This window comes from Streptomyces sp. NPDC043870 (assembly GCF_056435785.1).
The window spans coordinates 1-111,096 of record NZ_JBWKDT010000002.1; the positions used below are offsets into that span (position 1 = coordinate 1).

The 111,096-nt window shown below is 70.2% G+C and carries 110 protein-coding genes and 1 pseudogene (1 of these 111 only partly in view); 73 read left to right on the top strand and 38 right to left on the bottom strand.

The window, feature by feature from the left end:
• Positions 1-176: 176 nt before the first annotated feature.
• The 3 genes from AC0699_RS02335 to AC0699_RS02345 all read right to left on the bottom strand — a co-directional run bounded on the left by AC0699_RS02335 (position 177) and on the right by AC0699_RS02345 (position 3,411).
• A complete protein-coding gene (locus AC0699_RS02335; protein WP_478654660.1) occupies positions 177-1,403 on the bottom strand; it encodes a DUF2637 domain-containing protein in 1,227 nt (408 codons plus the stop codon).
• Positions 1,404-1,639: 236 nt separating this feature from the next.
• Positions 1,640-2,362: a DUF3558 family protein gene (locus AC0699_RS02340; RefSeq protein ID WP_478654662.1), complete on the bottom strand. Its 723-nt coding sequence runs from the start codon at positions 2,360-2,362 to the stop codon at positions 1,640-1,642.
• A 179-nt stretch (positions 2,363-2,541) separates the two neighbouring features.
• Positions 2,542-3,411: a DUF3558 domain-containing protein gene (locus tag AC0699_RS02345; protein WP_478654665.1), complete on the bottom strand. Its 870-nt coding sequence runs from the start codon at positions 3,409-3,411 to the stop codon at positions 2,542-2,544.
• Positions 3,412-3,619: 208 nt separating this feature from the next.
• Here AC0699_RS02345 and AC0699_RS02350 point away from each other — a divergent pair, with 208 nt between their 5' ends.
• On the top strand, positions 3,620-4,876 hold the full coding sequence (locus tag AC0699_RS02350; RefSeq protein ID WP_478654667.1) for an RtcB family protein: 1,257 nt from the start codon (positions 3,620-3,622) through the stop codon (positions 4,874-4,876).
• Between the two features lie 281 nt (positions 4,877-5,157).
• Here the strand turns inward: AC0699_RS02350 and AC0699_RS02355 are convergent, their stop codons facing one another.
• Positions 5,158-5,850 carry a response regulator transcription factor gene (locus AC0699_RS02355; protein WP_478654669.1) on the bottom strand — a complete coding sequence of 231 codons (693 nt, stop codon included), beginning with the start codon at positions 5,848-5,850 and terminating at the stop codon, positions 5,158-5,160.
• Positions 5,829-7,172: a sensor histidine kinase gene (locus AC0699_RS02360; RefSeq protein ID WP_478654672.1), complete on the bottom strand. Its 1,344-nt coding sequence runs from the start codon at positions 7,170-7,172 to the stop codon at positions 5,829-5,831. The genes AC0699_RS02355 and AC0699_RS02360 overlap by 22 nt, the downstream gene beginning before the upstream one ends.
• A gap of 277 nt (positions 7,173-7,449) precedes the next feature.
• Between AC0699_RS02360 and AC0699_RS02365 the strand changes: the two genes are divergently transcribed.
• The 3 genes and pseudogenes from AC0699_RS02365 to AC0699_RS02375 all read left to right on the top strand — a co-directional run.
• Complete coding sequence (locus AC0699_RS02365; RefSeq protein WP_478654675.1) at positions 7,450-8,265, top strand: ABC transporter ATP-binding protein; 816 nt, start codon at positions 7,450-7,452, stop codon at positions 8,263-8,265.
• Entirely contained in the window at positions 8,262-9,218 is a 957-nt protein-coding gene (locus tag AC0699_RS02370; protein ID WP_478654678.1) for an ABC transporter permease subunit, read from the top strand. The genes AC0699_RS02365 and AC0699_RS02370 overlap by 4 nt, the downstream gene beginning before the upstream one ends.
• A gap of 148 nt (positions 9,219-9,366) precedes the next feature.
• Positions 9,367-9,771: pseudogene (locus AC0699_RS02375) on the top strand (RtcB family protein); the annotation flags it as partial.
• 22 nt (positions 9,772-9,793) lie between these two features.
• Here the strand turns inward: AC0699_RS02375 and AC0699_RS02380 are convergent.
• A complete protein-coding gene (locus AC0699_RS02380) occupies positions 9,794-11,422 on the bottom strand; it encodes an alpha/beta hydrolase (RefSeq protein ID WP_478654680.1) in 1,629 nt (542 codons plus the stop codon).
• 450 nt (positions 11,423-11,872) lie between these two features.
• On the opposite strand from AC0699_RS02380, the gene AC0699_RS02385 reads away from it, so the two are divergent.
• The gene (locus tag AC0699_RS02385; RefSeq protein WP_478654682.1) at positions 11,873-13,339 is read left to right on the top strand and encodes an APC family permease; all 1,467 of its coding nucleotides are present in this window, start codon (positions 11,873-11,875) and stop codon (positions 13,337-13,339) included.
• Positions 13,340-13,505: 166 nt separating this feature from the next.
• Here AC0699_RS02385 and AC0699_RS02390 read toward each other — a convergent pair whose 3' ends face one another.
• The 4 genes from AC0699_RS02390 to AC0699_RS02405 all read right to left on the bottom strand — a co-directional run bounded on the left by AC0699_RS02390 (position 13,506) and on the right by AC0699_RS02405 (position 16,737).
• Positions 13,506-14,012 (bottom strand): hypothetical protein, encoded by a 507-nt coding sequence (locus AC0699_RS02390; RefSeq protein ID WP_478654685.1) that lies wholly within the window; start codon positions 14,010-14,012, stop codon positions 13,506-13,508.
• A gap of 71 nt (positions 14,013-14,083) precedes the next feature.
• Positions 14,084-14,851 carry an SDR family NAD(P)-dependent oxidoreductase gene (locus AC0699_RS02395; protein ID WP_478654687.1) on the bottom strand — a complete coding sequence of 256 codons (768 nt, stop codon included), beginning with the start codon at positions 14,849-14,851 and terminating at the stop codon, positions 14,084-14,086.
• Between the two features lie 50 nt (positions 14,852-14,901).
• A complete protein-coding gene (locus AC0699_RS02400; protein ID WP_478654690.1) occupies positions 14,902-15,237 on the bottom strand; it encodes a YnfA family protein in 336 nt (111 codons plus the stop codon).
• A gap of 87 nt (positions 15,238-15,324) precedes the next feature.
• A complete protein-coding gene (locus AC0699_RS02405) occupies positions 15,325-16,737 on the bottom strand; it encodes an FAD-dependent oxidoreductase (RefSeq protein ID WP_478654692.1) in 1,413 nt (470 codons plus the stop codon).
• Positions 16,738-16,888: 151 nt separating this feature from the next.
• Between AC0699_RS02405 and AC0699_RS02410 the strand changes: the two genes are divergently transcribed.
• Positions 16,889-17,464 (top strand): TetR/AcrR family transcriptional regulator, encoded by a 576-nt coding sequence (locus AC0699_RS02410; RefSeq protein ID WP_478654694.1) that lies wholly within the window; start codon positions 16,889-16,891, stop codon positions 17,462-17,464.
• A gap of 29 nt (positions 17,465-17,493) precedes the next feature.
• Positions 17,494-17,985 (top strand): MarR family winged helix-turn-helix transcriptional regulator, encoded by a 492-nt coding sequence (locus AC0699_RS02415; protein WP_478654697.1) that lies wholly within the window; start codon positions 17,494-17,496, stop codon positions 17,983-17,985.
• 40 nt (positions 17,986-18,025) lie between these two features.
• Here the strand turns inward: AC0699_RS02415 and AC0699_RS02420 are convergent, their stop codons facing one another.
• The 3 genes from AC0699_RS02420 to AC0699_RS02430 all read right to left on the bottom strand — a co-directional run bounded on the left by AC0699_RS02420 (position 18,026) and on the right by AC0699_RS02430 (position 20,897).
• Positions 18,026-18,760, bottom strand: a complete 735-nt coding sequence (locus tag AC0699_RS02420) for a Mut7-C RNAse domain-containing protein (RefSeq protein ID WP_478654699.1) — start codon at positions 18,758-18,760, stop codon at positions 18,026-18,028.
• Positions 18,761-18,932: 172 nt separating this feature from the next.
• Positions 18,933-19,790 (bottom strand): SDR family oxidoreductase, encoded by an 858-nt coding sequence (locus AC0699_RS02425; protein WP_478654701.1) that lies wholly within the window; start codon positions 19,788-19,790, stop codon positions 18,933-18,935.
• A gap of 195 nt (positions 19,791-19,985) precedes the next feature.
• On the bottom strand, positions 19,986-20,897 hold the full coding sequence (locus AC0699_RS02430) for a DUF6597 domain-containing transcriptional factor (RefSeq protein ID WP_478654703.1): 912 nt from the start codon (positions 20,895-20,897) through the stop codon (positions 19,986-19,988).
• A 76-nt stretch (positions 20,898-20,973) separates the two neighbouring features.
• On the opposite strand from AC0699_RS02430, the gene AC0699_RS02435 reads away from it, so the two are divergent.
• On the top strand, positions 20,974-21,540 hold the full coding sequence (locus tag AC0699_RS02435; protein ID WP_478655468.1) for a TIGR03086 family metal-binding protein: 567 nt from the start codon (positions 20,974-20,976) through the stop codon (positions 21,538-21,540).
• Here the strand turns inward: AC0699_RS02435 and AC0699_RS02440 are convergent.
• Positions 21,461-21,874, bottom strand: coding sequence for a hypothetical protein (locus AC0699_RS02440; protein ID WP_478654705.1), 414 nt, complete (start codon positions 21,872-21,874; stop codon positions 21,461-21,463). The two genes, AC0699_RS02435 and AC0699_RS02440, sit on opposite strands and share 80 nt — an antisense overlap.
• 285 nt (positions 21,875-22,159) lie before the next feature.
• Between AC0699_RS02440 and corA the strand changes: the two genes are divergently transcribed.
• Positions 22,160-23,275, top strand: a complete 1,116-nt coding sequence (gene corA, locus AC0699_RS02445) for a magnesium/cobalt transporter CorA (RefSeq protein WP_478654707.1) — start codon at positions 22,160-22,162, stop codon at positions 23,273-23,275.
• A gap of 301 nt (positions 23,276-23,576) precedes the next feature.
• Here the strand turns inward: corA and AC0699_RS02450 are convergent, their stop codons facing one another.
• A complete protein-coding gene (locus AC0699_RS02450; RefSeq protein WP_478654710.1) occupies positions 23,577-24,131 on the bottom strand; it encodes a hypothetical protein in 555 nt (184 codons plus the stop codon).
• A gap of 126 nt (positions 24,132-24,257) precedes the next feature.
• Between AC0699_RS02450 and hemL the strand changes: the two genes are divergently transcribed.
• The 8 genes from hemL to AC0699_RS02490 all read left to right on the top strand — a co-directional run bounded on the left by hemL (position 24,258) and on the right by AC0699_RS02490 (position 32,692).
• Positions 24,258-25,574, top strand: coding sequence for a glutamate-1-semialdehyde 2,1-aminomutase (gene hemL, locus AC0699_RS02455; RefSeq protein WP_478654713.1), 1,317 nt, complete (start codon positions 24,258-24,260; stop codon positions 25,572-25,574).
• Complete coding sequence (locus tag AC0699_RS02460; RefSeq protein WP_478654715.1) at positions 25,571-26,263, top strand: histidine phosphatase family protein; 693 nt, start codon at positions 25,571-25,573, stop codon at positions 26,261-26,263. The genes hemL and AC0699_RS02460 overlap by 4 nt, the downstream gene beginning before the upstream one ends.
• A 118-nt stretch (positions 26,264-26,381) precedes the next feature.
• Complete coding sequence (locus AC0699_RS02465) at positions 26,382-27,635, top strand: polysaccharide deacetylase family protein (RefSeq protein ID WP_478654717.1); 1,254 nt, start codon at positions 26,382-26,384, stop codon at positions 27,633-27,635.
• A gap of 118 nt (positions 27,636-27,753) precedes the next feature.
• The gene (locus AC0699_RS02470; protein ID WP_478654719.1) at positions 27,754-28,356 is read left to right on the top strand and encodes a TlpA family protein disulfide reductase; all 603 of its coding nucleotides are present in this window, start codon (positions 27,754-27,756) and stop codon (positions 28,354-28,356) included.
• A 2-nt stretch (positions 28,357-28,358) separates the two neighbouring features.
• The gene (locus AC0699_RS02475) at positions 28,359-29,096 is read left to right on the top strand and encodes a cytochrome c biogenesis CcdA family protein (RefSeq protein WP_469769274.1); all 738 of its coding nucleotides are present in this window, start codon (positions 28,359-28,361) and stop codon (positions 29,094-29,096) included.
• Between the two features lie 3 nt (positions 29,097-29,099).
• A complete protein-coding gene (gene resB, locus AC0699_RS02480; protein WP_478654722.1) occupies positions 29,100-30,929 on the top strand; it encodes a cytochrome c biogenesis protein ResB in 1,830 nt (609 codons plus the stop codon).
• Positions 30,926-32,008, top strand: coding sequence for a c-type cytochrome biogenesis protein CcsB (gene ccsB, locus AC0699_RS02485; protein ID WP_478654724.1), 1,083 nt, complete (start codon positions 30,926-30,928; stop codon positions 32,006-32,008). The genes resB and ccsB overlap by 4 nt, the downstream gene beginning before the upstream one ends.
• Before the next feature lie 120 nt (positions 32,009-32,128).
• Positions 32,129-32,692 (top strand): SRPBCC domain-containing protein, encoded by a 564-nt coding sequence (locus AC0699_RS02490; protein WP_478654726.1) that lies wholly within the window; start codon positions 32,129-32,131, stop codon positions 32,690-32,692.
• Here AC0699_RS02490 and AC0699_RS02495 read toward each other — a convergent pair.
• The 3 genes from AC0699_RS02495 to AC0699_RS02505 are packed head-to-tail and all read right to left on the bottom strand — an operon-like array spanning position 32,679 to position 34,369.
• The gene (locus tag AC0699_RS02495) at positions 32,679-33,608 is read right to left on the bottom strand and encodes an isopenicillin N synthase family dioxygenase (protein WP_478654728.1); all 930 of its coding nucleotides are present in this window, start codon (positions 33,606-33,608) and stop codon (positions 32,679-32,681) included. The genes AC0699_RS02490 and AC0699_RS02495 overlap by 14 nt on opposite strands.
• The gene (locus tag AC0699_RS02500; protein WP_478654730.1) at positions 33,598-34,053 is read right to left on the bottom strand and encodes a nucleoside deaminase; all 456 of its coding nucleotides are present in this window, start codon (positions 34,051-34,053) and stop codon (positions 33,598-33,600) included. Before AC0699_RS02500 ends, AC0699_RS02495 begins: the two co-directional genes overlap by 11 nt.
• A 19-nt stretch (positions 34,054-34,072) precedes the next feature.
• Positions 34,073-34,369 (bottom strand): PLD nuclease N-terminal domain-containing protein, encoded by a 297-nt coding sequence (locus tag AC0699_RS02505; protein WP_478654732.1) that lies wholly within the window; start codon positions 34,367-34,369, stop codon positions 34,073-34,075.
• 84 nt (positions 34,370-34,453) lie between these two features.
• On the opposite strand from AC0699_RS02505, the gene AC0699_RS02510 reads away from it, so the two are divergent.
• Both AC0699_RS02510 and mqnP read left to right on the top strand, forming a co-directional pair.
• Complete coding sequence (locus tag AC0699_RS02510; RefSeq protein WP_478654734.1) at positions 34,454-35,905, top strand: menaquinone biosynthesis decarboxylase; 1,452 nt, start codon at positions 34,454-34,456, stop codon at positions 35,903-35,905.
• The gene (gene mqnP / locus AC0699_RS02515) at positions 35,902-36,804 is read left to right on the top strand and encodes a menaquinone biosynthesis prenyltransferase MqnP (RefSeq protein ID WP_478654737.1); all 903 of its coding nucleotides are present in this window, start codon (positions 35,902-35,904) and stop codon (positions 36,802-36,804) included. The genes AC0699_RS02510 and mqnP overlap by 4 nt, the downstream gene beginning before the upstream one ends.
• Here the strand turns inward: mqnP and AC0699_RS02520 are convergent.
• Entirely contained in the window at positions 36,794-37,393 is a 600-nt protein-coding gene (locus tag AC0699_RS02520) for a rhomboid family intramembrane serine protease (RefSeq protein WP_478654739.1), read from the bottom strand. The two genes, mqnP and AC0699_RS02520, sit on opposite strands and share 11 nt — an antisense overlap.
• Positions 37,394-37,493: 100 nt before the next feature.
• On the opposite strand from AC0699_RS02520, the gene AC0699_RS02525 reads away from it, so the two are divergent.
• From AC0699_RS02525 to AC0699_RS02560, 8 genes are all read left to right on the top strand, one after another.
• Positions 37,494-38,195, top strand: coding sequence for a UbiX family flavin prenyltransferase (locus AC0699_RS02525; protein WP_478654741.1), 702 nt, complete (start codon positions 37,494-37,496; stop codon positions 38,193-38,195).
• 106 nt (positions 38,196-38,301) lie between these two features.
• A complete protein-coding gene (locus AC0699_RS02530; RefSeq protein ID WP_453663114.1) occupies positions 38,302-38,757 on the top strand; it encodes an Lrp/AsnC family transcriptional regulator in 456 nt (151 codons plus the stop codon).
• 91 nt (positions 38,758-38,848) lie between these two features.
• Positions 38,849-40,027 carry an aminofutalosine synthase MqnE gene (mqnE, locus tag AC0699_RS02535; protein ID WP_453663116.1) on the top strand — a complete coding sequence of 393 codons (1,179 nt, stop codon included), beginning with the start codon at positions 38,849-38,851 and terminating at the stop codon, positions 40,025-40,027.
• A 123-nt stretch (positions 40,028-40,150) separates the two neighbouring features.
• A complete protein-coding gene (locus AC0699_RS02540) occupies positions 40,151-40,675 on the top strand; it encodes an N-acetyltransferase family protein (RefSeq protein ID WP_478654744.1) in 525 nt (174 codons plus the stop codon).
• 78 nt (positions 40,676-40,753) lie between these two features.
• Complete coding sequence (locus AC0699_RS02545; RefSeq protein WP_478654746.1) at positions 40,754-41,044, top strand: DUF4229 domain-containing protein; 291 nt, start codon at positions 40,754-40,756, stop codon at positions 41,042-41,044.
• 352 nt (positions 41,045-41,396) lie between these two features.
• Entirely contained in the window at positions 41,397-42,728 is a 1,332-nt protein-coding gene (locus tag AC0699_RS02550; RefSeq protein ID WP_478654748.1) for a dicarboxylate/amino acid:cation symporter, read from the top strand.
• Positions 42,729-42,904: 176 nt separating this feature from the next.
• Positions 42,905-42,979 (top strand): 50S ribosomal protein bL37, encoded by a 75-nt coding sequence (locus AC0699_RS02555; RefSeq protein ID WP_099048249.1) that lies wholly within the window; start codon positions 42,905-42,907, stop codon positions 42,977-42,979.
• 141 nt (positions 42,980-43,120) lie between these two features.
• Positions 43,121-43,741 (top strand): TetR/AcrR family transcriptional regulator, encoded by a 621-nt coding sequence (locus AC0699_RS02560; protein ID WP_478655471.1) that lies wholly within the window; start codon positions 43,121-43,123, stop codon positions 43,739-43,741.
• 301 nt (positions 43,742-44,042) lie between these two features.
• Here AC0699_RS02560 and AC0699_RS02565 read toward each other — a convergent pair whose 3' ends face one another.
• On the bottom strand, positions 44,043-44,441 hold the full coding sequence (locus tag AC0699_RS02565) for a DnaJ family domain-containing protein (protein ID WP_478654750.1): 399 nt from the start codon (positions 44,439-44,441) through the stop codon (positions 44,043-44,045).
• Between the two features lie 99 nt (positions 44,442-44,540).
• Between AC0699_RS02565 and AC0699_RS02570 the strand changes: the two genes are divergently transcribed.
• Positions 44,541-44,894, top strand: a complete 354-nt coding sequence (locus AC0699_RS02570; RefSeq protein ID WP_478654752.1) for a hypothetical protein — start codon at positions 44,541-44,543, stop codon at positions 44,892-44,894.
• Between the two features lie 163 nt (positions 44,895-45,057).
• Here the strand turns inward: AC0699_RS02570 and AC0699_RS02575 are convergent, their stop codons facing one another.
• Positions 45,058-45,261, bottom strand: coding sequence for a cold-shock protein (locus tag AC0699_RS02575; protein ID WP_003967102.1), 204 nt, complete (start codon positions 45,259-45,261; stop codon positions 45,058-45,060).
• 276 nt (positions 45,262-45,537) lie between these two features.
• Here AC0699_RS02575 and AC0699_RS02580 point away from each other — a divergent pair, with 276 nt between their 5' ends.
• Positions 45,538-46,425, top strand: a complete 888-nt coding sequence (locus AC0699_RS02580) for a menaquinone biosynthetic enzyme MqnA/MqnD family protein (protein WP_478654754.1) — start codon at positions 45,538-45,540, stop codon at positions 46,423-46,425.
• Positions 46,426-46,503: 78 nt separating this feature from the next.
• Here AC0699_RS02580 and AC0699_RS02585 read toward each other — a convergent pair whose 3' ends face one another.
• Positions 46,504-47,550 carry an alpha/beta hydrolase gene (locus AC0699_RS02585; RefSeq protein ID WP_478654757.1) on the bottom strand — a complete coding sequence of 349 codons (1,047 nt, stop codon included), beginning with the start codon at positions 47,548-47,550 and terminating at the stop codon, positions 46,504-46,506.
• Between the two features lie 191 nt (positions 47,551-47,741).
• Here AC0699_RS02585 and AC0699_RS02590 point away from each other — a divergent pair, with 191 nt between their 5' ends.
• From AC0699_RS02590 to AC0699_RS02610, 5 genes are all read left to right on the top strand, one after another.
• A complete protein-coding gene (locus AC0699_RS02590) occupies positions 47,742-49,427 on the top strand; it encodes a serine/threonine-protein kinase (protein ID WP_478654759.1) in 1,686 nt (561 codons plus the stop codon).
• Positions 49,428-49,573: 146 nt separating this feature from the next.
• Positions 49,574-50,773, top strand: coding sequence for a cyclic dehypoxanthinyl futalosine synthase (mqnC, locus tag AC0699_RS02595; protein ID WP_453660343.1), 1,200 nt, complete (start codon positions 49,574-49,576; stop codon positions 50,771-50,773).
• A 7-nt stretch (positions 50,774-50,780) separates the two neighbouring features.
• Positions 50,781-51,434, top strand: a complete 654-nt coding sequence (locus AC0699_RS02600) for an amidohydrolase family protein (protein ID WP_478654763.1) — start codon at positions 50,781-50,783, stop codon at positions 51,432-51,434.
• Positions 51,435-51,556: 122 nt separating this feature from the next.
• Positions 51,557-52,252, top strand: coding sequence for a demethylmenaquinone methyltransferase (locus AC0699_RS02605; RefSeq protein WP_478654765.1), 696 nt, complete (start codon positions 51,557-51,559; stop codon positions 52,250-52,252).
• A gap of 21 nt (positions 52,253-52,273) precedes the next feature.
• Complete coding sequence (locus AC0699_RS02610; protein ID WP_478654768.1) at positions 52,274-53,185, top strand: glutaminase; 912 nt, start codon at positions 52,274-52,276, stop codon at positions 53,183-53,185.
• A gap of 65 nt (positions 53,186-53,250) precedes the next feature.
• Here AC0699_RS02610 and AC0699_RS02615 read toward each other — a convergent pair whose 3' ends face one another.
• Entirely contained in the window at positions 53,251-53,772 is a 522-nt protein-coding gene (locus AC0699_RS02615; protein ID WP_478654770.1) for a GNAT family N-acetyltransferase, read from the bottom strand.
• A gap of 99 nt (positions 53,773-53,871) precedes the next feature.
• Between AC0699_RS02615 and AC0699_RS02620 the strand changes: the two genes are divergently transcribed.
• Complete coding sequence (locus tag AC0699_RS02620) at positions 53,872-55,158, top strand: geranylgeranyl reductase family protein (protein WP_478654772.1); 1,287 nt, start codon at positions 53,872-53,874, stop codon at positions 55,156-55,158.
• Between the two features lie 95 nt (positions 55,159-55,253).
• Here AC0699_RS02620 and AC0699_RS02625 read toward each other — a convergent pair whose 3' ends face one another.
• Complete coding sequence (locus AC0699_RS02625) at positions 55,254-56,231, bottom strand: helix-turn-helix domain-containing protein (RefSeq protein ID WP_478654775.1); 978 nt, start codon at positions 56,229-56,231, stop codon at positions 55,254-55,256.
• 138 nt (positions 56,232-56,369) lie between these two features.
• Between AC0699_RS02625 and AC0699_RS02630 the strand changes: the two genes are divergently transcribed.
• Positions 56,370-57,230, top strand: coding sequence for an NAD(P)-dependent oxidoreductase (locus tag AC0699_RS02630; RefSeq protein WP_478654777.1), 861 nt, complete (start codon positions 56,370-56,372; stop codon positions 57,228-57,230).
• Positions 57,231-57,269: 39 nt separating this feature from the next.
• Positions 57,270-57,452 carry a hypothetical protein gene (locus AC0699_RS02635; protein WP_478654780.1) on the top strand — a complete coding sequence of 61 codons (183 nt, stop codon included), beginning with the start codon at positions 57,270-57,272 and terminating at the stop codon, positions 57,450-57,452.
• A gap of 58 nt (positions 57,453-57,510) precedes the next feature.
• On the opposite strand, the gene AC0699_RS02640 is transcribed toward AC0699_RS02635, so the two are convergent.
• Positions 57,511-58,311 carry a C40 family peptidase gene (locus tag AC0699_RS02640; RefSeq protein WP_478654783.1) on the bottom strand — a complete coding sequence of 267 codons (801 nt, stop codon included), beginning with the start codon at positions 58,309-58,311 and terminating at the stop codon, positions 57,511-57,513.
• Positions 58,312-59,000: 689 nt separating this feature from the next.
• On the opposite strand from AC0699_RS02640, the gene AC0699_RS02645 reads away from it, so the two are divergent.
• The 15 genes from AC0699_RS02645 to AC0699_RS02715 all read left to right on the top strand — a co-directional run bounded on the left by AC0699_RS02645 (position 59,001) and on the right by AC0699_RS02715 (position 75,341).
• Positions 59,001-59,360: an NADH-quinone oxidoreductase subunit A gene (locus AC0699_RS02645; protein ID WP_478654784.1), complete on the top strand. Its 360-nt coding sequence runs from the start codon at positions 59,001-59,003 to the stop codon at positions 59,358-59,360.
• 19 nt (positions 59,361-59,379) lie between these two features.
• Positions 59,380-59,934 carry a NuoB/complex I 20 kDa subunit family protein gene (locus AC0699_RS02650; RefSeq protein ID WP_003998928.1) on the top strand — a complete coding sequence of 185 codons (555 nt, stop codon included), beginning with the start codon at positions 59,380-59,382 and terminating at the stop codon, positions 59,932-59,934.
• Positions 59,931-60,659 carry an NADH-quinone oxidoreductase subunit C gene (locus AC0699_RS02655; protein WP_478654786.1) on the top strand — a complete coding sequence of 243 codons (729 nt, stop codon included), beginning with the start codon at positions 59,931-59,933 and terminating at the stop codon, positions 60,657-60,659. The genes AC0699_RS02650 and AC0699_RS02655 overlap by 4 nt, the downstream gene beginning before the upstream one ends.
• On the top strand, positions 60,656-61,978 hold the full coding sequence (locus AC0699_RS02660) for an NADH-quinone oxidoreductase subunit D (RefSeq protein WP_478654788.1): 1,323 nt from the start codon (positions 60,656-60,658) through the stop codon (positions 61,976-61,978). The genes AC0699_RS02655 and AC0699_RS02660 overlap by 4 nt, the downstream gene beginning before the upstream one ends.
• 17 nt (positions 61,979-61,995) lie before the next feature.
• Positions 61,996-62,802 carry an NADH-quinone oxidoreductase subunit NuoE gene (gene nuoE, locus AC0699_RS02665; protein ID WP_478655472.1) on the top strand — a complete coding sequence of 269 codons (807 nt, stop codon included), beginning with the start codon at positions 61,996-61,998 and terminating at the stop codon, positions 62,800-62,802.
• A complete protein-coding gene (gene nuoF / locus AC0699_RS02670; RefSeq protein ID WP_478654791.1) occupies positions 62,802-64,175 on the top strand; it encodes an NADH-quinone oxidoreductase subunit NuoF in 1,374 nt (457 codons plus the stop codon). The genes nuoE and nuoF overlap by 1 nt, the downstream gene beginning before the upstream one ends.
• Positions 64,172-66,697 carry an NADH-quinone oxidoreductase subunit G gene (locus AC0699_RS02675; RefSeq protein ID WP_478654794.1) on the top strand — a complete coding sequence of 842 codons (2,526 nt, stop codon included), beginning with the start codon at positions 64,172-64,174 and terminating at the stop codon, positions 66,695-66,697. Before nuoF ends, AC0699_RS02675 begins: the two co-directional genes overlap by 4 nt.
• Positions 66,694-68,064, top strand: coding sequence for an NADH-quinone oxidoreductase subunit NuoH (nuoH, locus tag AC0699_RS02680; RefSeq protein WP_478654796.1), 1,371 nt, complete (start codon positions 66,694-66,696; stop codon positions 68,062-68,064). Before AC0699_RS02675 ends, nuoH begins: the two co-directional genes overlap by 4 nt.
• On the top strand, positions 68,057-68,677 hold the full coding sequence (gene nuoI / locus AC0699_RS02685; protein ID WP_478654798.1) for an NADH-quinone oxidoreductase subunit NuoI: 621 nt from the start codon (positions 68,057-68,059) through the stop codon (positions 68,675-68,677). The genes nuoH and nuoI overlap by 8 nt, the downstream gene beginning before the upstream one ends.
• The gene (locus AC0699_RS02690; protein ID WP_478654800.1) at positions 68,674-69,522 is read left to right on the top strand and encodes an NADH-quinone oxidoreductase subunit J; all 849 of its coding nucleotides are present in this window, start codon (positions 68,674-68,676) and stop codon (positions 69,520-69,522) included. The genes nuoI and AC0699_RS02690 overlap by 4 nt, the downstream gene beginning before the upstream one ends.
• Positions 69,519-69,818 (top strand): NADH-quinone oxidoreductase subunit NuoK, encoded by a 300-nt coding sequence (gene nuoK, locus AC0699_RS02695; RefSeq protein ID WP_392034867.1) that lies wholly within the window; start codon positions 69,519-69,521, stop codon positions 69,816-69,818. The genes AC0699_RS02690 and nuoK (AC0699_RS02695) overlap by 4 nt, the downstream gene beginning before the upstream one ends.
• A gap of 16 nt (positions 69,819-69,834) precedes the next feature.
• Positions 69,835-71,781, top strand: a complete 1,947-nt coding sequence (gene nuoL / locus AC0699_RS02700; RefSeq protein WP_478654803.1) for an NADH-quinone oxidoreductase subunit L — start codon at positions 69,835-69,837, stop codon at positions 71,779-71,781.
• A 5-nt stretch (positions 71,782-71,786) separates the two neighbouring features.
• Complete coding sequence (locus AC0699_RS02705; protein WP_478654805.1) at positions 71,787-73,358, top strand: NADH-quinone oxidoreductase subunit M; 1,572 nt, start codon at positions 71,787-71,789, stop codon at positions 73,356-73,358.
• Complete coding sequence (gene nuoN, locus AC0699_RS02710; RefSeq protein ID WP_478654807.1) at positions 73,355-75,004, top strand: NADH-quinone oxidoreductase subunit NuoN; 1,650 nt, start codon at positions 73,355-73,357, stop codon at positions 75,002-75,004. Before AC0699_RS02705 ends, nuoN begins: the two co-directional genes overlap by 4 nt.
• Before the next feature lie 181 nt (positions 75,005-75,185).
• Positions 75,186-75,341, top strand: coding sequence for a hypothetical protein (locus tag AC0699_RS02715; RefSeq protein ID WP_478654809.1), 156 nt, complete (start codon positions 75,186-75,188; stop codon positions 75,339-75,341).
• 327 nt (positions 75,342-75,668) lie between these two features.
• Here AC0699_RS02715 and fahA read toward each other — a convergent pair whose 3' ends face one another.
• Together fahA and AC0699_RS02725 are read right to left on the bottom strand one after the other, a co-directional pair.
• Complete coding sequence (gene fahA, locus AC0699_RS02720) at positions 75,669-76,898, bottom strand: fumarylacetoacetase (RefSeq protein WP_478654812.1); 1,230 nt, start codon at positions 76,896-76,898, stop codon at positions 75,669-75,671.
• 470 nt (positions 76,899-77,368) lie between these two features.
• Positions 77,369-79,456, bottom strand: a complete 2,088-nt coding sequence (locus AC0699_RS02725) for a CocE/NonD family hydrolase (protein ID WP_478654815.1) — start codon at positions 79,454-79,456, stop codon at positions 77,369-77,371.
• 236 nt (positions 79,457-79,692) lie between these two features.
• Here AC0699_RS02725 and AC0699_RS02730 point away from each other — a divergent pair, with 236 nt between their 5' ends.
• The 4 genes from AC0699_RS02730 (at position 79,693) to AC0699_RS02745 (ending at position 84,131) form a co-directional block, all read left to right on the top strand.
• On the top strand, positions 79,693-80,703 hold the full coding sequence (locus tag AC0699_RS02730) for a polyprenyl synthetase family protein (protein WP_478654818.1): 1,011 nt from the start codon (positions 79,693-79,695) through the stop codon (positions 80,701-80,703).
• Positions 80,704-80,931: 228 nt separating this feature from the next.
• The gene (locus AC0699_RS02735) at positions 80,932-82,194 is read left to right on the top strand and encodes a LolA family protein (protein ID WP_478654820.1); all 1,263 of its coding nucleotides are present in this window, start codon (positions 80,932-80,934) and stop codon (positions 82,192-82,194) included.
• A gap of 76 nt (positions 82,195-82,270) precedes the next feature.
• Complete coding sequence (locus AC0699_RS02740; protein WP_478654822.1) at positions 82,271-83,212, top strand: ABC transporter ATP-binding protein; 942 nt, start codon at positions 82,271-82,273, stop codon at positions 83,210-83,212.
• A complete protein-coding gene (locus AC0699_RS02745; RefSeq protein ID WP_478654825.1) occupies positions 83,199-84,131 on the top strand; it encodes an ABC transporter permease in 933 nt (310 codons plus the stop codon). The genes AC0699_RS02740 and AC0699_RS02745 overlap by 14 nt, the downstream gene beginning before the upstream one ends.
• A gap of 91 nt (positions 84,132-84,222) precedes the next feature.
• Here the strand turns inward: AC0699_RS02745 and AC0699_RS02750 are convergent, their stop codons facing one another.
• Positions 84,223-85,554 (bottom strand): M28 family peptidase, encoded by a 1,332-nt coding sequence (locus tag AC0699_RS02750; RefSeq protein WP_478654828.1) that lies wholly within the window; start codon positions 85,552-85,554, stop codon positions 84,223-84,225.
• 250 nt (positions 85,555-85,804) lie between these two features.
• Between AC0699_RS02750 and AC0699_RS02755 the strand changes: the two genes are divergently transcribed.
• Entirely contained in the window at positions 85,805-86,038 is a 234-nt protein-coding gene (locus tag AC0699_RS02755; RefSeq protein WP_478654831.1) for a hypothetical protein, read from the top strand.
• 88 nt (positions 86,039-86,126) lie between these two features.
• On the opposite strand, the gene AC0699_RS02760 is transcribed toward AC0699_RS02755, so the two are convergent.
• Positions 86,127-86,576 (bottom strand): VOC family protein, encoded by a 450-nt coding sequence (locus AC0699_RS02760; RefSeq protein ID WP_478654833.1) that lies wholly within the window; start codon positions 86,574-86,576, stop codon positions 86,127-86,129.
• 22 nt (positions 86,577-86,598) lie between these two features.
• On the opposite strand from AC0699_RS02760, the gene AC0699_RS02765 reads away from it, so the two are divergent.
• Complete coding sequence (locus AC0699_RS02765; protein ID WP_478654836.1) at positions 86,599-87,201, top strand: CGNR zinc finger domain-containing protein; 603 nt, start codon at positions 86,599-86,601, stop codon at positions 87,199-87,201.
• A 135-nt stretch (positions 87,202-87,336) separates the two neighbouring features.
• Here AC0699_RS02765 and rarD read toward each other — a convergent pair whose 3' ends face one another.
• Both rarD and AC0699_RS02775 read right to left on the bottom strand, forming a co-directional pair.
• Positions 87,337-88,245 (bottom strand): EamA family transporter RarD, encoded by a 909-nt coding sequence (gene rarD / locus AC0699_RS02770; RefSeq protein WP_478655475.1) that lies wholly within the window; start codon positions 88,243-88,245, stop codon positions 87,337-87,339.
• A 158-nt stretch (positions 88,246-88,403) separates the two neighbouring features.
• A complete protein-coding gene (locus tag AC0699_RS02775) occupies positions 88,404-89,267 on the bottom strand; it encodes an SDR family oxidoreductase (protein ID WP_478654838.1) in 864 nt (287 codons plus the stop codon).
• Between the two features lie 129 nt (positions 89,268-89,396).
• On the opposite strand from AC0699_RS02775, the gene AC0699_RS02780 reads away from it, so the two are divergent.
• The gene (locus AC0699_RS02780) at positions 89,397-89,735 is read left to right on the top strand and encodes a winged helix-turn-helix transcriptional regulator (protein WP_478655478.1); all 339 of its coding nucleotides are present in this window, start codon (positions 89,397-89,399) and stop codon (positions 89,733-89,735) included.
• 52 nt (positions 89,736-89,787) lie between these two features.
• Here AC0699_RS02780 and AC0699_RS02785 read toward each other — a convergent pair whose 3' ends face one another.
• The 5 genes from AC0699_RS02785 to AC0699_RS02805 form a co-directional block, all read right to left on the bottom strand.
• Positions 89,788-90,849 carry a 2-oxoacid:ferredoxin oxidoreductase subunit beta gene (locus tag AC0699_RS02785; RefSeq protein WP_478654841.1) on the bottom strand — a complete coding sequence of 354 codons (1,062 nt, stop codon included), beginning with the start codon at positions 90,847-90,849 and terminating at the stop codon, positions 89,788-89,790.
• Positions 90,842-92,788 (bottom strand): 2-oxoacid:acceptor oxidoreductase subunit alpha, encoded by a 1,947-nt coding sequence (locus AC0699_RS02790; protein WP_478654843.1) that lies wholly within the window; start codon positions 92,786-92,788, stop codon positions 90,842-90,844. Before AC0699_RS02790 ends, AC0699_RS02785 begins: the two co-directional genes overlap by 8 nt.
• Positions 92,789-93,026: 238 nt before the next feature.
• Positions 93,027-93,686 (bottom strand): LuxR C-terminal-related transcriptional regulator, encoded by a 660-nt coding sequence (locus tag AC0699_RS02795; protein WP_478655480.1) that lies wholly within the window; start codon positions 93,684-93,686, stop codon positions 93,027-93,029.
• A gap of 285 nt (positions 93,687-93,971) precedes the next feature.
• Positions 93,972-95,282: a sensor histidine kinase gene (locus AC0699_RS02800; protein WP_478654846.1), complete on the bottom strand. Its 1,311-nt coding sequence runs from the start codon at positions 95,280-95,282 to the stop codon at positions 93,972-93,974.
• Between the two features lie 317 nt (positions 95,283-95,599).
• Positions 95,600-96,886, bottom strand: coding sequence for a sensor histidine kinase (locus AC0699_RS02805; protein WP_478655482.1), 1,287 nt, complete (start codon positions 96,884-96,886; stop codon positions 95,600-95,602).
• A 245-nt stretch (positions 96,887-97,131) separates the two neighbouring features.
• On the opposite strand from AC0699_RS02805, the gene AC0699_RS02810 reads away from it, so the two are divergent.
• From AC0699_RS02810 to AC0699_RS02870, 13 genes are all read left to right on the top strand, one after another.
• Entirely contained in the window at positions 97,132-97,533 is a 402-nt protein-coding gene (locus AC0699_RS02810; RefSeq protein ID WP_469769326.1) for an NADH-quinone oxidoreductase subunit A, read from the top strand.
• Positions 97,524-98,156, top strand: coding sequence for an NADH-quinone oxidoreductase subunit B (locus tag AC0699_RS02815; RefSeq protein ID WP_478654850.1), 633 nt, complete (start codon positions 97,524-97,526; stop codon positions 98,154-98,156). Before AC0699_RS02810 ends, AC0699_RS02815 begins: the two co-directional genes overlap by 10 nt.
• Complete coding sequence (locus AC0699_RS02820) at positions 98,153-99,514, top strand: NADH-quinone oxidoreductase subunit C (protein ID WP_478654853.1); 1,362 nt, start codon at positions 98,153-98,155, stop codon at positions 99,512-99,514. The genes AC0699_RS02815 and AC0699_RS02820 overlap by 4 nt, the downstream gene beginning before the upstream one ends.
• Complete coding sequence (locus AC0699_RS02825; protein WP_469769329.1) at positions 99,511-100,479, top strand: complex I subunit 1/NuoH family protein; 969 nt, start codon at positions 99,511-99,513, stop codon at positions 100,477-100,479. Before AC0699_RS02820 ends, AC0699_RS02825 begins: the two co-directional genes overlap by 4 nt.
• Entirely contained in the window at positions 100,479-101,129 is a 651-nt protein-coding gene (locus AC0699_RS02830) for a NuoI/complex I 23 kDa subunit family protein (protein ID WP_478654856.1), read from the top strand. Before AC0699_RS02825 ends, AC0699_RS02830 begins: the two co-directional genes overlap by 1 nt.
• Positions 101,129-101,698, top strand: coding sequence for an NADH-quinone oxidoreductase subunit J family protein (locus AC0699_RS02835; protein WP_453665975.1), 570 nt, complete (start codon positions 101,129-101,131; stop codon positions 101,696-101,698). The genes AC0699_RS02830 and AC0699_RS02835 overlap by 1 nt, the downstream gene beginning before the upstream one ends.
• Entirely contained in the window at positions 101,698-102,057 is a 360-nt protein-coding gene (gene nuoK, locus AC0699_RS02840) for an NADH-quinone oxidoreductase subunit NuoK (RefSeq protein WP_453665963.1), read from the top strand. Before AC0699_RS02835 ends, nuoK (AC0699_RS02840) begins: the two co-directional genes overlap by 1 nt.
• Positions 102,054-104,045 (top strand): NADH-quinone oxidoreductase subunit 5 family protein, encoded by a 1,992-nt coding sequence (locus tag AC0699_RS02845; RefSeq protein ID WP_478654859.1) that lies wholly within the window; start codon positions 102,054-102,056, stop codon positions 104,043-104,045. The genes nuoK (AC0699_RS02840) and AC0699_RS02845 overlap by 4 nt, the downstream gene beginning before the upstream one ends.
• A gap of 3 nt (positions 104,046-104,048) precedes the next feature.
• Positions 104,049-105,626 (top strand): NADH-quinone oxidoreductase subunit M, encoded by a 1,578-nt coding sequence (locus AC0699_RS02850; protein WP_478654860.1) that lies wholly within the window; start codon positions 104,049-104,051, stop codon positions 105,624-105,626.
• The gene (locus AC0699_RS02855) at positions 105,623-107,179 is read left to right on the top strand and encodes an NADH-quinone oxidoreductase subunit N (RefSeq protein WP_478654863.1); all 1,557 of its coding nucleotides are present in this window, start codon (positions 105,623-105,625) and stop codon (positions 107,177-107,179) included. The genes AC0699_RS02850 and AC0699_RS02855 overlap by 4 nt, the downstream gene beginning before the upstream one ends.
• Positions 107,180-107,313: 134 nt before the next feature.
• Positions 107,314-107,772 carry a large conductance mechanosensitive channel protein MscL gene (gene mscL / locus AC0699_RS02860; protein WP_469769334.1) on the top strand — a complete coding sequence of 153 codons (459 nt, stop codon included), beginning with the start codon at positions 107,314-107,316 and terminating at the stop codon, positions 107,770-107,772.
• A gap of 155 nt (positions 107,773-107,927) precedes the next feature.
• Positions 107,928-108,791 carry a zinc metalloprotease HtpX gene (htpX, locus tag AC0699_RS02865; protein ID WP_478654865.1) on the top strand — a complete coding sequence of 288 codons (864 nt, stop codon included), beginning with the start codon at positions 107,928-107,930 and terminating at the stop codon, positions 108,789-108,791.
• Positions 108,788-109,183 (top strand): YccF domain-containing protein, encoded by a 396-nt coding sequence (locus AC0699_RS02870; RefSeq protein ID WP_478654867.1) that lies wholly within the window; start codon positions 108,788-108,790, stop codon positions 109,181-109,183. The genes htpX and AC0699_RS02870 overlap by 4 nt, the downstream gene beginning before the upstream one ends.
• Before the next feature lie 140 nt (positions 109,184-109,323).
• On the opposite strand, the gene AC0699_RS02875 is transcribed toward AC0699_RS02870, so the two are convergent.
• Positions 109,324-110,559, bottom strand: a complete 1,236-nt coding sequence (locus AC0699_RS02875; RefSeq protein ID WP_478654869.1) for an APC family permease — start codon at positions 110,557-110,559, stop codon at positions 109,324-109,326.
• 118 nt (positions 110,560-110,677) lie between these two features.
• On the opposite strand from AC0699_RS02875, the gene AC0699_RS02880 reads away from it, so the two are divergent.
• The gene (locus AC0699_RS02880) at positions 110,678-110,947 is read left to right on the top strand and encodes a GlsB/YeaQ/YmgE family stress response membrane protein (protein WP_478654872.1); all 270 of its coding nucleotides are present in this window, start codon (positions 110,678-110,680) and stop codon (positions 110,945-110,947) included.
• A gap of 9 nt (positions 110,948-110,956) precedes the next feature.
• Here AC0699_RS02880 and AC0699_RS02885 read toward each other — a convergent pair whose 3' ends face one another.
• A protein-coding gene (locus tag AC0699_RS02885) for an alpha-ketoglutarate-dependent dioxygenase AlkB family protein (protein ID WP_478654875.1) crosses the window boundary here: on the bottom strand, positions 110,957-111,096 show its final stretch. 550 nt of this gene lie beyond the right edge of the window; 140 of the gene's 690 nt are visible here — the last part of the coding sequence; its start codon lies off the right edge, out of view — the gene reads right to left on this strand; it ends in the stop codon at positions 110,957-110,959.

Consider the following 111,096-nt stretch of genomic DNA (forward strand, 5'->3'; position numbering starts at 1 on the left):
TCGTTTCCGCTGTTCGTTTTGTGGGGTGTGCCCGACCACCCTCCCCCCCCCCCCCCCCCCCCCCCCCCCCCCCCCCCCCCCCCCCCCCCCCCCCCCCCCCCCCCCCCCCCCCCCCCCCCCCCCCCCGCGCCGTGCGCGCGGTGTCCACGGGGCGTCCGGGTAACCTCGCTGCCGCCTTACGCGATGTGGTCTTCCAGCAGCTCACTGTTGAGACGGGCCGTGAACCGTTCCATGTACTGGGTCAGCTCGCGGGGCGGGAGGCGCAGGCCGTACGCGGCCTCGACATTCGAGGCGAAGGCGCCAAGCGTCGGCATGCCCTCGCCCTCTATCGATTGCCGGAACACCTGGTAGAGGTTGTCCTCCGAAGGCAGTGCCTCCTGTACGCCCTCACCCAGGGTCCGCATGCCGCCCGCCCCGTTCGGCACCTGGAACTGCGGCTCCCGTGCCTGGGTCTCGCTCGGCGCCGGCTCCGGCTCCGCCGCGCGCGGCTGCGGCACCGGGATCTGCTGCGGCTGCTCGTCGTACCAGGCCTGGTGCTCCGGCACTGGGATGTAGGTGGGCGGCTCGTAGTTCGGGTCGTAGTCGCCCTCGTACCCCACGTGCTGTGGCGTGGCGAACCACTGGCTCGTCCCATTCTCGGCGGCTGCGTCCGGCTCCCGGGCCTGGGTGGCACTGGTGGGCTCCAGCTCCGGTGCGTGAACCGGGTTCGGGGGCAGTAGCTGGGGCTCGATGCCCGCCGCCGCGAGGCCGGCCGGAGCGGTCTCGGCGAGCGGGACGCCGTACTTCGCGAGCCGCAGCGGCATCAGCGCCTCGACCGGGGCCTTGCGGCGCCAGGCACGACCGAAGCGGGCCTGCAGCCGGGCCTGGTAGATCAGCCTGTCCTGTTCGAGCTTGATGACCTGCTCGTACGAGCGCAGCTCCCACAGCTTCATCCGGCGCCACAGCCGGAACGTGGGGACGGGGGAGAGCAGCCAGCGGGTGAGGCGCACCCCCTCCATGTGCTTGTCGGCCGTGATGTCCGCGATCCGGCCCACCGCGTGGCGGGCGGCCTCGACGGCTACGACGAACAGCACCGGGATGACGGCGTGCATACCGACGCCGAGTGGGTCGGGCCAGGCGGCGGCGCCGTTGAAGGCGATCGTCGCCGCCGTCAGCAGCCACGCCGTCTGGCGCAGCAGCGGGAACGGGATCCTGATCCAGGTCAGCAGGAGGTCGAGGGCGAGCAGCACACAGATGCCCGCGTCGATGCCAATCGGGAAGACCAGCGAGAAGTCGCCGAAGCCCTTCTTCTCGGCGAGCTCGCGTACGGCGGCGTACGACCCGGCGAAGCCGATCGCGGCGATGACCACCGCTCCGGCCACGACGACGCCGATGAGTATGCGGTGCGTGCGTGTCAGCTGCATCGCGGCCACCCGCGATCCCCTCCCAGTATCGAATTCTGGCGCCGTGGCGCGGCCCAAGCCTGGCACACGGGTCCGGAGTCCGAGCCTCCGGGGAGGTTCGGGCTCCGTCCGGGGAGCCTGCCGGGGACGGCCGACAGCCGTTGCCGGGTGTGGCGGTCGGGTGTGGAGCGTGCGGCGCGCGTACGCCGCCCGTCGGGCTCGGTCGGCCGGGCCGGACGACCGAGCCTGTTCGGGGCCTAGTTGGCCTTCGCGACCGAGGCCGCGGCCTCCTTGGCCGCCGTTACCGCGTCCTTCATCAGCGCCGACGCGTCCGGGGTCTTGGCCCCCGCGTAACCGGCACCGTTGTAGCCGAGCGTGACCACGACATTGCCCGTGCGCGCCACGATCGTCGCGTACTTGAAGTCCTCGCCGGTCTTGGTGAGGCCGTAGCTGATCGCCGTCGCCTCGTCGCCGACACCCGCCGCGGGGGAGCTCTTGACGCTCTTGGCCCCCTCGGTGTCCTGGACCTTGGCGACCTCCTTCGCGTACGCGTCCTTGGCGCGCTGCTCGCCGCTGCCCAGGCCGGCCTCGGACTCGTACCGCAGGAAGGAGACGTCGAGCCAGCGGTAGTTCGAGCCCTTCACTCCCTTGTCCTCCAGTCCGTTCCAGGAGCAGCCGCCGCGGGAGCTCGTGTCGCTGGAGGTGCCCGCCGTGCCCGACTTGTTCTTCACCTTCGGCACCAGCTCCTCGATCGTCTTCGAGGTGATCGCCTTGCAGGGCTGGGGCAGCTTGGCGTACTTCGCGGGCTCGACGGCCGTCGCGGACTGCTGCGTGCCGGGGGAGGTCGTGCCGGAGGAGGACGAGCCGGCGCTCGAGTCCTTGTTGCTGTCGGAGTCCGACGAGCAGCCGGCGACGACGAGCATCACCGGGACGGCGGCGCAGGCGAGTATGCGGGTGAGTCGCGGGGCTGTTCGGTGCATGGTTCCTTCAGTCGGTGAGTCGTACGCTCCGCCGGTGTGGTGCGGTGCGGGGCGGACGGTCCGGGTCTTCCGGGCGGCCACAGTACGCCGACACGGTACGACGCCGGGGTCGTCCGGCGGGACCGGGTGACGGATCAGGACGGCCCGGGAAGCAGCACGGCGGGGGCGGAGCGCGGGCGCTAGTCGTTGAACCGCTCGGCGAGCTTCCGGGCCAGACCCTGGGCCTTTTCCTGCAGTTCCTTGCTGTCCGGGACCTCTGTCGTACGGGCCGGCTGCTCGCCGTACTCGACGGTCACGATCACGTTCGATGTGCGGAACACCACGCTCACGGTCCGGTGCTGCGCGGTGGAACCGGCACGGGTGAGGACGTCGTCGAGGAACGCGGCGTCGCCGAGGCCGTCGAGCACGCGGGGCTCCAGGCCTTCGGGGGCGGTGGAGGCGCCGGTGGCCGATCCCGGAGCGGATCCGCCGGGGCCGCCGGTCGGGGCGTTCGTGGGGGTGGTGGTACCGGTCGACGGGGGCGTGGCGCCGGTGCCGGACGGGGCGGACGTGGATGGGGTGCCGCTCGGGATCTTGGCCCCCTGTCCCTGCCCGCCCGTGGCTGCCGGCGGAGGCAGCTCCGCCGCGTCCTGCTTCGTTGCGTAGACCTCCTGCGCCCGGTCGTCGTCGCTGACGTCGGGGTCGTACGAGACGACGCGCTCGACATCGATGCGGAGGTGGTTCGAGGCGTCCGGCGAATCGGCCTTCCAACTGCAGCCGACGCGGCGGTCGGTGTCGTACGTGACGGCCGCCGTGCCGCGGAACACCTTGTCCTGCTGGTCGTCCGGGAGCCCTGCGGCGCCGGGGAGCAGGTCCCTCAGAGTGGCGCGCTCGACCGCGCCGCAGGGCTCGTAGAGCGTGCGGTACTTGCCGGGCGGGGCGGCGGAGCCGGCGGCCTCGCCGGCCTTGGAACCGGTGGCGGAGCCGTCGCCGCCGGACGCTGCGGTGCAGCCTGTGACGAGCGCCACGAGGAGCGCCGCGAGGCCGGGTGCGTACGCCTTTCGCTGCACGTTCCCAGGCTCCTTTCTCTTCCGTCTTCTCCTCGGGCAGCCGTGGTGTCCGCTGTGGTGTCCGCGGCGAAAACTGGTTGCCGCCCGATGCAGGCCGATGGACACAATGTGTATCGCACGCGCTGCTGTGAACGCCGGTCCGCTGTCCCTTTCGCTGGCCTTGGCGCCGGTTTTTGCGTTTCAGGTCTTTCGGGGGAGTTGGGGAAGTATGTCGTATGTAGAGGTGCCCGGGGCGAAGGTCCCGATCCGGATGTGGACGGACCCGTACACGGTCGAGAGCGGCGCGATGCAGCAGCTGCAGAACGTTGCGACGCTGCCCTGGATCAAGGGGCTCGCCGTGATGCCGGACGTGCACTACGGCAAGGGCGCGACCGTCGGCTCCGTGATCGCGATGCACGGCGCGGTCTGCCCGGCGGCGGTCGGTGTCGACATCGGCTGCGGAATGTCGGCGGTGAAGACCTCCCTCACCGCGAACGATCTGCCGGGCGACCTGTCCCGGCTCCGCTCCAAGATCGAGCAGGCCATCCCGGTCGGTCGTGGCATGCACGGCGACCCGGTGGATCCGGGCCGGGTGTACGGACTCCCGGCGGCGGGGTTCGACGACCTCTGGTCGCGGTTCGACGGGGTGGCGGACGCGGTGAAGTTCCGTCGGGAGCGGGCGACGAAGCAGATGGGAACGCTCGGCGCCGGCAACCACTTCGTGGAGTTCTGCATCGATGAGTCCGGATCCGTGTGGCTGATGCTTCACTCCGGGTCGCGGAACATCGGCAAGGAGCTCGCCGAGTACCACATGGGCGAGGCCCGGAAGCTGCCGCACAACCAGGGCCTGGTCGACCGCGACCTGGCGGTCTTCATCGCGGACACCCCGCAGATGGCGGCGTACCGGAACGATCTCTTCTGGGCGCAGGAGTACGCGAAGTACAACCGCACGATCATGATGGGACTCTTCCAGGAAGTCGTCCGCAGGGAGTTCAGGAAGGCCAAGGTCACCTTCGACCAGGTCATCTCCTGCCAGCAGGAAGATGCCGAAGGTCAGACGACGACCGTCGAGCACCGGCCTGGTGTGATCAGCTGCCATCACAACTATGTCAGCGAAGAGCGCTATGACGGGATGGATCTGCTGGTCACCCGTAAGGGAGCGATCAGTGCGGGCTCGGGGGAGTGGGGGATCATCCCGGGTTCCATGGGCACGGAGTCGTACATCGTCCGCGGTCTGGGCAACCCGAAGTCGTTCAACTCGGCGTCGCACGGTGCCGGCCGGAGGATGAGCCGGACCGCTGCGAAGCGGAAGTTCTCCACGAGGGACCTGGAGGACCAGACGCATGGCGTGGAGTGCCGCAAGGACTCCGGGGTCGTGGATGAGATCCCGGCCGCGTACAAGCCGATCAGCCAGGTGATCGACCAGCAGAAGGACCTGGTGCAGGTCGTCGCCAAGCTCAAGCAGGTCATCTGCGTCAAGGGCTGAGGTCCAGCACACCACGTGATCGACAGAGCCCCGGACTGGCGTCCGGGGCTTTGTGCTCAAAAGGAGAGCGATCCGCCGGCCGGCGGCCTGTAGGTCGAGGTGAAGACGACTCGGAACTGGCTGACGCTATCCCGCGCACCGCCCCTCAGGCGGACCGCCTGAGGGTCGGTGTTGAGACACTCGCGTCAGGTGGCGGAGGCAGTGGGCCTCGCCAGCTTCGCCCGGCGAGGTCCACGACAACGAAATCACCCCAGGGCGACCGGATGATCTCGGCAAACGCTCTATACCCCTGCAGGGCTGTCGGGGGTGGCGTCGTGGACGATCAGGGCGATCTGGACGCGGTTGGTGACTTCGAGCTTGGCCAGGATGCTTGACACGTGCGCTTTGACGGTGGGGACGCTCATGAACAGCCGGGCGGCGATCTCCGCGTTCGTCCGCCCCTGACCGACCGCACGTGCGACGTCGTACTCGCGTGCGGCCAGGCGCTCCAGTCGGGCCCGGGCCCGTGCCCGGGCGTCGGTGGCAGGCTCGGCCGGCGGGGTCCTGATCTGCGCGATCAGCTGCTGGGTGACTGCCGGCGACAGGACGGGGTCTCCGGCTGCGACGCGGCGCACGGCGCCGACGATGTCGTTCGGCGGGGTGTCCTTGAGGAGGAACCCGGCGGCGCCGGCCCGCAGGGCGCGCAGGACGTAGTCGTCCGGGTTGAAGGTGGTCAGGACGATGACGGCCGGGGCAGTGGGGAGCGCGCGCAGGGCCTGGGTCGCTGCCAGGCCGTCGCAGACAGGCATGCGGATGTCGAGGAGGGCGACATCGGGGGTGTGTTCGGCGGTCAGGGTGACGGCCTCGTCGCCGTCGGCCGCTTCCGCGACGACCTCGATGTCCTCCACACCGGCGAACATCACGCGCAGGCCCATGCGTACCAGTGGGTCGTCGTCGGCGAGCAGGAGTCGGATCACGCGGGCCACGGTATCCATGCCTGGAGGAGGAAGTCACCGGCACTGGGGCCGTGCCGCAGTTCGCCGCCTGCCAGTGCCGCGCGCTCGGCCAGCCCGATGAGGCCTCGGCCGGATCCCGGGATGACACCGCCTGGCGTGCCGGGCGACGCCGGGCCTCCGGGGGAAGGTGCCGAGCCCAAAGGCCCCGAGGGTACGGCGGGGTTGCGGACGATGATGTCCAGACCAGCGCCCCGTCCTCCGCTCACCTCGACGTAGACGGGGGCGCCCGGTGCGTGCTTGCGGGCATTGGTCAGGCCCTCCTGCACGATGCGGTAGACGGTGCGGCCCGCGAGCGCCGGGATGGTGGCCGGCTCCTCGACGTCGACGTCCAGGCGGAGCCGCATGCCGGCGGCACGGGACTCGTCGGCGAGCCTGCCGAGGTCGGCCAGGGCGGGCTGCGGTGCCTCGGGGAGCGCTTCGCCGGAGGCCTCGTGATAGGTCCCGGGGGCAGCCTGTGGTGCCGGGGCCGCGGACGGCGAGAGGGTGGGGTACCGGTCGCCGGGAGTGCGCAGGAGTCCGATGACGGTACGAAGGTCCTCAAGGGCCTGGTGGGCGCTCTCCCGGATGACCCCCGCCGCACGCCCCAGGTCGGCGGGATCGGGGGAGGAGTTGAGCTCCAGGGCACCGGCGTGCACGCTCAGCAGCGAGAGCCGGTGGGCCAAGACGTCGTGCATCTCGCGTGCGATGTCCTCACGGGCCCGTTGCTGCGCTTCCAGGGTCCGCCGGGTGGCTTCCTGATCGGCCCGCCGGGCGCGCTCGGTGAGGGCAGCCTCCCGCTTCCGGCGCGAGCGGACGAACCGGCCCCAGCCCACCGACAGGGCGACCAACGTCCAGGCGATGAGCAGGGCGCCTAGGACCGCCGGGTCCAGAACGCTCATGCCGCGCCACGCCTGGGCGACGGCGACGGGAACCGCCGCGGCCGCCGCGAGCCAGGCCGTGACGCGCACGGGGCGCAGTGCCGCGGCGGTGAACAGTGCGACCATCGCGGAGACCGTGACCGCCGGGGACAACAGCCCGAGTACGAGCGTGAGGACGGCGACAGCCACGGGAAACCGGCGCCTCCACCACAGGGCGCACGCCGCTCCGGCGGAGACGACCGAGCCGGCGTCCACGAAGACGAACCAGGGCTCGTACAGCGCGACGACTTTCACGGTGGACAGCGACGGCGTGCCCAGCGGGACACGAGGGAACATCAGCAGCGGATTGGCCGCGGTTCCGGCGAGTGCCACGGACAGGCAGACGGCGAACACCACGACGGTGACGTCGACGGAGCGCCGACGGGAGGCGGGGGGCAGGGGCACGGGGCGGAGCCTACGCGACACAAACCACGTAAAACCCTCGTCTCGACCTTCGTCAGGAAACCCCCTACCTTGGTCGGTCCGCCGCCGGGTCCGGGCACCGCCCAAGGTCACCGACGCGCTCGACCAACTTCCGATGCGTGACGGGCGCGGCGGTTCCTAGCGTCGGGGCCATGAACACCGAACAGAGGCCCACACCCCTCATCACCCCATGTGCCGCCGCCGGCACCACTGTCGCAGGACTGCCCGCAATGGCTGCACGGAAAGCGGGGCACGGCCGGTGAACCGCATCGCCAACGCCGCGGACCCGGCGGGCCCCGCACTGCGAGCCATCGGGCTCGGCCGGCGCTATCGGCGCGGATGGGCTCTGCGTGACTGCACCTTCCAGATCCCGGCCGGCCGGGTGTGCGCGCTCGTGGGTCCGAACGGGGCGGGGAAGAGCACCCTGCTCTCCCTGGCCGCCGACCTGCTGACCCCCACCGAGGGATCGATCCACGTCTTCGGCAGGTCCCCACACGATTCCGGCGCCCGGGCCACGACCGCCCTGCTGAGTCAGGACAAACCGCTCCTCCGCGGCTTCCGTGTTGCGGAGATCCTCCGGATGGGCCGCGAGATGAACCCGACCTGGGACCAGGCCGTCGCCGAACGTGTCGTCGCGGGCGGCGACATACCCCACCACGCCCGCGTCGGCTCACTCTCCGGCGGCCAGCACACCCGGGTGGCCCTCGCGCTCGCCTTCGGCAAACGCCCGCGCCTGCTGATGCTGGACGAGCCGATGGCTGACCTCGATCCGCTGGTACGGCACGAGATGTCCGAACTCCTCCTGTCGGAGGCGGCCGCGCACGGAACCACCGTCCTGCTGTCCTCGCACGTCGTCTCCGAACTCGAAGGCGCCTGCGACTTCCTCCTCCTCGTCGGCTCCGGGCGCATCCGGCTGGCCGGTGACGTCGACGACCTCCGCGCCGCACACCGCCACGGTGCCGACGGCTCCGTCCCCTCCCTGGAACAGCTGATCATGACGTACTTGCGCGACCCCCTCCTGCCCGCGGTGGCCACACCAGCCGCCCGCCCCGAGCTCGTCGGGGGTGCGGCGTGATCGGCGTACGAGGCGTCACCTGGCTGGTCTGGCGCCAGCACCGCGCCGCGCTGTGGGCCTTGCTCGCCCTGACCGTGCTCGTCGGCGCGTACCTCGCGTACGGGGGGTACGCGTCGGTGGAGGCCGCCCGGGCGCTGGACGGGTGCGCCGGGCAGGCCGCCGCGCCGCAGTGCTCCCAGGCCCTGATCGACTTCCAGCAGGAGCACCAGTACCCGCTGCGCCTGCCGCTCCAGTTGCTCTTGCTCCTCCCGCTGCTGCTCGGGGTGTTCCTCGGCGCACCGCTGTTCGCGCAGGAACTGGAGTCGGGCACCCTGCGCACCGCGCTGTCGCAGTCGGTGTCACGCGCCCGCCTGCTCCTGGCGAAGCTGGCCGTGCCCGTGATGCTGACCCTGGTCGCGGCAGGCGTGATCACCGCGTGTGCCACGTGGTGGTGGCATACGGTCGCCGGTGCGGTCGGCAGCGAGTTCCCGTGGTACATGCCGATACCGTTCGATGCCGTCGGGCCCGCGCCCGTCGCCAAGGCGCTGCTCGTGCTGATGATCGGCGTCACGCTGAGCCTGTTGTTGCGGCGCACCGTCGCCGCCATGGGGGCCACCGCGGCGGTCGGCGGTTCCGCGTTGTTCGCCCTGGAGCAGGTCCGCGGCGGCCTGTGGCCGACGGTGATAGCGCAGCGATCGGGCCTGGGCGCGGATGCGGCACCCGGCGACGCCTGGCTGTTCGACGACGGGCTGGTTGTGGCCGCCGGCCGACGCGTACCGCAGTCAGGCGAGTGCTTTGCTGCGGACGACTACGAGCAGTGCCTGGCAGGAAAGGGCGTCACCGGGCACTGGGCGGAGTTCCACCCGTCGAGTCACTTCTGGCCCCTCCAGTGGGCCGAGACGGGCCTGTGCCTGGCCGCGGCTGCGGCACTGGCCAGCCTCTGCTTCTGGTGGACCCGGCACCGTCTCACCTAAGGGTCCGTCATCCCACCCCTCCCCTTCCACGAGGCCCTGTTGCGATTGCCGTCCCGGAGCACCACCGTCGGCTGTGGGGATTGCGGTGAGTGCGGCAGTGTCTTCAATGTGGCGGCCGAGTACGCCGCCGTGAACTCGCGTGACTGGCCCGGTGAGTTGTAGTCACCACAACTATGTGGCGGAGGAGCGGTACGAGGGCATGGACCTGCTGGTCACCCGTAAGGGGGCGATCCGCGCGGGCTCCGGCGACTTCGGGATCATCCCGGGTTCGATGGGCACCGGTTCGTACATCGTGAAGGGCCTGGGGAACGCGAAGTCGTTCAACTCGGCGTCGCACGGCGCCGGCCGGAGGATGAGCCGGACCGCTGCGAAGCGGAAGTTCTCGACGCGGGACCTGGCGGATCAGACGCGGGGTGTGGAGTGCCGCAAGGACTCCGGGGTCGTGGACGAGATTCCCGGCGCGTACAAGCCGATCGAGAAGGTCATCGACCAGCAGCGCGACCTGGTGGAGGTCGTCGCGAAGCTGAAGCAGGTCATCTGCGTGCAGGGCTGAGTGGCCGCGGGGCAGCCCCGGATCAGGAGACGGCGCCGGCCATCGCCCCGCCGCCGGTGGCGATGCCGCCGCTCGGTTTGGGTGTGGAGAAGGGGGGCGTGTCCTGTCGGCACGTTGTTCCGGCCGGCGGGAGGGTGCCGTCGATGAAGTAGCGGCTCTCGTGAGCCTGGATGCAGCTACTGGGGTTGATCAGTGCGGTGTGCCCGTACCCGTCGTTGGTGAGCAGGCGGGCGTTGGCCAGTTCTTTGGCCATGGCTTGTGCGTTCGAGTAGGGAGTCGCGGGGTCGTAGGTGGTGCCGACCACCAGAACGGGGTGCGTCGTCGGCTTGTTCCACGGGCCGCGGTAGCGGTCGGCGGCGACGGCCGGCCAGGTGGCGCACCCCTCGGCGGTCCAGGTCCAGTAGCGTCCGACGTCGCCCGCACGGGTGACACTGGCCTCCTCCAGGGCGTGGTAGACCCCGGGGTCACGCGGATTGGGGCTGTCGGAGCAGAGCACGGCACTGCCCTGTTCCTCGCCCAGGTACGGATTCGGATTCGGGACCGGTGGTGCGGGTGGGAGTGGGGCCGGCTCCGGGGCGCGGCCCTGCCACAGGTCCTGCAGCCTGCCGGCGAGGTCCGTCCATCCCGGGTTGACGACGTAGAGGCTGTTGACCAGGTCACCGACCGTACGGCCATAGGTCCACGCGCCCACGGGATGCTCCCGGAGCCGTCGCATCAGCTGGTCGAACTTGTCCCGGGTCGCTTTCGTGCCGCCGGCGGAGAAGCCGCAGCGGGCGGTGGTGGTGGACCCGCACAGGGCGAGGAACCTGTCCAGGGTTGATGCCGCGCTGCGGTCCGAGCCCATGCGCAGGAATGTCGTGAGCCGGGGGTCGTCGTCGGAGGCGTGGTTCGTCCAGGCCGACGGGTCGATGTTGCTGTCGAGGGCCATGGCGCGGACCTTGCCGGGGAAGAGGTTGGCGTAGGTGGCGCCCAGGATCGTGCCGTAGGAGATCCCGAGGTACGTGAGTTGTGGGTCGCCCACCGCCCGGCGGAGCCGGTCGAGGTCGCGGGCGGTGTCGGCGGTCGACACATGGCGCAGGAGCTCGGGGTCACGCTGCTGACAGCGCCGGGCCAGATGCTTGTACGCGGCGATGTAGGCCGTCCGCTCCTGTTCGCCCACCGGGAAGCCTGCCGCTTTGCTCGCAACCCAGGCGGCGGCTTCCTCGGGATTCGCGAAGCAGTTCACCGCGGTGCTGCTGCCGATCCCGCGGGGGTCCCAGCTGACGATGTCGAACCGCTCCCGCACCTCCCGCGGGAAGAGCTCGTAATTCTGTGGCATTTGTACGGTTCCTGGCCCGCCGGGTCCGCCCGGGTTGAAGAACAGGGTGCCGATGCGCCGCCCGGGGCTGGTCGCCTTCCGTTTCACGACCGCCAGTTCGATGGTGCGGCCCCCGGGGGTGCGGTGGTCCAGCGGCACCTTCGCGGTCGCGCAGTCGAACTGGCCGCCCTGAACGCATGGCTTCCAGTCCAGCTCCGGGGCGGGCGTCGAAGCTGACGGCGTACCACCGGCCGCGGCGAGGTCCGGCCAGGTCAGTACCGTCGAGCAGGCCATCACCGCGGCGACGACCGCGGCGTAGCACCTACGGCCCGCCATGGGTCCGGATATGAGCATGCCTTGTCCTTCCGCGGCTGAGCGCCCGATGACGCCCATGCGCCTGACGTCGGCAGAGGTCCGTGTCAACAACACCGCGGTCCGGAGAGGCGCGCGAGCCAACCGCAGCCGAATGGCCGAGCCACTGCCACCGAGGCCGCGGACGACGGCGCCTGGCGCCGGATCGCATCCGCCGCCGGGCGCCCCGCGCGGCTTTGCCGGGATCCCGGTGGCGTACAAGGAAGTGCCAGGAATGCCGCCGAAGCCGGCCAGGAGGATCACCTCGACCGGGAGCCGCAGCAAGATGCCGTGCTGCCGGGTCCCGAGAGCTTCATGCAGACCGACGCACTGGTACGCACATCTCGCAACCGTGTCACATGCGGATCAAATGTGACATAAGCCCCGAGAATGGTCGGGACCCTGCCGCGGCGTTCGGAGCCGGAGGGGCTGATGGAAGGTGAGGTGGCCGACGTGGCGGAAGCTTCGACAGACACGCAGGACGGCGAGAGTTCCGTCGAACTCGGGGGCTACCAGCAGGAGCTGAAACGGACGCTCGGCTCCTGGCAGGTGTTCGCGATCTCGTTCGCGTTCATCTCCGTGGCCGTCGGCATCTTCGCGACGTACGACGATGTTCTGGTGAACGCGGGGCCGGTCGGCATCTGGCTCTGGATCATCGCGGCGGTGGGGCAGACCCTGGTGGCTCTGGTGGTCGCGCAGCTCGCGGCCCGCGTCCCACTCAGCGGTTCCTCCTACCAGTGGGCCTCCCGGCTGGCCAACCCGAAGGTCGGCTGGGGGTTCGGGTGGCTGACCTTCTGTTACCTGGCGATCGCGGTGGTGGCGTCCGACAATGCGATGGCGAGTCAGGCATTCATGCCGCTCGTCGGCCTCGAGCCGGACGAGGGGACGGCGCGCCTGATCACCGTCGTGGTGCTGCTCGTCCAGGCCGTGCTCGCGGTGGCCTCCACGAGCATCGTCAGCCTGATCAACTGTGCTGCGGTCGGGCTCGAACTGGTCCTCGTCGTGGTGGTGGTGATCGCGCTCGCCATCGCTGTGGCGATCACGGGCGACGGAGCAGCCGGCAACCTCACCTCGCGCGGTGTCGCCGAGAACGCCCCCGGCTACTTCGCCGTCGGCGGCGGGCTGATGATTGCAATGATCATGGGCCTCGCCACGCTCGTCGGCTTCGACTCCGCCGCGAACCTGGCCGAGGAGGCCAAGGATCCCAGTCGCACCGTGCCACGCGCGATCGTGGGATCGGTCGTGGCGGCCGGACTGCTGGGAATGCTGTTCCTGATCACGCTCACCATCGCGATCGACGACATCCCCCGGGTCAGCGACAGCGGCTCCCCGGTCGCGGCGATCCTGCGCGATCAGCTCGGCCCGGTGATGGAGAGGACGCTGCTGGTCGCGATCACGTTCGCGTTCTTCGGAGCCGGGGTGGTGATCATGGTTTCGTGCTCGCGGATCATCTTCGCCATGTCGCGCGATGGGCGCTTCCCTGCCCACCGGCTGATGCGGCGGGTCAACCCGCGCACGCAGACGCCGATCCCGGCGACGGTCCTGATCTTCGCCCTGGGGGTCATCCTCATGGTCGCCCTGCCGGGTGCCGCACTGCTGGAGCTGATCACGGCAGGGACGATCCTTCCGGCGATCACCTACGGCTCGACGGTCGTCCTCTACCTGGCGGTGCGCAAGCGACTGGGTCGCAAGAAGGGCGCGTTCGACCTCGGGCGCTTCGAACTGCCGGTCGCGATCGGCGCGCTGGTGTGGACGCTCGTCGCGCTGTTCGTGCTGGTGGCACCCCGGGAGGCGCTCGTCTCCGTCGTGATCGTGGTCGGCTTGCTCGCCGCGGGCGGGCTGTTCTTCCTCCTTATGCTGAAATTCGACCGCGAGGCGCTGGAGACCGAGCCGGGAGACGTCAGCGCCTTCAAGCACTGACTCAGAGGTGAACGTGAGGGCACCGTTCGAGCAGCAGCGCGATCTGGTGGAGGTCGTGGCGAAGCTGAAGCAGGTCGTCCGTGCGTAGGACTGAGCACCCCTCGTGCATGGTGAGCCCTGGACCGGCAGCGGTCCGGGGCTCTGCTCGTGGGCGGCCCGGCTGAGGTCAGGCCTTCTTGGCGAGGAGGCAGGAGTCGACCTGCATGTCGGGCTCGGCGAATGAGTCGGGGGAGGTGGCGACCCAGAGACGCAGTTCGTCGTCGACCTTGCGGACCTCGAAGTCTGCTGTCACCTCGGGGTCGTCGAAGGTGAGGAGGACCTCTGTCCTGGGGCTGCTGTCGGTGCCCATGGTCCAGGTGCCGGAGCCCGTGCGGCGGGGGCCCGCGGCCCAGTCGCCGGTCTCGCGTCGTTCGATGAAAACGCCGCAGACGCTGGTGGACACGAAGGTCCGGTCCTTGTTCAGGACGAGGGTGCCGCCTTCCTCGTCCTGCCAGGTGCTGCCGAGTGGGAAGCCGGAGCCCAGGAAGGTGACTCCCTCGCCCGGGGCCTCGGGCAGGGAATCGTCGCCGAAGGCCGTCGGGGTGACGGCGGCGAGGGCCAAGAGGCCTCCGACGACGGCACCGGTGATGATGCCGGCCGATCTCGACCTGAGTTGGTTCAGCGTGTGGCGCATGCGTACCCCCCGCCGCTTTCCGAGCCTGAGCGACTCATATCAGCACAGGTCAGCCGCTTACGGAAGGGATGTCAGAGCTCGCGGTGGATCTTCGTGTTGGAGGCCTGGGCGCGGGGGCGGACCACCATGAGGTCGATGTTGACGTGGGAGGGGCGCGTGACGGCCCAGGTGATGGTGTCGGCGACGTCGTCGGCAGTGAGGGGCTCCGCCACGCCCGCGTAGACCTTGGCGGCCTTCTCGGTGTCGCCGCGGAAGCGGGTCGTCGCGAATTCGTCCGTCTTGACCAGGCCGGGGGCGATCTCGATGACGCGGACCGGGGTGCCGACGATCTCCAGGCGGAGGGTCTCGGCGAGGACCCGGGCCCCGTTCTTCGCGGCGACGTAGCCCGCGCCGCCTTCGTATGTGGCGTGACCCGCGGTGGAGGAGAGGACGACGACCGTGCCGTCCCCGCTGGCGGTGAGAGCGGGCAGCAGAGCCTGGGTGGTGTTGAGCGTGCCGATGACGTTGACCTCGTACATCCGGCGCCAGTCGGCGGGGTCGCCGGTCGCGACCGGGTCGGCGCCGAGTGCTCCGCCCGCGTTGTTGACGAGGACCTTGACCGGGCCGGAGCCGTCGAGGGAGGCCGCGAAGGCGTCGACGGCCGCGCGGTCGGTGACGTCGAGGCCGTAGGCCGTGGCCCGGTGGCCGGCGTCGGTCAGCTCGGCGGCCAGCGCCTCGATACGGTCCTTGCGGCGGGCGGTGAGGATCACGTGGTACCCGGCGGCGGCGAGCCCGCGCGCGGTCGCGGCGCCGATCCCGCTGCTCGCTCCGGTGACGACGGCGATGGGGGCGGCGGTCATGACAGCTCCTCGGTCAGGCGATCGATTCCCATGATCAGGATAGGCCGCTGTCAGCGGCCACGCGGCGCGTACACGATCACGGCCATACCGGCCAGGCAGATCAGCGCGCCGATGATGTCCCAGCGGTCGGGGCGGTAGCCGTCGGCGACCACGCCCCAGGCGAGCGATCCGGCGACGAACACCCCGCCGTAGGCGGCGAGGATGCGGCCGAAGTCGCCCTGCGGCTGGAGCGTGGCCACGAAGCCGTACGCGCCGAGGGCGAGGACTCCGGCGCCGATCCAGATCCAGCCACGGTGCTCGCGCACGCCCTGCCAGACGAGCCAGGCACCGCCGATCTCGAAGAGCGCGGCGACGGCGAACAGGAGGGCGGAGCGGGCGACCAGCATGCGGACCAGCGTGTCATGGAGGGTGCAGGCGGGCCGGTGCGGGCTCGCGCCAGACCGGAAGAGTGCGGCACAAGGGCCGCACCCGGGTCAGTTCTGTGCCCATGCGATGTATCCGTCCGGGCGGACCAGGAGCGACGTACGGCGCGGGGCGCGCCAGTGGGTCCGGGTGACGGGGCCGGGGGCGGGAGGCGCCGCCGCCGGGGCCGTGTCCTCGTCCTCGGGAGTGACCAGGACGAATTCGCCCTTGCGGAGCAGTTCGTAGAGGCGGCCCTCCGCGAGCTGCAGGTCGGGGGCGCGGGTGCCGGTCAGCCGGTGGGCGCCGCGCTCGGCGCCGTACGAGATGCCGATCCCCGAGATCATGCCTATCGCCTTGTCGGAGGCAGGGCGGACCGTGGAGATGAACCGGGCGACGAGGGAGCGGAACAGGCGCTGCGCAGAGGTGTGCGCCATGGCGAGGCGGACGATCGCGCCGCTGCTGCGCAGCACCATCGCGCCGACCGGATGCCGCTCCGCCTGGTAGGTGTCGAGGAGGGCGTCGGCGTCCGGCGCGTCACCACGGACGGCCGCGGCAAGCTTCCAGGAGAGGTTCGCCGCGTCCTGCATGCCGGTGTTCATCCCCTGGCCGCCGGCCGGGGAGTGGACGTGCGCCGCGTCTCCGGCGAGGAAGATCCGGCCCTTCCGGTACTCCGGGACCTGCCGCTCGTCGCTGTGGAAGCGGGACAGCCAGCGGGGGTCCCGCATGCCGAAGTCGGTGCCGAGCGCCTGGCGGGCGATGGCGCGCACCTCCTCCAGATCGAGCGGCTCGCTCTCCGGGACCTGGTGGCTGCGCCGCCATGCCATCACCCGGTACCAGCCGTCGCCGAACGCCGCGACGGCCGCGAACGCGTCCCCCGTGCCGTCGGCGTAGAACGGGCTCTCGGGCTCTTCGGCGAGACGGACGTCCGCCATGGCCATGGACCGGATGACCGAGTCGCCGGGGAAGGGCAGACCGAGGGCCTTGCGCACGGAGCTGCGCACCCCGTCGGCGCCGACGCAATAGCGGGAGCGCAGCGTCGAGTCCCGCCCCGCCGCGTCGCGCAGCTCGGCGGTGACCGAGTCGGCGCCCTGGCGCAGCCCGCGCAGCTCCGTGTCGAACCGGAAGTCGGCCCCGGCGGAGAGCGCTCGGCGCTTCAGCAGGCGCTCCACCTCGTACTGCGGGGTGACCAGGAGGAACGGGAAACGGGTCCGCAGCCGGGACAGGTCGAAGGCGATCCGGCGGAAGAAGCGCATGTGGGTCATGGGTGAGCCCGTCTTCACCAGCTCCTCCGCGAGGTCCCGGGCGTCGAGCAGCTCCAGCGTGCGGGCGTGCACGCCGAAGGCCCGGGTCATGTTGCTCGTCTGCTGCGGGCGGCGCTCGACGACGGTGACCCGGATGCCCGCGGCTGCGAGGTCGCCCGCGAGGAGCAGGCCGGTGGGGCCTGCGCCCACGACGGTCACGTCGGTGTCGTACGAACTGGTCATGGCTGCCTCCTGAACACGTGCAGGTCAACGCTTCTAGGTCAACACTTGTAGGTCAACGTTCGTTGGCCAACGCCCGTTGGTCAACGCTTGTTGGCGAATGTAGACCCGGTGGATCTGGCGTGTCAACACTTGTTGGCCTACAGTTGTGGGCATGAATTCGGAAGCAGTCGCCACCCCGCGCCGCTCGGACGCCACCCGCGCCGCGATCCTCGAAGCCGCCCGCGAGCGCTTCGCCGCGGACGGCTACGAGCGGGCCACGATCCGTGCCATCGCCCGGGACGCCGGGATCGACCCGTCGATGGTGATGCGGTACTACGGCAACAAGGAGGGGCTGTTCGCCGCCGCTTCCGAAATCGATCTGCGGCTGCCCGAGTTGGGTGCCATGCCGGGCCAGCACATCGGAGCGGTCCTCGTCTCCCATTTCCTCGACCGCTGGGAGGACGACGAGGTGCTGACCGCCCTGCTCCGGGTCGGCGTCACCAATGAGGCCGGCGCCGAGCGCATGCGGGAGATATTCAAGGGACAGCTGCTGCCGGTAGCGGCCGGAGTCTGCCCGGTGCCGGCCGAGGCCCCGCGTCGGGCCGCCCTCGCCGGCTCGCAGATTCTGGGGATGGCCCTCGCTCGCTATGTGCTGCGCGTGCCGCCCGTGGTCGACATGACCAGGGAGGAGGTGATCGCCTGGCTGGCCCCGACGATTCAGCGCTACCTGACGGCGGAGGCCCCGTAGGCCGGCTGCCTGCTTCGTACACTCTCTGCATGCCGCAGAAGAGTTCCGGACGGCGTCGCGGTCTGATGGCCGAGCTCGCCGACGTGTCCCGTCGCCACATGGCCGCGTACGCCATGTTCAACCAGGCGCTCGCGGACCATCTGCGGCTCCACCCCACCGATCTGCAGTGCCTCAATCTGCTCGGACTCGAACCGGGGCCCGTCACCACCGGGCGCGTGGCCGAACTGACCGGGCTCACCACCGGATCGGCGACTCGGCTGGTCGACCGACTGGAGCGGGCCGGCTATGTGACGCGGAGGCGGGACACGGAGGACCGGCGCAAAGTGCTCGTCGAAACCGTGCCCGGGCGCATGGCGGAATTCGGGGCGGTCTGGGACCGGCTGGGCGTCGCCTGGGCGGCGATGTTCGATGCCTACGAGGACGATGAGATCGCGCTGCTCACCTCCCACATGCGGCGGACGGTAGAGCTCGCGGCCCTGCAGATCGAGCGGCTGCGCCACGGTGAGCCGGACCGGCCCTAGGGGTGCCTTGTGGATCTTGCCTGATCCACAAGACACCCCCCTAGGCCGCCGCGTTGCCGAATTCGCGCAGCGCGCCCTCGACGATCGCCTCCAGGCGGGCGTGGTGGGCGCCCCGCCAGTAGACGCGCTCGCAGGCCGTGCACTGGGCGAACACGTCGTACGAGCGCTGCGTGCCCTGCTCCAAGTGGTGCTCCACGGCCTCCTTGTCGGTGTCCGTGAGCGGGCCGTTGCAGGCAGTGCAGCGGGTCCACGGCGCGAGGGCGGGCGCGAACCGCTGCAGCACGTCCCGCAGCTGGTCGTCGGGGCGGTCGCTGTAGACGTACGCCCCGGCCCACAGCTCGCGGCGGCGCAGCAGCCCGCGGTCACGCGACAGCATCACGCGCTGCTCCTGCGCCGAGAGCGTGGCCAGGGCCGGATCGCCGATGTCCTCGCTCTCGTACGCCGCGTCGACGCCCAGCAGCCGCAGCCGTCGGGCGAGGGTGCCGAGATGGACGTCGAGCAGGAAGCGGAGCGGGGCGCCCGGTACGTGCTGCGGGCGCTCGACGCCGAGCACCTCGATGTGCTCGCCCGCGGCGGGGATGTGCGAGACCTGGACCGGGGCGCCGTCCACCAGCAGCCGCCCCGCCTCGGTGAGCGGAATGCCGAGCGACTCGACGACATGGCCGAGTGTCGAGGCGCCGTCGGTGACGAGGGACGTCCGCCCGTCGCGGCGCTCCGCCGCGACGAAGAGCCGCAGCTCAGGGGCGAAGCTGATGTGGATCTCCGGTCCGTTCACGCCGCCAGCATGCCATCGGGCGGACCGCGCCAGCCAGGCCTTTCCGCCGTGCCGCAGCGTCCCCGCTGCCGCCTACCCGCCGCAGCGTCCCCGCCGCCGCTTCCCGTATGGGCACGCGTTGCCGCTGAACCCCTTGGACAGGCGACAGGCGACAGGCGACAGGCAACAGGCTCTAGGCCTGGCCACAGAAGGCGTCGGCGTGCTCGCGGGCCCAGGCGGCGAACGTACGGGCCGGATGACCGGTCAGCTCCTCGACGGTGCGGGTAACGGGTGCAGGTGAACCGACGTGCGACGCCCAGTGGTTGAGCAGTGCGTCCGCGAAGTGCTCCGGCACGTAGTCGGCGACGGACACTTTCCATGCAGCGGGCGAGACCGTGTTGACCGTGATCTCCCGTTCCGCCACCCGCGCCAGGACGGCGATCTGCTCCGTGAAGGTGAGCGACTCGGGTCCCGTGAGCAGATACGCCGAGCCGCGCAGGGCGGGCTGGGTGAGAGCGGCGAGAGCTGCCTCGGCAAGGTCGGACTCGTGGATCGGATCGCTGTACGAGCCGGGGTACGGGAGGTCCACCGCGCCCGCGGACCGCACCGCCCATGACCACTGCAGCGCGTTGGTCGCGAAGGCGCCCGGCTGCAGGTAGGTGACCTCGAACGCGCCGTCCGAGGCCGCGGATTCCAGCGCCCGCTCGACCGCGAGATGGGAGGCGGCGATCGGGTTGTCCGCGGCATCGGGGGCGAGGACCGAGCTGGAGGAGAGCAGCACGATGTGTTTCACGCCTGCCCTGCGGACCGCCGCGGTGAAGCTCTCGATCCCCGACGGCTCGGCGTAGAGGAAGACGGACTCGATACCGGCGAGAGCGGCCGGGAAGGTCTCCGGGTCGGAGAGGTCGCAGGGCACGGCCGGCACGTCCGGGGGATGGCTGAGCTCCTTGTGCCGTGCCGAGGCGGCACGCACGGCGATCCCCCGGTCGTGCAGGAGCCGCACCAGGGCTGAGCCGACACGCCCGCGGCTTCCGGTGACAAGAACGGTCATGAGGTGGGTCTCCTGCTCTCTCGGTTGATTAACCTGACGCAGTATCTGCGTGACGCAGATAAATATCTGCGAGGGGCCCGGAATCCGTCAAGCCAATAAATGCGGCATGCCTGTGGCTGCCGCGCACATGCCGCTGAGCGACGCCGAGCGAGCCGGAACGGCGCGGAACGGCGCGGAACGGCGCCGAGCGCCGCCTCACCTGGACGTTTGTGCCGCGTACGCCGTCGGCGGCACACCAACCGTCGCCGTGAAGTCCCGTACGAGATGCGCCTGGTCGCTGTAGCCGAGCTCGGCCGCGAGCGCAGCCCAGTCCGGCTCGCTGCCGGTGCCGGTGCCGGTTCCAGTGCCGCTGCCGCTGCCGGGGCCGGAGTCGGTCCCCGGACCCTCCGCCTCGGCCCGTTCCAGCGCCTCGTGAATGCGGTAGCGCAGGATGACCCACTTCGGCCCGACGCCGACGTACGCCGCGAAAAGCCGCTGCAACGTCCGCACCGACACCCCCTCCGCCTCCGCGAGTTGAGCCACGCGGCGGATCGTCCGGTCCGTACGGACCTGCTCGACCAGCGCCATCGCGTGATCGGCCTGCGGATCGGCCACCGGGCCGAGCCCCAGCAGGAACGCGTCGAGCGCCGCGACCCGCGCATCCTCCTCGTCCGGTCCGACAACGGCCGCGGCGCCGATGCCGGAAGGGACGTCGAAGACCTCGCCCACCGGCACGTGCCGCCCTGTCCACTCCGACACCGGCCGCCCAGGGGCGAAGGGCCGGAAGCCGCCCGGCCGGAACTGCACCCCGCAGACCCGCCCCCGGCCCTCCAGCTTCTTCGTGAAGAGCCCGAGACCGATGCCCGCGACCTCGCCCCAGGGCTCCTCGTTCCCGTACCGCTGGAAGACGACGTTCACGGACGGATGCGGCACCACATGGGAGGCGTACGGCTCGGGCAGGTCCCAGTCGATGAGCCAGTAGTGCTCCAGATACGGCCGCAGCTGTGGGGCGGGCTCGCGGCGCCGGAAGCGTACCCGCGCGAAGAGCTCCGGGGCGTCGACGATCCCCCGGGTGTCGCGTCGCGGACCGGCTGCCGCCGCCTCCTGCGGCTCACTCCTGCTGCCCATGCCCGGATCCTATGTCGCCTTTGTTCTGTCGCGTTTGTTCAAGACGCAGGGGCCCGCGCTGCCCACCATCGAGGTCATGAAGGCCATCAGTGAACTGCTCGAAGCCACGACTGCACGCGCCGTTCCCGTCGTACGCGGAGTGACCGCGGCCGACCTGACCGCGCCGACTCCGTGCCCGGAGTACGACGTACGCGCCCTGATCAACCACCTCCTCCACGTGGTCGTCAACTTCCAGGCGCTCGCCGCCAAGAAGGACTCCGACTTCTCCACGACCCCCGACCGGACGGCGGGCGACTGGCAGGGTCTCTTCGAGGACGAGACCGCGCGGCTCGTGAAGGCCTGGGCCGAACCGGGCGCCGAGGAGGGCACCACGGGCTCGCTCGGCCTTCCGGCCAGGACGGTCGGGCACATGGTGCTGGGCGATCTGACCGTGCACGTGTGGGATCTGGCCCGTGCGACCGGGCAGGAGTACGACCCGGATCCGGAGGTGGTCGCCGAACTGGTCCCGGCACTCGAGGAGATGGCCCCGATGGCACGTCGATGGGGGGCTTTCGGGGAGGCGGTCAGTGTGCCGGCGGATGCGTCCCCGTTCGCGCGGGTGCTGGGGACGACGGGTCGTGATCCGGGGTGGAGCCCGCGCTGACGCCGCCGTACGCGCCTGTGCACTCGTCGTCGTATGCGCCGGCGTACCTGTCGTCGTACAGATCTGCGAGCCGCGCGTACGCCTCCTCCACGATCTCCTCCGCCGCCACGAGCATCTCCCGCTCGGCGAGGCGTGCGCCGGCGTGCGCGTACGGGGACGGGGAAGGGGACGGGGAAGGGGACCGGGACGTCGGCGGGAACCGGGACGGGAACGGGAACGAGAACGGTGACGGCGGTGCCGGACGTCCGCGCCGCCACCAGCTCTCGCACACCGCGTAGATGCCGGGCGCGCAGACCGTCAGCGGGATGCACAGGGCCAGCAGGACGTCACCCACGCCGTGCCTCCTTGGATGTTCGGATGTCGGGACACGCGACACGACCGGTGCGTGCACTGTGGACATCGGCCGGCGCGGCGTCCGGCTGGAGGCAGGTCACCGTTCAAAAGCCTGTCCGGACAACGGGATTGCAGGATCACCGCATGACCCTCAGGTGACTCGGCGGTTCCTCATCGAACGGACTGCCATGGACAAGCGCGTTCTCGTCGTACAGGGTTGCCGGGAGAGTGAGTGCCGGGCCCTCGCGCCCGGTGCAGCCGTGCCGCCCAGGAGCCCGCGTTGTCGATGATCCGGAATCTCCGTCGCGCGGTGCGCCGTGCATACCGGCGCACCGTCGATCTCAGCCACCCTGCGCGCTCGCCGCTCGGCAGCGCCGTCGTCAACTGTGTGGGGTACGCGGACGGGGTGCGACAGGCCGGGCACTGCCCGGCCGAAGAGGCACTGCGCCGCGTACGCAAGGAGAACACCGCAAGCCCCGGCACCAACGGCTTCGTCTGGATCGGGCTGCACGAGCCCACCCAGGAGGAATTCGCCTCGCTCGCCGAGCTGTTCGGCCTGCACCCGCTGACGGTCGAGGACGCCGTCAACGCCCACCGGCGGCCCAAGGTCGTCCCGTACGACGACACGCTGCTCGCGGTCTTCAAGACCGTCGGGTACGCCGAGCACGACCAGCTGACCCCCACGAGCCAGGTGGTGGAGACCGGCGAGATCACGGTGATCACCGGCCGGGACTTCGTGATCACCATCAGGTACGGACGGCACGGCTCGCTCGGCCCGCTGCGCGAGGCGCTGGAGACGACGCCCGAGCAGCTCGCCAAGGGGCCCTCGTCAGTGCTGCACGCGGTGGCCGACTTCGTCGTGGACGAGTACGTCGCCGTCGCCGACGCCGTGCAGGACGACATAGAGGCGGTCGAGACGGCCGTCTTCTCCGAGCACGTGGGGCGCGGGGCCGCGGGCCGTGGCGAAGCCGGGCGGATCTACCAGCTGAAGCGGGAGCTCCTGGAGTTCAAGCGGGCGATGTCCCCGCTGAGCCGCCCGCTCGAGGCCCTCGCCACCCAGCCCGACTCCCTCATCGCCCCCGACATCCGGCCGTACTTCCGGGACGTGTCCGACCATCTCGCCCGCGCGGGCGAGCAGATCAACGGCTTCGACTCGCTCCTGGACTCGATCCTCCAGGCCCATCTGGCGCAGATGACCGTCGCCCAGAACGAGGACATGCGCAAGATCACGGCGTGGGCGGCGATCGTGGCCGTACCGACGATGGTCTGTGGGGTGTACGGCATGAACTTCGACCACATGCCGGAGCTGCGCTGGACCTACGGCTACCCGGTCGTCCTCGGCGTCATGGCCGTCGCCTGCTTCGTGATCCACCGGGGCTTCCGCCGCAACGGCTGGCTCTGACGGCCCCGCGGTACGGGCACCGCCCGACGGGGTACATGCCCGGCGGCATACGCGCCCGACGGCATACGTGTCGGCGTACGTGTGCGACGGCGTACGTGTCGGCGTGCGCGCCCGGGCCGGGAATCAGAGACCCGCCGACTCCGACCACGCCGGATACCACTCTCCGAAACGGCTGAGCCCGGATCCTGGGCGGACAGGGCCGAAGGACGGGATGTGACGGCCTTCCCGTGCCGGCGCGCGCCGTCCCACGGCACCCCCGTACCTGCAGAACCCCACCGCAGGGCCCCACCGGGCCCGGCGGTCAGGGCCAGACCAGGCAGTACGGCTGGTGCCCCGCCTCGTGCAGCCGGACCGAGAAGTCCTGCCACTCGTGGAGCAGCTGGTACACGTTGAACGCGTCACGCGGGCCGCCCCGGTCCGGGACCGTGGACCAGATGAAGGCGGCCGCGCCGACCGACTCCTCGCCGATGCCGCGGAGCGGGTCGACGACGGTCATGGGGAGCTTCACCACCGCGTAGTCGGGGTGCAGGACCACCAGCTCCAGCGGCGGCACCTTGTGCAGCGGCATGCCCTGGATACCCGTGAGGACCATCGCGGCTATCGTCTCGGGCTTGATCTTGGTGAACATTCCGCCCATGCCCAGCTCATCGCCGCCCAGCTCCTCCGGGCGCATCGAAATGGGCACGCGGGCAGCCGTGGCGCCGTCGGGTGCGCCGAAATACTTGTAGGTCACCCCCACTCGGCCACCCCTGCTCCCCGTGGGCTCGTCCGCCTGGTGCCGCCGGTGCCTCCCCCGCCGGGCAGGCTCGGGACCCAGATCGTCAGTCCCCTCGCCCAGTCCGCCACCGCGATGCATATCTCCACCCGACTGCTTTTAGGACGCACAGCCCCCGCCGCGCAACCCGATCATCGTGACAGTGACCTCCCCCACGGACGTGCGGTGAAACACCTGTCCGCAAGAACGTCCCGGGCCTCTGACACCATGGATTCCGTGAGCTTTCCCTATGACGCCCCAGTTTCGCAGACGCTTTTCGACCGCGCGTCCCTCGTGACGCCCGGCGGCGTGAACTCTCCCGTCCGTGCCTTTCGAGCTGTGGGCGGTACGCCCCGGTTCATGGTGTCCGGTACCGGTCCGTACCTGACCGATGCCGATGGACGCGAGTATGTCGACCTCGTGTGTTCGTGGGGTCCGATGATCCTCGGACATGCCCACCCCGAGGTCATCTCCGCAGTTCAGGAGGCCGTCGCCCGCGGCACCTCGTTCGGTACGCCGGGAGAGGGTGAGGTTGCTCTCGCCGAGGAGATCGTGGACCGGATCGAGCCGGTCGATCAGGTACGGCTTGTCTCGAGCGGTACGGAAGCGACGATGTCCGCGATCCGGCTGGCCCGCGGGTTCACCGGTCGCGCCAAGGTGATCAAGTTCGCCGGGTGCTACCACGGGCATGTGGACGCCCTGCTGGCCGCCGCCGGATCCGGGGTGGCCACCTTCGGGCTGCCCGACACGCCGGGCGTCACGGGCGCTCAGGCGGGCGACACGATCGTGCTGCCGTACAACGATCTGGAGTCGGTCCACGCCGCCTTCCACGCGCACCCGGGCGAGATCGCGTGCGTGATCACGGAGGCGTCGCCGGGCAACATGGGCGTGGTCCCGCCGCTGCCGGGCTTCAACCAGGGCCTCAAGGACGCCTGCGCGAAGAACGGGGCGCTCTACATCTCCGACGAGGTCATGACCGGCTTCCGTACGTCGAAGGCCGGCTGGTACGGCATCGACGGCGTCACCCCGGACCTGATGACCTTCGGCAAGGTCATGGGCGGCGGCTTCCCCGCCGCGGCGTTCGGCGGCCGCGCCGACGTGATGGGACACCTCGCCCCCGCCGGGCCGGTCTACCAGGCGGGCACCCTGTCCGGGAACCCGATCGCGACCGCCGCGGGCCTCGCCCAGCTGCGGCTCCTCGACGACGCCGCGTACGAGAAGGTCGACGCGGTCTCCGCGCGGATCCAGGGCCTCGTCACGGATGCGCTGACCAAGGAGGGTGTCGCCCACCGGCTGCAGACCGCGAGCAACATGTTCTCGGTCTTCTTCACCGACCGTGAGGTGCGCGACTACGACGACGCGAAGAAGCAGGATGCGTTCCGCTTCAACGCCTTCTTCCATTCGATGCTCTCTCAAGGCGTCTACCTCCCGCCGTCCGCGTTCGAGTCCTGGTTCGTGTCGACGGCCCACGACGACGCCGCCATCGACCGGATCGCCGCCGCACTGCCCGCGGCCGCCCGCGCCGCCGCGGAGGCCACCGCATGACCGGCACGGAGACCAGTACGGAAACGACCGTCGTTCATCTCATCCGGCACGGCGAAGTGGACAATCCGGATGGTGTGCTCTACGGGCGCCGGGCGGGCTACCACCTCTCCGATCTCGGCCGCCGGATGGCCGACCGGGTCGCCGAGCACCTCGCGGAACGTGACATCACTCACGTCGGGGCGTCTCCGCTGGAGCGGGCGCAGGAGACGGCCGCGCCGATCGCCAAGTCGCACGGCCTGGGCCTGGACACCGACGAGCGGCTGATCGAGGCGGCGAACGTCTTCGAGGGCAAGACCTTCGGGGTCGGCGACGGCGCCCTGCGCAAGCCGGGCAACTGGAAGCACCTGGTCAATCCGTTCCGGCCATCCTGGGGTGAGCCGTACCTCGATCAGGTGGTGCGGATGATGGGTGCGCTGGACGCCGCGCGTGACGCGGCCCGCGGCCATGAGGCGGTCCTGGTCAGCCACCAGCTGCCGATCTGGATCGTGCGCAGCTACGTGGAGCGGCGCCGGCTCTGGCACGATCCGCGCCGCCGGCAGTGCACCCTCGCGTCGCTGACGAGTTTCACCTATCAGGGCGACAAGATCGTCTCGGTCGGATACTCGGAACCGGCCCGCGATCTTGTTCCGGCGCATCTTCTCGCCGGCGCCAAACCGGTCAAGGGCAAGTCAAAAGCCTTTGGCGCGTAGCTATCTGGCGGTGCCGCACTTTCCGTGCTAACCCCTGGAACCTTCGCGTTCCGCACGCCATCTAACCCGTTGGTCGGACGGCGGCAGCGAAACATGAACGTGAACGGGGGAGGGCGGCATGCGCACCATCAGCCGAAGGGGTTTGCTCGGAGCGGGGCTTGGCGCCGCGGCGGCGATCGGCATCGCAGGCTGCCGGTCCGGCTCGGGCAGCGGCAAGGGCAACGATCAGGGCAGCAGCAGCGGCGGCGGTGGCGGGGGTGGCGGTAAGCCAGGCTCCGCCACGAAGCCGGTCCGCCTCATAGGCGACGGCTCGACCGCCGACACCGGAAAGCAGCCGCACCAGCCCACCGCGCCCGTCCCGCTCGAACCCGGCCAGACCCCGCCGCAATTCGTGATCTTCTCCTGGGACGGCGCGGGCGAGGTCGGCAACGGACTCTTCCCGCGCTTCCTGGAACTCGCCAAGAACCACGACGCGGCGATGACCTTCTTCCTCTCCGGCATCTATCTGCTGCCGGAGTCGAAGAAGACGCTCTACCGCCCGCCGAACAACCGTGTCGGCGCCTCCGACATCGGCTATCTCACCGACCCGCACATCAAGGACACGCTCAAGTACGTCCGGCAGGCCTGGCTCGACGGCCATGAAATAGGCACCCACTTCAACGGGCATTTCTGCGCGGGATCGGGTTCCGTCGGAAACTGGACGCCCGCGCAGTGGCAGAACGAGATCGACCAGGCTGTGTCCTTCGTCACCGAATGGAAGACCAACAGCGGCTGGCAGGACATCGATCCGCTGCCCTTCGACTACCGCAAGGAACTCGTCGGCGGCCGCACCCCCTGTCTGCTCGGCCAGGACAATCTGCTGCCGACCGCCAAGAAGCTCGGCTGGCGCTACGACGCGAGCTCGCCCGGCGGCCGCCAGAAGTGGCCGGAGAAGCGCGGCGGCGTATGGGACCTGCCACTGCAGGCCGTACCGTTCCCCGGGCACTCCTTCGAGGTGCTCTCGATGGACTACAACATCCTCGCCAATCAGTCGCAGAATTCGACCAAGGGCATGCCATCCCGCTATCCCGGCTGGCGCACGCAGGCCACCGAGGCCTACCTCAACGGATTCAAGCGCGCGTACGAGTCGAATCGGGCACCGTTCTTCATCGGCAACCACTTCGAGCAGTGGAACGGCGGCATCTACATGGATGCCGTCGAGGAAGCCCTGAAGGGAATGGCCGGAAAGAAGGACGTACGTCTCGTGTCGTTCCGGCAGTTCTGCGACTGGCTGGACGTCCAGGACCCGAAGATCCTCGCGAAGCTCCGTACGCTCGAGGTCGGCCAGTCCCCGGCGGGCGGCTGGAGCACCTTCCTCAAAGCCGCCGCATAGCCGCCGGCAGCCGGCACTCCGATGTTTCCGGTGTCCCTTAAACGCTCTTGACAAGGGGCGTTACGGGCATCAAGGGGGGCGCGCAAGATCCCCTGAAGGCCCATGCGAAACTTTTCACATGAGCCTTGTCCGCGCCCCTCGACGCACCCTGCTCGCCGCCGCCGCCATCGCGGCCGCGCTCACGCTCTCGGCGTGCAGCGGCGACTCCAACGGCAAGTCCGGCGGCGGCGGCGACACGAACTTCGTGACCAACACCGGCGGGATCTCCACCGCCGCCAAGGGCAAGCGCACGGACGCTCCCGCGCTGGCCGGCAAGGACCTCACGGGCAAGCAGCTCGATCTCGCCGACTACAAAGGCAAGATCGTCGTGCTGAACCTCTGGGGCTCGTGGTGCACACCGTGCCGTGCCGAGGCGCCTTATCTCGCCAAGGTCGCGAAGGAGACCAAGGGCAAGGGCGTGGAGTTCATCGGGATCAACACCCGTGACTCGCAGACCGGCCCGGCGCTCGCCTTCGAGGAGGAATTCGGGATCAGTTATCCGAGTTTCCACGACCCCATCGGCAAGCTGATCCTGAAATTCCCCAAGGGCAGCCTCAACCCGCAGGCCATTCCGACCACGATCGTCGTCGACCGAGACGGAAAGCTCGCGGCGCGCGCGCTCACCGCGCTCGACGACAAGCAGCTCCACTCGATGATCGACCCGCTGATGGCGGAGAAGTAGGGATGAACGAGACGGTCTTCAGTGGTGCGCTGCTGCTCGCCCTGCCCATCGCCGTACTCGGGGGCCTTGTCTCCTTCTTCTCGCCCTGCGTGCTGCCCCTGGTCCCCGGCTATCTCTCGTACGTGACCGGCATCACGGGCACCGACCTCGCCGAGGCCAAGCGGGGCCGGATGGCGGCCGGGGCCGCGCTCTTCGTCCTCGGTTTCACCGCCGTCTTCGTCTCCGGCGGGGCGCTCTTCGGCTACTTCGGCTGGACCCTCCAGGAGCACCGGGAGACCCTCACCACGGTCCTCGGCGTGCTGATGGTCCTCATGGGGATCTTCTTCATGGGGCTGATGCCGTTCCTCACCCAGCGCGAGTTCCGCTTCCACAAGCGGCCGGCGACGGGTCTGGTCGGGGCGCCGCTCCTGGGCGCGCTCTTCGGCATCGGCTGGACCCCGTGCATCGGCCCGACCCTCGCATCCGTCCAGGCCCTTGCCGCCGAACAGGCCAGCGCGGGCCGCGGGGCGCTGCTGACCGCCGCGTACTGCCTCGGGCTCGGCCTGCCGTTCGTCCTCGCCGCCGTCGCGTTCCGCAAGGCGCTCGGTGCGTTCGGCTGGGTCAAGCGGCACTATGCCTGGGTGATGCGGATCGGCGGCGGCATGATGATCGCGACCGGTCTGCTGCTGCTCACAGGTGCATGGGACAGCATCGTGCAGGAGATGCAGGGCTGGTCCAAAGGCTTCCAGGTGGGGATCTGATCCATGAGCAAGACCGAGTCGACGTCCGAGACGGGGACGACGTCCGAGTCCGGGACGACCCCGGAAACCGGGACGACCCCCGGGACCGGGACGACGCCGGAAACCGCCGACCAGGAGGTCGGCGAAGCCGGGGCGCAGCTCTCTACCGCCCCGCAGGAGCGAGCCGTGCCCGGCTCCTTCGGCGGCACGCGCGCGCCGGGCGCCGTCGGTGCGATCGCCTGGACCGGCCGCGAGGTCATCGGGTGGACGCGCTGGTTCTGGCGGCAGCTGACCTCGATGCGGGTCGCGCTGATCCTCCTCTTCATGCTCTCCCTCGGCGCGATCCCCGGTTCCCTCATCCCGCAGAACAGCGCGGACGAGATGAAGGTGAGCACCTGGAAGGCGAACAACGAGTTCTGGACGCCGGTCTTCGAGAAGCTCCAGCTCTTCGACGTCTACAGCTCGGTGTGGTTCTCCGCGATCTACATCCTGCTGTTCGTCTCGCTCATCGGCTGCATCGTCCCCCGTACCTGGCAGTTCATCGGCCAGCTCCGGGGCCGCCCGCCGGGAGCCCCCAAGCGGCTCACGCGACTGCCCGTCCACACGACCTGGCGCACCGAGGCGGACCCGGACGCGGTCCGTGAGGCCGCGCTCGCGATGCTGAAGAAGCGCCGGTTCCGCGCGCACCTCGCCGGGGACGCGGTCGCCGCCGAGAAGGGCTACCTGCGCGAGGTCGGCAATCTGCTCTTCCACGTCGCCCTCATCGTGATGCTGGTGGCGTTCGCCGTCGGGCAGCTGTTCAAGTCCGAGGGCGGCAAGCTGATCGTCGAGGGCGGCGGCTTCTCCAACACCCTCACCCAGTACGACGACTTCAAGTCCGGGTCGATGTTCAGCGTCGACGAGCTCGCGCCGTTCAGCTTCACCCTGGACAGCTTCACGGGAACGTACGAGAGCAAGGGGCCGCAGCGGGGCACCCCGCGCACCTTCGAAGCGGCCGTGACTTACTCCGAGGGCGCCGACGGCAAGGACCAGAAGCGCATCATCCGGGTCAACGAGCCCCTGGAGATCGACGGCTCGAAGGTCTATCTGCTCTCCCACGGTTACGCGCCCGTCGTCACCGTCCGGGACGGCAGGGGCAAGGTCGTCCACCGGGAGGCCGTGCCGCTCCTGCCCATCGACAACAACGTCACCTCCACCGGCGTCGTCAAGGTGATGGACGGCTACCGGGACAAGAACGGCAAGAAGGAACAGCTGGGCTTCCCGGCGTTCTTCGTCCCGACGTACGCCGGCAAGGGCCACGGCCAGATGTTCTCGCAGTTCCCGGGGCTGGTGTTCCCGGCACTGAACCTGGGCGCTTACCACGGCGATCTGCGCGTCAACGCGGGCCTTCCGCAGAACGTGTACCAGCTGGACACCAGCAAGATGACGGCGTTCAAGGGCGCCAACGGCGACGTGTTCAAGCAGACGCTGCTGCCGGGCGAGACGATGAAGCTGCCGAACGGCGCCGGCTCGATCACCTTCGAGAAGGAGATCAAGGAGTGGGCGAGCTTCCAGATCTCCCAGCAGCCCGGCAGCGGTCTCGCCCTCGCGGGCGCGATCGCCGCGATCGCGGGCCTCGTCGGCTCGCTGTTCATCCAGCGGCGCCGGGTCTGGGTCCGGGCCGTACGGGGGGAGGACGGCGTGACCGTCGTCGAGATGGCGGGGCTGGGGCGGAGCGAGTCCGCGAAGCTCCCCGAGGAGTTGGCGGATCTGGCCGTCACGCTCAACGAGCGGGCGCCGACGGCGCCCGATGCCGATCCTGATCCCGATCCCGATCCAGCCGAAGCTGTTCCTTCCGAAGGGGCTGAGAAGTGAATCTCGCCGCCGCCACCAACGAGAGCCTCGCCGAGTTCAGCAATGGGCTGATCTACTCGTCGATGGCCGTCTACACCCTGGCGTTCCTGGCACACATCGCCGAGTGGGTCTTCGGCAGCCGCAGCAAGGTCGGCCGCACCGCCGCCGCGCTCACCGCCCCCGCGGCGGCAGCCGCGGTGACGGTCAAGGTCGCCCAGAAGGGCGGGGGTACGACCGTCCTGGAGCGCCCCAAGGTCGTCACCCGCACGGCGGCAGGGCAGCGCGACGTCCCCGACGGCCCCGGCGCCGCGGGCGGCACGGTCAAGGGCGACCTGTACGGGCGGATCGCGGTCTCGCTGACGGTCCTCGCCTTCCTCGTCGAGGCGGCCGGCGTCGTCGCCCGCGCCGTGTCCGTACAGCGGGCCCCCTGGGGCAACATGTACGAGTTCTCCACCACCTTCTCCACGGTGGCGGTCGGCGCGTACCTCGGCTTCCTCCTCGCCAGGAAGAACGTCCGCTGGATCGGACTGCCCCTGGTCACCACGGTCCTGCTCGACCTGGGCATCGCCGTCACCTGGCTCTACACCGAGAGCGACCAGCTGGTCCCGGCGCTGCACTCGTACTGGCTGTGGATCCACGTCTCCACCGCCATCTTCTGCGGTGCGGTCTTCTACCTGGGCGCGGTCGGCACGCTGCTCTACCTCTTCCGTGATTCGTACGAGAACAAGCTGGCGAACGGCGGCAACCCCGGCTCCTTCGCCCGCTCGGTGCTGGAGCGGCTGCCCGCCGCGGCCTCCCTCGACAAGTTCGCGTACCGGATCAACGCCGCGGTCTTCCCGCTCTGGACGTTCACGATCATCGCCGGTGCGATCTGGGCCGGCGACGCGTGGGGACGCTACTGGGGCTGGGACGCCAAGGAGGTCTGGTCCTTCATCACCTGGGTCGCGTACGCCGCGTATCTGCACGCCCGCGCGACCGCCGGCTGGAAGGGCCGCAAGGCGGCGTACATCGCGCTGGTCGCCTTCGCCTGCTTCCTCTTCAACTACTACGGCGTCAACCTCTTCGTGAACAGCCTCCACGGCTACGCCGGAGTCGAATGATCCCGCGATGATCCCCGCGATGATCCCGCGAGGACGGCTGCGCGTCCGTGAGCAGCCGATCTTCGACCGGGTGGGCGAGAGCCGGTAGCGGGCACGGCCCGTACGGGCGACGCTGGTGCCATGACGGAACCGATCCCTCATGGCACCAGCGAGACCCGCGGCGGCGACGACGGCGACACCCATGTCCTGCACTTCCTGCTGCATCTGCCGCACCCCGTGGTGAACGTCTGGGTCGCCGTGGCCACCCCGGAGGGCCTCCCGCAGTGGCTGGCCGCCGCCGATCTGCTGGAACCGCGCCTCGGCGGCGGGGTGACGCTCCGCTGGCTCAACGCAGACGCAGCCGCAGACACCGGGGGAGCCGAGGGAAAAGGGACGGTCGTCTCCGGGCGGGTCACCGCCTGGGACATGGAGGCCGTCGCCGAGTACACCGTCGAGCTGCACGGCAGGATCCGCTTCCACATGGAGCCGGCGCCCGCGGACTCGCTCGCGACCGTCCTGCGCTTCACCAACGAGTTCACCGGGACCGCCGAGCAGCGCCTCGACAACCTGGCGGGCTGGCACCAGCACTTCGAGTACCTGGAAGCCGCCCTCGACGGACGCCCCATGGACTGGTCCGCCTGGACCCCGGACCGCTTCCGGCAACTGCGCGAGGAGTACGCCGGCCGGGACGTCAGCCGGCCGTGATCGCGTCCAGCTGGGCCCGCAGATACGTGTGCGAGTCGACGCCGCGCACGTCGGTGCCCGGATCGCACTCGTAGAAGTACACCAGCGACATCAGCTCCTCCGCCGGTACGTCCGCGGGCGGCGGCAGCACCCGATGGCGCCCCGAGCACCAGCGGCCCCCCGTCCAGCGGGCCATCAGATCCCCGATGTTGACCGTCAGCGCGTCCGGCGCGTACGGGGCGTCCTCCCAGCCGCCCTCGTCCGTGAAGACCTGGAGGCCGCCCCTGCCGGTCTGCCGGTCGAGGACGGTGACCGTGCCGAAGTCGGTGTGCGGGCCGATCCGGAACTGGCCGGGCTGCGGCTCGCCGACGGTGTCCCGGCCCGGATACCAGTTGATGTTGAAGCCCCAGGTCGGATGCCCGGTGTGCCGGGTGAAGAGGTCCTCCGGTTCGCCCAGAGCCGCCCCGAGCAGCTCCAGCAGCAGGTCCGACAGCGCCCGCATCTGCCCCAGATACGTTTCCACCGCCGGCCTGAGCCCGGGGGCCTCGCCCGGCCAGGTGTTCGGCAGGAACCACTCGGCGTCGACCACCGGGTCGCCCGTGGGCTCGTCCGCCGCGAACGACAGTGACTCCTTCAGGTCGGGGGGCGTCTGCGTACCCTCCGCATAGCCGTTGGCCTCCGCCCCGGGACCCAGCCAGCCCCGCCCGCCCACCTTCACCGCGTACGGCTCCTTGGCGGACTGCGGAAGGCGGAAGAAGCCCCGGGCCAGCTCCCGGATCTCCGTCCGCAGTCCCTGGTTCACGCCATGGCCGGTGACGAGCAGAAACCCGGCGGTGCGCAGGGCGGCGTCGACGGTGGCGGCGATGCGGGACCGGGCGTCCCGGTCTCCGGAGCGCCACGGCACCAGGTCGATCACAGGGATACGGTCACTCGTCATCGCCGATGTCCTCGTTCCACAGCGCCGGGTGCTTGCCGATGAAATCGCGCATCAGTGCCGTGCATTCCGGATCGTTCAGGACCACGACCTCGACGCCGTGCGCCGAGAGCCAGCCGTGGGCCCCGTGGAACGTGTCGGCCTCGCCGACGACGACCCGGGAGATGCCGAACTGCCGGACGAGCCCGGAGCAGTACCAGCACGGGGAGAGGGTGGTGACCATCGTCGTACCGCGGTACGAGCGCTGACGCCCCGCCGCCCGGAAAGCGGCCGTCTCCGCGTGCAGCGACGGGTCGCCGTCCTGGACGCGGCGGTTGTGTCCGCGGCCGAGGAGGGTGCCGTCCGGGCCGTACAGCGCGGCGCCGATCGGGATGCCGCCCTCGGCGAGGCCTGCGCGGGCTTCGGCGAGAGCGGGGGCCAGCCACCGGCGTGCCTGCTCCTCGTCCATGAACCCGACCCTCCCGTCGTCAGGCCTTGCCCTGGTCCTCGTCCCGATTGTGGCCCTTCTCGTCGTCGAGGGACTTCAGGAAATCGGGGTTGTCGTCAGGCGCCACCCAACCGCCGCGGCGCGACGGCCGCCGGGCCGTCCGGTCCTTGCCGGCCAGCAGCCAGGAGATGGAGCCGACGAGAGGGAAGAGCAGAACGAGGATCGCCCAGATCGGCTTGGGGATGTACCTGATCTCCTTCTCGTCGGTGGAGATGCAGTCGATGAACGCATAGATGCTGAGTGCCAGTGGCACCAAGAACATCAGCACCCGAAGCATGGCGGCCCCCTGAACGCGGGATCGGGACCGCTGGGACGGCCCCCGTGACAGGTCAAGCGTAGCGAGTGGCCGATACTGGACGGCATGGCTTACGACGATCTTCGCTCGCTGCTCCGGGCGCTGGAGCGCGAGGGCGACCTCAAGCGCATCAAGGCCGAAGTCGACCCGTATCTGGAGATCGGGGAGATCGTCGACCGGGTCCAGAAATCCGGCGGCCCGGCGCTCCTCTTCGAGAACGTGCGCGGCTCGTCGATGCCGCTCGCGATGAACGTGTACGGGACGGACCGCCGGCTGCTCAAGGCGCTGGGCCTGAAGTCGTACGACGAGATCAGCGGGAAGATCGGCGGGCTGCTGAAGCCGGAGCTGCCGCACGGGTTCGTCGGGGTGCGCGAGGCGTTCGGGAAGCTCGGCGCCATGACGCACGTACCGCCGAAGAAGGTGAAGGACGCCCCGGTGCAGGAGGTCGTCCTGCGCGGTGAGGACGTCGATCTGGACCGGCTGCCCGCGCTGTTCACGTGGCCGCAGGACGGCGGCTCGTTCTTCAACCTGGGGCTGACGCACACCAAGGACCCGGAGACGGGGATCCGCAACCTCGGGCTCTACCGCCTCCAGCGCCACGACAAGCGCACCATCGGTATGCACTGGCAGATCCACAAGGACAGCCGCAACCACTACCAGGTGGCGGCACGGCGCGGCGAGAGGCTGCCGGTGGCGATCGCCTTCGGCTGCCCGCCGGCCGTGACGTACGCGTCGACGGCGCCGCTGCCCGGCGACATCGACGAGTATCTGTTCGCCGGCTTCGTGCAGGGCAAGCGGATCGAGATGGTCGACTGCAAGACCGTGCCGCTGCAGGTGCCGGCGCAGGCGGAGGTCGTGCTGGAGGGCTGGCTGGAGCCGGGGAAGATGCTTCCCGAGGGCCCGTTCGGCGACCACACCGGCTTCTACACGCCGCAGGAGGACTTCCCGGCGCTGACGATCGACTGCGTGACGATGCGGAAGCGGCCGCTGCTCCAGTCGATCGTGGTGGGCCGGCCGCCTACGGAGGACGGCCCGCTGGGCCGGGCGACGGAACGCTTCTTCCTGCCCCTGCTGAAGATCATCGTGCCGGACATCGTGGACTACCACCTGCCCGAGTCGGGCGGCTTCCACAACTGCGCGATCGTCTCGATCGACAAGAAGTACCCGAAGCACGCCCAGAAGGTCATGCACGCCATCTGGGGCGCGCACATGATGTCGCTGACCAAACTGATCGTGGTCGTCGACTCCGACTGCGACGTCCACGATCTGCACGAGGTGTCGTGGCGGGCGCTCGGCAACACGGACTACGCCCGTGACCTGACCGTGGTCGAGGGCCCGGTGGACCATCTGGACCACTCCTCCTACCAGCAGTTCTGGGGTGGCAAGGCGGGCATCGACGCGACGAAGAAGTGGCCGGAGGAGGGTTACACCCGCGACGGGGGCTGGCCGGACATGGTCGAGTCGGACCCCGGCACGGCGGCGCTGGTCGACCGGCGCTGGAAGGAGTACGGCCTGTGAGCGCGTCCGCGGCCGCGGTACCGGGTCCGGGCCGCACCAAGGCGTTCCTTCGGCTGGTGATGATCGAGCACTCGGTCTTCGCGCTGCCGTTCGCGTACATCGCCTCCCTCACCGCGATGTTCCAGCTGGACCGGAACGTCCACTGGGGCAAGCTGCTGCTCGTCACCGTCGCCATGGTGGGGTTGCGGACGTTCGCGATGGCCTGCAACCGGATCATCGACCGGGAGATCGACGCCCGTAATCCGCGCACGGCGGGGCGGGAGCTGGTCACGGGTGCGGTGTCGGTGCGGTCCGCGTGGACCGGGGCGGGCGTCGCGGTGGTGATCTTCCTGGGGGCCGCGGCGATGCTCAACCCGCTGTGCCTCGCGCTGGCGCCCGTCGCCGTCGTGCCGATGGTGGTCTACCCGTACGGGAAGCGGTTCACGAACTTCCCGCACGCGATCCTGGGTCTGGCCCAGGCGATGGGTCCGGTCGGCGCGTGGATCGCGATCACCGGGGCCTGGTCGTGGGACGCGGTGATCCTCGGTCTCGCCGTCGGAATCTGGATCGGCGGCTTCGACCTGATCTTCGCCTGCCAGGACGTCGAGGCCGACCGCGCGCACGGCGTGATGTCGGTCCCCGCCCGGTTCGGTGTCCCGGCCGCGCTGTGGGGCGCGCGGGGGTGCCATGCCGTGACGATGGTCCTCTTCGTCTGGTACGCCCTCGCGACCGGCGCCGGCATCTTCTTCTGGCTGGGGCTCGCGGTGGTCACCGCGGCGTTCCTCTACGAGCACACGATCGTGCGCCCGCACGATCTGTCCCGGCTGAACAGGGCCTTCTTCACGGTGAACGGGTTCATCGGGATCGCCCTGTTCGGGTGCGCGCTGCTGGATCTGCTGGTGCGGGGTCTCACGGTGTGAGGCGGGCGCGCTCCCGCGGGCGGCGGAAGACGAACGCCGCCGCGACGCCGCCCAGCAGTCCGAAGAGGTGGCCCTGCCAGCTGACGCCCGAGCCGGTCGGGAGAACGCCCCACAGGATCGAGCCGTAGAGCGCGGCGACGACCAGCCCGACCACCACGTCCAGCGCGCTGCGGTCCACGAAGCCGCGGGCCAGTACGTAGCCGAAGAGGCCGAAGACGACGCCGGAGGCGCCCAGCGTGACGGAATCGCCGGGGGAGGTCAGCCAGACGCCCAGGCCCGAGGCCACGATGATGGTGAGGACGACCCCCGCGAAGCGGCGTATGCCGGACAGCGCGGCCAGGAAGCCGAGCACGAGCAGCGGGAGGCTGTTGGCGGCGACATGGCCGAAGCCGTAGTGCAGGAAGGCCGCAGGGACGATGTCCGGCAGCTCGGTGATGTCGCGCGGAGTGATGCCGTACGGATCGAGGGCATGGCCGGACACGACGTCGATCGCCTCCAGCGCCCACAGCAGCGCCACCCAGCCCAGCATCAGCTTGCCGGCCGTCTTCGCCCGGTCGGTCCGGCTCCACTCGAGTGCGTCGTTCGACATCCCCGACATCATCGCCCCCTGCGTTCCTGCGTCTCCCCCCGGAAACGTGCGGGGGACCTTACCCAGTTCCGCCGTCCGGCGGCCGGATAGGCTCAATGCCATGACTGACGCCAACCGCACCCCGTGGGTCGTCGGGGTCTCCGGGGCGTCCGGGACCCCCTATGCCGCCGCCGTGCTGCGCGGGCTGCTCGACGCGGGTGAGAGCGTCGACCTGGTGGTGTCGCGGGCGTCGCGGCTCACCCTGCTGGACGAGACCGGGATCGCGTTCCGGGACGCGCACTGGCAGGACGATCTGCGGGAGTGGCTGGGGCGCGGCGCCGACGGCAAGCCGGGCACCTTTCAGGTGGATGTGGCGGACGTACGGCACTGGGTGGCCGGGGACCTGGCGGCAGGGCCGTCCTCGGGGTCGTACCCCGTCAAGGGGATGCTCATCGTGCCGGCGTCCACGGCGTGCGTCGCGGGCGTGGCACTCGGGCTGTCCAAGGACCTGCTCCAGCGGGCGGCGAGCGTGACGCTGAAGGAGCGGCGGAAGCTGGTGGTCGCGGTGCGGGAGACCCCGCTGAACGGGCAGACCCTCAAGCATCTCGTGGCGCTGGACGAGGCGGGCGCCGTGGTGCTGCCGGCCTCTCCGGCGTTCTACGCGGGAGCGACGCACATCCAGGATCTGGTGGACTTCGTCGCCGGACGGGTGCTGGACGCGGCCGGGGTGCCGCACGGGCTGTACCGCCGTTGGGAGGGTGACCTGGGCGGCTCCAGGGCCGAACAGGGGGACCGGGCAGCGGGACCGGGTGGTCCGGGCTGACGTTCTGATCGTTTGAGGTACACACGGGCACGCAGGGTGTCTCCTGCGCGCCTTTGATTTCACACGTAAAATTGCGGTAGCGATGAATAATGGAAGGCTCAGGCATATGGACGCCGTGGATAGGCAGCTCATCCAGGCCCTGCGTGAGAACGGCAGGGCTTCGTACGCCGAGCTCGGCCGGCTCGTAGGACTCTCCGGTCCCTCCGTCACCGACCGCATCAACCGCCTGGAGGCGGCGGGCGTCATCACCGGCTACCGGGCCACCGTCGACGCCGCTTCGCTGGGCCTCGGCGTCACCGCGCTGATCGGTATCTCGCTCTCCGACGCGGCGGACCACGAGGACGTGGCGCGCCGGCTGCGCGACCTCGCCGAGATCGAGGACTGCTGGTTCATCGCCGGCGACGACTCGTACATGCTCAAGGTGCGGGCGAGCGACGTCGACGGTCTTGAGAAGACGATCCGGCGGCTGTCGGGGACGAAGGGCGTGTCGCGGACGCGTACCACGATCGTGCTCTCCACGAAGTGGGAGAACCGGGTCGGGGACCTGCCCGAAGAGGTGTGACGCGAAGCGTCCTTGGGGGTCCCCCGGTGCGTGAAGTACGGGGGAGTACGGTTGGTGAAGCTCGATTCGTAGACATGTGGGAGGCGGCCTGATGACTGCATCTATCAAGGATGTGGGTCTCAAGCGCGAGCTGGAGGAGAAGGTCCGGGCCGGCGAGCGGCTGACCCGCGAGGACGGCATCGCGCTCTACGAGTCGGACGATCTGGCCTGGCTCGGCGGTCTCGCCCACGAGGTGCGTACGCGTAAGAACGGCGACGTCGTCCACTTCAACGTCAACCGTCACCTCAACATGACGAACGTGTGCACGGCGTCGTGCGCGTACTGCTCGTTCCAGCGCAAGCCGGGCGAGAAGGACGCGTACACGATGCGCATCGAGGAGGCCGTCCGCCTCGCCAAGGCGATGGAGAACGAGAACCTCACCGAGCTGCACATCGTCAACGGGCTCCACCCGAACCTGCCTTGGCGCTACTACCCGCGGTCGCTGAGCGAGCTGAAGAAGGCCCTGCCGAACGTCTCGCTGAAGGCCTTCACCGCCACCGAGATCCACCACTTCGAGACGATCTCGGGGCTCTCGGCTTCGGAGATCCTCGACGAGCTGATCGAGGCCGGTCTGGAGTCGCTGACCGGCGGCGGCGCGGAGATCTTCGACTGGGAGGTCCGCCAGCACATCGTGGACCACCGCACCCACTGGGAGGACTGGTCGCGGATCCACCGCCTCGCGCACGAGAAGGGTCTCAAGACCCCGTGCACGATGCTGTACGGGCACATCGAGGAGCCCCGGCACCGGGTGGACCACGTGCTGCGGCTGCGTGAACTCCAGGACGAGACCGGCGGCTTCCAGGTCTTCATCCCGCTGCGCTACCAGCACGACTTCGTGGACATGCAGGACGGCAAGGTCCGCAACCGCCTTCAGGCGCGGACGACGATGGCGACGGGCGCGGAGGCGCTGAAGACCTTCGCGGTGTCGCGGCTGCTGTTCGACAACATCCAGCACGTCAAGGTCTTCTGGGTGATGCACGGCGTGCAGACCGCGCAACTGGCGCTGCAGCACGGCGCGGACGACATGGACGGCTCGGTCGTCGAGTACAAGATCACCCACGACGCGGACAACTACGGCACGCCGAACAAGCTGACGCGTGACGATCTGCTGGACCTGATCCGCGACGCCGGCTTCCGTCCGGTGGAGCGGAACACGCGGTACGAGGTGATCCGGGAGTACCCGGGGCCGGACGGCGACCGCCGGGAGTCGCCGCAGCCGATGCGGGTCTGAGTTCTTCGGGTCCGGGTTCTTCGGGCCTGGGTTCTTCGGCTCTGATTCCTGGGCCTCATCGGGTCCGGGGGCGTTGCCCCGGACCCTTGTGGGGCGTTGAACCCGGACAGTTATTGTCTGGCCATGGCTCTTGTCTTCACGCTCGATCCGCCGGTCGACCGCGCGCTGCGCGACGGCGTTCTCGGGCTCTGGACGGACGTGTCGAACGCCGACGGGGCCGTCGGGTTCGTGCCGCCCGTGACTGCGGAGGAGATCCGGCCCGAGCTGGTGCGGCATCTCGTCGCGATGGCCGAGGGGCGGGCGCGGCTGCTCGTCGGACGGGACGCGGACGGGGAGGTCGCGGCCGCCGCGTTCCTCACGTACAACACGCACCGGCTGATGCGGCACTGGGTCTGGCTCTACACCGTGATGGTGCATCCGCGGCATCAGGGCAAGGGGTACGGCCGCGAACTGCTCACCGCGGCCGCCGACGCCGCGAGCGGGCTGGACGGCATCACGGCGATACGGCTCACCTGCCGCGGCGGCACCGGGCTGGAGCGGTTCTACGCGTCGTGCGGCTACAAGGAGGTCGGGCGAGTGCCCGACGCGATCCGGGTCGCCGACGGGGACTACCGCGACGACATCACGATGCTGCTCCCCCTGAACTGATCAAGCGGCTCCCCGTGAAGTGATCGAATCGGCACGTGCTTCACTTGTCGGGCAACCAAGTGAAGGGAAGGGGCCGTCGTGTCCGACAGCAAGACGAGTGCCACGCTCCGGTACACCCTCATGCGGTTCGGCATCTTCGCCGGCTGCTTCGCCGTCCTCTCGGGGCTGGTGTATCTCCGCGTACTGCCGAGGGGCCTGGGCGACTCCAACCTGCTGTGGGTGCTGGTCCTCTCCGTCCTGCTCTCGGCGCCGCTCAGCCTCGTCCTGCTGCGCAAGCAGCGCGACGCGATGTCCGAGCAGATCGTCGGCAAGGTCGATCAGGTCAAGTCCCGCCTGGAGGCGAACCGCACCAGGGAAGACGCCCAGTAGGCGGAGCGTAAGCTTCCTCACACATCCCCGAAGCCCCAGGCAGGAGCAACCGCTCCGGCGCTGGGGCTTCGGTGTGTCCGGATGTGCCATGGTGCATTCTCGCCTCAAAGGCCAGCTTTGAGGTTCTCAAAGTTCAAGTGTTAACGTGTTCGGCATGACGACAGCAGTGCGCCCCGGAACAGTCATGAGCACCCCGCTCGTGGCGCGCCTGCATGTCGACCTGTGCCGCTGTATGTCCGCGGTCTGTTGCCGCTCGGTCTGACCCGGCATCATGCAGCGGCGCTTCCGAGCGCACGGGCGCCGCACCCCTGTCCCCCGTATTCCCCGATACGCCTTACCGGAGTGTGTCCCCGTGTCCGCGAACTCCGCGACGCCCACCCGCGCCAGCCGCATACCCAGGGTCCCCTTCTGGGCCCAGATCGTCGCCGGTCTCGTGCTCGGCGCCCTGCTCGGCTGGCTCGCCCGCAGCCAGGACATCAACTGGCTCTACAAGACCCTGGAGCAGGTCGGCGGCATCTTCGTCCAGCTGCTGAAGCTGGCCGTCGCCCCGCTCGTCTTCTTCGCGATCCTGGTGTCGATCACCAATCTGCGGAAGGTCAACAACGCCGCCCGGCTGGCGACCCGCACCCTGCTCTGGTTCATGATCACGTCGCTGATCGCGGTCGCCATCGGCCTCACGATCGGCCTGCTCACCAACCCGGGCGCGGGCACCGGCCTGACGCCCAAGGACGGCAAGCTGCCGGAGCACGCCGGCTCCTGGATCGACTTCCTCACCGGCATCATTCCGACGGACGTCATCACCCCCTTCACCGAGCTGAACGTCCTTCAGATCGTCTTCATGGCCGCCGTCGCCGGTATCGCGGCCCTCAAGCTCGGCGACCGCGCCAAGCCGGTCCTCGCCCTCAGCGAGTCCGTCCTGGAGCTGCTCCAGAAGGCCCTGTGGTGGGTCATCCGCCTCGCCCCGATCGGCACCGTCGGCCTCATCGGCTACGCCATCGCCGACTACGGCTGGGACCTGATCGGCAAGTACGCGACCTTCACCGCCGACGTCTACATCGGCTGCGCGCTCGTCCTGTTCGGCGTCTACCCGCTGCTGCTCGCGACCGTCGCGAAGGTCAACCCGCTGCAGTTCTTCAAGGGCGCCTGGCCGGCGATCCAGCTGGCCTTCGTCTCCCGCTCGTCGGTCGGCACGATGCCGGTCACCCAGAAGGTCACCGAGCGCCTCGGCGTTCCGAAGGAGTACACCTCCTTCGCCGTGCCGTTCGGCGCGACGACCAAGATGGACGGCTGCGCCGCGATCTACCCGGCGCTCGCCGCGATCTTCATCGCCCAGATCTTCGGTGTCGAGCTCGGCATCCAGGACTACCTCCTGATCGCCTTCGTCTCGGTCGTCGGCTCCGCGGCCACCGCGGGCCTCACCGGCGCGACGGTCATGCTGACGCTGACCCTCTCCACCCTGGGCCTCCCGCTGGAGGGCGTGGGCCTGCTCATGGCCATCGACCCGATCCTGGACATGATCAGGACGGCCACGAATGTCGCCGGCCAGGCGCTGATCCCGGTCGTCGTCGCGGCCCGCGAGAAGATCCTGGACCACGACGCGTACAACGCGGCGTCGGCCTCGCCGGTGGACGACATCGAGGTGCGCGACGCCGAGCAGAAGGTGGCCGTGCCGGTCACCGCGTGACGCGGTTCTCCGTCAACGGGCCCTCGCCTTCGGGTGGGGGCCCGTTCGCGTGGAACGGCGGGCGTTCCGCGTCGGAACGGCGGGCCTTCTCCAGCCGGCCGTGGGTGCGGAGCCCGGGTGGCGAACCTAGACTGACGAGGGCATGGAGAAAGTCCTGAAACAAGGAGATCTGCACCATGTCGAAGCGAGGCAACAAGCGGCGCGCCCGCAAGGGGAAGAAGGCCAACCACGGCAAGCGCCCCAACGCCTGAGAAGTCACCGGAGGCCGTTCTCCCGTCCGGGAGAGCGGCCTCCGGCGTTCCGTGCTCCGGTGCGGGCCTTACTCTTACCGAACAGTAGATCGGTAAGCCGGGAGGGCGTCTCACGTGGATGGGGCCGGTAAGGGCAAGCGGATGCCGCGCGCCATGCGCGAGCAGCAGATGCTGGACGCCGCGGTGCGGACGTTCGGGCAGCTCGGCTACCGGGCGGCGTCCATGGATGAGATCGCCGAACTCGCGGGCGTGTCCAAGCCGCTGGTCTATCTCTATCTCAACTCCAAGGAGGACCTCTTCACGGCGTGCATCCGGCGCGAGGCCGAGGCTCTCGTCGCGGCGGTACGGGCGGCGGTGGAGCCGGGGCTTCCGGCGGACCGGCAGCTGTGGGAGGGGCTCGCGGCGTTCTTCCGGCACACCGCGGATCACCCGGACGCATGGGCGGTGCTGCACCGGCAGGCGCGGACGCACGGTGAGCCGTTCGCCGCGGAAGTGGCCGTGATGCGGGACGAGATCGTGGCATTCGTGACCGGGCTCATCGGGGCGGCGGCGCGGGAGACCCACGGCGAAGGCGAACTCGCCGACCGGGACGTGGCGGGCCTCGCGCAGGCGCTCGTGGGCGCGGCGGAGTCGCTGGCCGGCTGGGCCAACGACACGCCGGGCGTCTCGGCGAAGGAGGCGGCGGCGACGCTGATGAACTTCGCGTGGGAGGGACTGGGCAACCTCATGAAGGGGGAGCGGTGGTCGCCGTCCGCCCGATGAGGCGGAGACGGCCGCCGCTTCCGGCGGCGCGCAGTTCGAAGGCGCGCCGGCGCCATCGGTTGCGTACGTGACGCTTCCCGGCAGCGGTACGGGGGCCTTGAAATCGGCCTCGGCGTAACCGATGCCGTGCGGGTCCTGGCCGGCTTGGGCGAGACAGCGGGCGAAGGGCCACATGCCGTGCGGGACAGGTGCTACGGGACTTCAGCACCAGCTCACCGGCGAGCCGGCGCATGAGTGGCGCCACATGGTGTCATGTGATGCGCTCATGGCGCCAAAGCCTCGCCGTGGGTGCCCGCCCGACTCAGCCCCGCCTGAGCCGCCACTCCCGCAGGACTTCCTCGACGTCGTACGGCCTGCGCCCGAGCGGCGGGCCTGGAGGAGGCATGAGCAGCATCTTGATGATCTTCTCGTTGATCTCCGTGATGATGCGGCGCACCGCGGTCTCCGACGGCGCGGCGTACGCCTTCTCCAGCGCGTCCTCGGCCTCCTTGCGGAGGGCGAGGGCCGGTGGCAGGACGGCCAGGCCCTCCTTGTGCATCTTGCCCTTGACCCACCAGAGCTCGTCGTAGGGCGCACCGTCGTCGGGAAGGGGCTTGCCGAAGCCGGGCAGATCCGAGAAGTCGCCCCGCTCCCGCGCGTCACGGATCTGCTTGTCGACCCACGATTCGAAACTGACGCCCGGAGGCTTCCGCTCGGTCATACGTTCCAGCGTACGGGCACAGGGGAGGGCGATGTGGACGCAATCAGGGTGGCATTCCGACATGTGCGTGCCCTGGAACTGAGGGCGGGGAGAAACTCGATGAGTGAATGGTTCGGCCGCTGTCTGATCAGGTATCTGCCGGTCCTGGCCGGGGGCTACGTCTGCGCCTCGGCGCTGGGAAGGCCGCCGGACCTCGCCTTCTGGGAGGCGTTCGGGACACAGCTGGGGCGCGGTATCGGGCTGCTGCTCGGTGTGGGGGCCGTTTCCCTCTTCCTGCTCCTGCTGCTCGGGCTCTGCAAGCGGTACGGGAGCACGGGCGGGTTCCGTAGCTGGGCGGCTGTGCTCTTGCTGGTGCCTCTCGTTCCGATATGGCTCGGAGGAGACGCGACCGTCGGAGTCATGATGCCGCGCAGCTCGTCTTTGCGTTCTGGGTCATGCCCAGGCCGCACCTGATCGCCCCGTAGTGGTCGGTCTCCCGTGCCTCGGCGTACCCGGGCGCGGGAGACCGGCTTCGGGCCGTGACCACAAAGGCAGGAGCCCCGCTTCCGTACGCGAGGTACGGGAGCAGGGCTCCTTGGGTACTGCTAAGTCGTACGCGATTCGCCGACCCGGGCAACTAGGCCGGGGTGACGTTCTCCGCCTGCGGGCCCTTCGGACCCTGAGTGACGTCGAAGTTCACGACCTGGTTCTCCTCGAGGGAGCGGAAGCCAGACGCGTTGATCGCGGAGTAGTGGACGAAGACATCCGGGCCGCCGCCGTCCTGGGCGATGAAGCCGAAGCCCTTTTCAGCGTTGAACCACTTGACGGTTCCGGTAGCCATAAGCCCTCCTTGGGCCAAAGGGTTGCCCTGCTCCAGAACCTGCAAACAAGTCTGAAAACTACAAAAGCCTGCGGGTCACATGCTCCGCAGGCTCTGTACTGCAAGGGAAACCAAACTGCAACTTGCGTTGAGCGTAGCACGCAGGGTGTTCGCAGCGGTAGAGGGAAAGATCACGTCACCCGGAAGTTTGATGCCGGCTTGACAGGCTGACGTTTGCGGCGTGGCCAGGGCCGCCCCGGCCATTGGTGCCGCGGCCCGCAGGTCTAGCCTCACGCTGTGGACAGTCATGCAGAACCTGCAGAAAGCGCCGCCGCCGACGGCGACCGTCGCAGTCGGCCGCGCGTCGGTCACATCCAGTTCCTGAACTGCCTGCCCCTCTACTGGGGCCTGGCCCGCACCGGGACGCTCCTCGATCTGGAGCTCACGAAGGACACCCCGGAGAAGCTCTCCGAGCGGCTGGTGCGCGGCGACCTCGACATCGGCCCCGTCACCCTCGTCGAGTATCTGCGCAACGCCGACGACCTCGTCGCCTTCCCCGACATCGCGGTCGGCTGCGACGGGCCTGTCATGTCCTGCGTGATCGTGTCCCAGCTGCCGCTGGAGCAGCTGGACGGCGTGCGTGTCGCCCTCGGCTCCACCTCGCGCACCTCGGTGCGTCTCGCGCAGCTGCTGCTCGCCGAGCGGTACGGCGTGGCGCCGGACTACTACACGTGCCCGCCCGACCTCGGCCTGATGATGCAGGAGGCGGAGGCCGCCGTGCTGATCGGCGACGCCGCCCTGCGGGCCTCGCTGCACGACGCGCCGAGGCTGGGCCTGCGCGTCCATGACCTGGGCCAGATGTGGAAGGACTGGACCGGGCTGCCGTTCGTGTTCGCCGTGTGGGCGGCGCGCAAGGACTACCTCGCGCGTGAGCCCCGCGTCGTACGGAAGGTCCACGAGGCCTTCCTGGCCTCCCGTGATCTTTCCCTGGAGGAGGTCACGAAGGTCGCCGAACAGGCGGCCCGCTGGGAGGCGTTCGACGCGGAGCTGCTGGAGCGGTACTTCACGACGCTCGACTTCCGCTTCGGGCCCGAGCAGCTCGCCGGTGTGCGCGAGTTCGCACGCCGGACCGGTCCGACGACCGGGTTCCCGGCGGACGTACGGGTCGAGCTGCTCGGCCCCTGAAGCCCGGACGCCGCCCCTCAAGACCGGAGGGCGCGCCGTAGGGAAGTCGGGACGTCAGGACGTCAGGACGTCGGGACGTCAGGACGTGGGGATGGGTGCCTGCATGTGCTGGCTGATCCACTCGATCGACCCGTCCCCCATGCCCTTCACATAGGTCTTGGCGTTGTGCTCGCCGTCCTGGATGACCTGCAGCCGGGTCTTGACCGGGCCCTTCGTGTAGTCGCGGATGAAGGACTTCACCTTCCGCACCCCGGACTCCTTGGTGCCGACCTGGAACGCCAGATAGACATCGCGGTCCTTGCCGGCCGGCTTGCTGCCGAGCGCCTTGGCCAGCTTCTCCGGGTTGTTCGCCTGCTGCTCGGCGGCGTGTCCCGCCCACAGCGGGGAGTCCGGCACGGTGTCCGGCCCCGAGGCGATGACCGCCTTGAACTTGTCGGGGTGCTTCAGGACCGACTTCAGCCCGACGAAGCCGCCCGACGACGACCCCATGAAGGCCCAGCCGTCCCGGGATTTGAACGTACGGAAATTCGCCTTCACGAAATCGGGGACGTCTTCGGTCATCCACGTGCCCATTTTCGGCTGCCCCGGGATATCGCTGCCGTCGTAGTAATACTTGTCGTCCGGGTTGAGTACAGGCATCACGACGATGAACGGAAGGCTCTTCCCCTCCTGCGACCACTCACTGATGCTGCTCTGCAACTTCAGATCGGTGCCCATCCAGTAATTGTTCGGGTATCCGTTGCCGCCGGGGAGCGCGATGAGCACGGGGAAACCGCTGTTCGCGTACTTCGGGTCGAAGTACTGCTTCGGGGCCCAGACCCAGACCTTGCCCGTGAAGCCCGACTTCGCGCCGTGCAGCGTGGTGACGCCGATCTTGGTGCCGTCGTCGATGGTGTTCTGGGTGGTGAACTCCGCCTTCGGCCCGGTCGGCATCAGGGTCTTGGCCGCGGCCTCGGCGGCCGCGCCGCCGCCCTTGCCGGATCCGGAGCCCGCTGCGGAGGACGCGGGGGCCTGCGGGGACGGGCCGTCGAAGGAGAGCGGGTCTCCTTCGTCCGAACAGCCCGCGACGAGCGCGACAGAGCCGAGGGCGACGGCGGCAATGAGGGCTTTGGGCAGGCGTTTCATAACGAACTCCGTGGTCTTATGCGGTGCTTCGTTGCGGTTCCGGATGCGGTGCGCGGTTTACGCCAAGGGAGATGAGGGCCGGGGCCGATCGGTTGGCCCGGAGAGGGACCCAATCGCCGTGATCCGGCCCACGCCGCGTTCTACGCTGTCCCGGACGGACATCGCGCAGTCGGGCGGAATCGGGGGAGCTCATGCAGCCGCTGGAGGCGGGCGAGCCGCAGAGCATCGGTCCGTACCGGCTGCTCGGCCGGCTCGGAGCGGGCGGCATGGGCCGGGTCTATCTCGCGCGTTCCGAAGGCGGCAGGACCGTCGCGGTCAAGGTGGTCCATCCGCATTTCGCGCTCGACGAGCAGTTCCGGGCCCGGTTCCGTCGGGAGGTGGAGGCGGCCCGGCGGGTGGGCGGGGCCTGGACCGCGCCGGTGCTGGACGCGGACCCGGAGGCGCCCGTTCCGTGGGTGGCCACCGGCTATGTGGCCGGACCCTCGCTGGCGCAGGCCGTCGCCGAGTACGGGCCCCTGCCGGAGCACACCGTGCGGACGCTGGGCGCGGGGCTCGCCGAGGCACTGGCGGCCGTGCACACGCTGGACCTGGTCCACCGGGACGTCAAGCCCTCGAACGTGCTGCTCGCGCTCGACGGCCCCCGCCTCATCGACTTCGGCATCGCGCGCGCCACCGACGGCACCGCCTCGCTCACCACGACCGGTGTGTCGGTCGGCTCGCCCGGCTACATGGCACCCGAACAGATCCTCGGACAGGGCGTCACCGGCGCCGCGGATGTCTTCTCGCTCGGCGCGGTCCTCGCGTACGCCGCGACGGGCGTCGCGCCCTTCCCGGGCGACTCGTCCGCCGCCCTGCTCTACAAGGTGGTCCACGAGGAGCCCGAACTGGGCGCGCTGGCCGGGGAGCTGCGCGACATCGTCGCCACGTGCCTGGCCAAGAACCCGGCCGAACGGCCGGCTCCCGCGGACCTCGCCCGCCGGCTCGCGCCGGGCGGCGCGGGCGCGCTGGTGGGGGCGGGCTGGCTGCCGGGACCACTCGTCGAGCAGGTCAGCCGGTCGGCGGTGCGACTGCTCGATCTGGAGCCCGCGCGGCAGGAGCCGGTGGGCTCGGGGCCCGTGCCGTTCACCAGCCAGGCGATGGGGGAGTTCGGCCCGCCGATCGAACCACCGACGCGGTTTCCGGCGCAGACCGGGCCGCCGGCACCGCCCGGGCCGCCGGTGCCGACGCAGCCCCCGGGGGCGCCGTCCGTGGCGGACGCGGTACCGCCGCAGCGCCGGCCCGACGGCCGGCTCTCCGTCTCGGTGACCACCAGCTCGGAACGCGGCCGCCCCGGCGCCGGCCCCGGCGGCGGCCGCAAGGTGAGCTGCACGGTCGCCCTCGCCGTGGCGGGCGCGCTGGCCGCGGTGACCGTGGGCGCGGGCGTCCTCTTCGACCTCTTCCCCGGTGGCGGCGGCCACAACGACCTGGCCGAGCCGCCCGAGTCGTCGGCGTCCGGTGAGCCGGCGGACGGGGCGACGCCCCCGCTGAAGGACGTGCCGAAGGGGTTCATCGGCACCTGGGAGGGCGCGGTCACCGCCGCCGGACTGCCCGCGGGAACGATGAAGGTCACCATCGAGGGCGGCCGCACCGGCCAGCAGATCGGCAAGGCCGAACAGACCGACATCCTGGGCAACTTCATCTGCGAGGACCTGCTCACCGCCACCCGCGCCGACGCGAAGACCCTCGTCGTCGACGCGAAGCGCGGCCCGCGCAGCAAGGGCATGTGCACCGAGAGCACGACCGGGCTGCGGCTCGTGCTGGACGGCAGCACACTGCGCTACGTCTCCGCCGACGCCCGGGCCGGCAGTCCGACCGGCGACCTGGCGAGGAGCCGCTGACCCACCGGGCGGACCCGGGTGCATTGCGAGGCAACTCCCCCTCCCCGAGACACCGTGCGGGGGCACCCCAGGGGCGGACCACACCGCTGTCGTAGGCTGGACCGGCCCGCGCAAAGCCCTGAAACACCGCCGAAAGGTGACTCCCGGTGACCGAGAAGGCCGACCTCCAGTCCGTCCTTGACCGTGCCGCCGAGGGCGGGCGGATCACCCCCGAGGAGGCGCTCGACCTCTACCGGTCCGCGCCGCTGCACGCGCTGGGCGCAGCCGCCGACGCCGTACGCCGCCGCCGCTACGCCGGCACCGAGCACATCGCGACGTACATCATCGAGCGGAACATCAACTACACCAACGTCTGCGTCACCGCCTGCAAGTTCTGCGCCTTCTACGCTCCGCCCAAGGACACCGCCAAGGGCTGGACCCGGGACCTCGACGACATCCTGCGGCGCTGCGCCGAGACCGTCGAGCTGGGCGGCACCCAGATCATGTTCCAGGGCGGACACCACCCGGACTACGGCGTCGAGTACTACGAGGAGCACTTCGCCGCCATCAAGCAGGCGTTCCCGCAGCTGGTCATCCACTCCCTCGGCGCCTCCGAGGTCGAGCACATGGCCCGTATCTCCAAGGTGTCGGTCGAGGAGGCCGTCCAGCGCATCCACGCGGCCGGCCTCGACTCCTTCGCGGGCGCCGGCGCCGAGCTGCTGCCGGAGCGGCCGCGCAAGGCGATCGCCCCGCTGAAGGAGTCCGGCGAGCGCTGGCTGGAGATCATGGAGACCGCGCACCGGCTGGGTGTCGAGTCCACCTCGACGATGCTGATGGGTACGGGCGAGACCAACGCCGAGCGCATCGAGCACCTGCGGATGATCCGTGACGTACAGGACCGGACGGGTGGCTTCCGGGCCTTCATCCCGTACACGTACCAGCCCGAGAACAACCACCTCAAGGGCCGCACGCAGGCGACGATCTTCGAGTACCTGCGGATGATCGCGATCGCCCGTCTGTTCTTCGACAACGTCGCCCACATCCAGGGCTCGTGGCTGACGACGGGCAAGGAGATCGGCCAGCTGTCGCTGCACTACGGCGCCGACGACCTGGGCTCGATCATGCTGGAGGAGAACGTCGTCTCCTCGGCGGGCGCGAAGCACCGGTCCAACCGGCAGGAGATCATCGACCTGATCCGCAAGGCGGACCGCGTCCCGGCACAGCGGACGACGACGTACGAGCACATCACCGTCCACGACGACCCGGCGAACGACCCGGTGGACGAGCGCGTCGCCTCGCACATCTCGTCGACGGCGATCGAGGGCGGCACGGCGCACCCCGAGTTGAAGCTGCTGAACGCGAACTGACCCGGCCGTGCTGACGATTCATGTCGCGGACCTGCTCCTGCCCGGTGGCGAGCAGGCGCCCGTGCCGGGCGGCGCGGTCGCCGTTCAGGGCCGGGAGATCGCCGCCGTCGGCCCGTACGAGCGGCTGGACGCCGCCTTCCCGCAGGCGCGGGTGCGCCGGTGGCCCGGCATCCTGACGCCGGGCCTGGTCAACCTCTACGGCCCCGAACTGCTGGAGCGGGCCTACCACCCCGATCCGCGCGAGGCCGACACGCTCGGCACCGAGCCGCTCAGGGGCGAGGCGCTCGCCGCGTTGGACATGACGGACGCCCGCTGGGGCGCGAGCGCCCGGCGTGGTGTGCAGCGGATGCTCGCGCACGGCACGGTCGCGGTCGCCGGGGATCTGTGGCATCCGGCGGTGCTCGACGCCGTCGCACGGGCTGGGCTGTCCACGGAGCAACGCTTCACGGAACCGGAGGGGCCGCCCACGCTGGACCCGTTCGCCGGGCGGCCGGTGGCGGAGGCGTTCCTGCTGCCCCTGGGCTTGCAGGGCATGGACGCCGACTTCGCCGTCTTCGACGTGCCGACGAGCGGCGACCCGTACGACACGCTCGCCGCCCACGGCGCCGCGAGCTGCGTCGCGACCGTGCTCGGCGGCCGGCTGGTCTACCGGGCCCGGTAAGTGGCGCGCCGCCCGGCCGCGACGCGCCACCGGCAGCCCCGGGGCGTCCGGTGCGGTACACCGCGCACGCTCCCGCGCGCCCTGCCCGTGGAGCCGCGGGGGTCGAACGGCACAATGGGGGCGTGACCCGAGCCTCCCTGGACAAGCAGCCGCACGAAGTCGCTTCGATGTTCGACGATGTCGCGGCGAACTACGACCTCACCAATGACGTGCTCTCGCTCGGCCAGGACCGGCGATGGCGCAAGGAGGTCGCCAAGGCGGTGAACGCCCGCCCGGCCGAGAAGATCCTCGACCTCGCCGCCGGCACCGGCACGTCCTCGCTGCCCTTCACCCGCACCGGCGCGTACGTCGTGCCGTGCGACTTCTCCCTCGGCATGCTGCGCGAGGGCAAGAAGCGGCACCCGTGGCTTCCGCTCACCGCCGGGGACGCGACGAAGCTGCCGTTCCAGGACAACGCCTTCGACGCCGTGACGATCTCCTTCGGGCTGCGCAACGTGCAGGACACGGAGGGGGCGCTGCGTGAGCTGTACCGGGTGACCAAGCCGGGCGGGCGCGTCGTGATCTGCGAGTTCTCGCACCCGACGTGGGCGGCGTTCCGGACCGTCTACGAGGAGTACCTGATGCGGGCGCTGCCGCCCGTGGCACGCGCGGTCTCGTCGAACCCGGACGCGTACGTCTATCTCGCCGAGTCGATCCAGTCGTGGCCCGAGCAGCCGGAGCTCGCCGGACTGCTGCAGAAGGCCGGCTGGTCGAAGGTGGCGTGGCGGAATCTGACCGGCGGAATCGTGGCGCTGCACCGCGGCACCAAGCCGCAGTAAGCACCCGAAGGCCCCGACGCCATGGACTACCAGGCGATCCTGGAGCAGATCGCGCAGGACGTCGCACCGCTCGTCGGCAGCGGCACACCCGCCGAGTACATCCCGGCCCTGGCCTCCGTCGACCCGAGCCGGTTCGGCATGGCCCTCGCCGATCTCGACGGCCAGGTGTACGGGGTCGGGGACTGGGAACGGCCCTTCTCCACCCAGTCCGTCACCAAGGTCTTCGCACTGGCTCTCGCCCTCTCGCAGGGCGGCGACAGCCTGTGGGAACACGTGGGCCGGGAACCCTCCGGCAACCCGTTCAACTCGCTGGTGCAGCTGGAGTACGAGAACGGCATCCCGCGCAATCCGTTCATCAACGCGGGCGCCCTCGTCGTCACCGACCGGCTGCAGACCCTGACCGGCGACGCGAGCAGCGAACTGCTGGAGTTCCTGCGGCAGGAGAGCGGGAACCCGGAGCTGGCCTTCGATCCGGAAGTCGCCGGATCGGAGTCCGCGCACGGCGACCGGAACGCCGCGCTGGCCCACTTCATGGCGTCGTACGGCAACATCGCCAATCCTGTCCCCGCGCTGCTCGACCACTACTTCTGGCAGTGCTCGATCGAGATGAGCTGCGCCGATCTGGCGCTCGCGGCCCGCTTCCTGGCCCGCCACGGGCTGCGCGCGGACGGCACCCGGCTGCTGACCCGCAGCGAGGCCAAGCAGATCAACGCGGTGATGCTCACCTGCGGTACGTACGACGCGGCGGGCGAGTTCGCGTACCGGGTCGGGCTGCCCGGCAAGAGCGGGGTGGGTGGCGGGATCGTCGCGGTCGTACCGGGGCGTTGCACGCTGTGCGTGTGGAGCCCGGGGCTGGACAAGCAGGGCAACTCGGTGGCGGGCGTGGCGGCGCTGGACCGGTTCACGACACTGACCGGCCTGTCGGTGTTCTAGGGCCTCTCCCCAGGCCTGTCCGGCACCGTGGGTGTTCCAGGGCCTGTCCCCTGCACGAGGACTCTTCAAGAAGGCTGGAGAACGAGCCGGAAGCAGTAGGCCTTGCGATCCGAGTCCGGGATGCCGAACGTCTCCGTCCGCTCCATGCCCAGCCGCCGCGTGACGGCGATCGACCGCTCGTTGCGGGCGTCGACCATCGCGACCACCGACGGGACGCCCGCCGCCCGCACCCGCTCCAGGGTGACCCGCGCGGCGGCCGTCGCATAGCCCCGGCCCCAGTACGCCCGCCCCAGCCGCCAGCCGATCTCGATCTCGCCGACCGGACCGAAGGACTGGTGCGGCCACGGCTGCGCACCCGTGAAGCCGATCACCTCACCCGCCTCGTCGAGCATCGTCCACAGACAGAAGCCGCGCTCCGCGTCATGGCGGCGCTGGCGTGCGGTGAGCTCCTCGTACACCGACAGCTCGGCGGACCTGCCCCCGTGGAACTCCATGACGTCCGGGTCGTCGAAGACGTGATGCCAGGCGAACGCGTCCTCCTCGGTGGGAACGCGGAGCTGTACGACGGGGAGAGAGGCTGCGGTCATCGCGGGGGAGCCCTTCGGTTGCCGATCAGTGCACCCCCATAGACTGCACATGACCTGTGCCGCCTGGCACGCGAATTCGAGTCTTCGGGAGAACCGGCCGTGACCGAGACGACGCCCTCCGAGCACACCGCAGATGTGATCGTCGTCGGGGCAGGCCCGGCCGGCTCGACGACTGCGTACTACCTGGCCAAGGCCGGTCTCGACGTACTCCTCCTGGAGAAGACGGCGTTCCCGCGCGAGAAGGTCTGCGGCGACGGTCTCACCCCTCGCGCCACCAAGCAGCTCGTCTCGATGGGCATCGACATCTCCGAAGAGGCCGGCTGGCTGCGCAACAAGGGCCTGCGGATCATCGGCGGCGGCGTCCGGCTCCAGCTCGACTGGCCGGAGCTCGCCAGCTACCCGGACTACGGCCTCGTCCGCAAGCGGGACGACTTCGACGAGCAGCTGGCCCGGCAGGCGCAGAAGGCGGGTGCGCGGCTGTACGAGCGCTGCAACGTCGGCGCGCCGGTCATCGACGACCGCACCGGCCGCATCACGGGGGTCCACGCCAAACTCGGCGAGGAGAAGCGCGAGGTCACCTTCTCCGCCCCGCTCGTCGTCGCCGCGGACGGCAACTCCTCCCGGATCTCCCTCGCGATGGGGCTGCACCGTCGTGAGGACCGCCCGATGGGCGTCGCGGTGCGTACGTACTTCACCAGCCCCCGGCACGACGACGACTACCTGGAGTCCTGGCTGGAGCTGTGGGACCGGCGCGGCGCCCAGGACCGGCTGCTGCCCGGCTACGGCTGGATCTTCGGCATGGGCGACGGCACGTCCAACGTCGGCCTCGGCGTGCTCAACACCTCGTCCGCCTTCAAGGAGCTCGACTGGCGCGAGGTGCTGAAGGCCTGGTGCGCCTCCATGCCGGAGGACTGGGGCTACACCCCGGAGAACATGACGATGCCGATCCGCGGCGCCGCGCTCCCCATGGCCTTCAACCGGCAGCCGCACTACACGAAGGGCCTGCTGCTGGTCGGCGACGCGGGCGGCCTCGTCAACCCGTTCAACGGCGAGGGCATCGCGTACGCCATGGAGTCCGGCCAGATCGCCGCGGACGTCATCGTCCAGGCACACGCCCGGGCGACCCCGGCCCAGCGCGAACTGGCCCTCCACGGCTACCCGAAGGTCCTCAAGGACACCTACGGCGGCTACTACACGCTGGGCCGCGCCTTCGTGAAGCTCATCGGCAACCCGAAGGTCATGAAGATCGCGACGCAGCGCGGACTGACCCACCCGCTGCTGATGAAGTTCACGCTGAAGATGCTCGCCAACCTCACCGACCCGACGGGCGGCGACGCGATGGACCGCATCATCAACGGGCTCTCGAAGGTGGCCCCGAAGGCCTGAAGGTCAAGGCCCGGGTCTCGAGGCCCGAGCCTCGCCGAAGCCGCAAGGCCCGGGTCTCGAGGCCTGAGCCTCGCCGGAGCCGCAAGGCCTGAGCCTCAAGCCCTGAACGACCTCCGGTAGTCGGTCGGGGACACACCCACCGACCGGGTGAAGTGGCGGCGCAGATTCGCCGCCGTACCCAGCCCGCTGTGTTCACCGATCTGCTCGACGGGCAGATCGGTGGACTCCAGCAGGGTCTGTGCCCGCGCCACGCGCTGCTGCAGCAGCCACTGCAGCGGTGTCGTCCCGGTGCTCTCCTGGAGCCGCCGGTAGAACGTGCGCGGGCTCATGCGCGCTCGGCGCGCGAGCTCCTCCACCGTGAGCGGGTCTTCCAGATGCTCGGCCGCCCACTGCAGCACGGGGCCGAGGCTGTCGTCGTCGCTCTGCGGCACCGGTGCGTCGATGAACTGGGCCTGCCCGCCGGTGCGATGGGCGTGCACGACGAGCCGGCGGGCCAGCTTGCCCGCGACGTCCGCACCCAGATCGCGGCGGACCAGATGCAGACACAGGTCCAGCGCCGCCGTGGCGCCGGCGCTGGTCAGCACGTTTCCCTCGTCGGTGTAGAGCACCGAGTCGTCGACGACCACCTCGGGATGGCGGGCGGCGAGCTCGGCCGTGTGCTGCCAGTGGGCGGTGGCCCGGCGGCCGTCGAGGAGCCCGGCGGCCGCGAGCGCGAACGCGCCGGTGCACAGCGAGACCATGCGGGCCCCGGATGCGGCGGCGGCGCGCAGGGCGTCAACGAGCTCGGCAGGCACGTCCCTGCCGCCGTCGACGCACGCGTCGGGCACGGACGGCACGATGACGGTGTCCGCCCCGGCGAGCGCGTCCAGCCCGTACTCCGTGCGTACGGAGAGCCCCGTTCCGGCGCTGTCCTGTGCGGGGCCGCACAGGCGCAGCTCGTACCAGGGGTCAGCAAGATCGGGGTGCGGGATGCCGAACACGGTGCAGGCGATGGAGAGTTCGTACATCTCCCAGAGCGAGATCCCGGACCGTTGATCCGGCACGACGGCGACGGCGACGATTCCTGGGCGCATGGTGCCGAGCGTACGGTCGACACCGAGTGTGCGGCAGGAATTTTGCGGAGATGGGCACTCCTGCCACTGTCGACGGCTCGGACCCGCTGAAAGTGTGGATCTTGCACAAGGAACCATGCTTTAGAGGGAGTTATCGCCATGACCCGCACAAAAGTCACCGTCATCGGGCTGGGGCAGATGGGCACGGCGCTCGCCGGGGCCTTTCTGGACTCGGGCCACCCGACGACCGTCTGGAACCGCACACCGGAGAAGGCGGACGCGCTCGTCGCCCGGGGAGCCGATCGCGCGGCCACCGTCGCCGAAGCGGTCGAGGCGGGCGAGCTCGTCGTGGTCTGCGTCCTCGACTACACCGCCGTACACGAACTCCTCGGCCCTGTCGCCGGGCTGCTGTCCGGGCGCACCCTCGTCAATCTGACGTCCGGCTCGCCCGAGCAGGCCCGCGAGGAGGCGGCATGGGCGGCCGGCAACGGCATCGGCTACCTCGACGGCGGCATCATGACGACGCCGCCCGGTGTGGGGAATCCGGTGAACATGATCCTCTACAGCGGCTCACCCGCTGCCCTCGCCGCCCACCGTGACACCCTCGCCGTGCTCGGTGACCCGGTCGACCTCGGTGAGGACGCCGGGCTCGCCTCGCTGTACGACACGGGGCTGCTCGGACTGATGTGGTCGGTGTTCGGCGGCTGGCTGCACGCGACGGCGCTCGTCGGCGCGGACGGCGTGTCCGCGCGCACCTTCACGCCGGTGGCGATCCGCTGGCTGAGGACGGTGACGGGTTTCATGGACACCTACGCGGGTCAGATCGACGCGGGTCACTACCCGGGCGACGACGCCACGATCGACGTACAGCTGGCGACGGTCGAGCACCTCCTGCACGCGGGGGAAGCCCGGGGAGTCGACGGGCGGCTGCCCCGGCTGCACCGGGACCTGATGGCGCAGGCCGTCGCCGACGGCAACGGCGGCGACAGCTACGCCCGGGTGATCGAGCTGTTCCGCTAGGCCTGAGCGGCGGGGCGGTGTACGCACTGTAGAGGTGCTGTGGCCGTCCGTGCCCGTTCCCTTCCGGCTCAACCGCTCAACGCCCTGCTCGACGCGGACGGCTCGACCGCCGGGGGGTGCGAGACCTGGGGGCACTGCCGGCCGCCGGAGACGGAGGCCCTCAAGCGCGTCGACGAGGCCAGGTGGCGGCTGGGACTGCCGGACACCTTCGATCTCGGGTGAGCGAAGGGCCGCCGCTCCCGGGTGGGAGCGACGGCCCTCGGCGAAGTGTCAGGGTGCGTCAGAGGACGCGGACCGCGCCGCTCGCCGGGTAGCCCGACAGGTCCTGGATCACGACGCCCTTGCTGGGGTTCGCGGCGTCGAGGTACTGGCCGTCGCCGATGTAGACGCCGACGTGGTACGCCGAGCCGGCGCCGCCCCAGTAGAGGATGTCGCCGACCTGGAGGTTGTCCAGGGAGACCTGGGTGCCGGCCACGGACTGGTCCTGCGAGACACGCGGCAGGTCCACGCCCACCTGGCGGTACGCGGCCTGGACGAGGCTGGAGCAGTCCCAGGCGTTGGGGCCGCTGGCGCCCATGACGTAGGCGTCGCCGAGCTGTGCCTTGAGGAAGGAGATGACGGTCCCGACGGAGCCGGACGCGTTGGAGGTGCTCTTCGAGGAGGCGGAGAGCGTGGTGCGCTCGGAGGAGCGGGAGGCGCGCTCCTTGGCCTCGGCGCGGGCGGCCTCCTCGGCCTTCCGCTCGGCCTCGGCCTTGCGGTCCGCCTCGGCCTTGGCCTTCTTCGCGACCTTGGCGGCCTTCGCTGCGGCGGCGTTCTCCTGGGTCTGCAGTTCGAGATCCAGGGCAGCCTGCTGCGTTGCCTCGGCGGAGCGGGCGACCGCGCTCGCGAGCTCCGGGGTGTCGAGCGTGAGCGCGGGCATCTCGATGGTCTCGGTCACCGGCTCGGCGTTCGCCGGCACGGTGCTACCGGCCACCGCGATGGTGCTGAGGACGCCACCGGCAACTCCGGCCCGGAGTGCGAGCGTCGAGGCGCTGCGGGTGCGGGGCTTCCGGTGGCTTCGTATGTGAGCGGTGTGGGACATGAGTACAACCGCTATCAGGGGCTCACGGTTCCCTTCAAGAAACGTGTGTTGCGCCACAGTTGCGCGCGGAGGCGCCTAATCCGCCTTCCTGAGACCTTTATTGACGCCGTAACGGGCAAAACGGGCATGTGTGATCACGGCCGTGATCATGGGCTTTCAGAAAAAGGTCCGGATTGCCCGCCGCTTACCACCCCTTCACACCGATGGCCAAGCCCCGGTTTTCGAGGGCCGCCGCCGAGTGGTACAGGTCACAGAATGGTCACCGCCGACGACACCCCGGAGCCTCGTGAACGGACGCACGCGTCCACCTCGGTCCGCCCTGCCCCTCGCTCGGGTGACGGCGCCCTCTATCACCCGGTCCGGTCCATCGCGAATTTGCTTGAGCGGCGAGATCCCTGCTAGGGGTGGCCGCCTCTGACCAGCGGTAACGGAGGAAGGCGTCACCTTTTGTAGTCGCTCGTGCGCTTCCCGTATGAAGATCACCGCTCATCCGACTTCATGATCCTTCGTCAGGTGGTGGAGATCACAAAGTCGTTGTCGTACCCCGTGTCGCAGATCACAGACCGGCAGGCATAGGATGCGGAGCAGTCGGGCTTGTGAACTGCCTCACATATGCGTGATCTTCGCGAGGCGGCGAGGCGGTGCCCGTGCGGTCCAACGGTCAAGGACGACTGGAAGGAGCGAGGAGCGTGAATGCCTACGCACCCGTCCTCGTGCTCGGCGCCCTAGCGGCAGGCTTTGCGATCTTCTCCGTGGTCATGGCCACGCTTATCGGCCCGAAGCGCTACAACCGGGCGAAGCTCGAGGCGTACGAATGCGGTATCGAGCCCACGCCCCACCCGGCCGGGGGCGGCCGCTTCCCGATCAAGTACTACCTGACGGCGATGCTCTTCATCGTCTTCGACATCGAGATCGTCTTCCTCTACCCCTGGGCCGTCACCTTCGACGCCCTGGGGATTTTCGGGCTCGTGGAGATGCTGCTCTTCGTGCTCACCGTCTTCGTCGCCTACGCGTATGTATGGCGGCGCGGCGGCCTGGAATGGGACTGAGGGGCTGAGGGGCACACCAATGGGACTCGAAGAGAAGCTGCCGAGCGGTTTTCTGCTGACCACCGTCGAACAGGCCGCGGGCTGGGTGCGCAAGGCGTCCGTCTTCCCCGCCACCTTCGGCCTGGCCTGCTGCGCCATCGAGATGATGACGACCGGCGCCGGCCGGTACGACCTGGCCCGCTTCGGCATGGAGGTCTTCCGCGGTTCGCCCCGGCAGGCCGATCTGATGATCGTGGCCGGGCGGGTGAGCCAGAAGATGGCCCCCGTCCTGCGCCAGGTCTATGACCAGATGCCCAACCCCAAGTGGGTGATTTCCATGGGGGTTTGCGCATCCTCGGGTGGAATGTTCAACAATTACGCGATTGTGCAGGGTGTTGACCACATTGTTCCCGTTGACATCTATTTGCCGGGCTGCCCCCCGCGGCCGGAGATGCTGATGGACGCGATCCTCAAGCTCCACCAGAAGATCCAGACCTCCAAGCTCGGTGTGAACGCGGAAGAAGCGGCCCGTGAGGCGGAGGAAGCGGCCCTCAAGGCGCTCCCCACCATTGAGATGAAGGGGCTGCTCCGGTGACCGACCAGCCGAACCCCGAGAAGGAGCTCAGCGGGCAGAACCTGCCGGGCCAGCGTGGTGAGCACGGCGAGGAGATCCGCCTCCAGCGCGGCATGTTCGGTGCGAACAACGGCGGCGACACCTCCGGATACGGCGGGCTCGTCCGTTCCGTGCGACTGCCGGGCGCGGCCACTCGCCCGTACGGCGGCTGGTTCGACGAGGTCGCCGACGAGCTCGAGGGCGCCCTGGAGGAGCAGAACCTTCTCCCCGAGAACGCGATCGAGAAGACCGTCGTCGACCGGGGTGAGCTCACCTTCCACATCACCCGAGAGCACCTCGTGCAGGTCGCCCGCACCCTCCGCGACGACCCGGCACTGCGCTTCGAGCTCTGTACGGGTGTGAGCGGCGTCCACTACCCCGGCGACAAGGGCCGCGAGCTGCACGCCGTCTACCACCTGCGCTCGATCACCCACGGCCGGCTGATCCGCCTGGAGGTCAGCGCCCCGGACACGGACCCGCACGTCCCGTCCCTCGTCGGGGTCTATCCGACCAACGACTGGCATGAGCGCGAGACCTACGACTTCTTCGGCCTGATCTTCGACGGCCACCCCGCCCTCACCCGGATCATGATGCCGGACGACTGGCAGGGCTTCCCTCAGCGCAAGGACTACCCCCTCGGCGGCATCCCCGTCGAGTACAAGGGCGCCCAGATCCCGGCTCCGGACCAGCGGAGGTCGTACTCGTGACAACACCGTCTGCATCTGCACGTGAGACGACCGAGGGGACTGTCTATACAGTCACCGGCGGCGACTGGGACGAGGTCGCCCGGACCGCGGCCAAGGCCGACGACGAGCGCATCGTCGTCAACATGGGTCCGCAGCACCCGTCCACCCATGGGGTGCTCCGTCTCATCCTGGAGATCGAGGGCGAGACGGTCACCGAGGCCCGCTGCGGCATCGGCTACCTGCACACCGGCATCGAGAAGAACCTCGAATACCGGACCTGGACGCAGGGCACGACCTTCGTCACGCGCATGGACTACCTCACGCCGTTCTTCAACGAGACGGCGTACTGCCTCGCGGTCGAGAAGCTGCTCGGCATCGAGGACCAGATCCCGGACCGGGCGACCGTCATCCGCGTTCTGCTGATGGAGCTGAACCGGCTCTCCTCCCACCTGGTGTGCATCGCCACCGGCGGTATGGAGCTCGGCGCCACCACGATCATGATCTACGGATTCCGTGATCGTGAACTGATTCTCGACATCTACGAACTCATCACCGGCCTGCGGATGAACCACGCGTACATCCGCCCCGGCGGCCTCGCCCAGGACCTGCCCCCGGGCGCCGTGGACCAGATCCGCGAGTTCGTGAAGAAGATGAAGAAGAACCTTCCCGAGTACGACAAGCTCGCCACCGGGAACCCGATCTTCAAGGGCCGGATGCAGGACATCGGCTATCTGGACCTGGCCGGCTGCATGGCGCTCGGCGCGACAGGACCGATCCTGCGCGCCACCGGGCTGCCGCACGACCTGCGCAAGACCGACCCGTACTGCGGCTACGAGAACTACGAGTTCGACGTCCCGACCGCCGACACCTGTGACGCGTACGGCCGCTTCCTCATCCGGCTGGAGGAGATGCGGCAGTCGCTGCGGATCGTCGAGCAGTGTCTGGACCGCCTCGCCCCCGGCCCGGTCATGGTCGAGGACAAGAAGATCGCCTGGCCCGCGCAGCTCGCGCTCGGCCCCGACGGCCTCGGCAACTCCCTCGACCACATCAAGAAGATCATGGGTACCTCCATGGAGGCCCTGATCCACCACTTCAAGCTGGTGACCGAGGGCTTCCGGGTCCCGGCAGGACAGGCGTACGCGGCCGTCGAATCGCCCAAGGGCGAGCTCGGGGTCCATGTCGTCTCCGACGGCGGTACCCGCCCCTACCGGGTCCACTTCCGCGACCCGTCCTTCACCAATCTGCAGTCCATGGCGGCGATGTGCGAGGGCGGCCAGGTGGCCGACGTGATCGTCGCCGTCGCGTCCATCGACCCCGTGATGGGAGGCGTCGACCGGTGACAGACGTATCGCTCGGGATGCCACAGCTCCCCGCACCTGACTACCCGGCCGACGTGCGGGCCAGGCTCGAAGCCGACGCCAAGGAGATCATCGGCCGCTACCCGGACAGCCGGTCCGCGCTGCTGCCGCTGCTCCACCTCGTGCAGTCGGAGGAGGGCTACGTCACCCGCACCGGTATGCGGTTCTGCGCGGACCTGCTGGAGCTGACGACGGCGGAGGTCACCGCGGTCGCCACCTTCTACACCATGTACCGCCGCAAGCCGTCCGGCGACTACCAGGTCGGCGTCTGCACCAACACGCTGTGCGCGGTGATGGGCGGCGACGCCATCTTCGACGAGCTCAAGGAACACCTCGGCGTCGGCAACAGCGAGACCACCGAGGACGGCAAGATCACTCTTGAGCACATCGAGTGCAACGCGGCCTGCGACTTCGCGCCCGTGGTGATGGTCAACTGGGAGTTCTTCGACAACCAGACCCCGGAGTCGGCACGGCGGCTCGTCGACGACCTGCGGGCCGGGCGGACCGTCGAACCCACCCGCGGCGCCCCGCTGTGCAGCTTCAAGGAGACCTCCCGCATCCTGGCCGGCTTCCCCGACGCACGCCCCGGCGCCGTCGAGGCGACCGGCGGCGCGGGCCCGGCGTCCCTGATCGGCCTGCGGCTGGCCAAGGGCGAAACCCCCCAGCCGCGCGTGGTCCACCCGCGCGGAGCCGCGCCGCAGAGCGAGTCGCCGGGCGAGCACCTCAGCTCGCACGACGCACCGCAGCAGACATCGGCGTCCGACCCGGCCCACCCGGCCGGCCCGGTTTCCGAGGAGGGGGAGTGATGACCGTGTCGACCGAGTACGGGCCGGAGGCCGGGGGAGAAACCAGCCCCGAGAAGATGCTCATGCCCGTCCTCTCCGCCTTCTGGGACCAGCCCGAGTCCTGGACGCTGGAGACCTACCGGAACCACGACGGCTACGAAGGCCTGCGCAAGGCCCTCGCGATGGCCCCGGACGAGCTCATCGCGTACGTCAAGGACTCCGGTCTCCGCGGCCGCGGTGGCGCCGGCTTCCCCACCGGAATGAAGTGGCAGTTCATTCCGCAGGGTGACGGCAAGCCGCACTATCTCGTCGTCAACGCCGACGAGTCGGAGCCGGGAACCTGCAAGGACATCCCCCTTCTGTTCGCCAATCCGCACTCCCTCATCGAGGGAATCGTGATCGCCTGCTACGCGATCCGGTCCAACCACGCCTTCATCTACGTGCGCGGCGAGGTCGTGCCCGTACTGCGACGGCTGCACGAGGCCGTACGCGAGGCGTACGAGGCGGGCTTCCTCGGCAAGAACATCCTGGGAAGCGGGCTCGACCTCGAGCTCACCGTGCACGCGGGCGCCGGCGCGTACATCTGCGGTGAGGAGACCGCACTCCTCGACTCCCTGGAAGGCCGCCGCGGCCAGCCCCGGCTGCGACCCCCCTTCCCCGCGGTCGCCGGTCTGTACGCGTGCCCCACTGTGGTGAACAACGTCGAGTCCATCGCGTCCGTTCCCGCGATCCTCCACAGGGGCAAGGAGTGGTTCAAGTCGATGGGCAGCGAGAAGTCCCCGGGCTTCACGCTCTACTCGCTGAGCGGCCATGTCGCGAGCCCCGGCCAGTACGAGGCCCCGCTCGGGATCACCCTGCGCCAGCTCCTCGACATGAGCGGCGGCATGCGCCCCGGCCACCGGCTGAAGTTCTGGACGCCGGGCGGCTCCTCCACCCCGATGTTCACCGACGAACACCTCGACGTCCCGCTGGACTACGAGGGCGTCGGCGCCGCCGGATCGATGCTCGGCACCAAGGCACTCCAGTGCTTCGACGAGACGACCTGTGTCGTACGGGCCGTCACCCGCTGGACCGAGTTCTACGCCCACGAGTCCTGCGGCAAGTGCACGCCCTGCCGCGAAGGCACGTACTGGCTCGTCCAGTTGCTCCACGACATCGAGGCCGGCAAGGGCGTCATGGCGGACCTCGACAAGCTGAACGACATCGCCGACAACATCAACGGCAAGTCGTTCTGCGCCCTCGGCGACGGCGCCGCCTCGCCGATCTTCTCCTCGCTCAAGTACTTCCGGGACGAGTACGAGCAGCACATCCGCGGGAAGGGCTGCCCCTTCGACCCGGCCGCATCCACCGCATGGGCGGACAAGCACGACGACAACACGGAGGTGAACGCATGACTGTGACCACGAGCGCTCCCTCCGGGGGCGGCGAGGCGGCCGTCCCGCCGGAGGACCTCGTCACGCTCACCATCGACGGCATCGAGATCAGCGTGCCGAAGGGCACCCTGGTCATCCGCGCCGCCGAGCTGCTCGGCATCGAGATCCCCCGGTTCTGCGACCACCCCCTCCTCGACCCGGCCGGCGCCTGCCGGCAGTGCATCGTCGAGGTCGAGGGCCAGCGCAAGCCGATGGCGTCCTGCACCATCACCTGCACCGACGGCATGGTCGTCAAGTCGCAGCTCACCTCTCCCGTCGCCGAGAAGGCGCAGCAGGGCGTGATGGAGCTGCTGCTCATCAACCATCCCCTCGACTGCCCGGTCTGCGACAAGGGCGGCGAGTGCCCCCTGCAGAACCAGGCCGTCTCGCACGGCCGGGCCGAGTCCCGCTTCGAGGGCAGGAAGCGCACGTACGAGAAGCCGGTCAACATCTCCACACAGGTGCTGCTCGACCGTGAGCGGTGCGTGCTGTGCGCGCGCTGCACCCGCTTCTCCAACCAGATCGCCGGCGACCCGATGATCGAGCTGCTCGAGCGCGGCGCGCTGCAGCAGGTCGGCACGGGCGAGGGCGACCCCTTCGAGTCGTACTTCTCCGGCAACACCATCCAGATCTGCCCGGTCGGCGCGCTGACCTCGGCGGCGTACCGGTTCCGCTCCCGGCCCTTCGACCTCGTGTCGTCGCCCTCGGTGTGCGAGCACTGCGCGGGCGGCTGCGCCACCCGTACCGACCACCGGCGCGGAAAGGTCATGCGGCGGCTCGCCGCCGACGACCCCGAGGTCAACGAGGAGTGGATCTGCGACAAGGGGCGGTTCGCCTTCCGCTACGCCCAGCAGCGCGACCGGCTCACCACCCCGCTCGTACGCAACAAGGAGAGCGGTGAGCTGGAGCCGGCGAGCTGGCCGGAGGCCCTGGAGGCCGCGGCCGCCGGGCTCTCCGCGGCACGCGGCCGGGCGGCCGTGCTGACCGGCGGCAGGCTCACCGTCGAGGACGCGTACGCGTACGCCAAGTTCGCGCGGATCGCTCTGGACACCAACGACATCGACTTCCGGGCGCGGGTGCACTCCTCCGAGGAAGCCGACTTCCTGGCCGCCCGGGTCGCCGGTCACGGCCGGGACCTGGACCGCGAGGGCGTCACCTACACCTCCCTGGAGGCGGCGCCCGCGGTGCTGCTCGTGGGCTTCGAGTCCGAGGAGGAGGCCCCCGGCGTCTTCCTGCGGCTGCGCAAGGCCTCGCGCAAGCACCGTCAGCGGACCTTCGCACTCGCCACGCACGCCACCCGCGGCCTGACGAAGGCCGGCGGCGTCCTGCTGCCCGCCGCACCCGGCACCGAGGCCGAGTGGCTGAACGCGCTGGCGTCCGGCACCGGACTCGACGGGGACGGCGCGGCGGCCGCGGAAGCACTGCGCGGCGCAGGCGCAGTGATCGTCGTCGGCGAGCGGCTGGCCGGAGTGCCGGGCGCCCTCACCGCGGCGGTACGGGCCGCCACCGCGACCGGCGCCGAGCTGGTGTGGATCCCGCGCCGGGCCGGGGAGCGCGGCGCCGTCGAGGCGGGTGCCATCCCCTCGCTGCTGCCCGGTGGCCGCCCCGCCACCGACCCGCGGGCCCGCGAGGAGACCGCGGCCGCCTGGGGCGTACGCGAACTGCCGCACCGCTACGGCCGTGACACCGGACAGATCGTCGAAGCCGCGGCCAACGGCGAACTGGCCGCACTGGTCGTCGCCGGCGTCGAGGTGGCCGATCTGCCGCACCCCGCACGCGCGCGCGAGGCGTTCGACGCGGTCGGCTTCCTCGTCTCGCTGGAGCTGCGGCCGACCGAGGTCACCTCGCGCGCCGATGTGGTCCTCCCCGTCGCGGCCGTCGCCGAGAAGCCCGGCACCTTCCTCAACTGGGAAGGCAGGGCGCGGCTCTTCGAGGCGGCGCTGAAGCCCGACCAGATGACCCGCCCGCTGCCGCCGACGGATGCGCGGGTGCTGCACATGCTCGCCGATGCCCTCGACGTCCATCTGGCCCTGCCGGACCTCAGGTCCGTACGGCGGGAGATGGACGGGCTCGGGGCGTGGACCGGGGCGCGGGCGACCGAGCCCGTCGAGTCCCCGCGGCCGCTGCCCCGCCCCGGTGCGGGCGAGGCGGTCCTCGCGGGCCACCGGCTCCTGCTCGACCAGGGGCTCCTCCAGGAGGGCGACGAGGCGCTGGCCGGCACCCGGCACGCCGCGGTCGCCCGCCTCTCCGCCACCACGGCGGCCGAGACCGGCGTCAAGGACGGCGATGTACTCGCCGTCACCGGACCCGCCGGTTCCGTACAACTCCCGCTCCAGGTGACCGAGATGCCCGACCGGGTGGTCTGGCTCCCGCTCAACTCGACGGGCGGCGGCGTGCTCAGCGACACGGGTGAGGTGCCCGGCCGGCTCGTCCGCATCGGTCCGGCAGCCGTTGCCGGCCCGGGGGCCGGCGACAGCGACGACGTACCGGAGGTGCGCCCGTGAACCCGATCCTCCTCGCCGCCGAGGACCTCTCGCTGTTCGGGCGGGACCCTTGGTGGCTCGTCGTCGTCAAGGCGGTCTTCTGCTTCGCCTTCCTGATGCTGACGGTGCTGTTCTCCATCGTGTGGGAGCGCAAGGTCGTCGCCTGGATGCAGCTGCGCATCGGCCCCAACCGGCACGGCCCCTGGGGTCTCCTCCAGTCCCTCGCGGACGGCGTCAAGCTGATGCTCAAGGAGGACCTGATCGTCAAACGCGCGGACAAGATCGTCTATGTCCTCGCACCGATCGTCGCCGCGATCCCCGCCTTCATGGCGATCGCCGTCATCCCCTTCGGCCCGGCCGGCAACGAGATCTCGATCTTCGGCCAGCGGACCACGATGCAGCTCACCGACCTGCCGATCGCGATGCTCTACATCCTCGCGGTCGCCTCGGTCGGCATCTACGGCATCGTGCTGGCGGGCTGGTCCTCCGGCTCGACGTACCCGCTGCTCGGCGGACTGCGCTCCTGCGCGCAGATGATCTCGTACGAGATCGCCATGGGCGCGGCCTTCGCCTCCGTCTTCCTCTACTCCGGATCGATGTCGACCTCGGCGATCGTCGAGGCGCAGGCGGACCGCTGGTACATCCTGCTGCTGCCGGTCTCGTTCCTGATCTACATCGTGACGATGGTCGGCGAGACGAACCGTGCCCCGTTCGACATGCCGGAGTCCGAGGGCGACCTGGTCGGCGGCTTCAACACGGAGTACTCGTCCATCAAGTTCGCCCTGTTCATGCTCGCCGAGTACGTCAACATGGTCACCGTCTCGGCGGTCTCGGTCACCCTCTTCCTCGGCGGCTGGCGCGCCCCGTATCCGGTCAGCACCTTCTGGGAGGGCGCGAACCACGGCTGGTGGCCGATGCTCTGGTTCGTCATCAAGGTCCAGCTGCTGCTGTTCTTCTTCATCTGGCTGCGCGGCACGCTGCCGCGCGTCCGCTACGACCAGCTGATGAAGCTCGGCTGGAAGGTCCTCATCCCGGTCTCGGTCGTCTGGCTGATGCTCGTCGCGACCGTCCGGGCGCTGCGCAACGAGGGCCAGGACTTCTCGCAGATCGTGCTGTACGTCGGCGGGGCGGTCATCGCCGTACTGCTGCTGTCGTTCGTCTTCGACCTCTTCCGCGGCAGGAAGGAAGCGGCCGGGGCGGAGAAGCAGCCGCCGGCCGCCGCGTTCGACGCGATGGCGGGCGGCTACCCCGTGCCGCCGCTGCCCGGGCAGGAGCTGCCGCCGGTGCCGCGCAGGCGACCGCGCCGCGACCGCGAACTGATTGTCAGTGGTGGCGTGAATACTGACAGTGACGGTCCTCGTGACGGAAAGGAGGCTGACGGTGTCTGAGGAATCCGAGAGCTCGTTCCAGAACCCGGTTGCCGGCTTCGGCGTGACCTTCAAGGCCATGTTCAAGAAGCGGCTGACCGAGCAGTATCCGGAGCAGCAGAAGACGACGGCGCCGCGCTTCCACGGCCGGCACCAGCTCAACCGGCATCCGGACGGGCTGGAGAAGTGCGTGGGCTGCGAGTTGTGCGCCTGGGCCTGTCCCGCGGACGCCATCTACGTGGAGGGCGCGGACAACACCGACGAGGAGCGCTACTCGCCGGGCGAGCGATACGGCCGCGTCTACCAGATCAACTACGCCCGCTGCATCCTGTGCGGGCTGTGCATCGAGGCCTGCCCCACCCGGGCACTCACGATGACCAATGAGTTCGAACTGGCCGACAGCTCCCGCGAGAACCTGATCTACACGAAGGAGCAGCTCCTCGCGGGCCTCGAAGTCGGCATGGTCGACACCCCGCACGCGATCTACCCCGGCATGGACGAGCAGGACTACTACCGGGGCCGGGTCATCGAGGCCGCGCCCGGTACGGAGCGCCAGGTCGCCGTCTCCAAGGGCGAACCGCAGCCATCGACAGGCGCTCCGGGCGCGGCACAGGCCGAGGAGGTCGAGGCATGAGCGCGCTGGCCGCCGCGGCTTCCACCGGTGAAGCCGTCCAGTTCTGGGTGCTCGGCCCGGTCGCCGTCATCGGCGCGCTGTGCACCATCCTGATGAAGAAGGCCGTGCACAGCGCGCTGTGCCTCGCCGCGACCATGATCATCCTGGCGATCTTCTACCTCGCCAACGGGGCGTACTTCCTGGGCATCGTCCAGATCGTCGTCTACACCGGCGCGATCATGATGCTGTTCCTCTTCGTCGTCATGCTCGTCGGTGTGACGGCCGCGGACTCCCTCAAGGAGACGCTGAAGGGCCAGCGCTGGTGGGCGGCCGCCTGCGGGCTCGGCTTCGGCATCCTGCTCATCACCGGAATCGGGCACGCCGCGCTGGGCTCGGGGTCCTTCATCGGACTCGGCCAGGCCAACGCGGGGGGCAACGTCGAAGGCCTGGCGGCGCTGATCTTCACCAAGTACGTCTTCGCCTTCGAGCTCACCGGCGCGCTGCTCATCTCGGCGGTCGTCGGCGCGATGGTGCTCACCCACCGCGAGCGCACCGAGCGTGCCAAGACCCAGCGCGAGCAGGCCGAGCAGCGTGTCCGCGAGGGCAAGCACCTGCCGCCGCTGCCCGCGCCCGGTGTCTACGCCCGGCACAACGCGGTGGACATCGCCGGCCTTCTCCCGGACGGCACCGCGTCCCAGCTCAGCGTCAACAAGACGTTGCGTGACCGCGGCCAGATCCGCGATGTGTCCCGCGAGGCGCTGAACGATCTGAAGGCGCTCGAACAGCGCTCCGAGGAGCGGCTCGGCCGGGACCGGGACGAGCACGACAGGGACGGACAGCGGGACGGACAGGAGGTCACGCGGTGAATCCGGTCAACTACCTCTATCTCGCCGCTCTGTTGTTCACCATCGGCGCGGCCGGTGTGCTGATCAGGCGCAACGCCATCGTGGTGTTCATGTGCATCGAGCTGATGCTCAACGCCTGCAATCTCACGCTCGTCGCCTTCTCCCGGATGCACGGCAACCTCGACGGCCAGATCATCGCCTTCTTCACGATGGTCGTCGCCGCCGCGGAGGTCGTGGTCGGGCTCGCGATCATCGTGTCGCTGTTCCGTTCCCGCCACTCGGCCTCGGTCGACGACGCCAGCCTGATGAAGCTGTAAGGGGCGCTAGAACGACATGAACGCAGAGAACCTGATTGCGCTGCTGGTGGCGGCGCCCCTGCTCGGAGCGGTCCTGCTGCTGTGCGGCGGGCGCCGGCTCGACCGTGTCGGCCACTGGCTGGGCACAGTGCTCGCCGCCGTCTCCTTCGTCATCGGTGCCGTGCTCTTCGCCGACATGCTCGGCAGGCCCGGCGACGAGCGGACCCTGACCCAGCATCTGTACAGCTGGATCCCGGTCGAGGGCTTCCAGGCCGATGTCGCCTTCCAGCTCGACCAGCTGTCGATGACCTTCGTCCTGCTGATCACCGGTGTCGGCTCGCTCATCCATCTGTACTCGGTGGGGTACATGGAGCACGACGAGCGCCGCCGCCGCTTCTTCGGCTATCTCAACCTCTTCCTCGCGGCGATGCTCCTGCTGGTCCTCGCCGACAACTATCTGCTGCTGTACGTCGGGTGGGAGGGGGTCGGCCTCGCCTCGTACCTGCTCATCGGCTTCTGGCAGCACAAGCCCAGCGCGGCGACGGCGGCCAAGAAGGCCTTCCTGGTCAACAGGGTCGGCGACATGGGCCTGTCGATCGCCATCATGCTGATGTTCACCACCTTCGGGACCTTCACCTTCGGCCCGGTGCTGGAGTCGACGGGCAAGACGTCCGAGGGTGTGCTGACCGCCCTCGGGCTGCTCCTGCTGCTCGCCGCGTGCGGCAAGTCCGCCCAGGTGCCGCTGCAGTCCTGGCTCGGGGACGCGATGGAGGGCCCGACCCCGGTCTCGGCCCTCATCCACGCGGCGACGATGGTGACCGCCGGCGTCTATCTGATCACCCGCTCCGGGGCGATCTTCAACGCCGCACCGGAGGCGCAGCTCGCGGTCGTCGTGGTCGGCGCGGTCACGCTCCTCTTCGGTGCGATCGTCGGTTGCGCGAAGGACGACATCAAGAAGGCGCTGGCCGGTTCGACGATGTCGCAGATCGGCTACATGATCCTGGCCGCGGGTCTCGGGCCGATCGGCTACGCCTTCGCGATCATGCACCTGGTGACGCACGGCTTCTTCAAGGCCGGGCTCTTCCTCGGCGCCGGATCGGTCATGCACGGCATGAACGACGAGGTCGACATGAGGAAGTACGGCGCCTTGCGGAAGTACATGCCGATCACCTTCGTCACCTTCGGCCTCGGCTATCTCGCGATCATCGGCTTCCCCGGTCTGTCCGGCTTCTTCTCCAAGGACAAGATCATCGAGGCCGCCTTCGCCAAGGGCGGCACGGAGGGCTGGATCCTCGGCGGCGCGGCCCTGCTGGGCGCGGCGATCACCGCGTTCTACATGACGCGCGTGATGATCATGACGTTCTTCGGCGAGAAGCGCTGGCAGCCCGCCCCCGACCCGGACACGGCGCCGAGCGTCGAGCCCGGTCTCGAGGTGCACCCGGGTGACATGCCGCATCCGCACGAGTCGCCGAAGTCCATGACCATCCCGATGGTCGTGCTCGCCTTCGGGTCGGTCTTCGCCGGCTTCCTGTTCTCGTGGAACGACGCGTTCGTGAAGTGGCTGGAGCCGGTCACCAGCTTCGAGCACGGCCACCCGCCGATCAGCGCGGGCGCCATCACCGGCGCGACCGTCGCGGTGATGGTCCTCGGCGTCGTGCTCGCCTACCTCCAGTACGGGCGCCGTCCCGTGCCGGTCGTCGCACCGCGCGGCTCGCTGCTCACCCGGGCCGCCCGCCGCGACCTGCTCCAGGACGACTTCAACCACATCGTTCTGGTCCGCGGCGGCGAGCACCTCACCCGCTCCCTCGTGTACGTGGACCACACCCTGGTCGACGGGGTCGTCAACGGCACGGCGGCCTCGGTCGGCGGTCTCTCCGGCCGGCTCCGCAAGCTGCAGAACGGCTATGCCCGCACCTACGCGGTCTCGATGTTCGGAGGTACGGCGTTGCTGATCGCTGCGACCCTGCTGATGAGGGCGGTGTAACTGCCATGTCATTCCCGCTCCTTACAGCGACGGCGGCGCTCCCGGCGATCGGTGCGATCGCCACCGCCGCCGTGCCGGCCGGCCGGCGCGCCGCCGCCAAGTGGCTGGCGCTGCTCGTCTCGCTCGCCACGCTCGTGCTGGCGGCGGTCGTCGCCGTACGGTTCGAGCCCGGCGGCGACCGCTATCAGCTCACCGAATCCCATGCCTGGATCAAGGACTTCGGGGTGCGGTACGAGCTGGGCGTGGACGGTATCGGGGTGGCGCTGATCGCGCTGACCGCCGTGCTGATCCCGTTCATCATCCTGGCCGGCTGGCACGACGCCGATCCCCTCGAGACGCAGTCCACGCGCTGGCGGCCGACGCAGGGCTTCTTCGCCCTGATCCTGTCCGTCGAGGCGATGGTGATCCTCTCCTTCGAGGCGACCGACGTCTTCCTCTTCTACATCCTCTTCGAGGCCATGCTCATCCCGATGTACTTCCTCATCGGCGGCTTCGGAGACCGCGCCCACGCGGGCACCGACGAGAACGCGGCGGCCCAGCGCTCGTACGCCGCCGTGAAGTTCCTGCTCTACAACCTGGCCGGCGGGCTGATCATGCTGGCCGCGGTCATCGGCCTCTATGTCGTCGTCGGCAACTTCTCGCTCCAGGAGATCACCGAAGCCCGGGCGAACGGTTCGCTGGACATGGCGACCACCACCGAGCGGCTGCTGTTCGTCGGCTTCTTCTTCGCCTTCGCGGTGAAGGCGCCTCTGTGGCCGCTGCACACCTGGCTGCCCAACGCCATGGGCGAGGCGACCGCTCCGGTCGCCGTGCTGATCACCGCCGTCGTCGACAAGGTCGGCACCTTCGCGATGCTCCGCTTCTGCCTCGGGCTCTTCCCGGAGGCCTCGGAGTGGGCGACGCCGGTGATCCTGGTCCTGGCGCTGATCAGCATCGTGTACGGCGCGCTGCTCGCGGTCGGCCAGCGGGACATCAAGCGCCTGGTCGCCTATGCGTCGATCTCGCACTTCGGCTTCATCATCATGGGCATCTTCGCGATGACGAGCCAGGGCCAGTCCGGCGCCACGCTCTACATGGTCAACCACGGGATCTCGACGGCCGCCCTGATGCTGGTGGCCGGCTTCCTGATCTCGCGGCGCGGCTCGCGGCTCATCGCCGACTACGGCGGTGTGCAGAAGGTCGCCCCGGTCCTCGCGGGCACCTTCCTCATCGGCGGTCTGGCGACCCTGTCGCTGCCGGGACTCGCGCCGTTCGTCAGTGAGTTCCTGGTCCTGGTCGGCACGTTCGCGCGCTATCCGGTGGTCGGCGTCATCGCGACCTTCGGCATCGTGCTCGCCGCGCTCTACACCCTGGTCCTCTACCAGCGGACCATGACCGGGCCGGTGAAGGCAGAGGTGCGGACCCTGCCGGACCTGCGTCTGCGCGAGCTGGTGGTGGTCACCCCGCTGATCGTGTTGCTGATCTTCCTCGGCGTCTATCCCAAGCCGCTGACGGACATCGTCAACCCGGCCGTGGAGTTCACCATGTCCGACGTACAGAAGAAGGACCCCCAGCCCGAGGTGGAGGCGGCCAAGTGAGCACGACAGCTGTCCACAGCCTGTGGACAACGGCGGCCCAACCGCTGGACAAGATCCCGGCGCCGCACATCGAGTACGCGCAGCTCGCTCCCACGCTGATCGTGATCGGAGCGGCGGTCGTGGGGGTGCTGGTCGAGGCCCTCGTCCCGCGCAAGAGCCGCTACTACACGCAGGTGTTCCTGTCCGTCGTCGCGCTGGCCGCCGCGTTCGCCGCGGTGGTCGGCCTCGCCGCCGGCGGATACGGCACGACCAAGGCCCATATCGCGGCGATGGGCGCCGTCGCGGTCGACGGGCCCGCGTTGTTCCTGCAGGGCACCATCCTGCTGGCCTCACTCGTCGCGGTCTTCACCTTCGCCGAGCGGCGCCTCGACCCCGAGGCGCACGGCAAGCGCGTGGACTCGTTCGCCGCGCAGGCCGCGTCCGTGCCGGGCAGCGACAGCGAGAAGGCCGCCGTCAAGGCCGGGTTCACCACCACCGAGGTGTTCCCGCTGGCTCTCTTCGCCATCTCCGGCATGCTCATCTTCCCGGCGGCCAACGATCTGCTGACGCTCTTCGTCGCCCTCGAGGTCTTCTCGCTGCCGCTCTACCTCCTGTGCGCCCTGGCCCGCCGCAAGCGGCTCATGTCGCAGGAGGCCGCGGTGAAGTACTTCCTGCTCGGCGCGTTCTCGTCGGCGTTCCTGCTCTTCGGCATCGCCCTGCTGTACGGGTACGCGGGCTCCGTGTCGTACGCGAAGATCGCCGACGTCGTCGACGGCACCATCCAGACCATCGACCCGGCGCTCGCCTCCACCATGGGCAACGACGCGCTGCTGCTCATCGGCGGCGCGATGATCCTGATGGGGCTGCTCTTCAAGGTCGGCGCGGTGCCGTTCCACATGTGGACCCCGGACGTCTACCAGGGCGCGCCGACCCCGATCACCGGCTTCATGGCGGCGGCCACCAAGGTCGCGGCGTTCGGCGCGCTGCTCCGGCTGCTGTACGTGGTGCTGCCGGGCATGAGCTGGGACTGGCGGCCGGTGCTGTGGGCCATCGCGATCGTCACGATGCTGGGAGGTGCGATCGTCGCGATCACCCAGACCGACATCAAGCGCCTGCTGGCGTACTCGTCGATCGCGCACGCCGGGTTCATCCTCGCCGGTGTCATCGCGGTCACTCCCGAGGGCGTCTCGTCCGTCCTCTTCTACCTGGCCGCGTACTCCTTCGTGACGATCGGCGCGTTCGCGGTCGTCACGCTCGTGCGGGACGCGGGCGGTGAGGCCACGCATCTGTCGAAGTGGGCCGGGCTCGGGCGGCGTTCACCGCTGGTGGCCGCGGTCTTCGCGGTGTTCCTGCTGGCCTTCGCCGGTATCCCGCTGACGTCGGGCTTCTCCGGGAAGTTCGCCGTGTTCAGTGCGGCGGCGCAGGGCGGTGCGGGGGCGCTGGTCGTGGTGGGTGTGATCTCGTCCGCGATCGCCGCGTTCTTCTACATCCGGGTCATCGTGCTGATGTTCTTCAGCGAGCCCAAGCCGGAGGGGCCGACGGTCGCCGTGCCGTCGCTGCTGACGACGACGACGATCGCGGTCGGTGTCGCCGTCACGCTGGTGCTCGGTGTCGCGCCGCAGTACTTCCTGGATCTGGCGGGCCAGGCGAGCGTGTTCGTGCGGTAGCCCGCGAGCGTGATCATGGTGAAGGCCCGGCATCTCCCCAGGGGGACGCCGGGCCTTCGGCTTCGGAGCCGTGGGCGCGGGCAGGTCCGGGCAGGTCTGGGCAGGTCCGGGGAGGGCCGGGCCGTCGGAAAAGGACTACGCTCGATCATGGGGAGGGCTGGAGGGTCAAAGGGAGAACATCATGATCGACCAGTACCAGTACCAGTACCCCGAGTACACCACCCCCTCGCAGGCCGAGGGCGAGGACACCGAATCGACCGAGGAACAGCACCCCGACGTCTCCCGGACGACCCCGTCGCAGGCCGAGGGCGAGCGTACGGCGGACGACGAGAGCTGACCGGCTCCGCCGGGTGAGCCCGCGCGGTCCCGGGTCCGGGTTTACGGGAACACGTCAAGCTCTTCGGGTCCTGGCCGGGCGGCTCGTGACACGTACGCACGCACATCCGCGTCCGGGTCGTTGCGTTCGGCGGGCATGCGTCGGACCGTACCGACGCACGCCCGCCGATGGTGTCGCGGCAGTGTTGCACCACTACCCGGAACCCGGGGAACGGCTCTGGCCTGCTCTTACGCCTCGGGCCGGGAAAAGATCTGCCACCCGGGCAGGCCCTCGGGCCCGTTCCGGAGGACCGGGCCCGGCCGGCCGGAAGCCAGGGCTGGTCGGCGGCTAGTCGGCGGCGGGCACGACCCGGCCCGTCACCTCGCCGAGGCCGACCTTGACACCGTCCGGGCCGGGGGCCCACGCGGTCATCGTGACCTCGTCGCCGTCCTCCAGGAAGGTCCGCTTCCCGTACGGCAGCTCCAGCGGGTCGCGCCCGTTCCAGGTGAGTTCGAGGAGGGAGCCGCGCTGGTGGACATCGGGGCCGCTGACCGTGCCGGAGCCGAAGAGGTCTCCGGTACGGAGGGAGGCGCCGTTGACCGTCATATGGGTGAGCTGCTGGGCGGCCGTCCAGTACATGGTGGCGAACGGCGGCTCGGAGACGATCTGTCCGTTGATCGCGACGGAGATACGGAGGTCGAGACCGCCGGGCTCCTCCTCGCCGGAGTCGTCGAGGTAGGGGAGCAGGTCGAAGTCCCGGGCGGGCGGGGCGACACGGGCGGCGTCGAGGGCCTCGAGCGGGGTGACCCAGGCGGAGACGGACGTGGCGAACGACTTGCCGAGGAACGGGCCGAGCGGGACGTACTCCCAGGCCTGGATGTCACGCGCGGACCAGTCGTTGAGGAGCTGCAGCCCGAAGACATGGTCGCGGAAGGAGGTCAGCGGCACGGGCTGTCCGAGCCTGGAGGGGGTGCCGACGACGAAGCCGACCTCCGCCTCGATGTCGAGCTTGACGGACGGGCCGAAGACGGGGGCCGGATCGGCAGGGGTCTTGCGCTGGCCGGAGGGCCGGACGACGTCCGTCCCGGATACGACGACCGTGCCGGAGCGGCCGTGGTAACCGATCGGCAGATGCTTCCAGTTGGGGGTGAGGGCGTCCCCGTCCGGGCGGAAGATGTGGCCGACGTTGGTGGCGTGGTGCTCGCTGGCGTAGAAGTCGACGTAGTCGGCGACCTCGTACGGCAGATGCAGGGTGACCGAGCCGAGCGGGTGCAGCAGCGGCTCGATGTCCTGACGGTGGGCGGGCACGGTCACCCACGCGGTGAGCGCGCGGCGCACGTCCCGCCAGGCCGTGCGGCCCGCCGCGAGGAGCGGGCCCAGGCTCGGCTGCGCGAGCAGCGCGGCGTACGGCGAGCCGAGCGTGTGGGCCGCGGCTCCGGCGTCGAGTACGTGGTCACCGATCCGGACGCCGAGCCGCCGCCGGCCGGGCTCGTCCGCGGTGGTGAACACGCCGTACGGAAGATTGTGCGGGCCGAAGGGATCGCCCTCGGCCAGATCGAGCGGGCTCTGCTCGGGCATCGGTGCTTGCCTCGCTTTCCACGTGTGTGGGGGACACGTTACGTGGGGGCGGGATGGCGGCGGCAGTGCCGCCTGCCCGGTCGGGGGCTCTGCCCCCGAACCCCGCTCCTCAAACGCCCAAGGGGCTGATTCCCGTTGGGGGTCCCCGGGGCGAAGCCCCGGGGGAGATTGAGGACACGGCCGAAGGCCGAACGAGGGTCGGAGCCGCACGCGAGTCCGGCAAGATCCGAACGACAGGCCTAGGCCGTGTTTGAGAACTAGCGCCGTCCGCCCGCAGGGCGGGGCTCGAGGCGTCTGGTGCGTGCAATCGCAAGGCGGAGGGGGCACCTCCCAGCGGTAGCTGGGGGAGATCATCCTCGTGCTGGACGTACTTGGATGACTCCGACAACGCAGCGTGGGGGCATGCCCGAAGGGCTACGGGGGAGTGCGTGCCAGGCGTCGCGTGCCAGGCGGGAGTTCTAAAGCACGGCCTAGCCCGTCACCCTCGGGATCCGTTTCTCCCAGGTGTGGTGGAAGACCACCTCGTCCCCGTGCCGGCACACCACCTCGTCGGAGGTGAGGAAATGGGCCGCGTCACAGGTGATTTCGGAGCGGGTCTCGATGCGTACGTCCCACGCCAGTTCAGGGCGGTGGAGGCGGATCTTCCAGTCTGATCGGGTGCGTGCGGACAGCGGGTCCCGTTCCTCGATCGAGTACGTGTCCAGGGCCTCCTCGGTGTATTCGAGACCGTCGGGGTGGACGCGGGTGCCGCCGTTGCCGGGGTCGGCCTCCAGGCGCCATTCGCCCTTGGCGACGTCGCGGACGATCAGCCGCCCGGGGCGGGGCGGGTCGAGGGTCACGGGGGTCACGACGCCGAGCGGCCCGGAGTGTTCCGGGGCCTCGAAGGCGATCGCGTCGGAGGTGGGGGTGCGGACGGGGAGTTCGAGGGAGGAGCCCGCCGGGTCGAGGGTGAAGCCCGCGGACCCGGCCCGGGGCCAGATCCAGGGCCAGTACGCGGAGGACACGGCGAGCCGGATGCGGTGGCCGGGCGGAAAGGCGTGGCCGATTCCGTTCAGCTCGAAGGTGACGTCCTCCGTGGCGCCCGGCGGCCAGGCGTCGGCGCGGTCGCGGCCGTGGCGGGCGGAGAGGTTGAGGACGCCACGGGTGACGAGGGTCGAGCTGCCGTCCGGGGCCACGTCGCAGAGGCGGGCGACGGCCTGGCCGAAGGGGGCGTCCATGCGCAGCCGCAGCGTCACCCGGGGCCGTCCGAGGATTTCCGTCCGGTCGTCGACCGCGAACTCGAAGCTCGCCGATCTGGCGTCCTCGTCGCGCTGGTCGGGCGGCAGGTCGGCGTCGTTGCCGGAGGGGACGAAGCGCCCGGCGTCGAGTCCCGTGTGCTGGGGGGAGTCGACGATCACCGGCGGCCCCCGGAAGGCGTACTCCACCGGGGTGATGTGCGGGGACGGCCACGCGTCGTCGGCGACCCAGCGGCCGGGCAGCTCGTCGTACGTCGTCGCGGGCGGATGGGACTCGCTGATCCAGGCGCGGAGCAGCGGTTCGGCCATGACGTCGGTGTCTCCCGCGCCGGTGTCACCCGCGCGGGTGTTTCCCGTGCCGGTGTTTCCCGTGCCGGTGTCTCCCGTGCGGGTGTCTCCCGCGCCGTGGGCGCTGTCGGGATCGGCCTTCAGCCAGTGGTCCCACCAGCGCAGGGTCTCCTGGAGGAAGCCGATCGCCGGGCCCGGCGGCAGCCCCTGGTCCGGGTACTGATGCGCCCAGGGCCCGATCAGCCCCTGTACCCGCGACGGGTCGAGGTGCTCGACGAGCCGCAGGACCGTGTCCCGGTACGGGTCGTGCCAGCCGCCCACCGCGAGCACCGCGGCCCGGATCGCGCCGTAGTCCTCGCAGACGCTGCCGTGCCTCCAGTGGTCGTCGCGGGTCTGGTGGTCCAGCCAGGTGTGGACGAAGGGCTGCACGGCTTCCAGCCGGTTCACCCACATCTCGCGCCAGCCTTCGCCCGCGAACAGCGGATCGGGCGGCCGGACGGTGAAGGCGAGGAGGGCCGCGGCCCAGGCCTGCATGTCCATGGCGACCACCGAGCCGCCCAGGTAGTGCACGTCGTTGTCGTAGCGGTCGTCGGTCGAGCAGACCGTGACGACGGCCTTCAGGGGCTCGGGGGCGAGCGCCGCGATCTGCAGGGCGTTGGTCCCGCCCCAGGAGACCCCGAACATGCCGACCCGCCCGTTGCACCACGGCTGCTCGGCGAGCCGTTCGACGACGGCGGCTCCGTCGGCCAGCTCGGTGGCGGAGTACTCGTCGCCGGGCAGGCCCTCGCTGTTGCCGTGGCCGCGCACGTCGACCCGTACGGACGCGTAGCCGTGGCCCGCGTACCAGGGATGGCGCTGCCAGTCCCAGGGCGCGGTCCAGTCGGTCAGCCGGTACGGGAGGTATTCGAGCAGGGCCGGTACGGGCTCGTCCGTGACCGGCCGCCAGACGCGTGCGTAGAGCCTCGTCGAGTCGGCCATGGGGATACGGATGTCCTCGTGGCGGGTCTCGTACGGGTACTCGGTGCGGATCTTCATGGCGCGGACCTCGGTGGACGGTCGTCTTCGGCCCGGGGCTGCTCGCCGTTCGCTTCGAGTTCGGTCGCAGTTCCGGACAAATGTCGTACTACCGGTCGTATGAGCTGATCAAGAACATACCGGGGGTGGCGGGAAGGCGCCCATGGTGATCGAAAGGCGACCGGATACGCTGACTTGAGTGATGGCAGCGACACATCGACAATCCGTGTGATCGTCAGCAGACAGGAGTACCTCTCGTGACCGTCGTGGGGCCGTTCGGGCTGAGCGTGCGGGACCAGGCTCTTGAGGCCGATGTCCAGACCGGATTGGCGGCTGTCGAGGCGGGGCTGCTCGATGCCACCAAGAGTGAGGTGCCCTTCATCACGGAGGCCGCGCAGCATCTCGTGCGTGCAGGGGGCAAGCGCTTCCGGCCGCTGCTGGTGATGCTCGCGGCGCAGTTCGGTGACCCGTACGCGCCGGGAATCGTGCCCTCGGCCGTCGTCGTCGAGCTGACGCATCTGGCGACGCTGTACCACGACGACGTGATGGACGAGGCCGATGTGCGCCGCGGGGTGGCCAGCGCCAATGCCCGCTGGGGCAACTCGGTGGCCGTCCTGACCGGCGACTTCCTCTTCGCCCGGGCCTCGCACATCCTGGCCGACCTGGGCCCCGAGGCCGTACGCATCCAGGCCGAGGCCTTCGAGCGGCTGGTCACCGGCCAGATCCTGGAGACCGCCGGCCCGCGCGACGGCCGTGACCCCGTCGAGCACTACCTCGATGTCATCGCGGGCAAGACCGGCTCGCTGATCGCCGTCTCCGGGCGCTTCGGCGCCATGATGTCGGGCGCCGACGAGGGCGTCACCGACATCCTCACCCAGTACGGGGAGCGGCTCGGCGTCGCCTTCCAGCTCGCCGACGACGTCCTCGACATCGCCTCCGACTCGCGCGAGTCCGGCAAGACCCCGGGCACCGATCTGCGCGAGGGCATCCCCACACTGCCGGTGCTCCGGCTGAGGGAGCAGGCCGACGCGCACGGCCGGCCGGAGGACCTGGAGCTGGTCGAGCTGCTCGCCGGCGATCTGACGGACGACGCCCGGCACGCGGAGGCGCTGGCCAGGCTGCGGGTCCACCCTGCCCTGGAGCAGGCGAGGCGGGACACCGTGCGGTACGCGGAGGAGGCGCGGGCCATGCTGGCGCCGCTGCCCGAGTGCTTCGCGAAGGCCGCGCTGGAGGAGCTCTGCGACGCGGTGGTGCACCGCGCCGGCTGAGCCGTGACGCGGCACCCCCTACTGGTCGGGTGAGGCGAACGGGTCCCCGGGTCATACCGGAGCAGTACGCGGAGTTGATCCCGAGGGCTGACGCTTCTACCCGCCCGATTTGGTCAGATGGAGACAACCACTCCTCACCAGCTTGACCAATACGGGTGAGAATGGCGGCGCGGGGTGGACTCGTGCACTGGACGGACGACGCCGCCGATCACGGAGGTAGGGCACACCATGGCACCGAACGACAACGCACGGACCACCGAAGGGGCCGGGGACCTCGCCGTCGGCCGCCGCAAGGCGGCGCGGTACATCGTCCCGGTCGCGGTGGCGGGAGTTGCCGCGGCGACCATCGGGCTCGTCCCGGCGCTCGCCGCGGCCGGCGACCCCGATCTGCCGAAGATCACGGCACAGGAACTCATCGAGAAAATCGCCAAGTCGGATGTGCAGCAGCTGTCCGGCACCGTGAAGATCAGCACCGACCTGGGCATTCCGTCGCTGGGCGGGCTCGCGGGCGACATGGCGAGCAGCTTCGCGCCCGAGGGTGAGAAGGGCGGCGAGGCCGGCTCGTCCGCGTCGCCCGACGCCAAGCTGATGGAGCTGGTGTCCGGCACGCACACGCTGCGGGTCGCGACCGACGGTCCGGACAAGCAGAAGCTGTCGATCCTCGACGACGCGGCGGAGTACAGCCTCATCCACAACGGGGCCGACGTCTGGGCGTACGACAGCAAGTCCAACGAGGTCTTCCACGGCAAGGACGACGGCAAGGGCGCGGACAGGGCCGGCGGCACGGAGCACGAGGCTCCGGGTGAGCTGCCCACCACACCGAAGGACCTCGCCGACGAGGCGCTGAAGGCCGTGGACGACACGACCTCGGTGACCGTCGACGGCACGGCCCGGATCGCCGGCCGTGACGCGTACCAGCTGCTCATCAAGCCCAAGCAGAGCGGCTCGACCATCGGCTCGGTCAGGATCGCGGTCGACGCCGAGAAGGGCGTGCCGCTGAAGTTCACGCTGCTGCCGAGCAGCGGCGGCAAGGCGGCGGTCGACGCGGGCTTCACCAAGGTCGACTTCTCCAAGCCCGCCGCGTCGACGTTCGACTTCAGCCCGCCGAAGGGCGCGAAGGTCACCGAGTCGGACGAACTGAACAGCCGGGAGAAGGAGGCCCCCAAGGCTCCGGAGGGCCTCGACGGTCTCGAGGGCCTGGAGGGCATGGAGGACTTCAAGGGGCTGAACGTCATCGGCGAGGGCTGGACCACGATCGCCGAGCTCACCGCCCCCGGCGGCGAGAGCATCACCACCCCCAAGTCCGGCGATGCCCCGCCGGAGGCCGAGAAGTTCCTGGACGCCCTCGGCGACCAGGTCAAGGGCGACTTCGGCACCGGCACGGTCTTCAAGACCCGCCTGGTCAACGCCCTGATGACGGACGACGGCAAGGTCTACGTCGGCGCGGTCACCCAGGACGCGCTGATCAAGGCGGCGAACGAGGCGAAGTAGCCGGTCCTTTCCGGCCGAGGCCGCGGCGGGGATTCCGCCGTGGCCCCGGCGGACCGGTCTCACGATGAGGGAACGCATGACCGAAGCCGCTGTCATCGAGACGCGAGGGCTCAGCAAGCGCTACCGGGGAGGGCATCTCGCCGTCGACCGGCTGGATCTCGCCGTGCCCGCCGGCAGCGTCTTCGGGTTCCTCGGGCCCAACGGCTCGGGCAAGACCACCACCATCCGGATGCTGATGGGGCTCATCGAGCCCACCTCCGGCACCGCCACCGTCCTCGGTGCCCCCATGCCCCGCGCCTCCCGCACGGTCCTGCCGAAGGTGGGCGCGCTGATCGAAGGGCCCGCGCTGTACGGGTACTTGAGCGGCCGGGACAATCTCGTACGGTTCGACTCGGCCGACGCGGCCGCCGACCCCCGTACCCGCCGGGCCCGGGTCACCGCCGCGCTCGACCGGGTCGGGCTCGGCGCCGCGGCCTCGCGCAAGGCGAAGGCGTACTCGCTCGGCATGAAGCAGCGCCTCGGGCTGGCGGCCGCGCTGCTCCAGCCGCGCAGTCTGCTCGTGCTGGACGAGCCGACGAACGGCCTGGACCCGCAGGGCATGCGCGAGATCCGCGCGCTGATCAGGGAGCTCGCGACGGACGGCACCACCGTCTTCCTCTCCTCCCACCTCCTCGACGAGATCGAGCAGGTGTGCACACACGCCGCCGTCATGAACCGGGGCACCCTCATCGCCCAGGGCCGCGTCGCCGAGCTCGCCGCGCAGACCCGGGGCCGCCTCTCCGTCACCACCCCCGACCCGGCCGACGCCGCCCGGGTGCTGAAGGAGCTCGGGGTCACCGATCTCACCGTCACCGAGGACCGGGTGACCGGGGATCCGCCGGCCGGAGCCGAACCGGCGGACATCAACGCGGCCCTGGTGCGCGCGGACGTCCGGGTACGGGCCTTCGGCCAGGAACGGGCGTCCCTGGAGGACGCGTTCGTGGCCATGACCGGGGAGGGCTTCGATGTCGCGGGCTGAAACGACGGCGCACGCTGGACCGGAGGGGACCTCGCAGGCCGGACCGGAGGGGTCGGCGGGGGCCGGAACGCCCGCACCCCGCCTCCTCCGGTCCCTCGGGCTCTTCCGCTCCGAGCTGGTCACGACCTTCCGCCGCTGGCGTACCGTCGCGCTGCTCGGCGTCCTCGCCGCCGTCCCCGTACTCATCGGTGTCGCCATCAGGATCGAGACGAGCGACGGCGGCCCGGTGGGCGACGGCAGCGGTGAGGGCCCGGCGTTCTTCACCCAGATCACCAACAACGGCCTCTTCCTCGTCTTCGCCGCGCTCGCCGCGACCCTCCCCGTCTTCCTGCCCATGGCGGTCGGCGTGGTCGCGGGCGACGCGATCGCCGGCGAGGCGAACAGCGGAACCCTGCGCTATCTGCTCGTCGCCCCGGCCGGGCGGACCCGGCTGCTGTTCGCCAAGTACGCGGCCACGCTGGCTTTCTGCCTGGCCGCCACGCTCGCCGTGGCCGCCTCGGCCCTCGCCGTGGGGGCGTTGCTCTTCCCGGTCGGCGAGGTCACCACCATCTCCGGGACCCGGATCTCCTTCGCGGACGGCCTGCTCCGCGCGCTGCTGATCGCAGTGTTCGTCGCCGCGTCCCTGACGGGGATCGCGGCGCTCGGACTGTTCGTCTCGACGCTCACCGGCAGTGGAGTCGCGGCGATGGCGACGACCGTCGGGCTGGTGATCACGGCGCAGATCCTGAACGCGATTCCGCAGCTCGACGCGGTCCACCCCTATCTGTTTCCGCACTACTGGCTGTCCTTCGCGGACGTCCTGCGCGAACCGGTCCTCTGGGACGACGTACTGCGGAACCTGGGCCTGCAGGGTCTGTACGCGGCGGTGTTCGGCTCCGCGGCGTGGGCGCGGTTCTCGGCGAAGGACATCACGGCCTGAGGCGCTTCCCGGGGTGCCCCCGCAAACGCAACTGCATGCGTATGCAGTGGTGCATACGCATGCAGTCTGTGGGGGGTGGAGGGAGAGAGGCTCAGAAAGTGAGCCTCCAGCTGTCGATGTAGCCGGTGTCCAGGGCCGCCACGTCCTGCACCCTGAGCTTCCAGGCGCCGTTGGCGACCTCGCTCGACGCGTTCACGGTGTACGTCGCGATGACGTTGTCCGCCGAGTCGCTTCCGCTGGAGTTCTTCAGCCGGTAGGCCGTGCCGTCGGGCGCCAGCAGATCGACGACCAGGTCGCCGCGCCAGGTGTGCTTGATGTCGACGCTCGCCTTGAGCGTCGCGGGCGCGTTCCCCGTACGGCCGGTCACGGTGACGGACGATGTCACCGCGGCACCGTTGTCCGGTATCGCGACATCAGTGGTGCTCTCGTAGACGTCGCCGGGCGGGACGGTCGTCCCGGCGGACAGCGTCCATACGGCGTGCGCGATCGCGTCGCTGTTCCGGTCGAGCGCGGTGTCGTCGATGTTCGACGTCGTATCGCAGGACGAGTGGTAGCAGCGGTCGAAGGCCTGCCCGGCCGTGCCGCCCCACTTCTGGGCCTGCGCGCTCGACTTCGTACGGCTGGCGCCGGTGAACAGGCCGCCCACCGGTATCCCGACGTTCTTGAACGAGGCGTGGTCCGAGCGGCCGTCGCCCTCGGTCTCGATCTCCGTCGGCACACCGAGCCCGGCGAAGTGGTCCTTGAAGGTCTGCTCGATCGTCGGGTCGTCGTCGTAGACGAAGTAGCCCGGGTTCGGCGACCCGATCATGTCGAAGTTGAGATAGCCGGAGATCTTCGAACGGTCCGTGGACGGAAGGTTGTTGACGTAGTACTTCGACCCGACGAGGCCGAGCTCCTCCGCGCCCCACCAGGCGAAACGGAGGTGCTTCGCCGGCTGCAGCTGGGCGCGGGAGACGGCGAGGGCCGTTTCCAGGACGCCTGCGGAACCCGAGCCGTTGTCGTTGATGCCCGGTCCGGAACTGACCGAGTCGAGATGGGCGCCGGCCATCAGCACCTGGTTCGCGTCACCGCCCGGCCAGTCGGCTATCAGGTTGTAGCCGGTGGCGCCGGAGGAGGTGAACTGCTGCAGGGTGGTGGTGAATCCGGCCGCGTCGAGCTTGGCCTTCACATAGTCGATCGAGGCCTTGTAGCCGGTCCGGCCGTGTGCGCGGTTGCCGCCGTTGGCGGTCGCGATCGACTGGAGCTGGGAGAGATGGCCCTTGACGTTGGCCAGCGGGATGTCGGGCGCGGCGAGCGCCGCCGGGGAAGGGGCGGCGCTCGGTGCGGCGTTCGCTGCCGTGGCGGCCGGTACGGCCGCGGTGAGCAGCCCGGCGAGGGCGAGTGCCGCGGCTGCGGCAGTGCGTCTGTGCGCGGAGTGGGTCATGTGGGGGCTCCGGATTCCGTACGGGGACAGGACGGAACGTGCGAGACCCCCTGAGACGACGGAATCCCAGGAGGCTGGAGCTGTGCGGGTGCGGCGTGTGTGCTGAATGTTCAGCGAGATGTTGACTGACCGTCAAGGGCGGAAACCGGTCAGTCGGGTTCGATAGCCGGACATCGCGGAACGGTCAACGCCGGACGGCGTTTTGGGCACGTGTCGTCTCCCCGGGCCCGGGCGCGGGCACGCTGCCTCCATGCCGGCGTGCGGGTGTATGGACCTCGGCCGGATCGCGTGGGCGCTGGCCGAGCGGGGCGCGGTCGGGATCCTGCTCGTCGTGGCCGGGACGGTCCTTGTGATGGGACTGACCGGGGGTGCGCTGGTGCTCGTCCTGCGCGCGGTCCTTCACTGGCGGGGCGCCGCCGAGCCGGCCGGGGAGCCGGCGGCTCTGGCGGACTTCCGCTGGGAGGAGGAGCGGGACGGACGGTAGCCCGTCCCGCCAGGTTCTGTCCTGCGGATCTTGCCGGGCTCGCGGTCTCATGCGACTCGCTGATCCGGCCTGATCCACCGGACAGGCCCTATTGCACGCAGAACTCGTTGCCCTCGGGGTCCTGCATGACGCACCACTCGCCCCCGGGCTCCTTCACCTGGTGCAGCACCGTCGCACCCAGCTGCTCCAGCCGGGCGACCTCCGCGTCGCGCAGCCCGGGGCCGGGGTGCAGGTCGAGATGGAGGCGGTTCTTGACGGTCTTCGCCTCCGGCACCCGCTGGAACAGCAGCCGCCTGCCCAGGCCGGCGCCCGTGTCCTTGTCGTACGGATCGTCCGGATGCCGGACGGCGGCCAGATCCCGCCATGCGCGACGGTCGTGCCAGTCGGTGGTCGCGGATTCCGGTGCGGCTCCGATGCCGAGCAGCCGCTCGATGAGGGCGCTGTTGTCCTCGGTCACGTAGTCGAGGGCCTCGGCCCAGAAGTCGGCCTGGGCGAGCGGGTCGGTCGCGTCGATCACGAGTTTCCAGTGCATCGTCATGGCAACCACTTATACTGGTTACATGAACGAAGGCGCAACGGACTCGCCCGGACTCGTCCTCCACACCCCGGAGGGGCGGTCGTACCGCTTCGACCCGGGCGCGCTCTGCCTGGAGCTGCTGACCACCGGCGGCCCGGGCGCCCTTGCCCGCTACGAGGTGCTGGACGAACCGGAGGGCCTGGTGCGCTGGGCGGAGGCGAGCCGGCTCGCCCCGGGTCTGCCGCTCACCGTGACCGCCGCGGAGGCCGCCGAGGCGCGCGCCCTCCGCGACGCCCTGTGGGGACTGACGCGGGCCCGCGCCCACGGCCGGGCGGCGGACCCGGCCGATGTGGCGGTGCTGAACGACGCGGCGGCGGCGCCCGCGCTGGTCGCCCGCCTCGCCCCCGACGCCACCCGCGCGTGGGCTCCGGGCGCGACCGGCACCCAGCTCGTGTCCACCGTCGCGCGCGATGCCATCGACCTCTTCACCGGCCCGTACGCCGACCGCATCCGCGAATGCGGCGCCCACGACTGCGGCCTGCTCTTCGTGGACACCTCACGGCCGGGACGCCGCCGCTGGTGCGCGATGGAACGCTGCGGCAACCGTCACAAGGTCCGGACCCACCGGGCCCGCCACGCCTCCTGAAGGAGGCTCGGCCCCCGGGCCCCTGGGCACGAACCACCCGCGGTCCGCAGCCGGCGGCCCGGCCCGGCACCGCCCGCGGTGGCCGAACCCGCCACGTCAGGGTGTCCCGGCGGGCCCCTGGCCGCCGCGTCCCGGTCAGGCGGCGGGTTCGGGGCTCTTCACTGCGCCCGGAACCCCGGTCGCCCGCGCCTCGGCCAGGCGGAGCGCCTCCGCCTTGTTGCGACGGGCGGTGCGCAGGGCGTCCCAGGTGAGGATGGTCAGGGCGAGCCAGACCAGCGAGAAGCCCGCCCACCGCTCGGGAGGCATGGCCTCGTGGAAGTACACGACGCCCAGCAGGAACTGGAAGAGCGGCGCCAGATACTGCAGCAGTCCCAGCGTCGAGAGGGGCACCCGGATCGCCGCGGCGCCGAAGCAGACCAGCGGCACGGCGGTGACGATCCCGGTCGCCGCGAGCAGTGCCGCATGCCCCGCGCCGTGCGCACCGAAGTCGGCCGAGCCCTGCGAACCCAGCCACAGCAGATAGGCGAGCGCGGGCAGGAACTGCACCGCCGTCTCGGCCGCCAGCGACTCGAGACCCCCGATGTTGGTCTTCTTCTTGATCAGCCCGTAGACGGCGAACGAGAACGCCAGGACCAGCGAGATCCACGGCGGCCGCCCGTACCCGACCGCCAGCACCAGCACCGCGGCGAAGCCGATGCCGACCGCCGCCCACTGCGCCGGCCGCAGTCGCTCGTTCAGCAGCAGCACGCCCATCGCGATGGTGACCAGCGGATTGATGAAGTAGCCGAGCGAGGCCTCCACGACCTGGCCGGCGTTGACGGCCCAGATGTAGAGGCCCCAGTTGACGGTGATGACCGCCGCGGCGACCGAGATCAGGCCGAGCTTGCGCGGCTCGCGCAGCAACTCCCGTACCCAGCCCCAGCGGCGCAGCGCCAGCAGGGCGACGGCGACGACGGCCAGCGACCACACCATGCGGTGGGCGAGGATCTCGACGGCGCCGGCCGGCTTCAGCAACGGCCAGAAGAGCGGGACCAGGCCCCACATGCCGTAGGCGCCGATCCCGTAAAGCAGTCCTGCCCGCTGCTCGCTGTCCTTCACTGAGCCTCCCCTGTCCTGCCCTGCGCCGCGCTGTCCTCGTCGAAGGTAGCGCCGAGCAGGGCAGGCTGTCATGTCCGTATCGCGATACGGTCATGACGCTCCGGTCAGCGGCGCGCGAGGGCCTCGGCGACCGTGTCGGCCAGCGGCGTCGTGGGCCGCCCGATGAGTCGCGCCAGGTCGCCGCTCGTACCGGCGAGCAGCCCGCGCCCGATGGCGTGGTCCACGTCGACGAGGATCGCGGCGAAGGCCTCCGGCACACCCGCGCCGGTCAGGATCTGCTGGTGCGCCTCGGCGGGCACGTCGGTGTACGCGATGTCCTCGCCGGACTGCCGGGCGACCTCGGCCGCGTACTCGGCGAGCGACCAGGCGGTGTCGCCGCTGAGCTCGTAAGCCCGGCCGAGGTGGCCCTCGCCGGTCAGTACGGCGGCTGCGGCGGCGGCGTAGTCGGCGCGGGCGGCGGAGGCGACCCGGCCCTCGCCCGCGTTGGCGACGACGGCGCCGTGCTCCAGCACCGGGGCCAGGTTGCCGGTGTAGTTCTCGGTGTACCAGCCGTTGCGCAGGAAGGTGTAGGGCAGGCCGGAGTCGAGGACCGCCTGCTCGGTGGCCTTGTGCTCGTCGGCGAGCGTGAAGTCGGCGTCGGGGCCGCCGAGGACGCCGGTGTAGGCGAGCTGGGCGACGCCCGCCTCCTTCGCGGCCGCGATGACCGCCGTGTGCTGCGGCACGCGCCGGCCGATCTCGCTGCCGGAGATCAGCAGCACCCGGTCGCCGGCCCGGAACGCTCCGGCGAGCGTCTCCGGCGCGCTGTAGTCGGCAACCCGCACGGCGATACCGCGGTCGGCCAGGTCGGCGGCCTTCTCCTGGTTCCGTACGACCGCGGCGATGGTTCCGGCGGGGACGCCGGTGGCGAGGAGGTGCTCGATGACGAGACGGCCGAGCTGTCCGGTGGCTCCGGTGACGACGATGCTCATGGGGGGATTTCTCCGTTTCGTAGGGGCTCGGGTACCGACCCTACGGTGAGCGCTAACTCTGCGAAAGTACCCACTTTGAAGTAAGGTACTGGTGTGAACGTAAGCAGGAAGCCCGACGTCAACGACACGATGTGCCCGTCCCGCATCGTCCTGGAGCACGTCACCAGCCGCTGGGGCGTCCTGATCCTCGCCGCCCTGCTGGAGCGTTCGTACCGCTTCAGCGAGCTGCGCCGGACCGTCGGCGGCGTCAGCGAGAAGATGCTGGCCCAGACGCTGCAGACCCTGGAGCGAGACGGCTTCGTCCACCGCGACGCCAAGCCCGTCATCCCGCCGCGCGTGGACTATTCCCTCACCGCACTCGGCAAGGAGGCCGCCGACCAGGTGTGGGCGCTGGCGCGCTGGACCGAGCGGCGCGTCGAGGACGTGGAGCGGGCGCGCGCCGCATACGACGAGGCCCGGACCTCCTGAGAGGAGATCCGGGCCTCGTGGGACCTCATGGCACCGCGCGGGACCTGGAGGGTCAGCCGACGACGGTCCAGGTGTCGTTGCCGGTGAGCAGTGCGGTCAGGTCGCCCTTGCCGTTCTGTTCGATGGCGGTGTCGAGCTGGTCGGACATCTGGGTGTCGTAGACCGGGCGGTCGGTGCTGCGGAACACGCCGATGGGGGTGTGGCGCAGGGTGTCCGGGTCGGCGAGCCGGGACAGCGCGAACGCGGTGGTGGGGCTGGCGCTGTGGGCGTCATGGACGAGGATCTGCGACTCGTTCTCGGGAGTGACGGTGACGGCCTTGAGGTCGCCGGTGGCCGGGTCGCGGAGCACGCCCTTGGCGTTGTCGGTGCCGAAGCGGATCGGCTGCCCGTGCTCCAGCCGGATCACGGCCTCCTCGGCCTGCTGCTTGTCCTTGAGGGCGTCGAAGGCGCCGTCATTGAAGATGTTGCAGTTCTGGTAGATCTCCACCAGCGCCGTGCCCGGGTGGTCGGCCGCCGCGCGCAGCACCTCGGTGAGGTGCTTGCGGTCGGAGTCGATGGTGCGGGCGACGAAGGACGCCTCCGCGCCGATGGCCAGTGAGACCGGGTTGAAGGGCGCGTCGAGGGAGCCCATCGGCGTCGACTTTGTGATCTTGCCGACTTCGGACGTGGGGCTGTACTGGCCCTTGGTCAGTCCGTAGATCCGGTTGTTGAAGAGCAGGATCTTGAGGTTGACGTTGCGGCGCAGGGCGTGGATGAGGTGGTTGCCGCCGATGGACAGAGCGTCGCCGTCGCCCGTGACGACCCAGACGGACAGGTCGCGGCGGGAGGAGGCGAGTCCGGTCGCGATCGCCGGAGCGCGGCCGTGGATGGAGTGCATCCCGTAGGTGTTCATGTAGTACGGGAAGCGGGAGGAGCAGCCGATGCCGGAGACGAAGACGATGTTCTCCTTCGCCAGGCCGAGCTCGGGCATGAAGCCCTGCACGGCGGCGAGGATCGCGTAGTCACCGCAGCCGGGGCACCACCGGACCTCCTGGTCCGACTTGAAGTCCTTCATGGACTGCTTGGCCTCGGCCTTCGGAACCAGGGACAGCAATGAGGACGCTGTCTCAGTCATTGATGGCCTCCTTGAGAGCCGTGGCGAGCTGCTCGGCCTTGAACGGCATGCCGTTGACCTGGTTGTAGGAGTGGGCGTCGACCAGATACTTCGCGCGGATCAGGGTGGCGAGCTGGCCGAGGTTCATCTCCGGCACCACTACCTTCTCGTAACGCTCCAGGACCTCTCCCAGATTCCGGGGGAAGGGGTTGAGGTGGCGCAGATGGGCCTGCGCGATGGGGAGGCCGGCGATTCGCAGCCGGCGGACGGCGGCGGTGATCGGCCCGTACGTGGATCCCCAGCCCAGGACCAGGGTCTTCGCGTCGTCGGGGTCGTCGACCGTCAGATCCGGCACCTCGATGCCGTCGATCTTGGCCTGGCGGGTGCGGACCATGAGGTCGTGGTTGGCCGGGTCGTAGGAGATGTTCCCGGTGCCGTCCTGCTTCTCGATGCCGCCGATGCGGTGTTCCAGGCCGGGGGTGCCGGGCACGGCCCAGGGCCGGGCCAGGGTCTGGGGGTCGCGCTTGTACGGCCAGAAGACCTCGGTGCCGTCGTCCAGGGTGTGGTTGGGTCCGGTCGCGAACCGGGTGCGCAGATCGGGCAGTTCGTCGACATCGGGGATCCGCCACGGTTCCGAGCCGTTGGCGAGGTAGCCGTCGGACAGCAGGAACACCGGGGTGCGGTAGGTCAGCGCGATGCGGGCGGCGTCCAGGGCCGCGTCGAAGCAGTCCGCCGGGGTCCTGGGGGCCACGACGGGGACCGGGGCCTCACCGTTGCGGCCGTACATGGCCTGCAGCAGATCGGCCTGCTCGGTCTTGGTCGGCAGTCCGGTGGAGGGACCGCCGCGCTGGATGTCCACGATCAGCAGCGGCAGCTCCAGGGAGACCGCCAGCCCGATCGTCTCGCTCTTGAGCGCGACGCCGGGGCCGGAGGTGGTGGTGACCGCGAGCGAGCCGCCGAACGCGGCGCCCAGCGCGGCGCCGATGCCGGCGATCTCGTCCTCCGCCTGGAAGGTGCGCACCCCGAAGTTCTTGTGCTTCGACAGTTCGTGCAGGATGTCGGAGGCCGGGGTGATCGGGTACGAGCCGAGGTAGAGAGGCAGGTCGGCCTGCTGGGACGCGGCGATCAGCCCGTAGGACAGCGCCAGGTTTCCGGAGATGTTGCGGTAGGTGCCCGGCGGGAAGGCGGTCGTCGCGGGGGCGACCTCGTAGGAGACGGCGAAGTCCTCGGTGGTCTCGCCGAAGTTCCAGCCGGCTCTGAAGGCGGCCACGTTCGCCTCGGCGATGGCGGGCTTCTTCGCGAACTTGGCCCGCAGGAACTTCTCGGTGCCTTCGGTGGGCCGGTGGTACATCCACGACAGCAGGCCGAGCGCGAACATGTTCTTCGAGCGTTCGGCTTCCTTGCGGGAGAGCCCGAGGTCCTTGAGCGCCTCGATCGTGAGGGTCGTCAGGGGTACGGGGTGGACGTTGTAGCCGTCGAGCGAGCCGTCCTCGAGCGGACTGGTGTCGTAGCCGACCTTGGCCATGGCGCGTTTGGCGAATTCGTCGGTGTTCACGATGATCTCGCCGCCGCGCGGGACGTCGCCGATGTTGGCCTTGAGCGCGGCAGGATTCATCGCCACCAGCACGTTCGGCGCGTCGCCGGGGGTGAGGATGTCGTGGTCGGCGAAGTGCAGCTGGAAGCTGGAGACACCGGGCAGGGTGCCGGCGGGGGCGCGGATCTCGGCCGGGAAGTTCGGCAGCGTGGACAGGTCATTACCGAAAGACGCCGTCTCCGACGTGAAACGGTCACCTGTCAGCTGCATACCGTCACCGGAATCACCCGCGAACCGAATGATCACCCGGTCGAGGTGGCGTACCTCTTTCGTGCCGGGGGGCTGCCGCGGCCCCCCGACGAGAGCCTCGCCGCCCTCGTCTGCCTCGTCTGCGTGCTCGGCTGGGCTACTGACCTGGCTGGTCACTGAACTGGACCTCCTTCGAGGCGGCTGGGCTGCGGCCGGCTCACCGGTCGCTCCAAGGTCAACCCTACGTCGGTAAGGGTCGCCTTCCCGGTACCGCTCATATACTGGACGTCAATTTGAGACGCCCCTGTGCCCTGGTATGCCATGTTCTGTTCGCCCCCCCGGGTCCTTCTCTTGAAGACGCCCCCGCCTATCGTGCGGTTCTCGCGGAAACTGACTCTGACACAGTGTCAGGCAACTATGAGTTGAGATAGGTCAGCACGGCCAGTACACGCCGGTGATCGCCGTCGCTCGGGGACAATCCGAGCTTCAGGAAGATGTTGCTGACGTGCTTCTCCACCGCGCCGTCGCTCACCACCAGCTGCTTCGCGATCGCCGAGTTCGTACGGCCCTCCGCCATCAGGCCCAGGACCTCCCGCTCGCGCGGCGTCAGCCCGGTCAGGACGTCCTGCTTACGGCTCCGCCCCAGCAGCTGCGCCACCACCTCCGGGTCCAGCGCGGTGCCGCCCCGGGCGACCCTGACGACGGCGTCCACGAATTCGCGCACCTCGGCGACGCGGTCCTTCAGCAGATAGCCCACGCCGCGGCTGCTCCCGGCGAGCAGCTCGGTGGCGTACCGCTCCTCCACGTACTGCGACAGCACGAGCACGCCGATCCCGGGGTGATCGCGGCGCAGCCGTACCGCCGCGCGCACGCCCTCGTCGGTGTGGGTGGGCGGCATCCGCACGTCGGCGACCACGACGTCGGGCAGTGACTGCTGCGCGGCGAGATCGTCGACGGTCTTGATCAGCGCGTCGGCGTCCCCGACGCCCGCGACCACGTCGTGCCCGCGATCGGTCAGCAGCCGGGTGAGGCCCTCCCGCAGCAACACGGAATCCTCGGCGATGACCACCCGCACCCTGTCCTCCACGACCTTTTGTCCCCCCTGTGTCGGTGCGCGCGTCGGAAGGGCGACGCGCCTGCGTGCTCCAGCATCGCAGCATGGCGGGGTGCGTGCGGTGAGGTTGGGAAGGGGGCCGGGGGTGTGCTGGGGCTGCCGTTCTGCGGGGTGCCGGCCACGCGGCCCTGGTCCGTGGGCGTCCGCACTCGGCAATCGGGCTCCGGCGCGGGGCCGGCCCGACACCGGGGTGCAGCGGGGTGTACCCGGTGTGGGGCCACGCCCGACACCGGGGCCACGCCCCGCTCACCCACGCCAGGGCAGCTCCGCCGTCACCGTCGTCGGCCCGCCCGCCGGCGAGTCGACCACGAGGATCCCGTCGACCGCGTCGAGCCGCTCGGTCAGCCCGGCCAGCCCGCTGCCGGCGGAGACCTCCGCCCCGCCCCGCCCGTCGTCGGAGACCTGAAGCATCAGCCGGTCCTCCGTACGCCACACATCCACCGACGCCTGCCCCGCCTGCGCATGCTTGCTGACGTTCTGGAGCAGCTCGGAGACCGTGAAGTACGCGATGCCCTCGATCGCCGGGGCCGGCCGCGCGGGCAGGTCGACCTCCACCCGGACCGGCACCGTGCAGCGTGAGGCCACGGCGGAGAGCGCGGCGTCCAGGCCGCGGTCGGTGAGGACGGCCGGGTGGATGCCGCGCGCCAGATCCCGGAGTTCCTGGAGCGCCGTCTTCACCTCGCCGTGCGCCTCCTCCACCATCCGCGCCGCCGCCCGCGGATCCTCGGCCAGTTTCTCCTTGGCCAGCCCCAGGTCCATGGCCAGGTTGACCAGCCGGGCCTGGGCGCCGTCGTGCAGATCGCGCTCGATGCGCCGCAGGTCCGCGGCCGCCGTGTCCACGACGACGCCGCGGTCCGACTCCAGCTCGACGACGCGGCCCTCCAGCCGGGACGGCCCGAGCAGTCCCCTCACGAACAGCCGGTCCACCGTGGTCAGCCCGCGGATGATCCACGGCGTGATCAGGACGAACAGCAGCCCGATCGTGCTGGTCAAGGCCAGCTCGAAGGGCGAGTCGAGGTAGAAGCTGTGTGTTCTGTCGCCGTACAGCTGGAGCCCGTCGATGCCGGCGTACACGGGGAACACCCACTGCCACAGCGGGTACGTGAGGAAGGCCCAGCCGTACGCCCAGAAGGTCAGCGAGACACAGAACGCGAACACCGCCCACGGCATGTGCACCATCGCGTACAGCAGATGCCGCCAGGACACCCCGCTCTTCAGCATCGCGCCCATCCAGGACATCGGCCCGTGCCGCTCGGGCCGGACCGGTGCAGGGTCGGCGATGTCCAGCCGCAGCAGCCCGCGCGCCCGGCTCCGCTCCAGCGCGCCGAAGCCTCGGCACATGGCGAGGGCTCCGGCGAGGACCGGGATGCCGAGGAAGGTGACCACCAGGCCGGCACCGGCCGCCGTCAGCGTCACGGCGAGCGAGAAGAAGACGATGCTGAGCGGCAGGTTCAGCATGAGGTAGCCGAACTCTCGCCAGGTGCGGCCCTCGAACGGCGCGCGCAGTGCCGGGGGGAGGAGGTGGGCCCGGTGCTCCGGTTCGTATGCCGTGGCCATCGTCGTGGTCGTCCGTTCTGCTCGGCGGCGGGTGCTGCGTGCTGCGTGCTGCGTGCTGAGTGCTGAGTGCTGCGTACCGTGCCTGTGCTGCTGATCGCGGTACTCCCTCAAGACTGCTGACCGCGCCGCCGCCACACCATGAGGCCGGTATCCCTCTTGGCCCGGGGGTTTTCCCTACCTGGCCGGGGACGGAAGGCCGCCGACCGGTTACGGGGGCGCGCCGCCCTCTACCCCTGGTGCCGGGACGGCTCCCGCCTGCTACCTGGTGCCGGGACGGCTCCCGCCTCCTGCCTGGTACCGGGACGGCGCCCCGCCCCCTACCTGCTACCGGGACGGCTCCCCGCCCTCGCCGCGGCGCCGCTGCCGGCCGGCATCCGGTCGCGCCAGGGCAGCTCCGCCGTGACGACGGTGGGGCCGCCGCGCGGCGAGTCGACGACGAAGAGGCCGTCGACCGCGCCGAGCCGCTCCGCGAGCCCGGCCATGCCGGTGCCGCCGGAGGGCGAGGCGCCGCCGTTGCCGTCGTCCCGTACCTGGATCAGCAAGCGGTCGTCGCGTCGCCACACCTCGACGGACGCCGTGCGGGCACCGCTGTGCTTGCTGACGTTCTGGAGCAGTTCGGAGACCGTGAAGTACGCGATGCCCTCGATCGCCTCGGCCGGCCGGGCCGACAGATCGACCGTGACCTGCACGGGCACCGTGCAGCGGGAAGCGACGGAGGAGAGCGCCGCGTCCAGGCCGCGGTCGGTGAGGACGGCCGGGTGGATGCCGCGTGCCAGGTCCCGCAGTTCCTGCAGGGCGAGCTTCACCTCGCCGTGCGCCTCGTCGACCATGGCCGCGACGGTTTCGTCGGCCTGGCCCTCCAGCAGCTTCTCCCTGGCCAGACCGAGCCCCATGGCGAGGTTGACCAGCCGGGCCTGGGCGCCGTCGTGCAGATCGCGCTCGATGCGCCGCAGGTCCGCGGCCGCCGTGTCCACAACGACGCCGCGGTCCGACTCCAGTTCGGCGATCCGCCGCTCCAGTTCGTCGGACGGTGACAGCAGCCCACGGACCATAGCCCGGTCGGCGTTGGCCATGCCTCGCACGATGTACGGCAGCACTGGCCAGAGCACGAACAGCCCCACCAGTGTCACGGTGAAGGCCAGGACACCCCACGGCAGCCGGATGAACGCGTACAGCGCGGACCGCCAGGCCACGGGGTCCTTGAGCCCGGTCCACAGCGAGGAGAAGAAGCCGCCGCCGCGGGGGCGCGGCAGCGGGCTCGGCTCGTCCACCCGTACGCCCAGCAGCTTGCGCGCCCGCGCCCGCTCCGACCTGCCGAGCAGCCGTGAACCGGCCAGCCCGCCCGCCAGCAGCGGCAGACCGACGACCGTCACCGACAGCCCCGCGCCGATCGCGACCATGGCCACCGTGTAGACGAACCCGGCAATCGCGATCGGCAGGTCGGAGAGGAGATGCGCGATCTCCTTCCAGGTGTGCCGGTCGTACGCGAAGCGGGCGGGCGGCGGACCGTCGTGGTCGTCCACGTGGTCGTCCACCGGGTCGTCCACGGCGTCCACGGGGACATCCACGAGGCCGTCGACGGGGTCGTCCACGGGTTCGTCCATGGTGCTGCTGGTCGGGGTCATACGGCACAGCCTGCCCGGTCGTATCCGCGCACGCCATGGGGTACATGGGTGGGGGCACAGTGGGGATATCCCCACTGTGAGGCGGCTGCGGGACGCCTGCCGGACGCCTGATGCCGTCCGATGTGTGACACGGCTGCTTACCGTCTCTTTAACAGGGCCTAGACTCCCGTGCGTACAGATCGTCGAACGGGCATCGTCGAACAGGCAGGGAGCGAGGGGCGGACGTGCGGAAACTCACCGAACCGACCGTACTCGCGGCCGACTACTTCCAGAGCTACTCGGTCGTCGGACTGCTCGCCCTGATCGGCGTGCTCTTCGTCGCGGTGGCCTTCGGCGCGGGACGGTTGCTGCGGCCGGTCGTACCGACGCAGGAGAAGATGCTGACGTACGAATGCGGAGTCGACCCGGTGGGGGAGGGCTGGGCCCACACCCAGGTCCGCTACTACGTCTACGCGTTCCTGTATGTGATCTTCGCTGTCGACTCGATCTTCCTGTTCCCATGGGCCACGGTGTTCGCCGCGGCCGGATACGGCGCGGCGACGCTCGTGGAGATGTTCATCTTCCTCGGCTTCCTGGCCGTGGGAATTCTCTACGCATGGAAGAAGGGCGTCCTCACATGGACGTGACCCAGCAGACCCCGGGCTCCGCGCAGGCTCCCGAGCCCGTGCTGCTTCCGGAACCGAAGCGGCTGGGCGCCCTCGCCCGGCTCGCCCCCGAGCCGATGAAGGTGGTCCTGAACTGGGGCCGCCGCTACAGCCTGTGGGTCTTCAACTTCGGCCTTGCCTGTTGCGCGATCGAGTTCATCGCCGCGTCGATGGCCCGGCACGACTTCATCCGGCTCGGCGTGATCCCCTTCGCGCCCGGACCGCGCCAGGCCGACCTGATGGTCGTGTCGGGCACGGTGACCGACAAGATGGCGCCCGCGGTGAAGCGGCTGTACGAGCAGATGCCCGAGCCCAAGTACGTCATCTCCTTCGGTGCCTGCTCGAACTGCGGCGGCCCGTACTGGGACTCGTACTCGGTCACCAAGGGCGTCGACCAGATCATCCCCGTCGATGTGTACGTGCCGGGCTGCCCGCCGCGTCCCGAGGCGCTGCTCCAGGGCATCCTCAAACTGCAGGAGAAGATCGCGCGCGAGTCGCTGGGCGAGCGGTACGGCTCGGCCCCCGGCCGTGCCTCGGTGGGCGAACTCCGCAGCGGCCTGGTCACCCCGCCTCCTGCCCCGTCCGAGCCGGGAGCCGCCTCATGAGCACGTTCGAGACGGACATCGCCGAGCGCTTCGGACCGGACGCCACCGCCGAGCAGGCGTACGACCTGCTGACGGTGGACGTCCCCGCCGCCACCTGGACCGACGCACTGCGCACCGCCCGCGACGAGCTGGGCTGCACCTATTTCGACTGGCTGAGCGCCGTCGACGAGCCGGGCGCGGGCTTCCGCGTGTGCGCGCACGTCGTCGCGCTCCAGGCCGCGCCGGCTGTCCGGGCCGGTGGCTCGGCCTCCGGCCCGGATGCCGGACCGGACGCTGGTCCGGAGTCCGGTTCGGCCGCTGGTTCGGCCGCTGGTTCGGCCGCTGGTCCGGAGTCCGGTTCGGCCGCCGGCCCGGGCGCCGTGCCGGGTGGTCATGTGGTCCGCCGGCTGCTGCTGCGTACGACCGTTCCGCACGAGGCGCCGGTGCTCGCGTCCGCGGTGGAGGTCTACGCGGGCGCGGCCTGGCACGAGCGCGAGACGTACGAGATGTTCGGCGTGGACTTCACCGGCCACCCGCACCTCGTCCCGCTGCTCCTCCCGGAGGGCTTCGAGGGGCACCCGCTGCGCAAGGACTTCGTGCTGGCTGCCCGGGTCGCCAAGGCCTGGCCGGGCGCGAAGGAGCCGGGGGAGTCCGATCACGGCGGGCCGAAGCGGCGCCAGATGCTGCCGCCCGGTGTCCCCGACCCGAACGAGTGGGGCCCCCTCAAGGGACAGCTCCCCCCGGCCCCCGCCCGCCCTGCCCGTACCCCACGCGCCGCCGGCGAACGCCCGGCGCGCCGCACCCCGGCCGGCGAGGCTCCGGCGCGCCGGGCGCGTACGGCGGCGGAGGGATCCGCGAGCCAGACGCCGGAAGAGGCCGGAACTCCGGCCGCGGCTCCCGCGCGCCGTTCCCGCAGCGTGTCGGAGGGTTCGGCGAGCCAGCGCCCGGCGGCCCCCGAGCAGCCGGAGGCAGCAGCGACCCCGGGCACCCCGGCCGCGGCACCACCGCGCCGTTCCCGTAGTGCGGCCGACGGCTCGGTGAGCCAGGCCGCGCCGGCCGCCGAGGAAACGTCACCGCCGCCGCAGGCCCCGCGCACCCGCACCGCCGACGCGCCCTGGCACCACGCCCGCCCGGCCTTCGACGAACCCGGGACGAAGCCTGAGCCCGGCCCTGGGACGAAGCCTGAGCCCGCGGCCGGTGCCGAGCCCGAGGCAGGTACGGCACCCCGGGCCGGTGCCGAGCCCGAGGCCGCCACGGACGGAGAGCCGCCGTCCCGCGCCGCGGCCGACACCCCACCGACCACCCCCCGGCCGGAGCCAGGGTCCGACGACGGACCTGGTGACGAGCCGAACGACGCCACAGGAGGCGACTCCGCGTGAACGACGCACTCGACGTCGCCCTGCGGCTGATCGTCGTCTTCGCCGTGTTCCTCGTCCTGCCGCTCGTCATCGGGCAGACCGAGCACAAGGTGATGGCCCATATGCAGGGCCGCCTCGGTCCCATGTACGCGGGCGGCTTCCACGGCTGGGCGCAGCTCGTCGCGGACGGAGTGAAGTTCGCGCAGAAGGAGGACGTGGTCCCGGCCAATGCCGACCGCCGCATCTTCCAGCTCGCCCCCGCCGTCGCCCTTCTCCCCTATCTCCTCGTGCTGGTCGCGATCCCGATCGGCCCGAGCGAGGGCGCGGTCGGCATCATCGTCGACGCGGGCATCTTCTTCGTGCTCGCCGTCATGGGTGTCGGCGTGCTCGGCTCGCTCATGGCGGGCTGGGCCTCGGCCAACAAGTTCTCCCTCCTCGGCGGTCTGCGTACCGCCGCTCAGCTGCTCGCGTACGAGCTGCCGATGCTGCTCACCGCCGCGTCGGTCGCGATGGCCGCCGGCACCGTCTCCATCCCCGGCATCCTGAACGCCTTCGAGTGGTGGTGGGTGCCCTGGCAGATCGTGGGCGCCTTCGTCTTCTTCGTCGCCGGGCTCGCCGAGCTGCAGCGCCCGCCGTTCGACATGCCGGTCGCCGACTCCGAGATCATCTTCGGTGCGTACACCGAGTACACGGGACTGCGTTTCGCGCTGTTCCTCCTCGCCGAGTACGCCGGCATCGTCGTCCTCTGCGGTCTGACCACGGTCCTCTTCCTCGGCGGCTGGCACGGCCCGTTCGGCGCCGAGGGCCTCGGCTGGGTCTGGACCCTGCTCAAGACGAGTGTGCTCGCGTTCGTCGTGATCTGGCTGCGGGTGACCTATCCGCGGCTTCGCGAGGACCAGCTGCAGAGGCTCGCCTGGACGACGCTCGTCCCGCTCGCCCTCGCCCAGATCGCCCTCACCGGCGTCGTGAAGGTGGTGATGCAGTAATGACTGAGTCGCTCCCGCCCACCCGGCTCCGTATCCCCGGATCCGGCCTGGCCAAGGGCCTGGCCGTCACCCTGCGGACGATGACGAAGCGCTCGCACACCGCGCAGTACCCGGACGTGCAGCCCGAACTCCCGCCCCGCACGCGCGGCGTGATCGGCCTGTTCGAGGAGAACTGCACGGTCTGCATGCTCTGCGCCCGTGAGTGCCCCGACTGGTGCATCTACATCGACTCCCACAAGGAGACGGTCCCGGCCGCCGTGCCCGGTGGCCGCGAGCGCAGCCGCAATGTCCTCGACCGTTTCGCGATCGACTTCTCGCTCTGCATGTACTGCGGTATCTGCATCGAGGTGTGTCCTTTCGACGCGCTGTTCTGGTCTCCGGAGTTCGAGTACGCGGAGACGGACATCCACGAACTCACCCATGAGCGGGACAAGCTCCGCGAGTGGATGTGGACGGTCCCGGCACCGCCCGCGCTCGACCCGGCCGCCGAGGAGCCGAAGGAGATCGCGGCAGCCCGCAAGGCCGCCGAGAAGCTCGCAGCCGCGCAGGCCGACGCCGCGCAGGCCGACGCCGCGCAGGCCGACGCCGCGTCCGGCGCCGCCGGATCCGGCGGGTCCGCCACGCCGCCCGCCGAGGGAGGACAGGCATGATGCTCGCCGCCGGCCTCACCGGCGAAGCCGGCAACGGCTTCCTGTCCCCGACCGGTGTCGAGATCGCGTTCGTCCTCGTCGGCATCGCCACCCTCGCCGCGGCCGTTGTCACGGTCACGACCAGGCAGCTGGTGCACGCAGCCCTCTGGCTGGTCGTGGCGCTGGGCGGTCTCGCCGTCGAGTACCTCCTGCTCACCGCCGAGTTCATCGCCTGGGTGCAGGTGCTGATCTATGTCGGTTCCGTCGTGGTCCTCCTGCTCTTCGGGCTGATGCTCACCAAGGCCCCCATCGGCCGCTCCCCGGACGCCGACTCGGGCAACCGCCCGGCCGCCCTCGTGGTGGCCATCGCCGCCGCGGCCGCCCTGGTGTGGGTGGTCGTCGATGCGTTCCGCACGACCTGGATCGACCTGGACGGGCCGGCGCAGGGCTCCACCCGGGTCTCCGGCGAGATGCTCTTCCGGTACTGGGTGCTGCCGTTCGAAGCTCTCTCCGTCCTGCTCCTGGCCGCACTGGTCGGCGCGATCGTCCTGTCCCGCAAGGGCTCCCAGGACCGAGAGGGGAAGAGCTGATGCATCTCGCCTATCCCGCCGTGCTCTCCGTCCTCCTCTTCTCCACCGGCCTGTACGGAGTGCTCGCGCGCCGCAACGCGATCCTGGTCCTGATGTCCGTCGAGCTGATGCTCAACGCGGTCAATCTCAACCTGGTCGCCTTCGACGTCTGGCTTCGCGACACGCTGCACACCGGCCAGGCGCTGACCCTGTTCACCATCGCCATCGCCGCCGCGGAGATCGGCATCGGCCTGGCGATCGTCCTGATGGTGTACCGCAACCGCGGGACCTCGGACATCGACAAGCTTCGCGACACCGCCGAGGGCTCCGAGGCCGCGGAAGCCCCCGCCCCGGCAGAGAAGGCTGAGGCCACCGCGTGACCACGACGACCCTCGCCGTTCTCGTCCCCCTCCTTCCGTTCCTCGGCGCCGCGGCCGGTCTGCTGCTCGGCCGCACCGCTCCTGGTTTCGTCCGTCCCCTGGCCGTTCTGCCGACGCTGGCCGCGACCGTGCTCGCGGTCCTCGTCGCCGTACGCCAGGGCGGTGGCAAGCCCATCTTCGCCGCCACCCAGCTCACCCCCACGGGTTCGGTCCCCATCGACCTCGCCCTCTACCTCGACGGCTTCGCGGTCCTGGTCGCCGTCCTCGTCGGGGTCGTGGCCTCCTGCGTGCAGATCTACTCGACGGGCTATCTGCGCGACGACCCGCGCTACCCCTCGTACGCGGCTCTCGTCTCCCTCTTCACCTCCGCCATGCTGCTCGTCGTCTACTCCGGCGACCTGATGGTGCTGCTGGTCGGCTGGGAGATCATGGGCATCTGCTCGTACTTCCTGGTCGGCCACTACTGGGAGACGCCCGAGGCGCGTGCCGCCTCCCTGAAGGCCTTCCTGGTCACCAAGCTCGGCGACGTCCCCTTCCTGTTCGGCCTGTTCGCGCTCGCCGTGGACGCCGGAACGTTCCGCATCACCGGGATCCTCGGCGCGGTCTCGGTCGGGGCCATCGATCACCCCACCCTCGTGGCGCTGCTGCTCCTCGCGGGCGTGGCGGGCAAGTCCGCTCAGTTCCCGCTGCACACCTGGCTCCCCGACGCCATGGCCGGTCCCACCCCGGTCTCGGCGCTCATCCACGCCGCGACGATGGTCGCCGCCGGCATCTACTTCATCGCCCGGCTCCTTCCCGTTTTCACCGCCTCCGCGGCAGCCCTCGTCGTGCTCGCCGTGATGGCCGCCGTCACCATGGTGGGCTCGGGGCTCGCAGCCCTCGCCCAGGACGACATCAAACGTGTCCTCGCCTACTCGACCATCGGCCAGCTCGGCTATATGTCGGGCGCCCTGGCCGTCGGCGACCGCGGCGCCGCCGTCTTCCACCTCCTGTCGCACGGCGCGTTCAAGGCAGTGCTCTTCCTCGCCGCAGGCGTGATCATCCACGCCGCCGGCACCAACTCGCTGACCGCCATGTCCCGGATGGGCGGCCTGGCCAAGCGCATCCCCGACGCGTACTGGACGATGACGATCGCCCTGCTCGCGCTCGCCGCCATTCCTCCCTTCGCCGGCTTCTTCTCCAAGGAAGCCGTCCTCGTCGCCGCCGAGCACACCGCGCTCGGCGAGAGCGACGCCGCCCCGGTCGCGGCCGGCTGGGCCGTCCTGGTCGCGGGCCTGCTCACCGCCCTCCTCACCGCGGCCTACGCCACCCGCCTGTGGCTTCTCGCCTTCCGGGGCCGCGGGGCGCAGGCCCCCGACCACGGCAGGCAGCCCCTCGCCATGAACGCGGTGCTCTGGGTGCTCGCCATCCCCTCCCTCGGCTTCGGCCTCACCGCGGGCTACGTCGACGACTGGTTCGACGGACGGACCCTGGCCCCGACGCTCACCACCGCCGTGCTCGGCACGGGCGTCGCCCTCGTCGGCGGACTGATCACCTACGGCACCTGGCGGCACACAACGGCCCTGGCCGCCCGGGCCCTGGCCGGCGCGCCCGCCCCGGAGCAGCCCCGGATCGTCGCCCACCCCGATGCCGAGCCCGGCCTGGTCGAGGCCGAGGCTCTGCACATGCCGCACCCCGCGGCCGACCCCACCGACCCGGGCCGGCTGCTGCTCGGTCCGCTGCACCGCCCGGCGGCCGCCGGCTTCCACGTCGACGCCGTCTACCGCGCCCTGTTCGTCCGCCCCGTCCTGGCCGGCGCCGAGCTGGTCCGCTTCCTCGACCGCGAGGTCGTCGACACGTACGTACGCGGCGCGGGCACCGGTACCAACTGGCTGGGCTGGCTCGTCCGCCGTGCCCAGACCGGCAACGTGCAGACCTACCTCAGCGCCCTGCTGGCCGGCTCCGTCGTCCTGGCGATCGCCGCCGTACTCGTCGCCGCCGGAGTGTGAGCCGTGATCGATATCAGCGAATCCGTGATGCAGTTCCTTCTCGCGTTCATGGTCGTCGGGCCGCTCATCGGCGCGGCGGCCGCTCTCCTGCCGGCCCCGCCCGGACTGAAGGGGAAGTCACCCGACCAGGCCGTGCTCCGCCACGGGGTGACCGTCACCGGCGTGATCCTCGCCGCCGCTGTCGCCCTCGCGCTCGGCTTCGACCACGACCAGCCGTCGAAGATGCAGGCCACGACGGACATCAGCTGGATCCCGGCGCTGGACGTGCGGATCCACCTCGGCACCGACGGCATTTCCCTCCCCCTTCTGGTCCTGACCGCGCTGCTGACCTTCCTCTGCGCGCTGTACAGCTACTTCAAGATGCCCGCGGGCCCGTCCCCGAAGGCCTTCGTCGCCCTGCTGCTCGTTCTCGAGTCCGGCACCCTCGCGACCTTCGCCGTCCTCGACCTGCTGCTCTTCTTCCTCGCCTTCGAGATGGTCCTCATCCCGATGTACTTCCTCATCGCCCGCTGGGGCGGCGAGGACCGCCGCCTCGCGGCCTGGAAGTTCATCCTCTTCACGCTGCTCGGTTCGGTCGTCATGCTGCTCGGCCTGCTCCTCGTCGGAGTCAAGGCCGGCACTTTCGACATGGTGGCACTCGCCACTGACAACGGCCGGGGCCTGAGCCTTTCGGTGCAGGTCATCGCCGTTCTCGCGATCGGGATCGGCCTCGCCGTGAAGACCCCGATGTGGCCGCTGCACAGCTGGCTTCCCGATGCCCACACGGCTGCTCCGACGGTCGGCTCGGTCCTCCTCGCCGGTGTGCTGCTGAAGATGGGCACGTACGGATTCGTCCGCATCATCCTGCCGATCACGCCGGACGGAATGCAGGTCTTCGCCCCGTACCTCGCGGCCTTCGCCGTCGTCGGCATCATCTACGGATCGCTCGCCTGCCTCGCCCTCGCCAAGCCCGGCGCCAAGGGCGACCTCAAGCGCCTGATCGCGTACTCATCCGTCGGTCACATGGGCTTCGTACTCCTCGGCATCGCGACCATGACCCCCACCGGCGTCAACGGCGCGCTCTTCGCCAACATCGCCCACGGTCTCATCACCGGCCTGCTCTTCTTCCTGGCCGGCGCGGTCAAGGACCGCTACGGCACCGCCGACCTCGACACCCTCGCCGGCGCGACCGGCGCCGCGCTCTACGGCCGCGCACCCCGCCTCGGCGGACTTCTCGCCTTCGCCGCCGTCGCCTCGCTCGGCCTGCCCGGCCTCGCCGGATTCTGGGGGGAGATGCTCGCCCTGTTCGGCGCCTTCGACCCCGCCGACGGCCTCAGCCGCCCCGCCTTCCTCACCTTCATGGCGATCGGCGGCCTCGGCACCCTGCTCACCGCGGCGTACCTCCTCGTCGTCGTCCGCCGGGTCTGCATGGGCGGCGAGCGGCCGGCCGGCGAGGTGAAGCTCGCCGATGTCCAGGGATACGAGTTCGCCGCCTGGACGCCGCTCGTCGCCCTCACCGTCCTCGCCGGACTCTGGCCCGCGGTCCTCCTCGGCCTCACCGACCCGGCCGTGCAGAAGCTCCTCGCAGGAGGAAAGGCATGACCTCCCTGGCCGTCGTCGCCCTGCCGGCGCAGTCCGCGCCCCTCGCCGCCCCCGTCATCCAGTCCGTCGACTGGCTCGCCATCGCCCCGCCCACCATCGCCGCGGTGGCCGCCCTGCTCATCCTGGTCGCCGACCTCTTCGTGCCCGAGCGGAGCAAGGCGTTCCTCGGCTATGCGGCCATCGCCGGCCTCGCCGCCGCGGTGCTCTCCCTCGCCCCGCTGCGCAAGGGCGACCGCTCCACGTTCTGCCTCACCACCGCGCCGGACACCTGCAGCTACACGGCCGACAACTTCACCCTGGTCATCCAGTTCCTGGTGCTCGGCGGCGCACTGCTCACCGCGCTGCTCTCGGTCACCGAGACCAAGGACCGGCTGCCCGCGGGCGAGTACTGGTTCCTGCTGCTGTCCTCGGCCGCCGGAGCCGCCCTGCTGCCGGCCTCACGGGACCTGGCCACCCTCGTCGTCGCCCTCGAAGTGGCCTCGCTGCCCGCGTTCGCCCTGGTGGGCCTGCGGCGCGGCGACCGGATGTCGAGCGAGTCGGCGCTCAAGTTCTTCCTCTCCTCGGTCACCGCCACCGCCGTGATGCTGCTCGGCGTCAGCTTCGTGTACGCGACAACCGGCACCCTGCACCTCACCCAGGTCGCCATGCGCCTGGACGATGTCCCGGGGCAGCTGGATACCCTCGCCCAGGCGGGCGTCGCGCTCACTCTCGTGGGCTTCGCCTTCAAGACGGCCGCCGTTCCGTTCCACTTCTGGGTGCCCGACACCTATGTGGGCGCACCGCTGCCCGTCGCCGCGTACCTCTCCGTCGTCGGAAAGGCGGTCGGCTTCTCCGGGCTGATCCTGGTGACCGTCATCGCCTTCCCCGCGTACGCGGACGTGTGGGGGCCCGCCATGGCCGTACTCGCCGGTCTCACCATGACCGTCGGCAATGTCGCGGCCGTACGGCAGTCGGCCATGCGCGCGTGGAGCGCTGTGCGGCTGCTGGCCTGGTCCTCGGTGGCGCAGGCCGGCTACATCCTGGTACCGATCGCGGCGGCCGCGTACTCCAGCGACGACCAGATCGGCTCCACCGTCGCGTACGCCCTGATGTACGCCGTCGTCAACCTCGGTGCCTTTGCCGTCGTCGCCCTGGTCGCCCGTACGAAGCCGCTGAACCGGATCGCCGACTACCGGGGGCTGTACGCCACCCGCCCGGTGACCGCCCTTCTGATGGGCTTCTTCCTGCTCTGCCTGGCCGGGCTCCCGCCGGGCATCATCGGGCTCTTCGCGAAGGTCACCGTCTTCTCCGCGGCCGTCGACGCGGGTCTCGGATGGCTCGCGGTCGTCATGGGCATCAACGTCGTGATCGCGCTCTACTACTACCTGCAGTGGACGGCCCTGCTCTTCCGCGCGCCGGAGGAGGCGCCCGGAGTGGCAGCGGAAGGCGCGGCCGAACGGCATCGGGCACCCGCTCTGGTCACGGCCACGATCGCGCTCACCGGGGCGGTCGGCATCGTGCTGTCCGCGTGGCCGCAGCTGGTGCTGCGCTTCGCGGCGGTCAGTCTGTTCTGACCGGTCCCGCAGGCTCCTGGCCGGCCCCGGAACGCGCGGTTCGACAAGCAGTGCCCCTACGGGGCACCGTGTTCAGCGCATCTGGACACCATCAGGAACTCAGGAACTGACTCAGGAACTAAGGAGAGCCGGCCGTGCTGAGCGGGTTCAAGGACTTCATTCTCCGCGGAAACGTGATCACGATGGCGATCGGTCTCGCCGTCGGCTCCGCCTTCACCGCGGTCGTCACGGGATTCAGCAACGCGTTCATCACCCCGCTGATCGGGGTCGCCACACGCGGTGCCGGTGACTTCAGCAAGGCCACGTTCACGGTTCAGGGAGTGAAGTTCCCGTACGGCCTCTTCATCAGCGCCGCGATCGCCTTCGTGATCACGGCGGCGGTGCTCTACTTCTGTGTCGTCGTCCCGATGATGAAGGTGCAGAACCGCTTCACCAAGGAGGAGCCGGTCAGCATCAAAGCGGCGGTCCGTGACTGCCCCCGCTGCTTCACCGAGATCCCCGCGATCGCCAGCCGCTGCGCGCACTGCACCAGCGAGGTGGAGCCCATCCCGGCGGCGCTGGAGAAGGCCGGGCTGCTCCCGTCCCAGCGCTGATTCACCCGAACGGCCCACCGGCGACGGCGCTCCCGCCCTGCGCGACGGGGGAACCCGCGGCTCCCGCCTGGCGTTGACCAGTACGGGAGGGTCCACTGGAGAGCGGACCACGACCAGCAAAGGGTTCCCCTGCCGCACGACTTGGAGGGCGTACCGTGCACCGCCGGCACAACGGGCTGAGGACCGCTGTTCTCCTGGGGGGACTGTCCGCCCTCATCATCGCCATCGGCACTCTGTTCGGCCGTACAGGCGTGATCGTCGCCGTTCTCGTGGCGGTCGGGACGAATGCGTATGCGTACTGGAACAGCGACAAGCTGGCCCTGCGGGCCATGCGTGCGCGCCCCGTCAGCGAGTTCGAGGCCCCCGCCCTCTACCGGATGGTCCGGGACCTCTCCACGCAGGCCCGTCAGCCGATGCCCCGCCTGTACATCTCGCCGACCCAGGCGCCCAACGCCTTCGCCACCGGACGCAATCCGCGCAACGCGGCGGTGTGCTGCACCGAGGGGATCCTGCGGATCCTCGACGAGCGCGAGCTGCGCGGCGTCATCGGCCATGAGCTGAGCCATGTCTACAACCGGGACATCCTCATCGCGTCGGTGGCGGGCGCCCTCGCCTCGGTGATCATGTTCCTGGTCAATTTCGCCTGGCTGATCCCCATCGGCCGCTCCGACGACGATGACGGCCCCGGCATCCTCGGCATGCTCCTGGTCGTGATCCTCGGCCCGCTGGCGGCCTCCGTGATCCAGCTCGCCATCAGCCGCTCGCGCGAGTACGAGGCCGACGCATCGGGTGCCCGGCTCACCGGCGACCCGCTCGCCCTGGCCAGCGCCCTGCGCAAACTCGAAGCGGGCACGAAACAGCTTCCGCTCCCGCCCGAGCCGAAGATCGAGACCGCGAGCCACATGATGATCGCGAACCCGTTCCGGCCGGGCCAGGGCCTCTCCAGAATGTTCTCGACGCACCCGCCGATGGCGGAGCGCATCTCCCGACTCGAAGAGATGGCAGGTCGCCGCCCATGAAGACAATCCTGAACGTCATATGGCTCGTCCTGTGCGGTTTCTGGATGTTCCTCGGCTACCTGCTGGCCGGCGTGCTGCTGTGCCTCACGATCATCGGCATCCCCTTCGGCCTGGCGGCGTTCCGTATCGGCATCTACGCCCTCTGGCCGTTCGGCTACACGGTGGTGGACCGGCATAACGCGGGCGCCCCGTCCTGCGTCGGCAACGTGCTGTGGCTCGTCCTCGCGGGCTGGTGGCTGGCCCTGGGCCACATCTTCACGGGCATCGCCCTGTGCCTCACGATCATCGGCATCCCGCTGGGCATCGCGAACTTCAAGCTGATCCCGGTCTCGCTGCTGCCCCTGGGCAAGGAGATCGTCAGTACCGACCAGCAGTTCGCGACGCGCTACTAGGTCGTGTCTTCCAAGTCCCGTCTGCCCACCGGGCAGACGACGCTACTTTCACGACACTCCCTGTCCCTGTCCCTGTCCGGCCGATCAGGCCGGACAGGTGACCCGGCCCCATTGGTGGCGCTCCGCCCCCCGGTACCGCGCTATCGGCTCCAGCGCGCTCGCACCGCGTACGCACCGGCACCCACCGCCAGTACCGCCGCCCCCGACACCACCGAGGACAGCGGCAGGGCGAAGGCCAGCGCCAGGCACCCCGCGAGCCCGCACCCGGCGAGAACTCGCCACCTGGAACTGAGCGTCCAGGCAGAGGCGTTGGCAATTGCGTAGTACACGAGCACACCGAACGAAGAGAAGCCGATCGCACCCCGCACATCCGCCGTCGCCGCGACCACAGCCACCACCGCACCCACAGCCAGTTCCGCGTGGTGCGGCACCTGGAAACGGGGGTGGACGGCCGCGAGCGTGCGTGGAAGGTGGCCGTCCCGGGCCATCGCCAGCGTCGTACGCGAGACACCGAGGATCAGCGCCAGCAGCGAGCCGAGCGCGGCCACCGCCGCGCCCACCCGCACCACCGGGGCCAGCCACTCCACCCCGGCCGACCGAACGGCATCCGCCAGCGGAGCCGTCGCCTGCCCCAACTGTCCCGCCCCCAGCACGGAAAGGACCGCTACCGCGACACATACGTACACGGCGAGCGCGATACCGAGCGCCAGTGGAATCGCCCGCGGGATCGTCCGGGCCGGGTCCCGTACCTCCTCGCCGAGGGTGGCGATCCGCGCGTACCCGGCGAACGCGAAGAACAGCAGCCCGGCGGCCTGCAGGACGCCTCCCGCACCGCCGCCCGAGCCGCCCGCCTCAAGCCGCCCGAGATCCGCCGACACCGATGTGAGGGAGGCGACGACCACCGCCGCCAGGACCGCCAGCACGACCGCCACGATCGCCCGGGTCAGCCACGCCGACTTCTGAACGCCCCCGTAGTTCACGGCAGTCAGCGCCACGACCGCGGCGACCGCCACCGCATGCGCCTGTGACGGCCAGACGTACGCACCGACGGTCAGAGCCATCGCTGCGCACGAGGCGGTCTTCCCGACGACGAACCCCCAGCCCGCCAGATAGCCCCAGAACGGGCCGAGCCTCTCCCGCCCGTACACATAGGTCCCGCCCGACGCGGGGTACCGGGCCGCGAGCCGTGCCGACGCCATCGCGTTGCAGTACGCCACCACCGCGGCCAGCCCCAGCCCCAGGAGCAGCAGCGGCCCGGAGCCGGCGGCCCCGGCCGCGGGCGCCAGCGCCACGAAGATCCCGGCTCCGACCATCGAGCCCAGCCCGATGACGACGGCGTCGAACACGCCCAGTGACCGTCGCAGTTCCTGTGTCATGTGCTGCACCCTACGGACCGTCGCAACCGCGCCCCGTTCGCAGGGCGTCTGAAGAGCAGGGCGTCTGAAGAGAACGACACCGCACGAGGAATGTGCACGAAGAAAGGCTGGGCACGGCATGGGCTTCATCAGCTGGATCGTTCTGGGTCTGCTCGCCGGGATCATCGCCAAGATCCTGCTGCCCGGGCGCGACCCGGGCGGACTGATCGGTACCACCGTCATCGGTATCGCGGGCGCCTTCATCGGCGGCTGGATATCGTCCCGCTTCCTCGACCGGCCGATCACCAAGGAGTTCTACGACGGTGCCACATGGGTGTCCGCCGTCGGCGGTGCGCTTGTGCTGCTGATCGCGTACCGGATCCTGTTCGGCCACTCGCGTTCCCGGTAGGGCCCGAGCTCAGCCCTGGAGCCCGGTCTCCCGGAGGGTGATGTTCAGCCGGCCGGTCAGGCCCAGCGCCGGATCGGCCGTGCCCGGATGCACCTTCGGAACCCCGTGGTAGGCGAAGCGCGAGGCCCCGCCGAAGACGAACAGGTCCC

Bases quoted from the DNA above. Each gene is read 5' to 3' on its own strand.
- AC0699_RS02740 (WP_478654822.1), top strand. From the start codon at position 82,271: ATGACCGAAGCCGCTGTCATCGAGACGCGAGGGCTCAGCAAGCGCTAC.
- AC0699_RS02505 (WP_478654732.1), bottom strand. From the start codon at position 34,369: ATGCTTCGGGTGCTGATGTTCTTGGTGCCACTGGCACTCAGCATCTAT.
- fahA (WP_478654812.1), bottom strand. From the start codon at position 76,898: ATGCCCGAGCAGAGCCCGCTCGATCTGGCCGAGGGCGATCCCTTCGGC.
- AC0699_RS02340 (WP_478654662.1), bottom strand. From the start codon at position 2,362: ATGCACCGAACAGCCCCGCGACTCACCCGCATACTCGCCTGCGCCGCC.
- AC0699_RS02775 (WP_478654838.1), bottom strand. From the start codon at position 89,267: ATGAGCATCGTCGTCACCGGAGCCACCGGACAGCTCGGCCGTCTCGTC.
- AC0699_RS02585 (WP_478654757.1), bottom strand. From the start codon at position 47,550: ATGAAACGCCTGCCCAAAGCCCTCATTGCCGCCGTCGCCCTCGGCTCT.
- AC0699_RS02760 (WP_478654833.1), bottom strand. From the start codon at position 86,576: ATGACGATGCACTGGAAACTCGTGATCGACGCGACCGACCCGCTCGCC.
- AC0699_RS02830 (WP_478654856.1), top strand. From the start codon at position 100,479: ATGACTGAGTCGCTCCCGCCCACCCGGCTCCGTATCCCCGGATCCGGC.
- rarD (WP_478655475.1), bottom strand. From the start codon at position 88,245: ATGTGGGGCCTGGTCCCGCTCTTCTGGCCGTTGCTGAAGCCGGCCGGC.
- AC0699_RS02470 (WP_478654719.1), top strand. From the start codon at position 27,754: ATGAGCCTTGTCCGCGCCCCTCGACGCACCCTGCTCGCCGCCGCCGCC.
- AC0699_RS02870 (WP_478654867.1), top strand. From the start codon at position 108,788: ATGAAGACAATCCTGAACGTCATATGGCTCGTCCTGTGCGGTTTCTGG.
- AC0699_RS02615 (WP_478654770.1), bottom strand. From the start codon at position 53,772: ATGACCGCAGCCTCTCTCCCCGTCGTACAGCTCCGCGTTCCCACCGAG.
- AC0699_RS02410 (WP_478654694.1), top strand. From the start codon at position 16,889: ATGAATTCGGAAGCAGTCGCCACCCCGCGCCGCTCGGACGCCACCCGC.
- AC0699_RS02735 (WP_478654820.1), top strand. From the start codon at position 80,932: ATGGCACCGAACGACAACGCACGGACCACCGAAGGGGCCGGGGACCTC.
- AC0699_RS02380 (WP_478654680.1), bottom strand. From the start codon at position 11,422: ATGCTCATATCCGGACCCATGGCGGGCCGTAGGTGCTACGCCGCGGTC.
- AC0699_RS02495 (WP_478654728.1), bottom strand. From the start codon at position 33,608: ATGACGAGTGACCGTATCCCTGTGATCGACCTGGTGCCGTGGCGCTCC.
- AC0699_RS02450 (WP_478654710.1), bottom strand. From the start codon at position 24,131: ATGCATCGCGGTGGCGGACTGGGCGAGGGGACTGACGATCTGGGTCCC.
- AC0699_RS02435 (WP_478655468.1), top strand. From the start codon at position 20,974: ATGAAGGCCATCAGTGAACTGCTCGAAGCCACGACTGCACGCGCCGTT.
- nuoL (WP_478654803.1), top strand. From the start codon at position 69,835: ATGAACGCAGAGAACCTGATTGCGCTGCTGGTGGCGGCGCCCCTGCTC.
- AC0699_RS02855 (WP_478654863.1), top strand. From the start codon at position 105,623: ATGACCTCCCTGGCCGTCGTCGCCCTGCCGGCGCAGTCCGCGCCCCTC.
- AC0699_RS02415 (WP_478654697.1), top strand. From the start codon at position 17,494: ATGCCGCAGAAGAGTTCCGGACGGCGTCGCGGTCTGATGGCCGAGCTC.
- AC0699_RS02725 (WP_478654815.1), bottom strand. From the start codon at position 79,456: ATGAAGATCCGCACCGAGTACCCGTACGAGACCCGCCACGAGGACATC.
- AC0699_RS02475 (WP_469769274.1), top strand. From the start codon at position 28,359: ATGAACGAGACGGTCTTCAGTGGTGCGCTGCTGCTCGCCCTGCCCATC.
- AC0699_RS02880 (WP_478654872.1), top strand. From the start codon at position 110,678: ATGGGCTTCATCAGCTGGATCGTTCTGGGTCTGCTCGCCGGGATCATC.
- AC0699_RS02390 (WP_478654685.1), bottom strand. From the start codon at position 14,012: ATGCGCCACACGCTGAACCAACTCAGGTCGAGATCGGCCGGCATCATC.
- AC0699_RS02630 (WP_478654777.1), top strand. From the start codon at position 56,370: ATGACCCGCACAAAAGTCACCGTCATCGGGCTGGGGCAGATGGGCACG.
- AC0699_RS02465 (WP_478654717.1), top strand. From the start codon at position 26,382: ATGCGCACCATCAGCCGAAGGGGTTTGCTCGGAGCGGGGCTTGGCGCC.
- AC0699_RS02835 (WP_453665975.1), top strand. From the start codon at position 101,129: ATGCTCGCCGCCGGCCTCACCGGCGAAGCCGGCAACGGCTTCCTGTCC.
- AC0699_RS02755 (WP_478654831.1), top strand. From the start codon at position 85,805: ATGCCGGCGTGCGGGTGTATGGACCTCGGCCGGATCGCGTGGGCGCTG.
- AC0699_RS02745 (WP_478654825.1), top strand. From the start codon at position 83,199: ATGTCGCGGGCTGAAACGACGGCGCACGCTGGACCGGAGGGGACCTCG.
- AC0699_RS02610 (WP_478654768.1), top strand. From the start codon at position 52,274: ATGGACTACCAGGCGATCCTGGAGCAGATCGCGCAGGACGTCGCACCG.
- nuoF (WP_478654791.1), top strand. From the start codon at position 62,802: ATGACCGTGTCGACCGAGTACGGGCCGGAGGCCGGGGGAGAAACCAGC.
- AC0699_RS02575 (WP_003967102.1), bottom strand. From the start codon at position 45,261: ATGGCTACCGGAACCGTCAAGTGGTTCAACGCTGAAAAGGGCTTCGGC.
- AC0699_RS02570 (WP_478654752.1), top strand. From the start codon at position 44,541: ATGAGTGAATGGTTCGGCCGCTGTCTGATCAGGTATCTGCCGGTCCTG.
- AC0699_RS02350 (WP_478654667.1), top strand. From the start codon at position 3,620: ATGTCGTATGTAGAGGTGCCCGGGGCGAAGGTCCCGATCCGGATGTGG.
- AC0699_RS02490 (WP_478654726.1), top strand. From the start codon at position 32,129: ATGACGGAACCGATCCCTCATGGCACCAGCGAGACCCGCGGCGGCGAC.
- AC0699_RS02805 (WP_478655482.1), bottom strand. From the start codon at position 96,886: ATGGACGAACCCGTGGACGACCCCGTCGACGGCCTCGTGGATGTCCCC.
- AC0699_RS02715 (WP_478654809.1), top strand. From the start codon at position 75,186: ATGATCGACCAGTACCAGTACCAGTACCCCGAGTACACCACCCCCTCG.
- AC0699_RS02675 (WP_478654794.1), top strand. From the start codon at position 64,172: ATGACTGTGACCACGAGCGCTCCCTCCGGGGGCGGCGAGGCGGCCGTC.
- AC0699_RS02800 (WP_478654846.1), bottom strand. From the start codon at position 95,282: ATGGCCACGGCATACGAACCGGAGCACCGGGCCCACCTCCTCCCCCCG.
- AC0699_RS02405 (WP_478654692.1), bottom strand. From the start codon at position 16,737: ATGACCAGTTCGTACGACACCGACGTGACCGTCGTGGGCGCAGGCCCC.
- AC0699_RS02690 (WP_478654800.1), top strand. From the start codon at position 68,674: ATGAGCGCGCTGGCCGCCGCGGCTTCCACCGGTGAAGCCGTCCAGTTC.
- AC0699_RS02460 (WP_478654715.1), top strand. From the start codon at position 25,571: ATGACCGGCACGGAGACCAGTACGGAAACGACCGTCGTTCATCTCATC.
- mqnE (WP_453663116.1), top strand. From the start codon at position 38,849: ATGACTGCATCTATCAAGGATGTGGGTCTCAAGCGCGAGCTGGAGGAG.
- AC0699_RS02765 (WP_478654836.1), top strand. From the start codon at position 86,599: ATGAACGAAGGCGCAACGGACTCGCCCGGACTCGTCCTCCACACCCCG.
- AC0699_RS02590 (WP_478654759.1), top strand. From the start codon at position 47,742: ATGCAGCCGCTGGAGGCGGGCGAGCCGCAGAGCATCGGTCCGTACCGG.
- AC0699_RS02815 (WP_478654850.1), top strand. From the start codon at position 97,524: ATGGACGTGACCCAGCAGACCCCGGGCTCCGCGCAGGCTCCCGAGCCC.
- AC0699_RS02785 (WP_478654841.1), bottom strand. From the start codon at position 90,849: ATGACTGAGACAGCGTCCTCATTGCTGTCCCTGGTTCCGAAGGCCGAG.
- AC0699_RS02355 (WP_478654669.1), bottom strand. From the start codon at position 5,850: ATGGATACCGTGGCCCGCGTGATCCGACTCCTGCTCGCCGACGACGAC.
- AC0699_RS02560 (WP_478655471.1), top strand. From the start codon at position 43,121: ATGCCGCGCGCCATGCGCGAGCAGCAGATGCTGGACGCCGCGGTGCGG.
- AC0699_RS02520 (WP_478654739.1), bottom strand. From the start codon at position 37,393: ATGTCGAACGACGCACTCGAGTGGAGCCGGACCGACCGGGCGAAGACG.
- AC0699_RS02780 (WP_478655478.1), top strand. From the start codon at position 89,397: ATGTGCCCGTCCCGCATCGTCCTGGAGCACGTCACCAGCCGCTGGGGC.
- AC0699_RS02425 (WP_478654701.1), bottom strand. From the start codon at position 19,790: ATGACCGTTCTTGTCACCGGAAGCCGCGGGCGTGTCGGCTCAGCCCTG.
- nuoK (WP_453665963.1), top strand. From the start codon at position 101,698: ATGCATCTCGCCTATCCCGCCGTGCTCTCCGTCCTCCTCTTCTCCACC.
- AC0699_RS02565 (WP_478654750.1), bottom strand. From the start codon at position 44,441: ATGACCGAGCGGAAGCCTCCGGGCGTCAGTTTCGAATCGTGGGTCGAC.
- AC0699_RS02430 (WP_478654703.1), bottom strand. From the start codon at position 20,897: ATGGGCAGCAGGAGTGAGCCGCAGGAGGCGGCGGCAGCCGGTCCGCGA.
- nuoE (WP_478655472.1), top strand. From the start codon at position 61,996: ATGCCACAGCTCCCCGCACCTGACTACCCGGCCGACGTGCGGGCCAGG.
- AC0699_RS02640 (WP_478654783.1), bottom strand. From the start codon at position 58,311: ATGTCCCACACCGCTCACATACGAAGCCACCGGAAGCCCCGCACCCGC.
- corA (WP_478654707.1), top strand. From the start codon at position 22,160: ATGATCCGGAATCTCCGTCGCGCGGTGCGCCGTGCATACCGGCGCACC.
- AC0699_RS02510 (WP_478654734.1), top strand. From the start codon at position 34,454: ATGGCTTACGACGATCTTCGCTCGCTGCTCCGGGCGCTGGAGCGCGAG.
- AC0699_RS02625 (WP_478654775.1), bottom strand. From the start codon at position 56,231: ATGCGCCCAGGAATCGTCGCCGTCGCCGTCGTGCCGGATCAACGGTCC.
- hemL (WP_478654713.1), top strand. From the start codon at position 24,258: ATGGATTCCGTGAGCTTTCCCTATGACGCCCCAGTTTCGCAGACGCTT.
- AC0699_RS02705 (WP_478654805.1), top strand. From the start codon at position 71,787: ATGTCATTCCCGCTCCTTACAGCGACGGCGGCGCTCCCGGCGATCGGT.
- AC0699_RS02820 (WP_478654853.1), top strand. From the start codon at position 98,153: ATGAGCACGTTCGAGACGGACATCGCCGAGCGCTTCGGACCGGACGCC.
- AC0699_RS02395 (WP_478654687.1), bottom strand. From the start codon at position 14,851: ATGACCGCCGCCCCCATCGCCGTCGTCACCGGAGCGAGCAGCGGGATC.
- AC0699_RS02750 (WP_478654828.1), bottom strand. From the start codon at position 85,554: ATGACCCACTCCGCGCACAGACGCACTGCCGCAGCCGCGGCACTCGCC.
- resB (WP_478654722.1), top strand. From the start codon at position 29,100: ATGAGCAAGACCGAGTCGACGTCCGAGACGGGGACGACGTCCGAGTCC.
- AC0699_RS02650 (WP_003998928.1), top strand. From the start codon at position 59,380: ATGGGACTCGAAGAGAAGCTGCCGAGCGGTTTTCTGCTGACCACCGTC.
- AC0699_RS02530 (WP_453663114.1), top strand. From the start codon at position 38,302: ATGGACGCCGTGGATAGGCAGCTCATCCAGGCCCTGCGTGAGAACGGC.
- AC0699_RS02400 (WP_478654690.1), bottom strand. From the start codon at position 15,237: ATGCTGGTCGCCCGCTCCGCCCTCCTGTTCGCCGTCGCCGCGCTCTTC.
- AC0699_RS02875 (WP_478654869.1), bottom strand. From the start codon at position 110,559: ATGACACAGGAACTGCGACGGTCACTGGGCGTGTTCGACGCCGTCGTC.
- AC0699_RS02335 (WP_478654660.1), bottom strand. From the start codon at position 1,403: ATGCAGCTGACACGCACGCACCGCATACTCATCGGCGTCGTCGTGGCC.
- AC0699_RS02540 (WP_478654744.1), top strand. From the start codon at position 40,151: ATGGCTCTTGTCTTCACGCTCGATCCGCCGGTCGACCGCGCGCTGCGC.
- AC0699_RS02525 (WP_478654741.1), top strand. From the start codon at position 37,494: ATGACTGACGCCAACCGCACCCCGTGGGTCGTCGGGGTCTCCGGGGCG.
- AC0699_RS02500 (WP_478654730.1), bottom strand. From the start codon at position 34,053: ATGGACGAGGAGCAGGCACGCCGGTGGCTGGCCCCCGCTCTCGCCGAA.